At 72.6% G+C, this 113,637-nt stretch carries 100 protein-coding genes, 2 pseudogenes and 1 riboswitch (1 of these 103 only partly in view); of the genes and pseudogenes, 31 read left to right on the top strand and 71 right to left on the bottom strand.

Annotated features, from left to right (window positions below; translation table 11 throughout):
- The 6 genes from HG542_RS19150 to HG542_RS19175 form a co-directional block, all read right to left on the bottom strand.
- Positions 1-683, bottom strand: a 683-nt coding sequence (locus HG542_RS19150) for a P-type ATPase actuator domain-containing protein (protein WP_498063288.1), incomplete at its 3' end; no start/stop codon positions are given.
- Entirely contained in the window at positions 680-2,371 is a 1,692-nt protein-coding gene (gene kdpA, locus HG542_RS19155) for a potassium-transporting ATPase subunit KdpA (RefSeq protein WP_171083077.1), read from the bottom strand. The genes HG542_RS19150 and kdpA, both read right to left, overlap by 4 nt.
- A gap of 8 nt (positions 2,372-2,379) precedes the next feature.
- The gene (kdpF, locus tag HG542_RS19160) at positions 2,380-2,469 is read right to left on the bottom strand and encodes a K(+)-transporting ATPase subunit F (RefSeq protein WP_116214304.1); all 90 of its coding nucleotides are present in this window, start codon (positions 2,467-2,469) and stop codon (positions 2,380-2,382) included.
- 336 nt (positions 2,470-2,805) lie between these two features.
- Positions 2,806-3,573, bottom strand: coding sequence for a DUF3710 domain-containing protein (locus HG542_RS19165; protein WP_171083079.1), 768 nt, complete (start codon positions 3,571-3,573; stop codon positions 2,806-2,808).
- A 1-nt stretch (position 3,574) separates the two neighbouring features.
- Positions 3,575-4,072 (bottom strand): dUTP diphosphatase, encoded by a 498-nt coding sequence (dut, locus tag HG542_RS19170; RefSeq protein ID WP_171083082.1) that lies wholly within the window; start codon positions 4,070-4,072, stop codon positions 3,575-3,577.
- Positions 4,072-4,635, bottom strand: a complete 564-nt coding sequence (locus HG542_RS19175) for a PaaI family thioesterase (protein WP_171083084.1) — start codon at positions 4,633-4,635, stop codon at positions 4,072-4,074. Before HG542_RS19175 ends, dut begins: the two co-directional genes overlap by 1 nt.
- Positions 4,636-4,715: 80 nt before the next feature.
- Here HG542_RS19175 and HG542_RS19180 point away from each other — a divergent pair, with 80 nt between their 5' ends.
- The gene (locus tag HG542_RS19180) at positions 4,716-5,165 is read left to right on the top strand and encodes a DUF3093 domain-containing protein (protein WP_171083086.1); all 450 of its coding nucleotides are present in this window, start codon (positions 4,716-4,718) and stop codon (positions 5,163-5,165) included.
- On the opposite strand, the gene HG542_RS19185 is transcribed toward HG542_RS19180, so the two are convergent.
- The 5 genes and pseudogenes from HG542_RS19185 to HG542_RS19200 form a co-directional block, all read right to left on the bottom strand.
- Entirely contained in the window at positions 5,149-5,952 is an 804-nt protein-coding gene (locus HG542_RS19185; RefSeq protein ID WP_171083088.1) for a hypothetical protein, read from the bottom strand. The genes HG542_RS19180 and HG542_RS19185 overlap by 17 nt on opposite strands.
- 13 nt (positions 5,953-5,965) lie before the next feature.
- Positions 5,966-6,262, bottom strand: a complete 297-nt coding sequence (locus tag HG542_RS19190; RefSeq protein ID WP_109284094.1) for a DUF4193 domain-containing protein — start codon at positions 6,260-6,262, stop codon at positions 5,966-5,968.
- Positions 6,263-6,658: 396 nt separating this feature from the next.
- Positions 6,659-7,597 (bottom strand): annotated as a pseudogene (locus HG542_RS19195) (sensor histidine kinase); the annotation flags it as partial.
- A gap of 83 nt (positions 7,598-7,680) precedes the next feature.
- Positions 7,681-7,930: pseudogene (locus HG542_RS36280) on the bottom strand (two-component sensor histidine kinase); the annotation flags it as partial.
- A 6-nt stretch (positions 7,931-7,936) separates the two neighbouring features.
- Entirely contained in the window at positions 7,937-8,590 is a 654-nt protein-coding gene (locus HG542_RS19200) for a response regulator transcription factor (protein ID WP_171083092.1), read from the bottom strand.
- 254 nt (positions 8,591-8,844) lie between these two features.
- Here HG542_RS19200 and HG542_RS19205 point away from each other — a divergent pair, with 254 nt between their 5' ends.
- Positions 8,845-9,009: a hypothetical protein gene (locus HG542_RS19205; RefSeq protein WP_171083094.1), complete on the top strand. Its 165-nt coding sequence runs from the start codon at positions 8,845-8,847 to the stop codon at positions 9,007-9,009.
- A gap of 136 nt (positions 9,010-9,145) precedes the next feature.
- Here the strand turns inward: HG542_RS19205 and HG542_RS19210 are convergent, their stop codons facing one another.
- Both HG542_RS19210 and HG542_RS19215 read right to left on the bottom strand, forming a co-directional pair.
- Positions 9,146-9,970: an inositol monophosphatase family protein gene (locus HG542_RS19210; protein ID WP_171083096.1), complete on the bottom strand. Its 825-nt coding sequence runs from the start codon at positions 9,968-9,970 to the stop codon at positions 9,146-9,148.
- Between the two features lie 14 nt (positions 9,971-9,984).
- Positions 9,985-11,112, bottom strand: a complete 1,128-nt coding sequence (locus HG542_RS19215) for a ferrochelatase (protein WP_171083098.1) — start codon at positions 11,110-11,112, stop codon at positions 9,985-9,987.
- Between the two features lie 141 nt (positions 11,113-11,253).
- On the opposite strand from HG542_RS19215, the gene HG542_RS19220 reads away from it, so the two are divergent.
- Complete coding sequence (locus tag HG542_RS19220) at positions 11,254-12,549, top strand: MFS transporter (RefSeq protein WP_171083100.1); 1,296 nt, start codon at positions 11,254-11,256, stop codon at positions 12,547-12,549.
- A complete protein-coding gene (locus tag HG542_RS19225) occupies positions 12,485-13,828 on the top strand; it encodes a D-arabinono-1,4-lactone oxidase (RefSeq protein WP_171083102.1) in 1,344 nt (447 codons plus the stop codon). Before HG542_RS19220 ends, HG542_RS19225 begins: the two co-directional genes overlap by 65 nt.
- A gap of 19 nt (positions 13,829-13,847) precedes the next feature.
- Here HG542_RS19225 and HG542_RS19230 read toward each other — a convergent pair whose 3' ends face one another.
- A complete protein-coding gene (locus HG542_RS19230) occupies positions 13,848-14,801 on the bottom strand; it encodes a hypothetical protein (protein WP_171083104.1) in 954 nt (317 codons plus the stop codon).
- 349 nt (positions 14,802-15,150) lie between these two features.
- Here HG542_RS19230 and sepH point away from each other — a divergent pair, with 349 nt between their 5' ends.
- Positions 15,151-16,203: a septation protein SepH gene (gene sepH, locus HG542_RS19235; RefSeq protein WP_171083106.1), complete on the top strand. Its 1,053-nt coding sequence runs from the start codon at positions 15,151-15,153 to the stop codon at positions 16,201-16,203.
- A 261-nt stretch (positions 16,204-16,464) separates the two neighbouring features.
- On the opposite strand, the gene HG542_RS19240 is transcribed toward sepH, so the two are convergent.
- On the bottom strand, positions 16,465-17,301 hold the full coding sequence (locus tag HG542_RS19240; protein WP_171083108.1) for a sulfurtransferase: 837 nt from the start codon (positions 17,299-17,301) through the stop codon (positions 16,465-16,467).
- A gap of 282 nt (positions 17,302-17,583) precedes the next feature.
- Between HG542_RS19240 and HG542_RS19245 the strand changes: the two genes are divergently transcribed.
- Positions 17,584-18,378: a VOC family protein gene (locus tag HG542_RS19245; RefSeq protein ID WP_171083110.1), complete on the top strand. Its 795-nt coding sequence runs from the start codon at positions 17,584-17,586 to the stop codon at positions 18,376-18,378.
- 12 nt (positions 18,379-18,390) lie between these two features.
- On the opposite strand, the gene HG542_RS19250 is transcribed toward HG542_RS19245, so the two are convergent.
- The 4 genes from HG542_RS19250 to HG542_RS19265 are packed head-to-tail and all read right to left on the bottom strand — an operon-like array spanning position 18,391 to position 23,884.
- The gene (locus HG542_RS19250) at positions 18,391-19,053 is read right to left on the bottom strand and encodes a thymidine kinase (RefSeq protein ID WP_171083112.1); all 663 of its coding nucleotides are present in this window, start codon (positions 19,051-19,053) and stop codon (positions 18,391-18,393) included.
- Between the two features lie 55 nt (positions 19,054-19,108).
- Positions 19,109-20,317, bottom strand: coding sequence for an alkaline phosphatase family protein (locus HG542_RS19255; protein ID WP_171083114.1), 1,209 nt, complete (start codon positions 20,315-20,317; stop codon positions 19,109-19,111).
- The gene (locus HG542_RS19260) at positions 20,317-20,904 is read right to left on the bottom strand and encodes a DUF5998 family protein (RefSeq protein WP_171083115.1); all 588 of its coding nucleotides are present in this window, start codon (positions 20,902-20,904) and stop codon (positions 20,317-20,319) included. The genes HG542_RS19255 and HG542_RS19260 overlap by 1 nt, the downstream gene beginning before the upstream one ends.
- A gap of 58 nt (positions 20,905-20,962) precedes the next feature.
- On the bottom strand, positions 20,963-23,884 hold the full coding sequence (locus HG542_RS19265; protein ID WP_171083117.1) for a bifunctional acetate--CoA ligase family protein/GNAT family N-acetyltransferase: 2,922 nt from the start codon (positions 23,882-23,884) through the stop codon (positions 20,963-20,965).
- Positions 23,885-24,001: 117 nt separating this feature from the next.
- Here HG542_RS19265 and HG542_RS19270 point away from each other — a divergent pair, with 117 nt between their 5' ends.
- A complete protein-coding gene (locus HG542_RS19270; protein ID WP_171083119.1) occupies positions 24,002-24,283 on the top strand; it encodes an HPr family phosphocarrier protein in 282 nt (93 codons plus the stop codon).
- Between the two features lie 64 nt (positions 24,284-24,347).
- On the opposite strand, the gene HG542_RS19275 is transcribed toward HG542_RS19270, so the two are convergent.
- From HG542_RS19275 to HG542_RS19290, 4 genes are all read right to left on the bottom strand, one after another.
- The gene (locus HG542_RS19275; protein WP_171083121.1) at positions 24,348-25,064 is read right to left on the bottom strand and encodes a GntR family transcriptional regulator; all 717 of its coding nucleotides are present in this window, start codon (positions 25,062-25,064) and stop codon (positions 24,348-24,350) included.
- A 152-nt stretch (positions 25,065-25,216) separates the two neighbouring features.
- Positions 25,217-26,020, bottom strand: a complete 804-nt coding sequence (locus HG542_RS19280; RefSeq protein WP_171083123.1) for a M23 family metallopeptidase — start codon at positions 26,018-26,020, stop codon at positions 25,217-25,219.
- A gap of 13 nt (positions 26,021-26,033) precedes the next feature.
- Positions 26,034-26,190: riboswitch (cyclic di-AMP (ydaO/yuaA leader) on the bottom strand.
- A gap of 205 nt (positions 26,191-26,395) precedes the next feature.
- A complete protein-coding gene (locus HG542_RS19285) occupies positions 26,396-27,763 on the bottom strand; it encodes a M16 family metallopeptidase (protein WP_171083245.1) in 1,368 nt (455 codons plus the stop codon).
- Positions 27,764-27,807: 44 nt separating this feature from the next.
- Positions 27,808-29,169 (bottom strand): M16 family metallopeptidase, encoded by a 1,362-nt coding sequence (locus HG542_RS19290; RefSeq protein ID WP_171083247.1) that lies wholly within the window; start codon positions 29,167-29,169, stop codon positions 27,808-27,810.
- 226 nt (positions 29,170-29,395) lie between these two features.
- On the opposite strand from HG542_RS19290, the gene HG542_RS19295 reads away from it, so the two are divergent.
- Positions 29,396-31,849 (top strand): DNA gyrase/topoisomerase IV subunit A, encoded by a 2,454-nt coding sequence (locus HG542_RS19295; protein WP_171083124.1) that lies wholly within the window; start codon positions 29,396-29,398, stop codon positions 31,847-31,849.
- Positions 31,850-31,914: 65 nt separating this feature from the next.
- Here HG542_RS19295 and HG542_RS19300 read toward each other — a convergent pair whose 3' ends face one another.
- Complete coding sequence (locus HG542_RS19300; RefSeq protein ID WP_171083126.1) at positions 31,915-32,946, bottom strand: CobW family GTP-binding protein; 1,032 nt, start codon at positions 32,944-32,946, stop codon at positions 31,915-31,917.
- 29 nt (positions 32,947-32,975) lie between these two features.
- The gene (locus HG542_RS19305) at positions 32,976-34,124 is read right to left on the bottom strand and encodes a citrate synthase (RefSeq protein ID WP_171083128.1); all 1,149 of its coding nucleotides are present in this window, start codon (positions 34,122-34,124) and stop codon (positions 32,976-32,978) included.
- 132 nt (positions 34,125-34,256) lie between these two features.
- On the opposite strand from HG542_RS19305, the gene HG542_RS19310 reads away from it, so the two are divergent.
- Both HG542_RS19310 and HG542_RS19315 read left to right on the top strand, forming a co-directional pair.
- Positions 34,257-35,507, top strand: coding sequence for a citrate synthase (locus HG542_RS19310; protein ID WP_171083129.1), 1,251 nt, complete (start codon positions 34,257-34,259; stop codon positions 35,505-35,507).
- 44 nt (positions 35,508-35,551) lie between these two features.
- Complete coding sequence (locus HG542_RS19315; protein ID WP_171083130.1) at positions 35,552-36,496, top strand: ferredoxin family protein; 945 nt, start codon at positions 35,552-35,554, stop codon at positions 36,494-36,496.
- Here HG542_RS19315 and HG542_RS19320 read toward each other — a convergent pair.
- The 3 genes from HG542_RS19320 to HG542_RS19330 all read right to left on the bottom strand — a co-directional run bounded on the left by HG542_RS19320 (position 36,460) and on the right by HG542_RS19330 (position 39,324).
- Entirely contained in the window at positions 36,460-37,521 is a 1,062-nt protein-coding gene (locus HG542_RS19320; protein ID WP_171083132.1) for an ABC transporter substrate-binding protein, read from the bottom strand. The genes HG542_RS19315 and HG542_RS19320 overlap by 37 nt on opposite strands.
- A gap of 92 nt (positions 37,522-37,613) precedes the next feature.
- Positions 37,614-38,483 (bottom strand): ABC transporter permease, encoded by an 870-nt coding sequence (locus HG542_RS19325; RefSeq protein WP_171083134.1) that lies wholly within the window; start codon positions 38,481-38,483, stop codon positions 37,614-37,616.
- Positions 38,473-39,324 (bottom strand): ABC transporter ATP-binding protein, encoded by an 852-nt coding sequence (locus HG542_RS19330; RefSeq protein ID WP_171083136.1) that lies wholly within the window; start codon positions 39,322-39,324, stop codon positions 38,473-38,475. The genes HG542_RS19325 and HG542_RS19330 overlap by 11 nt, the downstream gene beginning before the upstream one ends.
- A 338-nt stretch (positions 39,325-39,662) precedes the next feature.
- Here HG542_RS19330 and HG542_RS19335 point away from each other — a divergent pair, with 338 nt between their 5' ends.
- Both HG542_RS19335 and HG542_RS19340 read left to right on the top strand, forming a co-directional pair.
- Positions 39,663-41,273, top strand: a complete 1,611-nt coding sequence (locus HG542_RS19335; RefSeq protein ID WP_171083137.1) for a sensor histidine kinase — start codon at positions 39,663-39,665, stop codon at positions 41,271-41,273.
- Positions 41,270-41,950 (top strand): response regulator, encoded by a 681-nt coding sequence (locus HG542_RS19340; protein ID WP_171083139.1) that lies wholly within the window; start codon positions 41,270-41,272, stop codon positions 41,948-41,950. The genes HG542_RS19335 and HG542_RS19340 overlap by 4 nt, the downstream gene beginning before the upstream one ends.
- A gap of 18 nt (positions 41,951-41,968) precedes the next feature.
- On the opposite strand, the gene HG542_RS19345 is transcribed toward HG542_RS19340, so the two are convergent.
- The 4 genes from HG542_RS19345 to HG542_RS19360 all read right to left on the bottom strand — a co-directional run bounded on the left by HG542_RS19345 (position 41,969) and on the right by HG542_RS19360 (position 46,688).
- Positions 41,969-42,697, bottom strand: coding sequence for a response regulator transcription factor (locus HG542_RS19345; protein ID WP_171083141.1), 729 nt, complete (start codon positions 42,695-42,697; stop codon positions 41,969-41,971).
- Positions 42,694-43,851 carry a sensor histidine kinase gene (locus HG542_RS19350; protein ID WP_171083249.1) on the bottom strand — a complete coding sequence of 386 codons (1,158 nt, stop codon included), beginning with the start codon at positions 43,849-43,851 and terminating at the stop codon, positions 42,694-42,696. Before HG542_RS19350 ends, HG542_RS19345 begins: the two co-directional genes overlap by 4 nt.
- A gap of 34 nt (positions 43,852-43,885) precedes the next feature.
- Positions 43,886-44,386, bottom strand: a complete 501-nt coding sequence (locus HG542_RS19355) for a DUF1453 domain-containing protein (protein ID WP_306665321.1) — start codon at positions 44,384-44,386, stop codon at positions 43,886-43,888.
- A 181-nt stretch (positions 44,387-44,567) separates the two neighbouring features.
- Positions 44,568-46,688: a DNA gyrase/topoisomerase IV subunit B gene (locus HG542_RS19360; protein ID WP_171083143.1), complete on the bottom strand. Its 2,121-nt coding sequence runs from the start codon at positions 46,686-46,688 to the stop codon at positions 44,568-44,570.
- A 435-nt stretch (positions 46,689-47,123) separates the two neighbouring features.
- Between HG542_RS19360 and HG542_RS19365 the strand changes: the two genes are divergently transcribed.
- Positions 47,124-47,354 carry a DUF7455 domain-containing protein gene (locus HG542_RS19365; RefSeq protein WP_071961820.1) on the top strand — a complete coding sequence of 77 codons (231 nt, stop codon included), beginning with the start codon at positions 47,124-47,126 and terminating at the stop codon, positions 47,352-47,354.
- Between the two features lie 115 nt (positions 47,355-47,469).
- Here HG542_RS19365 and HG542_RS19370 read toward each other — a convergent pair whose 3' ends face one another.
- The 7 genes from HG542_RS19370 to HG542_RS19400 form a co-directional block, all read right to left on the bottom strand.
- A complete protein-coding gene (locus tag HG542_RS19370; protein ID WP_176606734.1) occupies positions 47,470-48,480 on the bottom strand; it encodes a S1 family peptidase in 1,011 nt (336 codons plus the stop codon).
- A 138-nt stretch (positions 48,481-48,618) separates the two neighbouring features.
- Positions 48,619-50,187 (bottom strand): RNA polymerase sigma factor, encoded by a 1,569-nt coding sequence (locus HG542_RS19375; RefSeq protein WP_171083146.1) that lies wholly within the window; start codon positions 50,185-50,187, stop codon positions 48,619-48,621.
- A 383-nt stretch (positions 50,188-50,570) separates the two neighbouring features.
- Positions 50,571-51,509 carry a FadR/GntR family transcriptional regulator gene (locus tag HG542_RS19380; protein ID WP_308111454.1) on the bottom strand — a complete coding sequence of 313 codons (939 nt, stop codon included), beginning with the start codon at positions 51,507-51,509 and terminating at the stop codon, positions 50,571-50,573.
- Between the two features lie 231 nt (positions 51,510-51,740).
- Entirely contained in the window at positions 51,741-53,543 is a 1,803-nt protein-coding gene (locus tag HG542_RS19385; protein ID WP_171083151.1) for an ABC transporter ATP-binding protein, read from the bottom strand.
- Between the two features lie 215 nt (positions 53,544-53,758).
- Entirely contained in the window at positions 53,759-54,520 is a 762-nt protein-coding gene (locus tag HG542_RS19390; RefSeq protein WP_171083152.1) for an NUDIX hydrolase, read from the bottom strand.
- 89 nt (positions 54,521-54,609) lie between these two features.
- Positions 54,610-56,697, bottom strand: coding sequence for a glycogen debranching N-terminal domain-containing protein (locus tag HG542_RS19395; protein ID WP_171083154.1), 2,088 nt, complete (start codon positions 56,695-56,697; stop codon positions 54,610-54,612).
- Positions 56,698-56,761: 64 nt separating this feature from the next.
- On the bottom strand, positions 56,762-58,252 hold the full coding sequence (locus tag HG542_RS19400) for a DUF4192 domain-containing protein (RefSeq protein WP_171083156.1): 1,491 nt from the start codon (positions 58,250-58,252) through the stop codon (positions 56,762-56,764).
- Positions 58,253-58,384: 132 nt separating this feature from the next.
- Between HG542_RS19400 and HG542_RS19405 the strand changes: the two genes are divergently transcribed.
- Positions 58,385-60,550 carry a RecQ family ATP-dependent DNA helicase gene (locus HG542_RS19405; RefSeq protein WP_171083158.1) on the top strand — a complete coding sequence of 722 codons (2,166 nt, stop codon included), beginning with the start codon at positions 58,385-58,387 and terminating at the stop codon, positions 60,548-60,550.
- Positions 60,551-60,791: 241 nt separating this feature from the next.
- Positions 60,792-61,370, top strand: coding sequence for a hypothetical protein (locus HG542_RS19410; RefSeq protein ID WP_171083159.1), 579 nt, complete (start codon positions 60,792-60,794; stop codon positions 61,368-61,370).
- A 64-nt stretch (positions 61,371-61,434) separates the two neighbouring features.
- Here HG542_RS19410 and HG542_RS19415 read toward each other — a convergent pair whose 3' ends face one another.
- The 7 genes from HG542_RS19415 to nrdR form a co-directional block, all read right to left on the bottom strand.
- Complete coding sequence (locus tag HG542_RS19415) at positions 61,435-62,031, bottom strand: hypothetical protein (RefSeq protein ID WP_171083161.1); 597 nt, start codon at positions 62,029-62,031, stop codon at positions 61,435-61,437.
- A 58-nt stretch (positions 62,032-62,089) separates the two neighbouring features.
- Entirely contained in the window at positions 62,090-62,800 is a 711-nt protein-coding gene (gene rnhB / locus HG542_RS19420; protein WP_171083162.1) for a ribonuclease HII, read from the bottom strand.
- A 65-nt stretch (positions 62,801-62,865) separates the two neighbouring features.
- Positions 62,866-63,759 (bottom strand): ADP-ribosylglycohydrolase family protein, encoded by an 894-nt coding sequence (locus tag HG542_RS19425; RefSeq protein ID WP_171083165.1) that lies wholly within the window; start codon positions 63,757-63,759, stop codon positions 62,866-62,868.
- A gap of 11 nt (positions 63,760-63,770) precedes the next feature.
- Complete coding sequence (locus HG542_RS19430) at positions 63,771-64,430, bottom strand: histidine phosphatase family protein (protein WP_171083166.1); 660 nt, start codon at positions 64,428-64,430, stop codon at positions 63,771-63,773.
- A gap of 362 nt (positions 64,431-64,792) precedes the next feature.
- Positions 64,793-65,398: a YdbC family protein gene (locus tag HG542_RS19435; protein ID WP_171083168.1), complete on the bottom strand. Its 606-nt coding sequence runs from the start codon at positions 65,396-65,398 to the stop codon at positions 64,793-64,795.
- A 185-nt stretch (positions 65,399-65,583) separates the two neighbouring features.
- Complete coding sequence (locus tag HG542_RS19440; protein WP_171083170.1) at positions 65,584-68,460, bottom strand: vitamin B12-dependent ribonucleotide reductase; 2,877 nt, start codon at positions 68,458-68,460, stop codon at positions 65,584-65,586.
- 114 nt (positions 68,461-68,574) lie between these two features.
- A complete protein-coding gene (nrdR, locus tag HG542_RS19445; protein WP_171083172.1) occupies positions 68,575-69,123 on the bottom strand; it encodes a transcriptional regulator NrdR in 549 nt (182 codons plus the stop codon).
- A 611-nt stretch (positions 69,124-69,734) separates the two neighbouring features.
- Between nrdR and lexA the strand changes: the two genes are divergently transcribed.
- Positions 69,735-70,520, top strand: a complete 786-nt coding sequence (lexA, locus tag HG542_RS19450; protein ID WP_171083174.1) for a transcriptional repressor LexA — start codon at positions 69,735-69,737, stop codon at positions 70,518-70,520.
- A gap of 70 nt (positions 70,521-70,590) precedes the next feature.
- Here lexA and HG542_RS19455 read toward each other — a convergent pair whose 3' ends face one another.
- Genes HG542_RS19455 through HG542_RS19470 form a run of 4 tightly spaced genes read right to left on the bottom strand, consistent with a single transcriptional unit; the run spans position 70,591 to position 76,629 of the window.
- Positions 70,591-72,570 (bottom strand): ATP-dependent DNA helicase, encoded by a 1,980-nt coding sequence (locus HG542_RS19455; RefSeq protein WP_171083175.1) that lies wholly within the window; start codon positions 72,568-72,570, stop codon positions 70,591-70,593.
- Positions 72,571-72,629: 59 nt separating this feature from the next.
- Positions 72,630-73,439: a GNAT family N-acetyltransferase gene (locus HG542_RS19460; RefSeq protein ID WP_171083177.1), complete on the bottom strand. Its 810-nt coding sequence runs from the start codon at positions 73,437-73,439 to the stop codon at positions 72,630-72,632.
- Entirely contained in the window at positions 73,439-75,367 is a 1,929-nt protein-coding gene (locus HG542_RS19465; RefSeq protein ID WP_171083076.1) for an IucA/IucC family protein, read from the bottom strand. Before HG542_RS19465 ends, HG542_RS19460 begins: the two co-directional genes overlap by 1 nt.
- A gap of 20 nt (positions 75,368-75,387) precedes the next feature.
- Positions 75,388-76,629, bottom strand: coding sequence for an aminotransferase class III-fold pyridoxal phosphate-dependent enzyme (locus HG542_RS19470; RefSeq protein WP_229922887.1), 1,242 nt, complete (start codon positions 76,627-76,629; stop codon positions 75,388-75,390).
- A 264-nt stretch (positions 76,630-76,893) separates the two neighbouring features.
- On the opposite strand from HG542_RS19470, the gene HG542_RS19475 reads away from it, so the two are divergent.
- Positions 76,894-78,096, top strand: coding sequence for a trypsin-like serine peptidase (locus HG542_RS19475; protein WP_171083181.1), 1,203 nt, complete (start codon positions 76,894-76,896; stop codon positions 78,094-78,096).
- A gap of 85 nt (positions 78,097-78,181) precedes the next feature.
- Here HG542_RS19475 and hflX read toward each other — a convergent pair whose 3' ends face one another.
- The 6 genes from hflX to miaA form a co-directional block, all read right to left on the bottom strand.
- On the bottom strand, positions 78,182-79,684 hold the full coding sequence (gene hflX, locus HG542_RS19480; protein ID WP_171083183.1) for a GTPase HflX: 1,503 nt from the start codon (positions 79,682-79,684) through the stop codon (positions 78,182-78,184).
- A 138-nt stretch (positions 79,685-79,822) separates the two neighbouring features.
- Positions 79,823-81,298 (bottom strand): M1 family metallopeptidase, encoded by a 1,476-nt coding sequence (locus HG542_RS19485; protein ID WP_171083185.1) that lies wholly within the window; start codon positions 81,296-81,298, stop codon positions 79,823-79,825.
- A gap of 143 nt (positions 81,299-81,441) precedes the next feature.
- Positions 81,442-83,562, bottom strand: a complete 2,121-nt coding sequence (locus HG542_RS19490; RefSeq protein ID WP_171083187.1) for a RelA/SpoT family protein — start codon at positions 83,560-83,562, stop codon at positions 81,442-81,444.
- 173 nt (positions 83,563-83,735) lie between these two features.
- Positions 83,736-84,623: a diaminopimelate epimerase gene (dapF, locus tag HG542_RS19495; protein WP_171083188.1), complete on the bottom strand. Its 888-nt coding sequence runs from the start codon at positions 84,621-84,623 to the stop codon at positions 83,736-83,738.
- A gap of 46 nt (positions 84,624-84,669) precedes the next feature.
- Positions 84,670-85,143 carry a hypothetical protein gene (locus HG542_RS19500; protein WP_171083254.1) on the bottom strand — a complete coding sequence of 158 codons (474 nt, stop codon included), beginning with the start codon at positions 85,141-85,143 and terminating at the stop codon, positions 84,670-84,672.
- A gap of 108 nt (positions 85,144-85,251) precedes the next feature.
- Positions 85,252-86,190, bottom strand: coding sequence for a tRNA (adenosine(37)-N6)-dimethylallyltransferase MiaA (miaA, locus tag HG542_RS19505; RefSeq protein WP_171083190.1), 939 nt, complete (start codon positions 86,188-86,190; stop codon positions 85,252-85,254).
- Positions 86,191-86,373: 183 nt separating this feature from the next.
- On the opposite strand from miaA, the gene HG542_RS19510 reads away from it, so the two are divergent.
- Together HG542_RS19510 and HG542_RS19515 are read left to right on the top strand one after the other, a co-directional pair.
- The gene (locus tag HG542_RS19510; protein ID WP_171083192.1) at positions 86,374-86,628 is read left to right on the top strand and encodes a hypothetical protein; all 255 of its coding nucleotides are present in this window, start codon (positions 86,374-86,376) and stop codon (positions 86,626-86,628) included.
- Between the two features lie 33 nt (positions 86,629-86,661).
- Positions 86,662-86,907 carry an antitoxin gene (locus HG542_RS19515; RefSeq protein WP_171083194.1) on the top strand — a complete coding sequence of 82 codons (246 nt, stop codon included), beginning with the start codon at positions 86,662-86,664 and terminating at the stop codon, positions 86,905-86,907.
- Between the two features lie 58 nt (positions 86,908-86,965).
- Here HG542_RS19515 and HG542_RS19520 read toward each other — a convergent pair whose 3' ends face one another.
- Together HG542_RS19520 and miaB are read right to left on the bottom strand one after the other, a co-directional pair.
- Positions 86,966-87,676 (bottom strand): class III extradiol dioxygenase subunit B-like domain-containing protein, encoded by a 711-nt coding sequence (locus HG542_RS19520; RefSeq protein WP_171083196.1) that lies wholly within the window; start codon positions 87,674-87,676, stop codon positions 86,966-86,968.
- Positions 87,677-87,752: 76 nt separating this feature from the next.
- Complete coding sequence (gene miaB / locus HG542_RS19525) at positions 87,753-89,246, bottom strand: tRNA (N6-isopentenyl adenosine(37)-C2)-methylthiotransferase MiaB (RefSeq protein WP_171083198.1); 1,494 nt, start codon at positions 89,244-89,246, stop codon at positions 87,753-87,755.
- 126 nt (positions 89,247-89,372) lie between these two features.
- On the opposite strand from miaB, the gene HG542_RS19530 reads away from it, so the two are divergent.
- Positions 89,373-90,371, top strand: coding sequence for a TAXI family TRAP transporter solute-binding subunit (locus HG542_RS19530; RefSeq protein ID WP_171083200.1), 999 nt, complete (start codon positions 89,373-89,375; stop codon positions 90,369-90,371).
- On the opposite strand, the gene HG542_RS19535 is transcribed toward HG542_RS19530, so the two are convergent.
- Together HG542_RS19535 and HG542_RS19540 are read right to left on the bottom strand one after the other, a co-directional pair.
- A complete protein-coding gene (locus HG542_RS19535) occupies positions 90,361-91,776 on the bottom strand; it encodes a sensor histidine kinase (RefSeq protein WP_171083201.1) in 1,416 nt (471 codons plus the stop codon). The genes HG542_RS19530 and HG542_RS19535 overlap by 11 nt on opposite strands.
- 15 nt (positions 91,777-91,791) lie before the next feature.
- A complete protein-coding gene (locus HG542_RS19540; protein WP_171083203.1) occupies positions 91,792-92,496 on the bottom strand; it encodes a response regulator transcription factor in 705 nt (234 codons plus the stop codon).
- A gap of 252 nt (positions 92,497-92,748) precedes the next feature.
- Here HG542_RS19540 and HG542_RS19545 point away from each other — a divergent pair, with 252 nt between their 5' ends.
- The 8 genes from HG542_RS19545 (at position 92,749) to HG542_RS19575 (ending at position 99,282) form a co-directional block, all read left to right on the top strand.
- Positions 92,749-93,525: an amino acid ABC transporter ATP-binding protein gene (locus HG542_RS19545; protein WP_171083204.1), complete on the top strand. Its 777-nt coding sequence runs from the start codon at positions 92,749-92,751 to the stop codon at positions 93,523-93,525.
- Between the two features lie 130 nt (positions 93,526-93,655).
- Entirely contained in the window at positions 93,656-94,585 is a 930-nt protein-coding gene (locus tag HG542_RS19550) for a glutamate ABC transporter substrate-binding protein (protein ID WP_171083206.1), read from the top strand.
- A gap of 30 nt (positions 94,586-94,615) precedes the next feature.
- Positions 94,616-95,266, top strand: coding sequence for an amino acid ABC transporter permease (locus tag HG542_RS19555; protein WP_171083208.1), 651 nt, complete (start codon positions 94,616-94,618; stop codon positions 95,264-95,266).
- Complete coding sequence (locus HG542_RS19560; RefSeq protein ID WP_171083209.1) at positions 95,263-96,183, top strand: amino acid ABC transporter permease; 921 nt, start codon at positions 95,263-95,265, stop codon at positions 96,181-96,183. Before HG542_RS19555 ends, HG542_RS19560 begins: the two co-directional genes overlap by 4 nt.
- 221 nt (positions 96,184-96,404) lie before the next feature.
- Entirely contained in the window at positions 96,405-98,078 is a 1,674-nt protein-coding gene (locus HG542_RS19565) for an FAD-dependent monooxygenase (RefSeq protein WP_171083211.1), read from the top strand.
- A 47-nt stretch (positions 98,079-98,125) separates the two neighbouring features.
- A complete protein-coding gene (locus HG542_RS36050) occupies positions 98,126-98,197 on the top strand; it encodes a putative leader peptide (RefSeq protein WP_358344363.1) in 72 nt (23 codons plus the stop codon).
- Positions 98,198-98,299: 102 nt separating this feature from the next.
- Positions 98,300-98,833, top strand: coding sequence for a cupin domain-containing protein (locus tag HG542_RS19570; protein ID WP_171083256.1), 534 nt, complete (start codon positions 98,300-98,302; stop codon positions 98,831-98,833).
- Positions 98,830-99,282, top strand: coding sequence for a rhodanese-like domain-containing protein (locus tag HG542_RS19575; RefSeq protein WP_171083213.1), 453 nt, complete (start codon positions 98,830-98,832; stop codon positions 99,280-99,282). The genes HG542_RS19570 and HG542_RS19575 overlap by 4 nt, the downstream gene beginning before the upstream one ends.
- Here HG542_RS19575 and recX read toward each other — a convergent pair.
- From recX to HG542_RS19595, 4 genes are all read right to left on the bottom strand, one after another.
- Entirely contained in the window at positions 99,264-99,875 is a 612-nt protein-coding gene (gene recX / locus HG542_RS19580) for a recombination regulator RecX (protein WP_171083215.1), read from the bottom strand. The two genes, HG542_RS19575 and recX, sit on opposite strands and share 19 nt — an antisense overlap.
- A gap of 6 nt (positions 99,876-99,881) precedes the next feature.
- Positions 99,882-100,994: a recombinase RecA gene (gene recA / locus HG542_RS19585; RefSeq protein ID WP_171083217.1), complete on the bottom strand. Its 1,113-nt coding sequence runs from the start codon at positions 100,992-100,994 to the stop codon at positions 99,882-99,884.
- 176 nt (positions 100,995-101,170) lie between these two features.
- The gene (locus HG542_RS19590) at positions 101,171-102,370 is read right to left on the bottom strand and encodes an AI-2E family transporter (RefSeq protein ID WP_227727550.1); all 1,200 of its coding nucleotides are present in this window, start codon (positions 102,368-102,370) and stop codon (positions 101,171-101,173) included.
- Positions 102,371-102,493: 123 nt separating this feature from the next.
- Positions 102,494-102,682, bottom strand: coding sequence for a DUF3046 domain-containing protein (locus HG542_RS19595; RefSeq protein ID WP_171083219.1), 189 nt, complete (start codon positions 102,680-102,682; stop codon positions 102,494-102,496).
- 80 nt (positions 102,683-102,762) lie between these two features.
- Here HG542_RS19595 and HG542_RS19600 point away from each other — a divergent pair, with 80 nt between their 5' ends.
- The 3 genes from HG542_RS19600 (at position 102,763) to HG542_RS19610 (ending at position 109,356) form a co-directional block, all read left to right on the top strand.
- Positions 102,763-103,683 carry a hypothetical protein gene (locus HG542_RS19600; RefSeq protein ID WP_171083221.1) on the top strand — a complete coding sequence of 307 codons (921 nt, stop codon included), beginning with the start codon at positions 102,763-102,765 and terminating at the stop codon, positions 103,681-103,683.
- A gap of 96 nt (positions 103,684-103,779) precedes the next feature.
- Entirely contained in the window at positions 103,780-108,528 is a 4,749-nt protein-coding gene (locus HG542_RS19605) for an ATP-dependent helicase (RefSeq protein WP_171083223.1), read from the top strand.
- Positions 108,529-108,546: 18 nt separating this feature from the next.
- Positions 108,547-109,356 (top strand): DNA-formamidopyrimidine glycosylase family protein, encoded by an 810-nt coding sequence (locus HG542_RS19610; RefSeq protein WP_171083225.1) that lies wholly within the window; start codon positions 108,547-108,549, stop codon positions 109,354-109,356.
- A gap of 30 nt (positions 109,357-109,386) precedes the next feature.
- Here the strand turns inward: HG542_RS19610 and HG542_RS19615 are convergent, their stop codons facing one another.
- From HG542_RS19615 to rimO, 7 genes are all read right to left on the bottom strand, one after another.
- Entirely contained in the window at positions 109,387-109,656 is a 270-nt protein-coding gene (locus tag HG542_RS19615) for a hypothetical protein (protein ID WP_306665322.1), read from the bottom strand.
- 54 nt (positions 109,657-109,710) lie between these two features.
- On the bottom strand, positions 109,711-109,929 hold the full coding sequence (locus tag HG542_RS19620; protein ID WP_171083227.1) for a hypothetical protein: 219 nt from the start codon (positions 109,927-109,929) through the stop codon (positions 109,711-109,713).
- A gap of 84 nt (positions 109,930-110,013) precedes the next feature.
- Positions 110,014-110,484: a Dps family protein gene (locus tag HG542_RS19625; RefSeq protein ID WP_171083229.1), complete on the bottom strand. Its 471-nt coding sequence runs from the start codon at positions 110,482-110,484 to the stop codon at positions 110,014-110,016.
- A gap of 148 nt (positions 110,485-110,632) precedes the next feature.
- Positions 110,633-111,016, bottom strand: coding sequence for a helix-turn-helix domain-containing protein (locus HG542_RS19630; protein ID WP_086566431.1), 384 nt, complete (start codon positions 111,014-111,016; stop codon positions 110,633-110,635).
- A 109-nt stretch (positions 111,017-111,125) separates the two neighbouring features.
- Positions 111,126-111,650, bottom strand: a complete 525-nt coding sequence (locus tag HG542_RS19635; RefSeq protein ID WP_171083231.1) for a CinA family protein — start codon at positions 111,648-111,650, stop codon at positions 111,126-111,128.
- Positions 111,647-112,273, bottom strand: coding sequence for a CDP-diacylglycerol--glycerol-3-phosphate 3-phosphatidyltransferase (gene pgsA / locus HG542_RS19640; RefSeq protein ID WP_171083233.1), 627 nt, complete (start codon positions 112,271-112,273; stop codon positions 111,647-111,649). The genes HG542_RS19635 and pgsA overlap by 4 nt, the downstream gene beginning before the upstream one ends.
- On the bottom strand, positions 112,270-113,637 hold the 3' portion of the coding sequence (gene rimO / locus HG542_RS19645) for a 30S ribosomal protein S12 methylthiotransferase RimO (protein ID WP_171083236.1). The gene runs 126 nt beyond the window's last position; the window shows 1,368 of its 1,494 coding nt (coding positions 127-1,494); its start codon lies off the right edge, out of view — the gene reads right to left on this strand; it ends in the stop codon at positions 112,270-112,272. Before rimO ends, pgsA begins: the two co-directional genes overlap by 4 nt.

Consider the following 113,637-nt stretch of genomic DNA (forward strand, 5'->3'; position numbering starts at 1 on the left):
TTCTGCCGGGCCGCGCCCTCGACCAGGTTGATCATCCGGTCGATGAAGGTCTCGCCCGGCTTCGTCGTGATCTTGATGACGATGCGGTCGGACAGCACCTTCGTACCACCGGTGACGGCCGAACGGTCGCCGCCGGACTCGCGGATGACCGGCGCGGATTCACCGGTGATCGCGGACTCGTCCACGGACGCGACGCCTTCGACGACGTCGCCGTCACCGGGGATGATGTCGCCCGCCTCGCAGACGACCAGGTCGCCCACGCGCAGCTCGGTGCCCGGCACCGACTCCTCGGTGTCGCCGTTCAGGCGGCGCGCGACGGTGTCCGTCTTGGCCTTGCGCAGAGTGTCCGCCTGGGCCTTGCCGCGGCCCTCGGCGACGGCCTCCGCGAGGTTGGCGAAGACGACCGTCAGCCACAGCCAGACCGTGATGGCCCAGCCGAACCAGTCGCCCGGGTTCTTCAGCGCCAGCCCGGTGGTCATCACCGAGCCGATCTCGACCACGAACATCACCGGGGACTTGACCATCACCCGGGGGTCGAGCTTGCGGAAGGCGTCGGGCAGCGACTTGATCAGCTGCGCGGGGTCGAAGAGACCGCCGGAGACCCGGCCGGACTCCCCGGAACCGTGCGGCTGCTCGTCCTTGGGGTCCTCGGACTCGGTCCGGACAGGGGTGGTGGTGCTCATGAAAGTCCCTCCGCCATCGGGCCAAGGGCCAGGGCCGGGAAGTAGGTCAAGCCGGTGATGATCACGATCGCGCCCACGAGCAGACCGGCGAAGAGCGGCTTCTCGGTGCGCAGGGTGCCGGCGGTCTCGGGGACGGGCTTCTGCTCGGCGAGCGAACCGGCCAGCGCCAGCACGAAGACCATCGGCAGGAAGCGGCCGAGCAGCATGGCGAGGCCGATCGTGGTGTTGTACCACTGCGTGTTGGCGTTCAGGCCGGCGAAGGCCGAGCCGTTGTTGTTGGCGCCGGAGGTGTAGGCGTACAGGACCTCGGAGAAGCCGTGGGCCCCGCTGCCGTTCACGGAGTTGGCCGCGCCGTTGAGGATCGAGTTCGGCGGGGTGTGCATCACCATCGACACGGCCGTGAAGCCGAGGACCAGGGTCGGGGTGATGAGGATGTAGCACGCGGCGAGCTTGATCTCGCGGGTGCCGATCTTCTTGCCGAGGTACTCGGGCGTACGGCCGACCATCAGGCCCGCGATGAAGACCGCGATGACCGCCATGACGAGCATGCCGTAGATGCCGGAGCCGACGCCGCCGGGCGCGATCTCGCCGAGCATCATGCCCAGCATCGCGATGCCGCCGCCGAACCCGGTGAACGAGGAGTGGAAGCCGTCCACCGCACCGGTCGAGGTCAGGGTGGTGGAGGTGGCGAAGATCGAGGTGGCCCCGATGCCGAAGCGCTGCTCCTTGCCCTCCAGCGCGCCGCCGGCCGCCTGGAGCGCCGCACCGTGGTGGGCGAACTCGGTCCACATCATCAGCACCGTGAAGCCGAGCCAGATCACGCCCATGGCGGCGAGGATCGCGTAGCCCTGCTTGACGTTGCCGACCAGCTTGCCGAACGTGCGGGTGAGCGCGAACGGGATGACGAGGATCAGGAAAATCTCGAAGAGGTTGGTGAAGGCGTTCGGATTCTCGAACGGGTGGGCGGAGTTGGCGTTGAAGTAGCCGCCGCCGTTCGTGCCGAGCTCCTTGATGACCTCCTGCGAGGCCACGGCGCCGCCGTTGACCTGCTGGGTGCCGCCGGTCAGCTGGCCGATCCCGTGGATGCCCGAGAAGTTCTGGATGGAGCCGCAGGCGACCAGGATCAGCGCACCGACCACCGAGAGCGGGATCAGGATGCGGATCGTGCCGCGCACCAGGTCGGCCCAGAAGTTGCCCAGGTCGCCGGTGCGGGACCGGGCGAAGCCCCGGACCAGGGCGACGGCGACGGCCATGCCCACGGCGGCGGAGACGAAGTTCTGCACCGCGAGGCCGAGCGTCTGGACCGCGTGGCCCATGGACTGCTCGCCCGAGTACGACTGCCAGTTGGTGTTGGCGACGAACGACGCGGCGGTGTTGAAGGCCTGGTCCGGGCTGATCGCGTGGAAACCGAGCGACAGCGAATGCGGCAGCACGCCCTGGACGCGCTGGAGCAGGTAGAGGAAGAGCAGGCTCGCCGCGGAGAAGGCGAGGACACCGCGCAGGTAGGCCGGCCAGCGCATTTCCGCGTTCGGGTCGGCACCGATGAGGCGGTAGAGCACTCTCTCGCCGCGCAGGTGCTTCTCGGAGGTGTAGACGGCGGCCATGTAGTCGCCGAGCGGACGGTAGACCAGCGCGAGCGCCGCTATGAGCGCGGTCAGCTGGAGGACGCCGGAGAGGACGGGGCTCATATCGCTGCTCAGAACCTCTCCGGGAAGACGAGGGCGAGGATCAGGTAGCCCAGCAGGGCGACGGCCACGACCAGGCCGACGATGTTCTCGACGGTCACAGCTTGGTCACCCCCTTGGCGACGAGAGCCACCAACGCGAAGACCGCGATCGTGGTGACGACGAAGGCCACGTCGGCCATCGTGTGCTCCTAGAGAGGTTCGGATGAACGGACCTCTAGAGGAAACATCCGCTACCGCCGGATACAGGTTCCGTTGACGCCTCCCTTACGGCCATTAGCGCCCCCTTGACGGGATTCATACGCGGATGGCCTGGACCTGCGGAAACGTCACTGGGCCGGAACCCGGTATACGGGTTCCGGCCCAGTGAAACGGCTTGTTCAAGCCGTACTGCGCACGTTTCCGGGCCGGAATTCCGGCCTTTTCCGCGGACCTCTTTCAGCGGACCTCGGTGATCTCCGGGCCGCGCTGCAGACGGTCCACACCGCCCGCGAAGCGCGAGCCCTGCTCCTCCTGCTGCAGGCCCTCGGCGACCATCTGGGCGTCGTCGGGGAGCTTCAGCACGATCGGGTCGCGGGGCGCCATCGGGGACTGGCCGCGCACGACGACCGTGTCCCGGAAGATCTGCTCCAGCAGCCCGGCGGTCTGCGGCTGCACGGCCCCCTGGCCGGAGATCACACCGCGCAGGAACCAGCGCGGACCGTCGCAGCCGACGAACCGCACCAGCTGCACGCCGTTGGTGCCGTCGGGCAGCGCCACCGGCACCTGGGCCCGCAGCTCCCAGCCGAGCGGCCCCTGGACCTCCTCCACGGCACCGCCCTGCTGGGTGATGCCCTCGGCGATCTCGGCGCGCACCTCGCCCCAGATGCCCTCGCGCTTGGGTGCGGCGAACGCCTGCAGCTGGACGGCGCTGTCCCGCAGCACCACCGTGGCGGCGACGATGGCATCGCCGGCCACCTCGACCCGCAGCTCCATGCCCTCGACGCCGGGCACGAACAGGCCGCCCAGGTCCACCCGGCCCTCGGCGGGCTCGGGAACCTCGGACACGTCCCACGGCCCGTCCGGGCGCGGCTCCGGCTCCAGCCGGACCGGGGCGGCGGCCGCGGCGTCCGCGGTGGTCTCCCCGCTCTCGGCCAACTCCTCGGAGGTCACGCCGTCGACCTGGTCGACGGCGTCCTCGCTGCGCTTGCGGCGACGACCGAACACGTCACTGTCCTTCCCGGTCGGCTACGACCGAAGCGAATCCATTCCCCACGGCAGCGTGGCCACCGGTGGACCCGAAGCCCCCATCGCCCCGCGCCGAGCCGGGAAGCTCCGCCACCTCGTGGAAGCGGACCTTCTCGACCTGCTGGACAACCAACTGGGCGATGCGGTCGAACCGTTCGAACCGCACACTCTCGCGCGGGTCCAGATTGACCACAATCACCTTGATCTCTCCACGGTACCCGGCATCGATGGTCCCCGGGGCATTCACCATGGAGACCCCGCACCGGGCGGCCAGCCCCGAGCGGGGGTGCACGAAGGCCGCGTAGCCGTCGGGCAGCGCGATGGAGACACCGGTGGGCAGCACCGCCCGCTCCCCCGGCTCCAGCACGGCGGCCTCGGTGGTGACCAGGTCGCACCCGGCGTCACCGGGGTGCCCGTACGCGGGGACCGGCACCTCGGGGTCCACGCGGCGGATGAGGACGTCGACGGGCTCACGCATCACGGGTTCACCTCCAGCGCCCGGGCGACCTTCACCTGGTCGGGGTCGGCCAGCACGGCCTGGATCTCGGCGGACCGGCCGTTCTCGATGAAGTGGTCGATCTTGACCTCGATGAACACGGCGTCCGCGCGCACCGCGACCGGGCCCTCGGGGCCGCCGATCCGGCCGGTGGCCGTGCAGTAGATCTTGCGGCCGTGCACCGCGAGCACCTCGGCGTCCAGGTGCAGCACCGTGTCCACGGGGACGGGCCGCAGATAGTCGGTCTCCAGCCGGCCGGTCACCGCGATCACCCGCAGCATCCAGCCGAGCGCGCCCAGCGTCTCGTCCAGGGCCGTGGCCAGCACGCCGCCGTGCGCCAGGCCGGGAGCGCCCTGGTGGGCCTCCTTGACCCGGAACTCCGCCGTGACGCGCACGCCCTCCCGGGCCCGCGTCTCCAGGTGCAGCCCGTGCGGCTGGCCGCCGCCGCAGCCGAAGCAGTGTTCGTAGTGCGACCCGATGATCTCTCCGGGTGCGGGGGCTTCGGGGTGCCGCACCGGCGGCCGTGCGCCGGCCGGCGGTGTCATGGCTGTCGTTCGTCCACTCACAGGGGCTGACCTTACCCGCGCCGACGGCACCCGGTCCCGCCCGTGCCAAGCTTGGACCCATGCAGCCTTACGAAGAACGCCTGACCGCACCCCGTTCCTGGTGGTTCATCGCGGTCCTCGTCGGGGTCGCCCTGGCGCTGATCCTGCTGCCCCTGGGCCCGCTGCCGATGCTCGGCGGGCTCATCGGAGGCGCGGCCCTGGCGTCGGTGGCTGTCAGCTCGTACGGCTCCGCACGGATCCGGGTGGTGGGGGGTGCGCTCGTCGCGGGCGAGGCGCGCATCCCGGTGGAGGCGCTGGGGGCGCCCGAGATCCTGGACGCCGAGGAGGCGCGGGCCTGGCGGACGTTCAAGGCCGACACCCGGGCGTTCATGCTGCTGCGCGGCTACATCCCGACGGCGGTGAAGATCGAGGTCACCGACCCGGCGGACCCCACCCCGTACGTGTACCTCTCCACCCGCTCCCCGCAGCGGCTGGCCGCGGCGGTCGAGGCGGTCAGGGCCGGGCGGTAGGGGCGTCCCAGGGGATCTGCCGGGCGCGCAGGTCCTTGCGCACCTTCTCGGCGAGGCGTTTGGTGTCCCGGCGGTTCATCACCGCGCCCACAGTCGCCCCGATCATGAAGGGGGTGACGTTGGGCAGGCTGCGGAACGTGCGTTTGAGGACGCGCTGGCGGAGCTCGCGGCGCATCTGCACGCCGAGCGCCGCATTGATCGTCAACGGGGCCGTGACATCGATGCCCCGCTCGTCGGCCCAGGCGCCCAGATAGGCCATGGACCGCTGGCCCAGGCTGCCGGGGGCCCGCAGGCCGTACACCTCGTGCAGCTCGGCGATCAGCTTGAATTCCACGGCGGCGACGCCGATGACCTCCGCCGCCAGCTCGGCCGGCAGTGCGGGCGGAACCGGGAGCATGGCCGCTGCGCCGACTCCGGCGCCGACGGTCGAGGTGCCGTGGGCGGCACCGGCCACGAGCTTGTCCGCGAGCTCCTCCGGGCCGAGGCCGGGGAACTGGGCGCGGAGCGTCGCGAGGTCGCGCACGGGAATGCGCGGGGCGTTCGCGATGATCCGGTCGGCGACGGCGGACAGGCCCGCCCGCGCTCCCCGGCCGCCCTTCCTGGCACCGCGGCCGACGGCTGCGGCGAGCGAGGCCGTGCGGCCCCGCCCGGCGTCCGCGCCGACCGGGCCGCCGGTCACCGCTGAGGGGGCGATGTCACCCGTCGGTGAAGCGGCGCCCCCGGCGGCCCCGGTGGTCGGGCCGGGCCTGCGGGAGCGCCGTTTCCGGAACGGGGTCGAGCCTGCCATGGCAGACCCTGCCTCAATCGCAGTCGCGGCAGATCGGCTGACCGTTCTTCTCGCGGGCCAGCTGGCTGCGGTGGTGGACCAGGAAGCAGCTCATGCAGGTGAATTCATCGGCCTGCTTGGGCAGGACCCGGACGGCCAGCTCCTCGTTGGAGAGGTCCGCGCCGGGCAGCTCCATGCCCTCGGCGGCCTCGAAGTCGTCCACGTCGACGGACGACGCCGACTTGTCGTTCCGCCGGGCCTTCAGCTCTTCAAGACTGTCGGAATCGACGTCGTCGTCGGTCTTGCGTGGGGTGTCGTAGTCCGTTGCCATGTCGCTCTCCCCCTCTGGGTGGTTGCGGTATCTCCAGCGCACGTAACGCATGAGAGGCCGGACTTGTGCCCGACCCGAGGCGGAGATTTTGCCTCACATCAAGGTCTGTTACTCAATCGACACCCAACCGCACACCTGAAGAGGTGATCGGGCGGGGTGGCGAAGGGGACCGTACACGGTCCCGGTACGGGGTGCTGCGGCGCCATCCCGTGTACTTCCCGTGATCAAGGCTGCCGGAAACCCGCATTTTCCCGGCGTTCCGGCGGCCGTTATGGTCACGGAGAGTAGATGGCCTGAACTGACTGCATGTGATCGATCACACACACCCACAGCGCCGGGCGGACTGGATGAATTCCGCCCAAAGCGAACCTGCGGGCGACCTATTCTCCCAGAGAACTAGAGGGGGAACACCACGCGCATCACCAGCCCGCCCCCTTCGCGAGGCTCCGCGGAGATCCGCCCGCCGTGCGCGCGGGCCACGGAGCGCACGATGGACAGCCCCAGACCGACGCCCTTGTCGCTGCCGGTGCGCTCGGTGCGCAGCCGGCGGAAGGGCTCGAAGAGGTTGTCCACCTCGTAGGCCGGGACGACCGGGCCGGTGTTCTCCACGACCAGCAGCGCCTGGCCCGGCAGCGTCTGCGTGGTGACCTCCACCCAGCCGTCCGGGACGTTGTAGCGCACGGCGTTCTGCACGAGGTTCAGCGCGATCCGCTCCAGCAGCACACCGTTGCCCTGGACGACCGCGGGCTGCCGGGTGCCCCGCAGTTCCACGCCCCGCTCCTGGGCCTCGCCCCGGGCCTGGTCCACGGCCTGGGAGGCCACCTCGGCGAGGTCGACGGGCTTGCGGTCGACGATCTCGTTCTCGCTGCGGGCGAGCAGCAACAGACCCTCCACGAGCTGCTCGCTGCGCTCGTTGGTGGCCAGCAGCGTCTTGCCGAGCTGCTGGAGCTCCGGGGACGCACCGGGGTCGGAGAGGGTGACCTCCAGCAGCGTGCGGTTGATCGCGAGCGGGGTGCGCAGCTCGTGCGAGGCGTTGGCCACGAACCGCTGCTGCGCGGTGAAGGCCCGCTCCAGCCGGTCGAGCATCTCGTCGAAGGTGTCCGAGAGCTCCTTCAACTCGTCGTCCGGGCCGCCCAGTTCGATGCGCCGGGACAGGTCCGTGCCGGCCACCCGGCGAGCCGTCCTGGTGATCTTGCCCAGCGGCGAGAGCACCCGGCCGGCCATCGCGTAGCCGAAGGCGAAGGCGATCACGGCGAGGCCGAGGAGCGCGAACAGCGAACGCCGCCACAGGCCCTCCAGGGCGGCGCTGCGCTGGTGGGCCATGCAGGAGGAGAGGATGCTGTTGGCCTGGTCGGCCGTGAGCCCCGGGGTGTTCAGGTCCGGGCAGGTGCCGCCGGTGACGGCGACCTTGCTGCCCTCGACCAGCTTGATCAGCGGCTGGCTGCCGGTGCTCAGCGCATTCGCGGCCAGCAGGTAGATGATCGTCAGCAGCAGCACGCCCGCCATCAGGAACATGCCGCCGTACAGCAGCGTGAGCCGTATGCGGATCGTCGGGCGCAGCCAGGGGAACGGCCGGACGACCGGCTGGCGCGGGTCCCAGGTCGGCTTCGGGGGCGGCGCGGCGGGCGCCCCGGCCGGCGGGGCGGAGGTGGGGGGTGTCGTCGGCATCGCGGATCAGATCCGGTATCCGGAACCGGGCACGGTGACGATGACGGCGGGCTCGCCCAGCTTGCGGCGCAGGGTCATGACGGTGACCCGGACGACATTGGTGAACGGGTCGGTGTTCTCGTCCCAGGCCTTCTCCAGCAGCTGCTCGGCCGAGACCACGGCGCCCTCGCTGCGCATCAGCACCTCCAGCACCGCGAACTCCTTCGGGGCCAGCTGCACCTCGCGGCCGTCGCGGAAGACCTCGCGGCGGTTGGGGTCCAGCTTGATGCCGGCCCGCTCCAGGACGGGCGGCAGGGCGACGGTGGTGCGCCGGCCCAGGGCCCGCACCCGGGCCACCAGCTCGCTGAAGGCGAACGGCTTGGGCAGGTAGTCGTCGGCGCCCAGCTCCAGGCCCGCCACGCGGTCGCTGACGTCGCCCGAGGCGGTCAGCATCAGGACGCGGGTGGGCATGCCGAGCTCGACGACCTTGCGGCAGACGTCGTCGCCGTGGACGACCGGCAGGTCGCGGTCGAGCACGATGACGTCGTAGTCGTTGATCTCGATCCGCTCCAGTGCCGCGGCCCCGTCGTAGACGACGTCGACGGCCATGGCCTCCCGGCGCAGTCCGGTGGCGACGGCATCGGCGAGCAGCTGCTCGTCCTCGACGACGAGTACGCGCACGGCGCAGGTCCTTCCTTCGTGACTCCTGTGGGTCCCTCCATCCTGCCCTGAACGTCGATAAACCGGCCGTAAGAGGCCCCGTTCCGGATTGCCCGGCGGCCACAGGTTTCCCACCGGACCGGGGTGGGGAAGACGTCTGCACACCCGCGATCACGCTCCCCCGGGGTACGCGCGTACCCGGAAACCCCTCGCGTGATCGTTTCTGCCGTGGCACACCCCCGTGCCGCCGACCCACGACAAGGGGGCGCAGCACCATGGACGCGTTCACCGCTGGCATTCTGCAGCGCATAGAGAACACCCGGACCGACCTCGACCGAGCCCGCCGCAGCGGTGACGACTTTCTCGCCGATGTCGAGGAGGCCGAACTGGCCGACCTCCACCGCCTGGCGGCGGAACACGGCGTACGAGTCAGCGCCTGACCCATTGCGAAGGGGCGCCCCCGGTACCGCCGCCATGGCGGGGCCGGGGGCGCCCCCTTTTGATCTCGCCAAGACCGCGCCCCGTCAGGGGCGCGGGGAACTGCGCGAGCAACCCCCACCGGCCCGCGGACGAGCGTCAGTCGTGCCAGGCCCCCAGCCCCTCCAGCCGCCCCTGCAGCACCTCGAACAGCCCCGGCGCAGCCGCAACGGTCAGCTCCCCCGACTCCGGGGCCCCGGGCCGACCGCCCGTCAGGGCACCGGCCTCCCGCGCAATGAGCGCGCCCGCCGCGAAGTCCCAGGGATTGAGCCCCCGTTCGTAGTACCCGTCCAGCCGGCCGCAGGCCACGTCGCACAGGTCGATCGCCGCCGACCCCCCGCGCCGGATGTCCCGCACCTCCGGCAGCAGCGTGCGCAGCACCTCCGCCTGCGCGGCCCGCCGCGCGGTGAGATACCCGAAGCCGGTGCCGATCAGCGCCTGGGCGAGCCCGCCCGCGGGCGCCGGCCGCACCTCCAGCCGCCGGTCCCCCGCGAAGGCGCCCCCGCCGCGCACGGCGTGGTACGTCTCGCCCCGCACCGGTGCGGCCACCACGCCCACGACCGCCTCGCCGTCGATCTCGGCGGCGATGGAGACGGCCCAGGAGGGCAGCCCGTACAGGTAGTTGACCGTGCCGTCGATCGGGTCGATCACCCAGCGCACCCCGCTGGTGCCCTCGGTGCTGGCGCCCTCCTCGCCCAGCAGCCCGTCGTGCGGGCGCCGCTCGGCCAGGAAGCCGGTGATGAGCTTCTCGGCGGCGATGTCCATCTCGGTGACGACATCGATGGGGCTGGTCTTGGTCGCGGCGACGCCCAGGTCGGCCGGGCGGCCGTCCCTGAGCAGGGTGCCGGCCCGGTCGGCCGCCTCCATGGCCACGGCGAGCAGCTCGGCCGTCAGTCCGGCTGCGTTCTCGGCGTTCTCGGTCACGTGCGGGGTGCTCCTTACGCGTACGGGCTGTCGGCGCCGGCGGCGGCCGGGCGCGGGGCCCGGGCCGGGCAGCAGCCGACGGGACAGAGGTCGTGGGACGGGCCGAGCGCGCCCAGCGCGCACCGCTCCGGCCGCTCCCCGCGCTCGCTCGCGGCGCGCTCCAGCACCATCTCGCGCACGGCGGCGGCGAACCGCGGGTCGGCCCCGACCGTCGCCGCGCGTGCCACCGGCAGACCCAGCTCCTCCGCCTTGGCCATGGCCTCGGTGTCGAGGTCGTACTTGACCTCCATGTGGTCCGAGACGAAGCCGATGGGGACCATGACGACGGCCGGGGCGCCCTCGGCGTGCACGGCCTCCAGGTGGTCGCAGATGTCGGGCTCCAGCCAGGGGATGTGCGGGGCGCCGCTGCGCGACTGGTACACCAGCTCCCACGGCCGCTCGGTGCCGGTGGCCTCGCGGACGGCGTCGGCGATCAGTCCTGCGACCTCCAGGTGCTGGGCGACGTAGGCCCCGCCGTCGCCGTGGGCCTCCACCGGGCCGGAGGCGTCGGCCGCGGCGGTGGGGATGGAGTGCGTCGTGAAGGCCAGCCGGGCCCCCGCCCGCACGCCCTGCGGCAGTTCCGCCAGGGCGGCGAGCGTGGCGTCCACCATCGGCTGCACGAAGCCCGGGTGGTTGAAGTAGTGCCGCAGCTTGTCGATGCGCGGCAGCGGCAGGCCCTCGGCCTCCAGGGCGGCCAGGGCGTCCGCCAGGTTCTCCCGGTACTGGCGGCAGCCGGAGTACGAGGCGTACGCGCTCGTGGCGAGCGTGAGCACCCGGCGGTGCCCGTCGGCCACCAGCTCGCGCAGGGTGTCGGTCAGGTAGGGCGCCCAGTTGCGGTTGCCCCAGTAGACCGGCAGGTCCGTCCCGTGCGCGGCGAACTCCTTGCGCAGGGCGGCCAGGAGCTCGCGGTTCTGGTCGTTGATCGGGCTGACGCCGCCGAAGAGGAAGTAGTGCTGCCCGACCTCCTTGAGCCGCTCGCGGGGGATGCCCCGGCCGCGCGTCACGTTCTCCAGGAACGGGACGACGTCGTCCGGGCCCTCGGGCCCGCCGAAGGAGAGCAGCAACAGGGCGTCGTACGGGGCATGGGCTGGCTGATCCGGCATGGTCCCGATCCTGCCACCCGGCACCGACAGCCGGGAAATGCCGTGCGTCGTACGGACGTCCGGTCGTAAGCTGTATCGGCCACCTACGCGCCTTACGGCACCCTCGTCACGTCCCTCTCGTCCACGTCAGCGGAGCCGGTCTTGTCCAGTCCCTACAGCGCGATATTCGCCGCCCCCGGTGCCAAGGGGTTCTCCGCGGCAGGCCTGCTCGGCCGCATGCCGCTGTCGATGCTGGGCATCGGTGTCGTGACCATGATCTCCCAGCTCACCGGGCGGTACGGGCTGGCCGGCGCGCTCTCCGCGACCCTGGCGCTGTCCGCCGCGCTCATGGGCCCGCAGGTCTCCCGGATGGTCGACCGGCACGGGCAGCGGCGCGTGCTGCGCCCGGCGACGCTGATCTCGCTGACCGCGGTCGCGGGACTGCTGGTGAGCGCTCAGCAGCGCTGGCCCGACTGGACGTTGTTCGTCTTCGCCGCGGGCGTCGGCTGCGTGCCGAGCGTGGGCTCGATGGTCCGGGCGCGGTGGGCGGCGATCTTCGCCGGGTCCCCGCGCGAGCTGCACACCGCCTACTCGGCCGAGTCCGTCGTCGACGAGGTGGTCTTCATCCTCGGGCCGATCCTGTCGATCGGGCTGTCCACGGCGTGGTTCCCGGAGGCCGGTCCGCTGCTCGCCGCCTGCTTCCTGGGCGCCGGGGTCTTCTGGCTGACCGCCCAGCGTGCCACCGAGCCCGTCCCGCACCCGCGCAGCGCGCACACCGGCGGCTCCGCGCTGCGCGCGCCGGGACTGCAAGTACTGGTGGCGGCCTTCGTGGCCACGGGTGCCCTGTTCGGCGCGATGGAGGTGGTGACCGTGGCCTTCGCCGACGCACAGGGGCACAAGGCCGCGTCGAGCCTCGTCCTCGCCGTCTACGCGCTGGGCTCCTGCCTGGCGGGTGCGGTCTTCGGGCTGCTGCATCTCAAGGGCGATCCCGCACGCCGCTGGGTACTGGGCGTGTGTGCCATGGCCGTGAGTATGATCCCCCTCCAACTGGTCGGGAACCTGCCGCTCCTGGCCGTGGCGCTCTTCGTCGCGGGCCTGTCCATCGCACCGACGATGGTGACCACGATGGCCCTCGTCGAGCAGCACGTACCGCGCGCGAAGCTGACCGAGGGCATGACGTGGACGAGCACCGGGCTCGCGGTCGGCGTGGCGCTCGGGTCGTCGGCCGCCGGATGGGTGGTGGACGCCGCGGGCGCCCGGGCGGGGTACGCGGTGCCCGGCGCGGCGGGTGTGCTCGCGGCGGCGGTCGCGTTCCTCGGATACCGTCGGCTGCGGCCGGCGCCGGAGCGGGCGGAGGCATCCGTGCCGCTGGCAAGGGGAGGGTCCGACGCGTATGACGGGAAAGACCGGCACCACCGCACCGAACAGAGCGACCACGACGAGCAGCACCTGGCGTAACTGGGCGGGAAATGTCACCGCCCGGCCCCGGCGGACCGTGGCTCCCGCGACGGCCGAGGACGTGGCCGCGGCGGTCGCCTCGGCCGCCGCGGACGGGCTGCGGGTGAAAGCGGTCGGCAGCGGCCACTCGTTCACCACCGCGGCCGTCACCGACGGTCTGCTGATCCGCCCCGACCGGCTGACCGGCATCCGCGCCGTCGACCGTGTCGCAGGAACCGTCACGGTCGCCGCCGGCAGCACGCTCAGACAGCTCAATCAGACGCTGTCCACGCACGGCCTGTCGCTGACGAACATGGGCGACATCATGGAGCAGACCGTCTCCGGCGCCGTCAGCACCGGCACCCATGGCACCGGCCGCGACTCCGCCGCCATCGCCGCCCAGATCCGGGCCCTGGAACTGGTGACCGTGGACGGCTCCGTGCTGACCTGCTCGGCGCAGGAGAACCCGGACATCTTCGCGGCGGCCCGCGTGGGCCTCGGCGCACTCGGCGTGATCACCGCGGTGACCTTCGCGGCGGAGCCGGAGTTCCTGCTGCGGGCGCAGGAGGAACCGATGCCGTTCGGCCGGGTCACGGCGGAGTTCGGACAACTGACCGACGAGAACGAGCACTTCGAGTTCTTCTGGTTCCCGCACACCGAGAGCTGCATCACCAAACGCAACAACCGCAGCGCGGGCCCTGCCGATCCGCTGGGCCGCATCGGTGCCTGGGTGGACGACGAGCTGCTCTCCAACGGGCTCTTCGCCGCCGCCTGCGCCCTCGGCCGGGCCGTCCCGGCGACGGTTCCGGGACTGGCGCGGATCAGCGGCAGCGCCCTGTCCGCCCGCAGCTACACGGACGTCCCCTACAAGGTCTTCACGAGCCCGCGCCGCGTCCGCTTCCTGGAGATGGAGTACGCACTGCCGCGCGAGGCGGCGATGACGGCGCTGCACGAGCTGCGGGCCGCGATCGAGCGGCTGCGGCTGCGCATCGGTTTCCCCGTCGAGGTCCGCACCGCCCCCGCCGACGACATCCCGCTGTCCACCGCCTCCGGCCGGGACACCGCCTACATCGCGGTCCACATGTACCGGGGCACTCCGCATCGCGCGTACTTCGCGGCCGCCGAGCGGATCATGACGGCCCACGGCGGGCGGCCGCACTGGGGGAAGCTGCACACCCGGGACGCGGCCTATCTGGCGGAGGCCTATCCGCGCTTCGCGGAGTTCGCCGCGGTGCGGGACCGGCTGGACCCGCACCGCGTCTTCGGCAACGACTACCTGCGGCGCGTCCTGGGCGACTGAGCCCTGAGGCTCTACGGCCCTAGGAGACCGGGTTCGGGCTCGTGCCCGTTCCGGCCACCCCGGCCGCGGCGTTCTGCCCCTGGGCGGGCGGCGGGCTCGCGCCGCCCTGGCCGCCGCCGGTGCCCTGGCCGCCGGTCGTGCCGCCGCTCTTGCCGTCGTCGCCCTTGCCGCCGCCCTGGGAGCCGCTGGGGCCGGGGGTCGGCTGCTGCGGCGAGGGCGAGGAGCCGCCGGAGGACGGCGTGGGCGTCGGCCCCGGGCTCTGCTTGCCCGAACCGCCGCCCTGCGGGGAGGCGTCGGGGGACGGTGTGCCGGCGCCCTGTCCGTCCTCGCCCGCGTCGTCCTGCGGACGGTGCTGGGACGGCTTCGACGGGCCCGGGTCCTGCTTCTTGGTGTCCGAACCCGGGTTGAAGATCCGGCTGACCGTGGTGCCGTCGCTGCCGTCCGCGGTGGAGCCCGAGACCAGCTCGACGGCGGTCACGGTGCCCATCGCCAGCACGAAGATCGCACCGGTGGCGAGCATCGTGCGCTTCCAGCCGCGCAGCCTGGTGCCGTGCGTTGTGCCGTCCGTGTATTCCTCGGAGTAGTGATCGATGTACGCCGTGTCCTGCGCGCCGGGGCGCGCACCGGCGTGCGCCCCGGGCTGCGTCGCGTCGACCTGGCCGAGGAGCTGGGTGCGGTCGAGGTCCTGCCGGCCGTCCCGGGCCGGAACCTGCCGGGCCCTGGGCCTGGCGGCCTGGACCGTCGCCTCCCGCACCTGCTCGCCCGTACGTCTGAACACGTGCTGGAAGACCGTTCCACCAGTGGTGGCGACCACGCTGACGACACCGGCGCCGATCACCGTGCCATAGACGCCGAGCTTGCCCGCGAGCATGGCGGCCATGACCGCCGCAAGGGCGCTACCGGCCACCTGTGCGACGCTCAGGTCCAGCCGTTTGCCCTTGGCTTTTGCCTCACTTTCGGCTTTGTCGTCCATCTCCCGCCTCTGTCGGTACTTTCATGCCGTCTTGCAGCTAGAAGGGACATTCGAGGGTAACGAACAGTTCCGAATCGGGCGATTGTGTGAACCTCGCCACCTGCGGCAACGTCCTCCGGGGCGAGGGACACGCTCAACTCCCTTGAGGCACGAGAACTTCGCTGGCGCGCCGATCCACGCCCAGTGGCCCGAATGGAGTACTGTGACGAGCCCTGGCCCCAATATCCCGTCCGGCTGCCCGGACCCAACGGGAGGGGGCCCGGGCGGCTCTCGCCCCGTCAACTCGGCAATGTTGTGGCAGGCTGCTACCCGGGCAGGCCACACTCGACTAGCGGAAGCAGCGACGCAGGTGACGTCGGCAGGCACCACCCGGGAGGTCCCCATGCCCGAACTGCGTGTCGTGGCAGTCTCCAACGACGGCACACGTCTGGTGCTCAAGGCTGCGGACAGCACGGAGTACACGCTTCCCATCGACGAGCGGCTGCGCGCCGCCGTGCGGAACGACCGTGCTCGGCTGGGCCAGATCGAGATCGAGGTGGAGAGCCACCTCCGGCCCCGCGACATCCAGGCCCGCATCAGGGCCGGTGCGTCGGCGGAGGAGGTCGCCCAGCTCGCCGGCATCCCCGTGGAGCGGGTCCGGCGCTTCGAGGGCCCCGTGCTCGCCGAGCGCGCCTTCATGGCGGAGCGGGCCCGCAAGACGCCGGTCCGCCGCCCCGGCGAGAGCACCGGGCCGCAGCTGGGCGAGACGGTCGCCGAGCGGCTGATCGTGCGCGGCGCCGACAAGGACACCGCGCAGTGGGACTCCTGGCGGCGCGACGACGGCACCTGGGAAGTGCTCCTCGTCTACCGCGCCTCCGGCGAGCCGCGCGCGGCGAGCTGGACGTACGACCCGCCGCGCCGGATCGTTCAGGCGCTGGACGACGAGGCGCGCGCGCTCATCGGCGAGGCCGAGGACACCCCCGAGCCGAGCTTCCCCTTCGTGCCGCGCATCGCACGGCTGCCGCGGGACCGGCCGCTGGACCGCCAGCCGGCATCCGCGTCGGACGCGGATGCCGGGGCCGCGCCGGAGGCTCCGCCGGAGAAGGAGCGGGACTCCCTGACGAGCCTGCTCGAAGCGGTGCCCAGCTTCCGGGGCGACATGGTCGTTCCGGAGCCGCCGTCCGCCGCGCCCGAGCCGCCGGCGGACGAACCGGAGGCGGCGGAGCCGCCGGCCCCGGCGGCCAGTGCGGGGTCCGCCTATGCGGACGTGCTCATGCCGCGCTCCGTGGCCGGGCATCGTGAACGGCTCGTCGGCACCACGGACCGCCAGGCCGAGGCGGACGGGGTCCGCCCCGGGCGCCGGGCGGCGGTGCCGAGCTGGGACGAGATCGTGTTCGGCACACGGCGCAAGAAACCGGAGTGACCTCCGGCCGGGTGGCCGATCCACGGGGCTGAGCCCGGCCGCTGCCGGTCCGGCACCACCGGGCTGAGCCGCGCGGAGAAGCAGGCGGGTGCCCCGCTGTGCCCATCGGCGGACGCCGGTTCGGCACCGCCGGGCAGGCCTGTCCGACTCCTCGCCGTTGCGGCGGATCAAAAGCGGGCAACCGACGCGGCGGAATCCGGCGGTGCCCAACCGGCCCCCGCCCGGTGGGCGGCAGCCGGTTGGCGGCGCCGTCCCCGGCCCTCAGCCCCGTTCGGCCCCCGTCGAGACCGGCCGGCCCGCGGCCGACCACTCGCTCCAGGAGCCCACGTACAGCGCCGCCGGCACCCCGGCCACGGTCAGGGCCAGGAGTTCATGGGCGGCCGAGACGCCCGAGCCGCAGTAGACGCCGACCTCGGCGTCCGGGCCGGCGCCCAGCGCGGCGAAACGCGCGGCGAGTTCCGCCGCGGGGCGGAGACGCCCGTCCGCGGCCACGTTCTCCGTCGTCGGCGCCGAGACCGCGCCGGGGATGTGCCCGGCGACCGGGTCGACCGGCTCCACCTCGCCCCGGTACCGCTCCCCCGCCCGCGCGTCCAGCAGCACGCCCCGGCGTGCCAGCGCCGCCGCACCGTCCGCGTCGAGCACGGGCAGCGCCCCGGGCCGGGGCACGAAGTCGCCCTCCGGCACCACCGGGACCTCGGTCGTCAGCGCACCGCCGGCCGCGGTCCACGTGGCGACGCCGCCGTCGAGGACGCGGACGTCCGGGTGCCCCGCCCAGCGCAGCAGCCACCAGGCACGCGCCGCGGCCCACCCCTGGCCGCCGTCGTACACGACGACCGGCCGGTCCGCGGAGACCCCGGCCCGGCGCATGGCGGCACCGAACACCCCGAGATCCGGGAGCGGATGACGGCCCTGCGGCCCGGGAGGGCCCGCGAGTTCGGCGTCCAGGTCCACGAAGACGGCGCCGGGCAGGTGCCCGGCGCCGTACGCTTCGCGCCCCGCCGTCGCGGCGGTCAGTTCCCAGCGGATGTCCAGGAGCGTCGGCGGCCGCTCCCCCGCCGCCTCGTCCGCCCACCCGCTTGCCGTGATGATCGCATCCATGGCCACCATCCTGGCGCACCGGACCGGAGGTCTCTACGCCTCATGGCCCCCTGGCGGGACGGCGCCTGACGGACAGATACTGGACGGCAATGCCTCGGAAACGGAAGCGAAACGCGATTTCGGGCATTCTCCTGCGCGAACCCGTGACATTCGGCGCGGCCGGGGAGCGCGCCGCGACGGGTGGTGCAAGCATCTGGTCGGGCACCGTCCCGTACCACCCCCGCGAGCCGCGGACCGCCGCGGTCGCGCTGCCGCCGCGAATGGGCCGAGGAGAGAGTGACGATGACCGAGGTATGGGGATTCTCCGAGAGCCGCGAGGAGGAGACCCGGCTCACACCGGGCACGCCGTGCTGGACCAGCCTCCTGGTGCACGACCTGGAGGCCACGAAGGACTTCTACAGCGGCCTGTTCGGCTGGGACTACTACAACCCGGGTCCGCGTCAACTGGGCCCGTACGTACGTGCAACGATCGACGGACGCGACGTGGCCGGCATCGGCGAGCTGCCGCCGGACCGTCAACTCCGCATCGCCTGGACCACCTATCTGGCGAGCGACGATGCGGACGCCGCCGCGGAGTGGATCCGCTGCTGCGGCGGGACGGTCGGCGTGGGCCCGCTGGCCGCGGACGACGCCGGGCGGCTGGTGCTGGCGTCCGACCCGGCCGGTGCGCTCTTCGGCGTCTGGCAGGGCCAGAACCTGGTGGGCCACGGCCCCGCGGGCACGCCGGGCGTCCCGGTCTGGCACGAACTGGTGACCCATCAGGGCACCAGCGTGGTCAAGTTCTACCAGTCGCTGTTCGGCTACGAGACCAAGGCCTCGGGAGGCCTGGAGTCCGACATGCTCACCCTGCATCTGGACGGCCGCCCGGTCGCGGCGATCCGCAGTGCGGGCCCGGGGCTGCGGATGCCGCTGTGGATGACGTACTTCGAGGTGACGGACGTCGACGCCGCCGCCCGCCGGGTCGTGGAGCTGGGCGGACGGATCGACGAGGCCCCGCACCGCGGCCCTGCGGGACGGCAGGCCGCGGTCGAGGATCCCGAGGGCGCGGTGTTCACCCTGCTGCAGTCCGGCCGCTGACCGTGCGGACCGTCAGGCGGACGGCCCGTCGGGGTCCACCGGAAGCACGTCGGGCGAGAGGGCGGCGGCATGGGCCGCGGCCGCCGTCATCCGGCGGCGGTGGTGGCGCCGGCACAGCACCTCGTAACCCACCTCCGCCTGCGGCTGGTTGACGTCGCCGACGACGACCTGCGCGCCCTCCACCACCATCTGCCCGCCCACCGTACGGGCGTTGTGGGTGGCCCGCGCCCCGCACCAGCACAGGGCCTCGACCTGGAGGACCTCTATCCGGTCGGCGAGTTCGACCAGCCGCCGGGAGCCGGGGAAGAGCCGGGTGCGGAAGTCGGTGGTGATGCCGAAGGCGAAGACGTCGAGTTCGAGGTCGTCGACGATCCTGGCCAGCTGGTCGATCTGCTCGGGGTCGAGGAACTGCGCCTCGTCGGCGATGACGTAGTCGGCCCGGCCGCCCGCGGACAGCACGCCCACGACGTGCGCGTAGAAGTCGAACCCCTCGCCCGCCTCCACCGAGTCGGTGACGAGGCCGAGCCGGGAGGACAGCTTGCCCTCGCCCGCGCGGTCGTTGCGGGTGAAGATCAGGCCCTCCAGGCCGCGCGCCGAGCGGTTGTGCTCGATCTGCAGAGCGAGGGTGCTCTTTCCGCAGTCCATGGTTCCGGAGAAGAACACCAGCTCGGGCATGGGAAGGCCGACTGCCTTTCGGTCGTGGGGAAAAAAGCGTTGGGGTGCGGGGAAATCAGGAGCGCACTTCGAGCAGCGGTACGAGCTGTTCGACTGGCGTCATCGAGCCGTGCAGCCCGACCATCGCGGACTCGTTGGGCTCGGTCTCCGTGGCGACGATCGCGACGTCGTCGCGCGCGGCGGCGACCACGTCGCCGATGCGCGCGTACACCCGGTCGTCGACGCCCGTGCCCGGCGGCCCGAACCACCCGGCCTCAATGGCCTCGTCGCGCCCGGCGACCCACATCTGCTCGCCGAGGACCTCGCGCCACACGGCCAGCACGTCCGCAGCCGCGCCGGGCACGGCGTAGACGTGCCGGGCCCGGGCCTCGCCGCCCAGCAGGGCGACGCCGGCGCGCAGCTCCCAGTCCTCGTCGTAGTCGATGCGCGACTCCGGGTCGAACGGGATGTCGATCATGCCGTGGTCGGCGGTGACGTAGAGCGCCGAGCGGGGCGGCAGCTGGTCGGCCAGCCGCTGGGCGAGCAGGTCGACGTACATCAGCTGCCCGCGCCACTCGTCCGAGTCGACGCCGAAGCGGTGCCCCTTGCCGTCGACCTCGCTGTAGTAGGTGTAGACGAGCGAGCGGTCGGCGGCCGCCAGCCGGTCGGCGGCGAAGTCCATCCGCTCCTCGCCGGAGAGGCGGCCGTGGAAGGTGCCGCCGCTCAGCGCGATCTTCGTCAGCGGGGTGTGCTGGAAGTCCGGTGCGGAGACCTGGCAGGTGGCGACCCCGGCCGCGTCGGCGAGCTGGAAGACCGTGGGGTACGGCTGCCAGACGTGCGGGTCGGTCCACGGCCGCCAGCGCAGCTGGTTCATCAGCTGCCCGGTGCCCGGGTCGGCGACCGTGTACCCCGCGAGGCCGTGGGCGCCGGGCGGCAGGCCGGTGCCCACCGAGGCGAGCGAGGTGGCCGTGGTGGACGGGAAGCCGGCGGTCATCGGCGCGCCGGTGCCGTTCATCGAACTCGGCATCAGCGAGTGCAGGAACGGTGCCTCGTCCGGGTGCGCGCGGAGCAGCTCCCAGCCCAGTCCGTCGATCAGGAAGACGCAGACCCGGTCGGCGGGCGCCAGTTCCATGCCCGTCGAGAGCCCGGGCACGCCCATGCCGGACGCGACGGCCGGCAGCAGGTCCGCGAGCGCGCCCGTGCCGTAGCGCGGCAGCGGGGCGGTGCGGGGGTCGAGCAGGACCGGCTCGTGCCAGCCGGATCCCGCGGTGGTCGGCTGATGCATCAGCGGGCGGTCACCGCGGTCGCCTCGGACAGGGCCTGGGCGAAGGCGAGGGTCTGGCGGACGCTGTCCGGGCCGTCACCCGCCTCGCTGACCCGCAGGCTCAGGTCGTCGGCGGTGGAGGAACCGGTGTAGCCGTGGTCGGCATCGCAGTTGGGGTCGCCGCAGGCGGCGGGCTCCAGGTCGATGCGGGAGACCGCGCCCCAGCCGATGGTCAGGACGACCTCGCGGGGCAGCATGCCCGGGGTGTACGACTCGGGGTTGGCGACGACACGGCTGACCACGACCGAGGAGATCCGGTCGAGCTTGACGGACTCCGTCGACGTGGTGGCGTACGGCGAGGGCGAGGTGTTGTCGGCGGCCTGCTCGTCGGTGTGGCTGACGATGAAGCGGGTGCCCGTGAGGACGAGGACCGTCACATGGCGGCGGACCTCGTTCGCGTCGAAGGTCGTCTCCTGGTGGACCAGGTACGACACGACCGGCTCCCCGCCCACGGCGGCCTCCACCGCCTCGGCCACGAGGGCCGGGTAGTAGCCGCTGCGCTCAATGGCTGCGCGCAGCCCCTGGGTCGTCGTACCGGTCTTCGCCATACGCCCATCCTACGGGGCGTACGGGGCCCGGCCGCCGGGCCCTTGCCGTCGACGGGCGTCAGTAGTGCGGCAGACTGCGCGGCCCGAGGTCCGTCCGGGCGGGCGGCCGGGCGAGCCGGAGGGAGGCGCCCAGGACGTGCACCCCGCGCGGGGCGACGATCACGGGCTCCAGGTCCGCGCCGACGACCTCGGGGTGGTCGTCGACCAGCCGTGAGACGCGCAGCAGCAGCTCCTCCAGGGCGGCGGTGTCCACCGGGGCGGCGCCGCGCCAGCCGAAGAGCAGCGGGGCCGTGCGGATCGAGCGGACGATCTCGGCGGCGTCCCGGTCGGTGGCGGGGATCAGCCGGTGGGCGGTGTCCCCGAGCAGCAGGGACGGGGCACCGGCCAGGCCGAAGGAGAGCACGGCTCCGGCGGCGGGGTCGATGGCGGCCCGGACCACCGTGTCGACGCCGCGCTGCGCCATCGCCTGCACGACGAGCCGGGACTCCTCGCCCGGGCCGAACAGCCCGGTCAACTCGGCGTAGGCGCGGCGCAGTTCCGCTTCGCCGCCCAGATCCAGCCGGACACCACCGAGGTCGGCGCGGTGCCGCAGGTGCGGGGCGGTCGGCTTGAGGGCGACGGGAAAGCCGAGGCGCTGCGCGGCGCGGACGGCGGTCTCCGGGTCCGGCGCGGGCAGGGCGGGCAGCACGGCGATGCCGTAGCGCGCCAGGAGGCGCTGGGTGTCGGCGGCGGAGAGGGTGACGGCCCGCTCCGCGTCGGCCCCGTGCGCCTCGAGCAGCACCTCGATGTCGGCGGCGGCCCCCGCCTCGTCGACGTCCTCGAACTCCGGCACCCGCCCCGGCTCGGCGGCCTGCCGCCGCCACCGCGCGTACCGCACCGCCTCCGCGAGCGCCCGGACGGCACGCTCGGCGGCGGGGTAGGCGGGTATCCGTGCGGACCGGTCCGCACGGACGGCCTGCGCCGGATCGGTGGCGCAGGTGCCGGGCACCGTTGTCGCAGCCACGGGGCGGCCGTCGTCGGAGGAACACGGCACGCCGTCGGCCGGTCCGGCCGCGGACGCCGCCCGCACGCCGCGGCGGCCATCGGCCTCCGGCACCCGGCCGCACCCCGGCGAGCCCGGCTCCGGCGCCGCCCCTTCCCCCGGCGGAGCCGCCAACGCCTCGGCCAGGCCCGGGATTTCCAGGTGGACGACCGCGACCGGCTTCGCGACGGGGGCGGCGGCCGCCGCCTCGCGTACGGCCTCCGCCAGGTCACCCGCGGACATGTCGCCGACCCAGGGGATGGCGGTGACGACCGCCGCGTCGCAGGCCGGGTCCGCCAGGGCCGCGGACAGGGCCGTGCGGAAGTCGTCCGGTGCGGCGGCAGTGGTCAGGTCGCGCGGGGGCAGCGGCCGCAGGCCCTCGGTGAGGCAGGAGTCGTAGGTGAGGAGGGCGAGGGACTCGGAGTTGCCCAGGATGGCCACGCGCGGGCCCTCGGGGAGGGGCTGGGAGGCGAGCAGCAGGCCGGTGTCGGCCAGTTCCGTGACGGTGTCGACGCGGATGACGCCCGCCTGCCGCAGCAGGTCGGAGACGGTGGCGTCGGGGATGCGGGTGGTGGGCACCGTGTGCCCGGCGGGGGCGGAGGCGCCGTGCCGGGCGCCCTTCACGACCACGACCGGCTTGCGGGCGGCGGTGCGCCGGGCCAGGCGCGTGAACTTGCGGGGGTTGCCGATGGATTCCAGGTACATCAGGACGACGTCCGTCTCCGGGTCGTCGTGCCAGTACTGGAGGAAGTCGTTGCCGGAGACGTCCGCCCGGTTCCCGGCGGAGACGAAGGTGGAGATGCCGACCAGCCCGGCGGCGCGCCGGTGCAGCCCGCCCAGCAGGGCGATGCCGATGGCGCCGGACTGGCTGAAGAGCCCCAGCCGCCCGGCGGCGGGGAGTTCGGGCGAGAGGGAGGCGTTGAGCCGGACGTCCCCGGCGGTGTTGAGCAGGCCGAGGGCGTTGGGCCCGACGATCCGCATCCCGTACGAGCGGGCCTGCCGGACCAGCTCGCGCTGCCGCTCGCGGCCCTCGGGGCCGCTCTCGGCGTACCCGGCGGAGAGGACGACGAGGCCCTGCACCCCGTGCTCCCCGCAGTCGGCCACGACGGACGGCACCTGCTCCGCCGGCACGGCCACGACCGCCAGGTCGACCGGCTCCGCGATGCCGCGCACCGACCGGTGGGCGGGGACGCCCTCGGGCTCCAGCTTCGAAAGCCCTTCGGGGAAGGCGTGGTTGACCGCGTACGTGCGCCCGGTGAAGCCGCCCGCGAGCAGGTTGCGCAGGACGGTGCGGCCCATGCCGCCGGGCTCGCGGCCGGTGCCGACGACGGCGACGGAGCCGGGGGCGAGGAGGCGCTGGACGGAGCGGGCCTCGGCGCGCTGCTCGCGGGCGCGCTGGACGGCGAGGGAGCGGTCGGTGGGCTCCAGGTCGAGTTCGAGGCGCACGACACCGTCCTCGAAGCTGCGCTTCTGGGTGTAGCCCGCGTCCGTGAAGACCTTGATCATCTTCGTGTTGGCCGGCAGCACCTCGGCCGTGAAGCGCCGGATCCCGCGCTCGCGCGCGACGGCCGCGATGTGCTCCAGGAGGGCGGAGGCGACGCCGCGGCCCTGGTGGGCGTCCTGGACGAGGAAGGCGACCTCGGCCTCGTCGGTGGCGCCGGACGCGGGCACGCGGTCGTAGCGCACGGTGGCGATGAAGTCGCCGTGGACGGTGGCGGCGAGGCCGACGCGGTCCACGTAGTCGTGGTGGGTGAAGCGGTGCACGTCCCGGTCGGAGAGCCGGGGGTACGGGGCGAAGAAGCGGTAGTACTTGGACTCGTCCGAGACCTGTTCGTAGAAGCTGACCAGGCGCTGCGCGTCGTCGGCGGTGATGGGGCGGATCTGCGCGGTGCCGCCGTCGCGCAGCACGACATCGGCTTCCCAGTGCGTCGGGTACGCGTGCTCGGACGGCGTCTGCATGGGGCCAGAGTACGGCGGAGCCCTGACAACGCGACCGACGCGACCGGTGCGTCCGAGCACCGCGCGGCCCGTGCGACACTGGTCTAGACAACCGCTCACGACTCGAAGGGCAACACCATGGTTGAGCGCCGCGTAAACGTCGGCTGGGCCGAGGGCCTGCACGCCCGCCCGGCGTCGATCTTCGTCCGTGCGGCGACCGCCGCCGGCGTCCCCGTGACCGTCGCCAAGGCGGACGGGAACCCCGTCAACGCCGCCTCGATGCTGGCCGTGCTCGGCCTGGGCGCCCAGGGTGGCGAGGAGCTCGTCCTGGCCTCCGAGGCGGACGGTGCCGAGGCCGCGCTCGACCGTCTGGCCAAGCTGGTCGCCGAGGGTCTCGAGGAGCTCCCCGAGACCGTCTGATCCGCCGGTTTCCCTGCAGTGGGGCCGCGGCCGCCGGGTGAGGCGGCCGCGGCCCCACTGTCGCCTAGGTGCGTACGCCGGCCGTGCTCGCGGACGGTTTCGCGCCCGGCACGGCCTGCCGCACCGGCCGTCTCAGCCGGTAGGCACCCGGCGCCCGGTCCGTGCGGGCGGCGGCCAGCGCGCGGGCCCGCTCCGCGTCACCGCGGGCGACCGCGTCCACCAGGGCCCCGTACGCCTCCCAGGTCTCCGCCGGATGCACCGGCGGCTCGGCCGCGTACATCCACGCGATCTTGCGGCGCAGCTGGGTGAGCAGCGTGATGAGGCTCGGGCTGCAGGAGGCCTGGGCGAGGGTCTCGTCGAACCAGTCGGCCAGCGGCCGCAGTTCACCGGTGCGCCCGGCGCGCACCCGCTCCTGGCCGAGGCGCACGAGGCCGCGCAGCACCTTCAGATGTGCCTCCGTGCGCCGCTGTGCGGCCCGCGCGGCACCCAACGGCTCCAGCAGGGCCCGCACTTCGAGCAGGTCGGCGGCCTCCTGGGCGGTCGGCTCGGCCACGCACGCCCCGGCGTGCCGGCGGGTGTTGACGAACCCCTCGGAGGCCAGCGTGCGCAGGGCCTCGCGCACGGGGACCCGGGAGACGCCGTAACGGCGGGCGAGGAGTTCCTCGATGAGCCGGCTGCCGGGCGGGAAAGTGCCGGAAACGATGTCGTCACGGATCGCGGTGCAGACCGCATGCGTGGAAATGCGGCCGCCCTCGCGCGCCCCTCCGCCGTCACCGTTCATGTCCGGCGACTCTATGGCAATCACATCCGGTTTCCGATGGTGCCGCTGCCGCCATGGATCTGTTTTGGCCAGCCGGACCGCACACCGACGTGCACACCGACGCAAAGGACCCCGGCCGGAGCCGGGGTCCCGAAAGTCTGCGGAGCAGGCCGTTACAGGCTGACGCCGTGGGAACGCAGGTAGGCGACCGGGTCGATGTCCGAGCCGTAGGTCGGGGCCGTACGGGCCTCGAAGTGCAGGTGCGGCCCGGTGACATTGCCGGTGGCGCCGGAGAGGCCGATCTGCTGACCGGCGGTGACCGTGTCGCCGACGGAGACGCCGATGGACGACAGGTGGCCGTACTGGGTGTACGTGCCGTCGTTCATCTTGATGACGATGTTGTTGCCGTAGGCGCCGCCCCAGCCCGCCTCGACGATGGTGCCCGCGCCCACGGCGTGCACCGAAGTGCCCGACTCCGCATGGAAGTCGACGCCGGTGTGGCTGCCGGAGGACCAGAGGCCGCTGGAGGCCTTGTACGGGGTGGAGACGTAGGAGCCCTCGATCGGCATCACGAAGAGGTTGAGGCGCTTGCGCTCCTCGTCGCGGGCGGCGCGCTCCTTCTCGGCGCGCTCGGCGTCGGCCTTGCGCTGGGCCTCCGCGGCGTGCTTCGTGGCCTCGGCGGCCCGCTGCTTGGCGTCCTTCTCGGCCTGCTGCCGGACGCTGGCCTCGTCGGCCGCGCTGCGCTGGGTCTCGGCCTGGGCGTCGACGTTGCCGGAGATGGCGTCGCTCATCACGATGGCCTGGGTGAGGCCGGTGTCCTCGGTGCGGTGTGCTTCGTCCGCGGCGGCCATCGCCGGGGCGGCGAAGCCTGCGACCACGCCACCTGCGGTGAGGGTGGCTATGCCCGCGATGTTGGCGCCGGTACGGACGGCGCGGCTCGGACGGCGGTGCTTCCCGGTGGGACGGGTGAACGCCATGCTGCGGCTTTTTCCTTTCCTTCCTTCTCGCCTACCGGGTTAGCTGACGGGTTCGGAGCAGGAAGGTCTCCTACGGCTCCCTCGTGAGAGGGACCCGATTCACCCCAAGGGAACGGTGGTTCCCCGGCTCCCCTGGCTCGCGCCGTACGGGGACTCGGCGATGGCGGTCCGGGAACCGCGGTTGCGGTTCCGGTCTGACGGACTGCCGCCCCGACGCTAATCGCCGTCAGATTCGAACGGCAAACAGAAGGCGGGTTTTATGACGTACGCCACACCATCAACATGCAACCTCTGCCTGAAATTGGACATAAGGGAGGCACGCGGGCCCCTGCGGACCCACGCGCCTCCCTCCGTCTGCCGCTTTCTGACGGTTCGTCAGGCAGGGATCACGGTCACGTCGCCGATGCCCAGCGCCCGGACCGGCTCCTCGATCTGTGCCGCGTCGCCGACGAGGACGGTCACCAGACGGTCGGCCGGGAAGGCGCTCACGACGGCCGCCGTGGCCTCCACCGTGCCGGTGTCCGCGAGGCGTTCGTACAGCCGCGCCTGGAAGTCGTCCGGCAGGTGCTGCTCGACCTGGTCCGCCAGCGTGCCCGCGACGGCGGCAGCCGTCTCGAACTTCAGCGGTGCGACGCCGACGAGGTTCTGCACGGCCGCGTCCCGCTCGGCCTCCGTCAGGCCCTCCGCCGCGAGGGTGCGCAGCACCGTCCAGAGGTCCTCCAGCGCGGGGCCGGTGTTGGGGGTGTCCACCGAGCCGCTGATGGCCAGCATGGCGGCGCCCGCCCCGTCCGGCCCGGAGCGCAGGACCTGGCCGAAGGCGCGTACGCCGTAGGTGTAGCCCTTCTCCTCGCGCAGGACGCGGTCCAGGCGCGAGGTGAGGGTGCCGCCGAGGCAGTAGGTGCCGAGCACCTGGGCCGGCCAGACGCGGTCGTGCCGGTCCGGGCCGGTGCGGCCGATGAGCAGCTGGGTCTGGACGGCGCCGGGGCGGTCCACGATCACCACGCGGCCGGTGTCGTCCCCCACGACCGGCGGCACGGGCCGCGGCTCGGCGGCGGAGCCGGTCCACGCGCCGAGCGTGCCGGCGAGGGCCTGGTCAAGGTCGACGCCGGTGAAGTCGCCGACGACCACGACGGTGGCGGCGGCCGGGCGCACGTGGGCCTCGTAGAAGGCGCGCACGGCGGCGGCGTCGATGCGCTCGACGGTCTCCTGGGTGCCCTGGCGGGGCCGGGACATCCGGGAGCCGGCCGGGAAGAGCTCCGCGGAGAGCGCCATGGCGGCCCGGCGGGCGGGGTTGGCGAGCTCGTGCGGGATCTCGTCCAGGCGGTTGGCCACGAGGCGCTCGACCTCGTCGTCGGGGAAGGCCGGGGCGCGCAGGGCGTCGGCGAGCAGGCCGAGGGCCTTGGCCAGCCGGGAGGCGGGCACCTCCAGGGAGAGCCGGACGCCGGGGTGGTCGGCGTGCGAGTCCAACGTGGCGCCGCAGCGCTCCAGTTCGGCCGTGAACTCCTCGGCACTGAGCTTGTCGGTGCCCTCGGTGAAGGCCCGGGCCATGATCGTGGCCACGCCGTCGAGGCCCTCGGGCTCGGCGTCCAGGGGCGCGTCCAGGTGCACCTCGACGGCGACGACCTGCTGGCCCGGGCGGTGGCAGCGCAGCACGGTCAGACCGTTGGGCAGCGCCTCGCGCTCGGGGGCGGGGAAGGCCCAGGGGGTCGCCCTGCCCGGCGCGGGCTGCGGGTGGAACTGCATCGTGGGTGCTGCGGTGTCCGTGCCGTTCACGGCTGCGGTGTCGCTCACCGGTCCGTCTCGCTTTCGGTTGCGGGTGCGTCTGCGGTCTCGTCGGCCTCGCCGCCGGCCTGGCCGGTGGGCTCGTAGACGAGCACGGCGCGGTTCTGCGGGTGCAGCCGGGCCTTGGCGACCGCCTGCACCTCCTCGGGGGTGATCTCCAGGACGCGCTGCACGGCGGTCAGGGCGAGCTGCGGGTCGCCGAACAGCACGGCGAAGCGGCACAGTTCGTCGGCCCGGCCGCTGACGGTGGCCAGCCGGTCCAGCCACTCGCGCTCCAGCTGGGCCTGCGCGCGCTCCATCTCCTCGGGGGTCGGACCCTCCAGGGCGAAGCGGGCGAGCTCCTCGTCGACGGCCGCCTCGATCGCGGGCACCTCGAAGCCTCCGGAGGCCTTGACGTCCAGCCAGCCGAGCGAGGGCGCACCGGCCAGCCGCAGGATGCCGAAGCCGGCGGCGACGGCCGAGCGGTCGTGGCGCACCAGGCGGTTGTGCAGGCGGGACGACTCGCCGCCGCCCAGGATGGTCAGCGCCAGGTCGGCGGCGTCGCACTCGCGCGTGCCGTCGTGCGGCAGCCGGTAGGCGGCCATCAGCGCGCGGGCCGGAACATCCTCCTCCACGACCTGGCGCAGCTCCTCGCCGATGGTGTCGGGCAGGGAGCCGTCGCGCGGGGGCTGCTTGCCGTCGTGCGCGGGGATCGAGCCGAAGTACTTCTCGATCCAGGCGAGCGTCTGCTCCGGGTCGATGTCGCCGACGACCGCCAGCACGGCGTTGCCGGGCGCGTAGTACGTGCGGAAGAACGCGCGGGCGTCCTCCAGGGAGGCGGCGTCCAGGTCGGCCATGGAGCCGATGGGCACGTGGTGGTAGGGGTGGCCCTCGGGGTAGGCCAGGGCCGTCAGCTTCTCGAACGCCGTGCCGTAGGGGACGTTGTCGTAGCGCTGGCGGCGCTCGTTCTTGACGACGTCGCGCTGGTTCTCCATGGACTCGTCGTCCAGGGCGGCCAGCAGCGAGCCCATCCGGTCGGCCTCCAGCCACAGGGCCAGCTCGACCTGGTGGGCGGGCATCGTCTCGAAGTAGTTGGTGCGCTCGAAGCTGGTGGTGCCGTTGAGCGAGCCGCCCGCGTTCTGCACCAGCTCGAAGTGACCGTTGCCCTTGACCTGGGCGGAGCCCTGGAACATGAGGTGCTCGAAGAGGTGGGCGAGCCCGGTGCGGCCCTTGACCTCGTGGCGCGAACCGACGTCGTACCAGAGGCAGACGGCGGCGACCGGGGTCAGATGATCCTCGGAGAGCACCACCCGCAGGCCGTTGGCCAGGCGGTGCTCGGTCGCTTTCAGGCCGCCGGAACCGGCCTGTTGCGTGGCCGTGTGACCCATGGGCATGTACGTCCCTTCGATTGCTCGAAAATCCCGCGGTGCCTCGCGGCGGCGCGCGTGATGAACAGTCCTGTCACTGTATGCAAGCGCGTCGCCTTCTGGCGAAGTTCCCCGACCGCTCACTCCCTGCGGACGGGTCGCGGTCGGCGTTGTCGGTGGCGCGGTCCACAATGGTCCGCGTCAGCACACCCGCCCCGGCAAACCGATCGAAGGAGCCGCAGCCGCGATGGCCCGCCGCAGCACGAAGACCCCGCCGCCGGAAGAGTTCGAGGAGCGCATCCTCGACATCGACGTCGTCGACGAGATGCAGGGCTCCTTCCTCGAGTACGCCTACTCCGTCATCTACTCCCGCGCCCTGCCCGACGCCCGCGACGGACTCAAGCCCGTCCAGCGCCGCATCCTCTTCCAGATGAACGAGATGGGCCTGCGCCCCGAGCGGGGCCACGTGAAGTGCGCCCGCGTCGTCGGCGAGGTGATGGGCAAGCTCCACCCGCACGGCGACGCCTCGATCTACGACGCCCTGGTGCGCATGGCGCAGCCCTTCTCGATGCGGCTGCCCCTGGTCGACGGCCACGGCAACTTCGGTTCGCTGGGCAACGACGACCCGCCCGCGGCGATGCGTTACACCGAGGCCCGCATGGCGGCGCCCTCGTCGCTGATGACGGAATCGATCGACGAGGACACCGTCGACTTCGCGCCGAACTACGACGGCAGCGAGCAGGAGCCCGTCGCCCTCCCCGCCGCCTACCCCAACCTGCTGGTCAACGGCTCGTCCGGGATCGCGGTCGGCATGGCGACGAACATGCCCCCGCACAACCTGGGCGAGGTCATCGCCGCCGCCCGGCACCTGATCAAGCACCCGGGCGCCGACCTCGAGACCCTGATGCGGTACATCCCCGGCCCGGACCTGCCCACCGGCGGCCGGATCGTGGGCCTGAGCGGCATCCGCGACGCGTACGAGACGGGCCGCGGCACGTTCAAGATGCGTGCCACTGTCTCCGTGGAGAACGTGACGGCCCGCCGCAAGGGCCTGGTCGTCACCGAACTGCCCTTCGCGGTCGGCCCGGAGAAGGTCATCTCCAAGATCAAGGACCTGGTCGGCTCCAAGAAGCTCCAGGGCATCGCCGATGTGAAGGACCTCACCGACCGCGCCCACGGCCTGCGGCTCGTCATCGAGATCAAGAACGGCTTCAACCCCGAGGCCGTGCTGGAGCAGCTCTACAAGCTGACGCCGATGGAGGAGTCCTTCGGCATCAACAACGTGGCGCTGGTCGACGGCCAGCCGCTGACGCTGGGCCTCAAGGAGCTCCTGGAGGTCTATGTCGACCACCGCTTCGAGGTAGTCCGCCGGCGCAGCGAGTTCCGGCGCGGCAAGCGGCGCGACCGGCTGCACCTGGTCGAGGGACTGCTGGTGGCGCTCGTCGACATCGACGAGGTCATCAGAATCATCCGATCGAGCGAGAACGCCGCGGAGGCGAAGGCCTCACTCATCGAACGTTTCTCGCTCTCCGAGGTGCAGACCCAGTACATCCTCGACACTCCGCTGCGCCGTCTGACCAAGTTCGACCGGATCGAGCTGGAGGCGGAGCGGGACAAGCTCACCCACGAGATCCAGGAGCTCACCCGGATCCTGGAGTCCGACGCCGAGCTGCGCAAGCTGGTCTCCGCCGAACTGGCCGAGGTGGCCAAGAAGTTCGCCACCGACCGGCGCACGGTGCTGCTGGAGTCGGCGGGCGCGCCGGCGGCCGCGGTGCCGCTGCAGGTGGCGGACGACCCGTGCCGCGTCCTGCTGTCCTCGACGGGCCTGCTGGCCCGTACGGCCACGGGCGAGCCGTTCGCGGGCGAGGAGGCCAAGCGCGTCAAGCACGACGTGATCGTCTCGGCGGTCCCGGCGACGGCCCTGGGCGAGGTCGGCGCGGTCACCTCGGCCGGCCGGCTGCTGCGGCTGCGGGTCATCGACATGCCCCAGCTGCCGGAGACGGCGGCCGCACCGAACCTCTCGGGCGGGGCCCAGATCTCCGAGTTCCTGTCGCTGGAGGACGACGAGCGGGTGGTGTGTCTGACCACACTGGACGAATCCTCGCCCGGCCTGGCGATCGGCACGGAACAGGGCGTCGTCAAGCGCGTGGTCCCCGACTACCCCGCGAACAAGGACGAGCTGGAGGTCATCACGCTCAAGGAGGGCGACAGCATCGTCGGCGCGGTCGAACTGCGCACGGGCGAGGAGGACTTGGTCTTCCTCACCGACGACGCCCAGCTGCTGCGCTACCAGGCCTCCCAGGTCCGGCCGCAGGGCCGGCCGGCGGGCGGCATGGCGGGCATCAAGCTGTCGTCCGGCGCGAAGGTCATCTCGTTCACGGCCGTCGACCCCGCGGAGGACGCGGTGGTGTTCACGGTGGCCGGCGCCCGCGGGGGCCTGCCCGGCGCGGCATCGGTGGGCTCGGCGAAGCTGACGCCCTTCGACCAGTACCCGCGCAAGGGGCGGGCGACGGGCGGCGTGCGCTGCCAGCGGTTCCTGAAGGGCGAGGACTGCCTGGTCCTGGCCTGGGCGGGCCCCACACCGGCCCGCGCCGCACAGGCCAACGGCACCCCCTCGGAGCTGCCGCCCCTCGACCCGCGCCGCGACGGCTCGGGCGTCCCGCTCACGAAGCCGGTGGCGTCGGTGGCGGGGCCGGTGTAGGACCGCGCCCGTACTCCGCGCCCCATAAAGGGGCGCGGGGGAACCGCGCGAGCAACCACAGGCGGTCAGGACTGCGCGTACCGCAGAACGCCCCACATGCTGTTGGGGTCGGCGTTCTGCTCCGCGCTGCGGTTCCGGCAGGAGTCCAGCCGCTCCCGCAGGGACACGGCGTCAACACCCCGACCGATCATCACCAGTTGGGTGAGGCGCTGCTCCCCGCGCGCCCACGGCGAGGGGTAGAAACGGAGGAAATCGCCCACGGCGTGGACGGTGAAGCGCTGCCGGTGGCCGGGTATCCCGAAGTGGACGAAGCCCTTGATCCGGTACAGCCCCTTCGGCCTGCTGTCGAGGAACTCCATCAGCCGGCGCGGGTGCATCGGCTCCTCGGAGACGAACTCCACGCTCTCGTAGGCCGCGTGAAGATGGCCGTCGTGGTCGTGGTCCCCATGGCAGAGGTCCTCGAAGGACAGCTGCCGGACCGCCTCCAGGTGGTCCTCGCGCGGCTTGCGGTCGAAGAGCAGCTCGGGGTCGATGCGCCCGTAGGAGGCCGGGACGACGGGGGTGCCGGGGCTCAGCTCGCCCAGCGTCTCCAGGAGCCGGTCGCGGGCCTCGTCCGCGACCCGGTCCGCCTTGTTGAGGACCACGAGGTCGGCGATGGCCACGTGCCGGTCCAGCTCGGGGTGGGTGGCCCGCGTGCGCTCGAACTCCGCCGCGTCGACCACCTCGACCAGGCCGCCGTAGACGATGTTCCGGTTCTCGCTGGCGAGGATCATACGGATGAGCTCCTGCGGCTCGGCCAGTCCGCTGGCCTCGATGACGATGACGTCGAGGCGGGCGGACGGGCGGGCCAGCTTCTCCAGGAACCCGTCCAGTTCGCTGGTGTCCACGGCGCAGCACAGGCAGCCGTTGCCGAGCGAGACCATGGAGTCGACCTGGCCGGCGATGCTCATGGCATCGATCTCGATCTTGCCGAAGTCGTTGACGACCGCGCCGATCCGGCTGCCCCCGCTTCTGCTCAGCAGGTGGTTGAGCAGGGTGGTCTTGCCCGATCCCAGAAATCCTGCGAGCACGATGACCGGGATCTGTCGCTTGGCCACGGGGGCGCCTCCTCGTCGCGCGGGCGTCGTCAGCCGAGCACGGCGGGCACCGGCTGCGGCGGGGGCGGGCCGACATAGCGGGCCGCCGGGCGGATGATCTTCGAGTCCTCCGCCTGCTCCAGGATATTGGCGCTCCAGCCGACCATCCGGGCCGCACAGAACGTCGGGGTGAACATCTCCCGGGGCAGCCCGCACAGCTCCATGACGACACCGGCGTAGAACTCCACGTTGGTGTGCAGTTCGCGGCCCGGCTTGAGCTCCGCCAGGACCTCCTCGACCTGCCGCTCGACCTCGACGGCGAACTCCACGAGCGGGCCGCCGAATTCCTGCGCGATGCCGCGCAGCATCCGCGAGCGCGGGTCCTCGGTGCGGTAGACGGGGTGCCCGAAGCCCATGATCCGCCCGCCGGCGAGCACCTGTTCGCGGACCCAGGGGCCGATGCGGTCGGGGGTGCCGATGGCGTCCAGGGTGTCCAGGGCCCGGCTGGGGGCGCCGCCGTGCAGCGGGCCGGACAGGGCGCCGACCGCGCCGCACAGGCAGGCGGCGAGGTCGGCTCCGGTGGAGGCGATGACGCGGGCGGTGAAGGTCGAGGCGTTGAAGCCGTGGTCGACGGTGGAGATCAGATACTGCTCGACGGCGCGGGCGCGCCGCGCGTCCGGCTCCTCGCCGGTGAGCATGTACAGGTAGTTGGCGGCGTACGGGAGGTCGTCGCGCGGTTCGACGGGCTCCAGGCCGCGGCCCAGCCGGTGCAGCGCGGTGAGCAGTACGGGCACGGCGGCGCAGGCGGCCAGGGCGTCGGTGGAGCGCTCGGCGGGGCCGATGTCGTACAGCGGGCGCATCCCGTGGGCGCCGCCGAGCAGCGGAAGCGCTGCGCGCAGTCCGGCGAGCGGCCCCGCCGTGGCGCAGGCGCGGGCGATGCCGGGCAGGGCCGCGCGGACGTCCGTGGGGAGCCGGCGCAGCGCGGCGGTGCGTGCCGCGAAGGCCGCGGACTCCGCCGCGTCGGGCAGCCGGCCGTGGAACATCAGATGCCAGACGTCCTCGAACGTGCGGCTCTGCGCGAGCTCGACGGCCGAGTACTGCCGGTAGTGGTAGAAGCCCTCCTGGCCCCGGACGTCGCCCAGGGCGGTGTCGGTGACGACGACGCCCGCGAGCCCGCGGGGCACCTCGGTGAGGGTCATCCCATGCCTCCTTGCTTCCTCGAAGCTTCCTCGAACTTGCTCCCTTGACGTGATGTGGCGACTGTCCATGCTTGACTAAGTCGATGTCAATATTGATTGAATCAATATCAACGCATGGACTACCGTGGGCGCATGGTGGATCAGGGGACGGCGCCGGAACTCCCGGACAGGGAGCGGCTGACCACGCGCGAGGTCGCCGAGCGGCTCGGGGTGAAGCCCGAGACGGTCTACGCGTATGTGAGCCGGGGCCGGCTCACCGCCCGCCGCGGTCCGGGCGGCAGGGGCAGCACCTTCGACCCGCGCGAGGTCGAGGCGCTGGTGCGCCGCGGCGGCACTCGCCGCGAGCCCTCCTTCGGCAGCGAGAGCGCGATCCGCACGGGCGTCACCCTCATCACCGCGGACCGGCATCACTACCGCGGCGTGGACGCGACCGCGCTCGCGGAGCGGTACGGCTACGAGGAGGTCGCCGACTGGCTGTGGACCGGGGAGCTGCACCACGGCATCCGGTTCACGTCCCCCGCCGAGACGCTGGCCGCCGCCCGCAGCGCGGTGGCGGCGCTGCCCGCGCACAGCGGGACCGTCGACCGCCTGCGGGTGGCCGCGATCGCCGCCGCGGCGGCCGACCCGCTGCGCTTCGACCTGTCGCCCGAGGCGGTCCTGGGCACCGCCCGCGGTCTGATCCCGACGCTGGTCGACGCGCTGCCGCCCGCCGGGCAGCCGCACCGCGGCGACGGGCGCCTCGCCTGGCGGCTGTGGTCGCGGCTGAGCACTCAGACAGCTGACGAGGCGTCACTTGCCGTGCTGGAAGCGGCACTTGTGCTGCTCATCGACCACGACCTCGCCACGTCGACGCTGGCGGCGCGGGTGGCGGCATCGGCGCAGGCCCACCCGTACGCCGTCGTCTCGGCCGGGCTCGGCGCCCTCGACGGCCCGTTGCACGGCGCGGCCAGCGGTCTGGCGCACCGGATGCTCACCGAGGTGCTGCAGCGGGGCAGCGCGGCCGCGGTGGTGGCGGACCACCTGCGCGGCGGCCGACGGGTGCCGGGGCTCGGCCACCGGCTCTACCCGGGGCCGGACCCGCGGGCGCAGGCGCTGTTCACCCGGCTGGAGTCCGTGCCCGCCGCGGCGCAGGCCCTGGCCGCGGCCCGCGAGGTGGAGGCGACCACCGCCCGGCACACGCCCCTGCACGCCAACGTGGACCTCGCGCTCGCCGTCCTGTCCGTCTCCGCGGGCATGCCGCCCGAGGCGGGGGAAACGGTGTTCGCGGTGGCCCGCACCGCGGGGTGGATCGCCCACGCGCTGGAGGAGTACGCGGAACGCCCGATGCGGCTGCGCCCGTCCGGCGAGTACTGCGGGCCCCGGCCCCCGCAGCCGCTGCCCTGAGGGCCGATGCGGCAACTCCGCCGGGCCAGGTTAGGCTCACCTACGTGAGCACTTGCGCGAGCGCCTCCCGCCTCCTGGCCGAACCCCTGGCCGGCACGGCCGCCACCGCCCGTACCTGGCTGCTGATCGAGCAGCCCGGGCCGTGGGGCTCCGACGCGCTCGCCTCCAGCCACCTCGACCCGGCCGTCGCCCGCGCCCTGGACGAGGCCGCCGCGGGCACCGGCGTGCGGATCGCACTGATCCGCCGCCCCGGACGGCACGCCGACTGCCACCACCCCGCCGGGCGGCGCGTCTTCGCCGCCCACACCGCACCCGGGAACTCCTGGATCCGGACAGCGGACATCACGGACCCCGCGCAGCTGCCCGGCCTGGACTTCGCGGCGCTCGGCGCGGGCCGGCACGGCGGGCTGTGGGAGCCGTACGAGGGCGACCCGCTCGCCCTCGTGTGCACCAACGGCCGACGCGACCGCTGCTGCGCCCTGCTCGGCCGACCGCTCGCCGCGGAGCTGGCCGCCTCGGACTGCGGCGAGGTCTGGGAGATCACCCACCTCGGCGGCCACCGCTTCGCCCCGACCCTCATGGTGCTCCCCCACGGCTACGCGTACGGGCGGGCCACCGCGCAGGACGTCAAGGAGGCCCTGGAGGCGGCCCGCGACGGCCGCGTCGCGACCACGGGCTGCCGGGGCCGCTCCGCCTGGGAGCGGCCCGCCCAGGCCGCCGAGCTGGCCGTCCGCGACCTGACCGGCGAGGAACGTGCGGACGCCCTGGACGTCACGGCCACCGAGGGCGCCGCTCCCCGCTGGACCGTCACCGTCGCCCACACCGACGGCCGCGCCTGGCAGGCCGTCGTCGAACAGGGCGCGGCCGAGCCGCCGCGCCCCGAGAGCTGCGGCAAGGCACCGGGCTCGCCGGCCCGGATGGACGTCGTGTCCGTCGCCCCGCTCGGCGGGTCTCAGCCGGCAGCCTTCTTGGCGAACTCCGTGGTGTAGGTCTTCTCCAGGTCGACCGAGGCGCCCTTGACGGCGGGGTTGAAGGACTTGAGGACCTCCATGACGGTCTTCGGCCCGTCGGCGGGCATCACGCCGTCCTTGGTGAACATCGGCAGGGTGCTCGCGATGGACTTGACGTAGAGGTCCTTGCCGCCCTTCGCGTAGTCCTCGGGCATCTTCGCCGCGATCTCCTCGGGCGAGTGCCCGGACATCCACTTGAGGGTCTTCACCAGGGCGTTGGTCAGCTTCTGGACGGTGTCCTTGTTGTTGTTCACCCAACTCGTGTTCATGTAGAGGCTCGACGACGGGTAGAGCCCTCCGAGCGCCGCGCGCGAGCCCTCGGGGGTGCGCATGTCGACGAGCACCGTGCCGAGGTCCTTGGCGACGGCCTGGGCGACGGTCGGGTCGGTGGTCATGCCGGCGTCGATGGAGCCCTGTTGCAGTGCGGCGAGGAAGGTCTGCCCCGCACCGACGGCGACCGGGGTGATGTCGCTGGTGGTCAGCCCGTTCTTCACCGCCAGATACTTCGTCAGGAAGTCGGTGGAGGACCCGAGTCCGGTCACCCCGAGCTTCTTGCCCTTGAAGTCCTTCGGCGAACCGATCTCGGACGCCGCCTTCTTGGAGACGAGCTCCACCTCGCCCGGCGTCTGGGCGAGCTGGACCACGGACTCCACCTGCTTGCCCTTGGCCTGGAGGTCGAGGGTGTGGTCGTAGAAGCCGACCGCGCCCTGCACGTCGCCGGAGACGAGCGAGGTCGTGGCCTGCACGCCGGCCGGCTCGGTCAGCAGCTTGACCGTCAGGCCCTCCTTCTCGAAGTAGCCCAGCTGCTGGGTGAGCACCACCGGCAGGTAGATCACCTTGTCCAGGCCGCCCACCATGATCTTGACGGCGTCGCCCTTGAGCGCCTCGTTGCCCGCCTTGTTGCTGCCGGCCGACGCGTCGTCGGCGCAGCCGGACAGCGCGAGACACATCACCCCCGCGACGGCCGCCGCGGATACCTTGGTGCACTTGCCGAACGTACGCATCACACGTTCCTCACGGTCAGAAAGTCGGTGGCAGTTGCCCGTACAGGGGGGTGGGGTGGTACCGGCCGGTGGGGGGCCGTCGGTGGATCCGTTCAGCGCCCGTCGCCCGGCGCGCCGGGCTTCCAGCGGAAGAGCCGCTTCTCGGCGAAGGTCAGCAGTCCCTCGGCGAGCAGTGCCACGACGGCGAGGATCGCCATCGCCGCATAGACGCCGGCCGGGTTGAAGGACGTCTGCGAGACCGAGACGAGCAGGCCGATGCCCTTGGACGCGCCGAGGTACTCGCCGACGATGGCACCGATGAGGGCGAAGCCGAAGCTGACGTGCAGGCTGGTGAAGATCCACGAGGTGGCGGACGGGACCACGACCTGCAGGGTGACCTGGCGGTGACCGGCGCCCAGGATACGGGCGTTGGCCACCAGGTTGCGGTCCACTTCGCGGGCGCCCTGGAAGGCGTTGAAGAAGACCGGGAAGAAGACGAGCACCACGGCCGAGGCGACCTTGGAGGCGGGCCCGAGACCGAACCAGATCAGGAAGATCGGCGCCAGCACGATCCGCGGCAGCGCATTGAGGACCTTGATGTACGGGCCGAGGACGTCGGCCATGAAGCGCACCCGGCCGAGCACGATGCCGAGCACCACGCCGCCCGCCACGCCGATGACCCAGCCGAGCAGGGCCTCCTGGAGCGTGTACCAGATCTGTTCCCCGAGCGATCCCTGGGCGGTGCCGTGCATGGTCCACTGGACGATCTGGTCCCATATCCTCGACGGCATCGAGAAGTTGAAGGGGTCGATGACCTCGGTGCGGGCCAGGACCTCCCAGGCGCCGAGGACGACGGCCAGCAGCAGCACCCGGGCGCCGAGGACCAGCAGCCGGTACTGCCGGGCGGCCCGCGCCCGGGCCTCCGTACGGCCCTCCTTGCTTCCCCGGACGGCCACGGCGGCGGAGACGGCTTCAGGCGACACGGGCGGCACCCCTTTCACGGGTGATGCGGACTTCCTCGCCGAGGCAGGCCCAGATCTCCCGGTAGAGCTCGACGAACTGCGGTTCCAGACGCACGGATTCGACCTTGCGGGGGCGCGGCAGGCCGATGGGGAAGACCTGCTTGACGGTGGCCGGTCCCGCGGTCATCACCACGACCTTGTCGGCCAGCGCGATCGCCTCCTCCAGGTCGTGGGTGACGAAGACGACGGAGGCGGCCTGTGCGCCGGGCCGGGATCCGCGGGATCCGCCCCACAGCTCCAGGAGTTCGTCCGACATCAGCGCGCGGGTCTGCACATCGAGCGCGGAGAAGGGCTCGTCCATGAGCAGGATGGCCGGATCGTTGACGAACGTCTGGGCCAGGGCGACGCGTTTGCGCTGGCCGCCGGAGAGCTGGTGCGGATAGCGGTCGGCGAAGGCGGCGAGTCCCACGCGGCCGAGCCAGTCGCGGGCCCGGGCCCGGGCCTCCGCCTTGGGCACGCCGCGGAACCGGGGGCCCGCCGCCACGTTCGAGAGCACCGTCCTCCAGGGGAAGACCGCGTCCTGCTGGAAGACGAAGCCGACCTCCGGCCGGATCCCCTCCACCGGCCCGCCGTCGATGAGCACTTCGCCCTCGGTCGGCTCCTCCAGCCCGCTGACCAGGGTGAGCGTGGTGGATTTCCCGCATCCCGTGGGACCCACGACGGCCACGAACTCGCCCCGCCCGACGGTCAGATCGAGATCGCGCACGGCCGTGTGCACCTCGCCCGACGGCGTCCGGAACACCTTGCTCGCACCGCGCAGCTCGATCGCCGGGACACCGCCCGGCGGATTGCCGCTGTTCACCGTCCGCCTCCTTGCACTTGCACGTGCGCCTTGCGCCTTGCACCGGCTGTCCGGCCCCGCGATTCGTGCGGGGCAGCCGGAGGTGGAGGCTAGGAGTGACCCAGGGCACAGGGGCAGCCTTGTGAGCGCTGTGCGGCTTGAGTGCACGAACCCTGTTCTGCTCGTTTTGCGCGCGTTAGAACAACAGTCAGGACACCAAAGTGACACGGGGGCTGAGCAAAGCGGCCTGATACGGCTACGTTCGGTTCATGCTGCTGCATCGCAGCGCAACGGAACGGATGGAACGCGACACCCTGCAACAACCGCTACGGGGTGGTGCCGAGACGAAAGGGACCGACATGCGCCCCCGGTGGCCCCGCCGCGTCTTCGCCCACGTGCTGTCCGTGCACCTGCTGATCACCACCGGGGTCATCGCGCTCACCACCGGCCTGCTCCTCGCACCGCTGGAGGCGCAGCTCGACGACCAGGCCAAGCGCAGGGCACTGGCGATAGCGCAGGCCACCGCCGCGCAGCCCGGCATCGCCCACGACATCCTGGCCGGGCGGCCGGACCCCGACGGCCCGGTGCAGGCCGCCGCCGAACGCATCCGCCTGGCCACCGGCGCCCGTTACGTCGTGGTGGTCGACACCCGGGGCATCCGCTGGTCGCACACCACGCCCGGGGAGATCGGCCGCCACGTCGGCAGCGACCCGGGGCCCGCGCTCACCGGGGCCGAGTGGACGGGCATCGAGGACGGCACCCTGGGCCGCTCGGCGCGCGGCAAGGTGCCGCTGCGCGACACCGAGGGCGCCATCGTGGGCGCCGTGTCGGTGGGCATCGCCTACGACGACGTGCGCGGGGGCCTGGTCAGGGCGCTGCCCGGCATCCTGACGTACGCGGGCGCCGCACTCGCGGTCGGTGCGCTGGCCGTGTTCGCCGTCTCCTGGCGGCTGCGCGCCCGGACGCACGGCATCGAACTCTCCGAGATCTCCGCCCTGCTGGACGAGCGCGAGGCGATGCTGCACGGCATCCGCGAGGGCGTCGTGGCGCTCGACCGGCGCGGCCGGGTCCGGCTGGTGAACGACGAGGCGCAACGGCTGCTCGGCATCGGCCCTACGGCCACGGGGCAGCCGATCGACGCCGTCCTGCCACCCGGCCGGGCCGCCGACGTGCTGGCGGGCCGGGTGTCGGGGACGGACCTGCTCACCGTCTGGAACGGCCGGGTGCTGGTCGCCAACCGGATGCAGACCCGCGACGGCGGCACGGTGGCCACCCTGCGCGACCGGACCGAGCTGGAGCAGCTCGCCCGGGAACTGGACGGCACCCGGGGCCTCGCGGAAGCGCTGCGCGCACAGGACCACGAGCACGCCAACCGCATGCACACGATCGTGGGGCTGCTGGAACTGGGCCTGTACGAGGAGGCCGTGGACTTCGTGGCCGAGGTGACCGGCGCCCACCGGGCCACCGCCGAGCAGGTCCTCGAAAAGGTCCACGAGCCGCTGGTGGGCGCCCTGTTGGTGGGCAAGAGCGCGGTCGCTGCCGAGCACGGAGTGGCCCTGCGGGTGAGCGGTGCGACGCAGCTGCCCGCCCAGGTGGTGGACCCCCGGGACCTGGTGACGGTGCTGGGCAATCTCGTGGACAACGCACTGGACGCGGCCGCGGGGCGCGCCGGGGCATTCGTGGAGGTGGAGGTGCGGACGGTGGGGACGACGGTCGTGATGCGGGTCGCGGACAACGGGCCGGGGGTGCCCGCGGCGGCGCGGGAGCTGGTGTTCACCGACGGCTGGTCCACCAAGCAGGCCGCGCCCAACCGGCCGCGGGGGCTGGGGCTCCCGCTGGTGCAGCGGCTGGCGGAGCGGTACGGCGGATCGGCCCGGGTGGGCGAACGGCACGGCGGAGGTGCGGTGTTCACGGTCGAGCTGCCCGAGGCGCTCAGAACCACGGTCCCGCTGCAGGAGGCGGCCCGGTGATCGAAGTCCTAGTCGTGGACGACGACTTCCGCGTCGCCGAGATCAACGCCGCCTATGTGTCCCGCGTTCCGGGCTTCCGCGTCCGCGCCACCGCCCACAGTGCGGCCCAGGCGCTGGCCGAACTCGCAGGCGGCGGCGTCGACCTGGTGCTCCTCGACCACTATCTGCCCGACGAGACGGGCCTGTCCCTGGTCCGCCGCATCCGCCAGCTCGGCCACCACACGGACGTCATCATGGTGACCGCCGCCCGGGACATCGCGACCGTCCGCACCGCCATGCGCTACGGCGCGCTGCAGTACCTGGTCAAGCCGTTCACCTTCGCGGGGCTGCGGGTGAAGCTGGAGGCATACGCCCAGCTGCGCCGCGCCCTGGAGGGCACCCAGGAGGCCGAACAGGACCAGGTCGACCGGATCTTCGGCACCCTGCGCACCGCGGCCGTCACCACTCCCCTCCCCAAGGGCCACTCCGCCCCGACGGCCGAACTGATCCGCCGGGTGCTCTCGGACGCGGCCTCACCCCTCTCCGCGCACGAGGTCGCCGAGCGTTCGGGCCTGAGCCGCTCCACGGCTCAGCGCTACCTCAAACGGCTGGAGGAGTCCGGCCGGCTCGACCTCACCCTCCGCTACGGCGAGACGGGCCGCCCGGAACACCGCTACACCTGGGCGGGACGCGGCTGAACTCCCCTTCCTACCCGCTCAGATGCCCTGCGCGCCCGGCGGCCGGGCGATGCCGTGGTGGTAGGCGTAGCGCACGGCCTGGGCACGGTCACGAACCCCGGCCTTGGCGAAGAGGTTGTTGATATGCGTCTTGACCGTCGCCGTGCTCACGTGCAGCCGCCGGGCGATCTCGGTGTTCGACAGCCCGTCGGCCACCAGGGCGAGCACCTCCGCCTCACGGACCGTCAGCCCGTCCGGCAGCTCCCGGGAAACCGCGGGCGCGGGCCCGGGCGCCGCGGCCACCGGCGCGGACAGCCTTTCCAGCAGCCGCATCTGCACCTTCGGCGACAGCCCCGCTTCCCCCGACATCACCTGCTCGACGGCCCGGACGATCTCCTCCGCCCCCGCGTCCTTGGTGAGATAGCCCCGCGCCCCGGCCTGCAGCGCCGGGAACAGCGAGTCGTCGTCGCCGAACGTGGTGAGCACCACGACCTGGGTGCCCGGGTGCTCACGGCGGATCCGGCGCGTGGCCTCCGCCCCGTCGCAGCGGGGCATCCGGAGGTCCATCAGCACCACGTCCGGGGCCAGTTCGGCGACCAGCCGCACCGCCTCCAGCCCGTCCGCCGCCGCACCGACGACCTCGATACCGGGCAGCAACCCCAGCAGCATCACAATGCCCTCACGCACCACGGTCTGGTCGTCGGCGACCACCACCCGCGCCCGCCGGCGCTGCTCGCCCCCCGCACCGTCGTCCGTGCCACCCGTCATGCCGGTACCCGCAGACGCACCACGAACCCCTCCCGATCAGTCCCGGCCGGCCCGGCCTCCAGCGTGCCGCCCAGCAGCTCGGCACGCTCCCGCATCCCGATCAGACCGTACCCGGCACCGGAGACCGCAAGGCCGCCCACGGGCCGACGCGCCCCGCTGTCACGGACCGACAGCTCCACCTCACCCTCCAGATAGGCGAATCTCATCTCCACCCGTGCCCCCGGGGCGTGCTTGCGCACATTGGTCAGCGCCTCCTGCGCCACCCTGCGCACCGCCAGCCCCGCCTCGGCCGGCACCCTCCGGGGCTCGCCCGTCACCTCCAGCTCCGCCCCCTCGGCAGCCGCCACCTCCCGCAGGAAGTCCTCCACTTGGGCAATCTCGCCACGCAGGGCCGACAGCGCCTGCCGCGTCTCCGCCAGCCCCGAACGCGCCATGCGCCGGGCCGCGGTGACCCGCTCCAGTACCTGTTCCCGCTCTCCTCCCCCTTCGATCAGCAGGCGTGCCGCCTCCAGGTGGACCATCTGCGCGGAGAGGCTGTGCGCGAGCACGTCGTGGATCTCCCGGGCGATCCGTGCCCGCTCCGCCAGCGCCGCCGACTCGGCCTCCGCACTGCGTGCGGCCCGCTCCTGGGCCAGCAACCGGAACCCGGCCCCGCGCGCCTCCTCGTCCAGCCTCAGCGTGTACCCGATGAGCCCCACCAGCCCCACCGTGAGAGCCGTCCTCGCCGGGCTGTCCGTGCTCGTCACGGCGTACATGCCCATCGCGGCGGCAGCGACGGCGAACCCGTACGCCAGGGGGAGCCGCTCGATGGCGATGCCCCCGCACAGGCACCACATCCCCGTGGCCGCGGTGTGCGCCCCGCCGGCCTCGGCGAGCACTCCCACCGCCCACAGCACGCCCAGCCACCCGACCGACGGCCACAGCCGCATGTCGAGCGTCATGAGCCGGTACTGCCAGACCGCGGCGACGCCGAGCAGAACACCCGCGGCGAGGGCCCCGTAGCCCCACCCCCGGAGCATGTCCTGGTGCAGCACGCCCCACAGGAACATGCAGCCGAAGACGATGCGGACCGCCCACGAGATCATCCTGCGCGCCTGCGGAACCCCCACCGGGGCCAGCGCTTCACGGGCCGGCCACTCGGTCCAGCTCTGCATCGGCACGTACGGTCCTTCCGCCACGGCGCCGGTCTCAGCCACCGGCAGGGACACGGTACGCCGGGGCCAGCCCCCGGGCCCGGTGGACCAGCACCCCGGTGCGGGCGAGGAGCAGCGCCGCCACGGTGATCATGACACCCGGCCCGCCCTGGTGGACCCCGGCCAGCGTGCCTATCCCGTACAGCACGAGCCGCAGCACCAGGCCGCCGGCCCACACCGCCGCGGTCGCCTTGCCGCCCTTGGCCCAGACCGTCCCCGAGGCGTCCGTCCATATGCGGCTGGTCCAGGCCCAGGCCGCTCCCGTGGCGAGCCCGGCCAGCACCCCGGCGGCCAGCAGCCCGGCCGAGGCCGCCCGGTGCCCGGCGTCGATCAGCCCCGGCTGGCGCACCGCCATCACCACGAGCACTGCGGGCAGCAGCCACCAGCGCCCGGCGTCCTGGGTCAGCCTGCGCGGCTTCAGCTGCCGCACCAGCACGAACGCGATGACGGCGACGATGAGGACGACGTCGGCAACGCCGGACAGGGAGCCGGACATGGAGGAGCCTCCGGTGAGCGGGGACGTCCGCGGCAGGACCGCGGGAAGGACACGTCCGACGCTACGGATCCGGCTCCCGGCGGGAATCGGAGCACGGGTGGGCCCGGGGTGGAGCCCGGGTGGAGATCTCTCTCCACCCGGGGGTGGACGCCGGCCCGACCGCCGGGCCCCGGGCGCCCCGTCAGGCGTCGATGCGCGAGCGGTCCAGCGTGGCCCCGGAGTTGGTGATGAACTCCTTGCGCGGGGCCACCTCGTTGCCCATCAGCAGGTCGAAGGTGCGCTCCGCCGCCTCCAGGTCGCTGATGTTGATCCGGCGCAGCGTGCGGTGGCGCGGGTCCATCGTGGTCTCGGCCAGCTGGTCGGCGTCCATCTCACCGAGGCCCTTGTAGCGCTGGATGCTCTCCTTGTAGCGGATGTTCTTGCGCTCCAGCTCCAGCAGCGTCTGCCGCAGCTCGTTGTCGGAGTAGGTGTAGATGTACTTGTCCTGGCCCTTGCGGGGGTTGATGAGCTCGACCCGGTGCAGCGGGGGCACCGCGGAGAACACCCGCCCCTCCTCCACCATCGGCCTCATGTAGCGCTGGAACAGCGTGAGCAGCAGGCAGCGGATGTGGGCGCCGTCCACATCGGCGTCCGCCAGGAAGATGACCTTGCCGTACCGCGCCGCGTCGATGTCGAAGGTGCGGCCGGAGCCTGCTCCTATCACCTGGATGATCGCGCCGCACTCGGCGTTCTTCAGCATGTCGGAGACCGACGACTTCTGGACATTGAGGATCTTGCCGCGGATGGGCAGCAGGGCCTGGAACTCCGAGTTCCGGGCGAGCTTGGCCGTGCCCAGCGCGGAGTCGCCCTCGACGATGAAGAGCTCGCTGCGCTCGACGTCGTCGCTGCGGCAGTCGGCGAGCTTGGCCGGCAGGGAGGAGGACTCCAGGGCCGTCTTCCGCCGCTGGGCCTCCTTGTGCTGCCGGGCGGCGATCCGCGTGCGGGCGGCCGCCACGACCTTCTCCAGGACCGCCCTGGCCTGCTGCTTCGCGTCGCGCTTGGTCGAGGTCAGGAACGCCTTGAGCTCCTTGGCGACCACGTTCGCCACGATGCGGGAGGCGGCCGAGGTGCCGAGGACCTCCTTGGTCTGCCCCTCGAACTGCGGCTCCGCCAGCCGCACGGTCACCACGGCGGTGAGCCCCTCCATGGCGTCGTCCTTGACGACGTCGTCCTCGGCGACGCGGAGCAGCTTGGCCGAGCGGAGCACCTCGTTGACGGTCTTGGTGACCGACCGCTCGAATCCGGCCACGTGCGTGCCGCCCTTGGGGGTGGCGATGATGTTGACGAAGGACTTGACCGAGGTGTCGTAGCCGGTGCCCCAGCGCAGCGCGATGTCCACGCCGAGCTCGCGGGTGACCTCGGTGGGCGTCATGTGACCGCGCTCGTCCAGGACGGGGACGGTCTCCTTGAAGGTGCCCTGGCCGGTCAGCCGGAGCACGTCGCAGACGGCCTTGTCCTGCGCGAGGTACTCGCAGAACTCGCTGATGCCGCCGTCGTAGCGGAACGTCTCCTCGGTGGCCTCGGCGCCCTCCAGGCCCCGTTCGTCGCGCACGACGATGGTCAGCCCGGGCACCAGGAACGCCGTCTGCCGGGCACGCCCGTAGAGCGTCTCCAGGGAGAGCTTGGCGTCCTTGAGGAAGATCTGCCGGTCCGCCCAGTAGCGGACGCGGGTGCCGGTGCGGGCCTTGGGCACCTTCTTGCCCTTGAGGAGCCCGCTGGCGGGGTCGAAGGGGGCGTCCGGGCCGGACTCGGTGAAGATGCCGGGCACGCCGCGGCGGAAGCTGATCGAGTGCGTCCGGCTGTTGCGGTCGACCTCGACGTCCAGCCGGGAGGACAGCGCGTTGACGACGGAGGCGCCCACGCCGTGCAGACCGCCGGAGGCGGCGTAGGAGCCACCGCCGAACTTGCCGCCCGCGTGCAGCTTGGTCATCACGACCTCGACGCCCGACAGGCCCGTCTTGGGCTCGACGTCCACGGGGATGCCGCGGCCGTTGTCGCGCACCTCCACCGAGCCGTCGTCGTGGAGGACGACCTCGATGCGGTCGCAGAAGCCGCCCAGGGCCTCGTCGACGGAGTTGTCGATGATCTCCCACAGGCAGTGCATCAGGCCACGGCTGTCCGTGGACCCGATGTACATACCGGGACGCTTGCGGACGGCTTCGAGGCCCTCGAGGACGAGCAGGTGCCGCGCGGTGTAGTTGGAGCCGTCCCGGTCTGCTCCGGTCAGCAGCGCAGTGGACGGCACGGACATTTCGGCGGTCACGCGGTTCGCTCCTCGCTGAATTTCTGTCTGGCCCTCGTTCGGGCACATGGGTGGCTCGGGTCGCCGTTCAGAGGGTACCGAGGCCTGGTAGAGCCTTTGTGCCGCCACCCGTAACCAGGGCCATGCTAATCCAGACCTAGATCACATGTTCGATACCTCTCCGGGGTGACGTGCACATCACGTTCCCTTGGAGGCATGAACCATTTAGGCTCCGGGCACGTCCTCAAGAACAACCCGGCAGCCGGCCGGGGTGGACGACAACCCCCAGCGACGTGAAACCGTAGGCCCACGCAATACGGCTCATTCGCCGCCAAATCGTCAAGATCCGGCTCACTCGGAAGGAAGTTTCGAGGAAAAGCCACGAGCGGGAACGTTTTCGGCCTGGTTGGATGTTGACCCTGGTACGACAGCTCGTCGAGCTAGAGAAGAGGCGACGTGACTACTGTTCTGACCCCCGCGAGCCCGCTGACGGCCGCTGACCGCTGCGACCGGTGCGGCGCTCAGGCATACCTGCGCGTCGTTCTCATGAGCGGCGGTGAACTGCTCTTCTGTGCCCACCACGGGCGCAAGTTCGAGCCAGAACTCAAGAAGATCGCCGCGGAGATACAGGACGAGACGGAGCGGCTCACCGCCGTCCCGGCGTCCGCGTCCGACGAGGACCGCTGAGTCCCTCGCCGAACGCCGATACATCGCATTCCACGACGAGCGAGGTCCCGCCACCCAGGGCTGGACAGCCGCGGGCGGCCACCCCACGGGGAGGCCGCCCGCTCTCGTACCCTCATCACGGGGCCTTCCCGGGCGGCTGAGCGCCTTGTGGCTGCTGGGCGACCTGTGCCTGCGCCGGAGGCTGCGGAGGCCCCTGAGCAGCCGTCTGAGGCGGTGCCGGGGGCACCACGGCCGGCGGCGGGGCCTGTGGCGGCGCGACTGCCGCGGGCGGCGCGGCGGGCTGCGGGTTCACGACAGGCGGCCGCGACAGATTCTCGGCACTGTGCTGCTGCACCAAAGCGGCGACGGCCGAGATCCGTGTGTACACCCCCGGATGCTGCGGCAGGGCACAGCCGCTCCCCCACGACACCAGCCCCACCAGCCGCCCCTCCGCCACCAGCGGCCCCCCGCTGTCCCCCTGGCAGGCATCCCGCCCGCCCTGCAGCACACCCGCGCACAGCATCGACGACGGCTGGTACACGGCCTCCTGACCGCCCGGGTACACGCGTCGGCACTGTTCGTCCTCCAGCACGAACACCTGGGACGCCCGCAGACCGTCCGCGTAGTTGCCGTTGCCGATCGTGTCCCCCCACCCGTAGACACCGGCCGACGTACCGGGGGCGTAGGCGCCGTCCCCGGGCTGCGCCATGGCGATCGGGTAGTTCTCCGGCACGGGCGTCGACAAGGTGATGACGGCGACATCCCCCGCATTGGTCTCCGGGTCGAAGCCCGGGTTGACCCAGATGCTCTTGGGCGGCAGCTCGCTGCCCTGCCGGGTCCGCAGGTCGGTGCGGCCGACGATGACGCGCAGGTCCTTCACGTCCGACGGATCGCCACCGAGCACCTCACGGCTCAGGCAGTGTGCCGCCGTGACGACGGTCGTACGCCCCACCAGCGCCCCGCCGCAGAATTGCCCGGACCGCATAGGGCCGAACCGGTCACGACTCGCCAGAGCCACCGCCCAGGGCGCGTCCGCACTGCTCACCGCCTGCCCGCCGACCACTCCGCGGTCGTCCCCCCGGACGGGGCCGGGGGCCAGCAGGGCCAGCACTGCCGTCCCGACCAGCGGGTAGCTCAGGGCGCGCATTTCCACCTCTCCTGACCAAAGCGGAGTTCCTCGCATACCCAGCGTTACCCCCGCGGGCGGACACCGCATCCGGAAGCGGGCAGGGCCCGGCCCCTCCGAAGAGGGACCGGGCCCTGCCCGCAGACCGGATCGGGTGGATCAGTCCAGGTAGTCGCGCAGCACCTGGGAGCGCGACGGGTGACGCAGCTTGGACATCGTCTTGGACTCGATCTGGCGAATGCGCTCGCGCGTCACGCCGTAGACCTTGCCGATCTCGTCCAGCGTCTTGGGCTGGCCGTCGGTGAGGCCGAAGCGCATCGAGACGACACCCGCCTCGCGCTCGCTGAGCGTGTCCAGGACGGAGTGCAGCTGCTCCTGCAGGAGCGTGAAGCTGACCGCGTCCGCCGGCACGACCGCCTCGGAGTCCTCGATGAGGTCACCGAACTCGCTGTCGCCGTCCTCGCCCAGCGGGGTGTGCAGGGAGATCGGCTCACGGCCGTACTTCTGGACCTCGATGACCTTCTCGGGGGTCATGTCGAGCTCCTTGGCCAGCTCCTCCGGGGTGGGCTCGCGGCCCAGGTCCTGGAGCATCTGGCGCTGCACACGGGCGAGCTTGTTGATGACCTCGACCATGTGCACCGGGATACGGATGGTGCGGGCCTGGTCGGCCATCGCGCGCGTGATGGCCTGGCGGATCCACCAGGTCGCATACGTGGAGAACTTGTAGCCCTTGGTGTAGTCGAACTTCTCCACCGCGCGGATCAGACCGAGGTTGCCTTCCTGGATGAGGTCCAGGAAGAGCATGCCGCGGCCGGTGTAGCGCTTGGCCAGCGAGACCACCAGACGGAGGTTGGCCTCCAGCAGGTGGTTCTTGGCGCGGCGCCCGTCCTCGGCGATGATCTCCAACTCGCGCTTGAGCTTCGGGGCCAGCTTGTCGGCGTTCGCCAGCTTGTCCTCGGCGAACAGACCGGCCTCGATGCGCTTGGCGAGCTCGACCTCCTGCTCGGCGTTGAGCAGGGGAACCTTGCCGATCTGCTTGAGGTAGTCCTTGACCGGGTCGGCGGTGGCACCGGCCACCGCGACCTGCTGCGCGGGGGCGTCGTCCTCGTCCTCGTCGGACAGCACGAAGCCCTTGTTCTCGCCGGCCTCGTCCTCTTCCTCGCCCTTGCCCGGGGCGGGGGTCTCATCGAGGAGCTCGTCCTCGAGCAGCTCGTCGGCGTCCTTCTTGGAGGCGGTCTTCTTCGCCGCCGTCTTCTTGGCGGCGGTCTTCTTGGCCACCGTCTTCTTGGCCACTGCCTTCTTGGCGGCGGTCTTCTTGGCGGGCGCCACGGCCTCGCCGGTCTCGTCCTCCCCGTACGCACCCGACTGGGCGGACGGGGCGGAGACTGCCGATCCGGCAGGCGAGGCCTGCCGGGAGGTGACCGTCTTGGAGGAGACGGCCTTGGTGGCGGTGCGCTTCGCCGGGCTCTTCGCTGCGACGCTCTTGCGGGTGCGCTTGGGCGCCTCTGCGGCACTGACCATCAGCGTCACACCCTCCTCGTCGAGGACCTGGTTGAGGCTGCGCAGTACGTTCTTCCACTGGGTTGGCGGAATCTGGTCAGCCTCGAAGGCCCGACGCACGTCGTCGCCGGCGATCTGCCCCTCGGCCTTTCCCTGCTCGATGAGCGCCATCAGAGACTCGGATTCGGCGATCTCCGGCGGGAGCGTACGGGATGTGCTGGCCGACACGAACAACCTCTCGGAACGATGGAAACGGCTTCCGGTCCCGGCCCGCCCCGTTTCGGACGACCGGTTCCGACGACCGCCGGCAAAGGATGAACCGACGGCGCGGGCAGTAGTGCAGAGCAACACAGCGCCTCACGGGAGTCCTGTATTCCCTCCGCGGCTACCACCTCTTTAGTCATCGCGCTGCCTCAAAGAGCGTTACGCCCAATCCTCGTGGCCCGAGTCACACCCCATAAGGGAGCGAAAGACCACTGAACTGGACAGATCACCGCTCCTGGCTCCGGCAGCCGCGCGGAACGCCCACTCGGCGCGCGCACGGCCGTTCGCGCGCGCCGGATGAGCAATCCCGCGCTGAACCGTCCCGTCCGTACGGTCCCGTCACCCGGTCAGTGCTCGCGCGGGGCGGGGACGACGCGCTCGACCTCCGGGTGGGCGACCAGCAGTTGACGCATCGCCGCCTCCGCTCCCGCGGCGTCGCCCGCCCCTACGGCGTCGACGATCCGGAGGTGCTGGCCGACGCCCGCCTCGGTGGGCCGGTCGCAGCCGCTGGCCGAGGCCCCGGAGACGTGCAGGGCGGCCGAGACGATGCCGGCGAGGTGCTCCAGCATGCGGTTGCCGGCGACCTGCAGCAGGAGGGAGTGGAACTCGGCGTCGGCGCGGGAGAAGGTGAGCGAGTCGCCCTGGGCCAGGGCGTGCCCCATGATCTCGGCCATGTCGGCCAGCCGCTGCTGGACGTCCTCGCGGCCGTGGCCCGCCGCCAGCCGCGCGGCGAGCGGTTCGATGGTCCAGCGCAGCTCGCACAGCTCGCGGCGCTGGTCCTCCCGCTGCGGGCCGAAGGCCCGCCATTCGATGATGTCGGGGTCGAGCAGGTTCCAGTCGCTGACCGGGCGGACCCGGGTGCCGACGTTGGGGCGGGCGCTGACCAGGCCCTTGGCCTCCAGCACGCGCAGGGACTCGCGGACGACGGTGCGGGAGACCTCGAAGCGCTGCCCGATCTCCTCCGGGACCAGCGGGCGGTCGGCGCCCAGGTCCCCGGAGACGATCATCTGGCCCAGCTGCTGGACGAGCTGGCCGTGCAGCCCGCGGCCGCGGCTGCCGGCCGCGCGGCGGCCCGCGCGGCCGAGCTCCGCCTCGCCCTCCCAGGCGGGCGGGGCGCCGCGGTCGGGCCCGTGGGCCTCGGCGTAGGAGTAGCGGTCAAGCTCGCCCGGGCCGGCGAGGCCGGAATCGGCGGGGCGAGCCGCGGTCATCATGGTGTGCGCAAGGGTACTCACGCTTCCTTTGTCGGCTACACCTTCTGGCCCCTTGAGGTCTTTGGTGAAAAGCACACGAAAGGGTGATCGCCCATTACCTTACAATTGACGCCCAAATGGACATTTGGGCGCCTGGTTCACGGCAGAGTGAATACGGAGTGTCACAACCTCCCGCTCGCCGCTTCCTTGTCCGGACGGTGCCGTGGGCACATCTGCCTCGGTCGTGACCCGGAGGCGGTCCCGGCACCCCCGGACTGATTGTCACTCTGCGTGGACCGCTGTGCCGCTCGTTCGCATAGCACAGCCTCAGCGCACCCGCCCGCGCAACACGGTGAGGATGTAAGCCCCTCCGAGCCCTGCGAGGGCCAGCGCGAGCGCCCATCCGACCGGCTGGGACATCAGTCGCAGCACTGCTGTGAAGCCCTGGTCCATTCCGGAGGGCCACTGGACAACGGCGGTCGAGCGCAGCCGCTCCGGCAGACCGGTCAGCGAGCGCACCGCAGGCCGGGCGAACAGTCCGCTCAGGACGGGAACTACGAACACCGGCACCGCCAAGACGGCCAGCAGCCCCAGTCCGGTGGACCGGAAGAGCCCTGCGGCGAAGAGTCCGGCCCAGGCGCAGCCCACCGAGAGCGCGGACCAGCCGGTCAGTGTGACGCTCCAGTCGTCCGGAAGGACAGCGACCGGCTCTCCGAAGAGCAGGCGCAGGACAGCGGCGTCGACACCGATGGAGGCCAGCGCGAGGAACACGGCGGCAGCGGCGGTGACCGTGAGCTTGGCGCCCAGCAGACCCAGGCGGCGCGGAACGGCGCCCTGGTCCGGTCCGAGAGCGGGGTAGCGGAACTCCTGCCCGAAGGCGAGCGCACCCAGCAGCCCGGCGCCGAGGACGACCGGCGGGAGCGGGAACGCGAGCGGCCAGCCGGTGAGCAGGCGCAGTGCCGGCGGGTTGCCGGTACGGGCGAGCAGCACGGAGACGACCAACGAGGCGGCCAGGGCCACGGCCCCCACCGTCCAGCCGGTGCGGACACCTGCGCAGCGGCGCAGTTCATAGCGCAGCGGCCAGACAGGACCGGGTGCGGGCCGGCGCTTGTGCAGGCGGGGAGGCGTGCAGGGCGAGGAGCCGTCGGCGTGCTGCTCCTCGGCTCCGGCTGCGACCGTGCCCGCCGCGCCGCCCGCGGCCTCGGGCGTACGGCCGTCGGCGCGCTCCAGCGGGGTGACGGGGCCGGTGTCGCCGGTCTCCTCGGTCAGGCGGTGCACCAGGATGCCGTGCCGGTACGCGACCTCGCCGACAGCCGCACAACTGCTGCCGTAGACATGGAGCCGGCTGCCGCCGTCGAACGCGACCTCGACGGGAGGGCCGGGCTGCGCATCCGCCGCTGTCTCGGCCTCCTCGCCGAGGATGTGGGCGAGCCGTGCGGCGTGCGGCGAGCGGACGACGACGCGCGGGCGCAGCCGGCAGGCGGCGAACGCGGCGGCTTCCTGGTCCGCGACGAGCCGGCCGTGGTCGATGGTGACGACCTGGTCGCCGAGGCGGGCCGCTTCCACGGCGTCGCGCGAGGTGACGAGGACGGCGCCGCCCTGGGCCGCGTAGCCGCGCAGCATTCCGTGCAGCCATGCGGTCTCGCGGGGGGAGAGGCCGTGGGCCGGTTCGTCGAGGATCAGCGTGTGGGGATCGCCGAGGAGCGCGGCGGCCAGGCCGAGGCGGCGGTCCATGCCGAGGGAGAACCCGCCCAGGCGCTGGTCGGCGAGGCCGCTGAGTCCGACGACCTCCAGGACGTCGTCGGCGCGTTCGACGGGGACCCCGGCGGCGGCGCTGAGCATGCGCAGGTGCCCGCGGGCCGTCCGTCCGGGGTGGCCGGGGACGTCGCCCAGGAGCATCCCGATCTCCCGGGTGGGGTGGGGGACCTGGTCCAGGGGGCGGCCGCGGAAGAGGGCGACGCCGCGTCCGGGGTCGAGCCTCAGCATCAGGCGCAGGGCGCTGGTCTTGCCGGCTCCCGGCTCGCCGAGCAGGACGGTGACCCGGCCCGGGCGGGCCTCGAAGGTGAGGTCGTCGACGGCGAGTGGCTTGTTGCGGCGGGGGGCGCTGGTGAGTCCGATGGCCTGGATCATGGCTTCTCTCGCGGGCGCGTGACGTGATTCGACCCGGCGCGCGGGATCGGCGGTGACCGGCGGGTTACGACGGCGGCTCGGCGCGCGGGGGCGGGAGGACGTACCGCAGCACCGTAACCCTGTATGTCTTATTTGCTACGCAATGGCGGCTGTTCTGGGGTGTGTCACCCCGGATGGACGGCTCCGCAGGGCGGACCTCCGGCCCGTCCTGCGGCTCACGCCTCGGGACGCAGCATCGGCGGGTTGAGCAGCGTGGCCCCGCCCGCCCGGAACAGCTGTGCCGGGCGCCCGCCCTGACGCGTCGTCGTACCGCCGGTGGGGACCAGGAAGCCGGGAGTGCCCGTGACCTTGCGATGGAAGTTGCGCGGGTCCAGCGCGACGCCCCACACCGCTTCGTAGACCCGGCGCAGCTCGCCGACCGTGAACTCCTGCGGGCAGAACGCGGTGGCCAGCGAGGAGTACTCGATCTTGGAGCGGGCGCGCTCGACACCGTCCGCGAGGATGCGGGCATGGTCGAAGGCGAGCGGAACGGCCTGCTCGCCGTCGCGCCCGTAGCCGGTTTCCTGGTCCAGCAGCTCCTCCACCGGCGCCCAGCGGACGCTGCGCGCGTCGCCTCCCGCCCGCGGGGCCGGCAGGTCGGGGGCGAGGGCGAGGTGTGCCACGCTCACCACCCGCATGCGGGGGTCGCGCTTGGGGTCGCCGTACGTGGCGAGCTGTTCCAGGTGCGCGGCATTGGGGACCACGGAGCCCGCCGGGTCGTGGGCGTGCAGGCCGGTCTCCTCGGCCAACTCCCGGGCGGCCGCGGTGGTCAGGTCCTCGTCGGCCCGCACGAATCCGCCGGGCAGCGCCCATCGGCCCTGGAACGGGGGCTCACCACGGCGCACGGCCAGCGCGCACAGCGCATGGCGGCGCACGGTCAGCACGACCAGGTCGACGGTCACGGCAAAGGGCGGAAAGGCCGACGGGTCGTAGGGCATGACGCGATCATAGTCGTCTGCCTGACGATAAACAGGCTCTTGGACCACGCTCGCGGGCGCTCCTTCGGTCGGTCCGGCGTGCACGGCGCTCACATCCCCAACTGCAGGCCGCCGGCGGCTTCCTCGACCATGCCGAGCCCGAGCCTGCTGATCCTCACGGCGAAGGGCTGCCCGGCGACGCGCAGCCCGGTGAAACGCAGGGCCCCCAGCGGCGCACTGCGCAGCGGCCGGACCGCCACGCTGCCCCCGGGCACATCCGGCCGCACCCCGGCCAGCACGGTCAGGAGCTGGACCGCGCCGGCGGCGGCGACGGCCGCTGGTCGGCAGGCGGCGGGATGCGGCAGCGGCACGCTCCCCCTGGCCCGCTGTTCCCCCGCGTACATCTCCGGCAGCCGGTGGCCGAAGGCCTCGGCGGCGTCGACCGCTCCTCGCAACAGCCCGCTCGCCTCGTTCTCGTATCCGGCCGTCGCGAGGCCCGCGACGGCCACAGCGGTCTCGTGGACCCGCACGGCGCCGTTCCGGTGTCCGAACGGGTTGTACCCGGCCTCCTTCGAACCGAGGCTGCGCAGCCCCCAGCCGGAGTCGAGAGCGGGGCCGCCGAACAGCCGGGCCAGCTGCTCGGTCTGCACCTTGTCGAGCAGCCCCGGGGCGGCCCGGCCCTCCCCGAGCAGCCCTGTGTCGAGCAGGTGCGCGGCTGCGCAGCCGAGGTGGGATATCCGGCGGCCGTCGGGGGTGAGGCAGGCCACCGGTCGGCCGCCGCCCACGTCGTCGGTCCAGAAGTCCTCCCGGAAGCGGCGCCGGAGACCGGCGGCCCAGTCGAGCAGCTCCTCGGCACCGGGCCGGCCGAACGCCGTCAGGAGGTCCGCACCGAGCAGCGCCGCCCGGTGCGCATGGGCCTGCACCTCGCAGCGGTAGGGGCCGCCTGGCACCGGGTCCGCGAGGTACCCGCCGTCCCCGGCAGCCGCACGGAGCCAGGCCAGGCACCGCTCGGCCGCCGGCACGAGCGGTGCCGCCTCCTGCGGAGGAAGCCCCCACCGCCAGGCCTCGGCCAGAACCGCCGGGAAGAGCAGCGTCGCCTCGACTCCCGTGCAGCCGGGCGGCACATGGGCCCCGGCGTGCCGCAAAGGTCCGGGGATGCGGCCGGCGTCGGGGCCGGATCCCGCGAGCTGGGTGCGTGCCAGCGTGCGCAGCGTCCCTGCGGCGAGCCCGGTGCCGAGCGGAAGGGCCATCCGGGCGGCCCACAACGCCTCGGCCGGCGAGAGGCGGCCGCAGCGCCACGGAATGCCCGCGGCGAGGTGGGCATCGCCCGGGTGCACCGGATCGCGCACGAGCAGGGCGCGCAGATCCTCCAGGCTCGCCGCCAACAGGGCAGCGGCCCGCGGGTCGTCGCCTTCCGCCTCCGCGTCGCTCCACGGGGGCGCCCCGCCGCGGTCTCGGCTGCTGCTCCCGCCCGGCTGCGGGCGGCCCGGGGCGTCCGGCCGGACCCGGAGCTCGACGCTGTGGCTGCCGCCGGGCGGCAGCCGTATCTCCCAGCACAACAGGCCCGCCGAGGCCAGGACATCGCCGGGCGCCGGGTCGGCGGTGACCACCGCCTGCCCGCCGGGGCCCGACCAGCGCAGCCCCGAGGCGTGCACACCCGCAGGGAGCTCCGGCCCGGCCAGTCCCGCTGCCACGGCTCCCAGCTCGGCGAGGTCGGTGCCCAGGGACACCTCCAGGGCCAGCCGCACCTCCTGGACCGCCGCGCTGCGCAGGGTGATGCGCTCGGTGCCCTCTGCGTCCCGCAGCCGCTCGACGGTGACGGCCGGGTCGGGCCCCGCGTCGGCCGGCGTCCGCACCGTGCCGACGAACCGGGCCCGTCCCGCGGCGACCATGCGCCCCTGCACGGGCACCGGCTCGGCGCCCGCGACCCGCACCCTGCACCGCGCGAGCAGACGCCGCCCGCCGCGGTAGAAGCCGTCGAGACCCTGGCCGGTCAGCTGCCCGTGCTCACCGGAGATGGCCAGGGCGGGCAGTGCGACGCAGATCAGCACCCCGTGCACAGGGGCCGGTGCGGGAGGGCGTCCGCCGCCGGGACGCCGGGGTGCGGGCGGGCGGTGGGCCTGCTGACCGTTGGGGGCAATGCCTTGCACTCGTCTGCGCTCCCTGGGGGCATCACGGTCCGGATCTCGAACAGCCATTGCGGGCTACATGGGTGAACGGCGCGGGGCCCGCCGAGGTCACGGTGGCCGTTGCGCAGCGCGGTCACTGCCGGCTCCGCGCGCCCCGCTGCCCGGTGCGCCGCCGCGGCCGGGCCTTGCCCACGGGACCGTTGGCCGTCGCCGGGCCGACGGGACCGTCCGTCGCCGCAGGGCGGCGGCGCCTGGTGGGCAGTGTCTTTCCCGCCGCCGTCCTTCCCGCCACTGTCTTTCCCTCTGCTGTCGTTCCCTCTGCCGACTTCTCCGTCATCGTCTTCTCCGCCGCCGGGGAGGCGCCCGTCCTCTCCCCCGCTCCCCCGGAACGGCCCGCCCTCGCGCGGTCGCTCCCGGCAGCGTCCGCCTCCGCCTCGACGGCGGCGGCCAGCGCCCGGCCGGCCCGCTCCCGGCGGAGGCAGCGGCGCAGGAGCTCCGGGTCCAGGCCCTCGTTGCAGGCACGGTGCAGCAGCTGGGCGAAGAGGTATCCCGGGTCGATGTCCAGCGCGCCGCCCAGGGCGACCCTCGCCTCGGGGTGGTCCCCGAGGGACCAGGCCACCCAGCCGGCCAGGGCGAACGGCGCCGTGGCGTGCTCCTGGTACGGCGGCACGCAGCGACGGGCGAGGGCCCGCCAGAGGCGCAGCGCCGCCGGGGCCTGCGGGCCCTCCATCCACTCGGCGGCCCGGTCGCGCGCGGCGCGGTCCTGCAGGCCGATGATGATCGTCGCCGCTTCGTCGGCGCCGATCAGCGCATCGTCCCGCGCGTCGGCCGCTGCGCGCTGTGTGCCGGGCTCCGCCTCCTGGAAGCGGTCCAGCAGCAGCCGCACCAGATCCAGCGTTTCCTGCCGGACCGTCTCGCAGTCCGTGCCGCTCAGGATGCGGGGCACGAGGTCGGCGGCGGCCCCGTCCAGCGCCCGCAGCTGTGCCTCGGCCCGGTCCCCGGTGAGCGGTGCGTAGCGGGCCTCCATCTCCCGCAGCGTGCCCCGGACCTGGATGCCTGCGTAGGCGGCGGCCGCTGCCATCACCGACGTCCCCGGGAGGGCCAGCGGCACACCCTCCGGCGGGCAGCAGCGTTCGTCGGGGCAGCAGTAGGACCAGAACCGGCCGCCGGAGATGCACAGTGCCTCGAAGACCGGCACGTCGAGGCTGCCGCATGCGACACGCAGGCACTGCGCGAGCGGCTGGAGCCGCTCCATGACCTCCGATGCCGTCTCCCCCTCGCCGGGGTCCCGGCAGAGGAACAGCACGATGCCGTCGGGCCGGGCGCCCCGCTTGGCGCTGCCCGCGACCAGGGTCTCGGCGAGCTGGTCGCACACCTCGGGCCACTCGGCCCGGCTGCCGGGGATGCCGAGCCTGAGCCGCCCGCCGAAGCGGCCGCGATCACCGTGCAGCGCCACCATGACGATGCTGTCGGTTGGGTGAAAGCCCATCAGATATGGGAGGGCGTCGGCGAGTTCGGCCGGACTGCGGAGGGTGATCTGGGTTTCCGGCCGGGGGTCCCAGGGCGTGGTCGAGGAGTCGGCGGAGGCTGCGGACGGGCGGGATGTTTCGTCGCGGTTGCTCATGACCCGAGGGTCCCGTGAGCCCGCCGCAGCCCGCCAGCCCTGTGGATAACTCCTGCCATATGGTCCTACTAATGCTGAGGGCTGTGGACAGCGCGTTCGCGCGGTGTCGGTGGTGTCGTGTTGCATGGGGGCATGACCAACGAAGCCCTCCGTGCCTCGGCCGACGCCGTCCTCGCCCGTCTCGTCGGAGACACCACGGGCGAGGCGAGACTGCGCGAGGACCAGTGGCGAGCGATCGAGGCGCTGGTCGCCGACCGCCGCCGTGCCCTCGTCGTCCAGCGCACCGGCTGGGGCAAGTCCGCGGTGTACTTCGTGGCCACGGCACTCCTGCGCGAGCGCGGCAGCGGGCCCACGGTGATCGTCTCCCCGCTGCTGGCGCTCATGCGCAACCAGGTGGAGGCGGCCGCGCGCGCAGGCATCCGGGCGCGCACGATCAACTCCTCGAACACCGAGGAGTGGGAAACGGTGCAGGCCGAGATCGCCGCGGGCGAGGTCGACGTGCTGCTGGTCTCGCCGGAGCGCCTCAACAATCCCGACTTCCGCGACCAGGTGCTGCCCAAGCTCGCCGCCGCCACCGGCCTGCTCGTCGTCGACGAGGCGCACTGCATCTCCGACTGGGGCCACGACTTCCGGCCCGACTACCGCAGACTGCGCACTATGCTCGCCGAGCTCTCCCCCGGCGTCCCCGTGCTGGCGACGACGGCCACCGCCAACGCCCGTGTCACCGCGGACGTCGCCGAGCAGCTGGGCACGGGCGAAGGCGCGGAGAAGGCGCTCGTCCTGCGCGGTCCGCTGGACCGGGAGAGCCTGAGCCTGGGCGTCCTCCGGCTGCCCGACGCCGCGCACCGGCTGGCCTGGCTCGCCGACCACCTCGACGAGCTGCCCGGCTCCGGCATCATCTACACCCTCACCGTCGCCGCCGCCGAGGAGGTCGCGGCGTTTCTGCGCCACCGCGGCCATACCGTCGCCTCCTACACGGGCAAGACCGAGAACGCCGACCGCCAGCAGGCCGAGGAGGATCTGCTCGCCAACCGCGTCAAGGCGCTTGTGGCCACCTCCGCGCTGGGCATGGGCTTCGACAAGCCGGACCTGGGATTCGTGGTCCACCTCGGCTCCCCTTCCTCCCCCATCGCCTACTACCAGCAAGTGGGCCGCGCCGGGCGCGGGGTGAAGCACGCCGAGGTGCTGCTGCTGCCCGGCCGTGAGGACGAAGCGATCTGGAAGTACTTCGCCTCGCTGGCCTTCCCCCCGGAGGAGCAGGTGCGCCGCACTCTCGATGTGCTGGCGGCATCGGACGTCCCGCTCTCCCTCCCCGCGCTCGAACCCCGGGTGGAGCTGCGCCGTTCGCGCCTGGAGACCATGCTCAAGGTCCTCGACGTGGACGGCGCCGTCCGCAGGGTTCGCGGCGGCTGGACGGCGACCGGCCGCCCCTGGGAGTACGACGCCCAGCGCTACGCCTGGGTCGCCGAGCAGCGCACGGCCGAACAGCAGGCGATGCGCGACTATGCGGCGACGACGGCCTGCCGGATGGAGTTCCTGCGACAGCAGCTGGACGACGAGCAGGCCGCCCCGTGCGGACGCTGCGACAACTGTGCAGGGCTGCGGTTCACCGCCGACGTGTCCGAGGCGACCCTGAGTGCTTCGCGGGGCGAACTCGGGCGTCCCGGCGTGGAGGTGGAGCCGCGGCGCATGTGGCCGACGGGGCTCCCTGCCGTCGGTGTTGATCTCAAGGGCCGTATTCCCGCGGGCGAACAGGCTGCCCCAGGGCGTGCCCTCGGCCGGCTCTCCGACATCGGCTGGGGCAACCGTCTGCGCCCGCTGCTCGCCCCCCAGGCTCCGGACTGCCCCGTTCCGGACGATGTCGCCGCCGCCGTGGTGACGGTCCTGGCCGACTGGGCGCGCGGGCCCGGGGGTTGGGCCTCCGGCGCCCCGGAGGCCCCCGCCCGGCCGGTGGGCGTCGTCACCCTGGCCTCGCGCACCCGGCCGCAGTTGATCCGGTCCCTGGGCGAACATATCGCCGATGTCGGCCGCATGCCCCTCCTCGGCACGGTCGAGTACCACGATCCCCACACGGATACCAGAGTGCCACGCTCCAACAGTGCCCAGCGCCTGCGCGCGCTCGAGGGCGCACTCGCCGTGCCGCCGCCCCTTGCGGAGGCACTTGGCGCCGCAGGCGGCCCGGTGCTCCTGGTCGACGACTTCACCGACTCGGGCTGGACGTTGGCCGTCGCTGCGCGGCTGTTGCGGCGGTCCGGGGCCAAGGGGGTGTTTCCGCTGGTCCTGGCCGTGCAGGGATGAGTGGGGACGAAGGCGGGCAACGCCGCCGGGAACGAGCGCAGCGGAGGGGGGAATTCAGTCGGCGGACCGCCGATACCGGTCACGGGTAGGAGCCGATCGTTGCCGCACGGCCGTCGATCCCGGGAGAATTGGCCCCGGCTCCCCGCTCCCGCCCGTCCACGGCTTCCGTGGCCGGCTGCCGCGGTGTGCGTTCCTGCCCGAACTCCCGCCCGGACACGGGCGTGCAGACGAAGGGAGAAGCATGGCCTTCGGCTTGGCTCCGTCTCCCCCGGCCGATCCCGTTCCCCGTCTGGGCAGGCTCCTCGAGCCCGCCGCGTGGGCCGCATGCGGCGTCCCGCTGCTGCGCAACCCGCGCGAGGTCGTCACCGGACTGCATACGCGCCATCGGCCCACGCCGACCACGGCCGTGGTCGCCGTGCTCGACCCGGACGAACGGCTCGCCGCGAGCGCTTCCTTCGTCAGGCGCACGGATCTGTCCGACGGCTGGGAGCTGCGCAATGCGCTGCTCGCCCAGTTGCGCCGGGTGATCCCGCACGACTTGCGCAGACGCGTTCCCGTCCGCACCGCCGTGCTGCTCTACTGCCGCGAGGGCGAGGCCCATTGGACGCCGGAGGACGGCGCCTGGATGTGGGGACTGCGCGACGCCTGCAGCCTGCACGGGCTGCGCTGCGGCGCGTACATCACGCTGACGACGGCCGGCTGGCACATCCTCGGCGAAGGCCGCAGCGGACGGCAGCCATGCTCCCTGGCACGTGCCGCCGCGCCGCTCAGTGCCGGCGGCGGGGCGCCCGGGGCGCACCGTCACACGGCGGCCCGGTGATCGCGCGGGGCAGCACCATGCGCCGCCGACGGCCGGGGCGACCCGGCCCTCGGCGGCGCGGACGTCAGACGCCGGTGGCCAGAAGGGAGTTGACCCGCTGCGGGTCGCCGCAGACGATCAGCAGGGCGCCGGCCCGGGCCATGGCCGCGGGAAGCGCAGCGGTCACGGCGGAGTCCGAACCGCCGTTGACGGCCAGGACGACGACGGGCCGGGATGCCGCACGCTGTGCGTCGGCGCCCGCGTAGAAGACGTCGTCGGCCGCGTCGTGCTGCGCCCAGTACGACGCTTCGCCGAAGGACAGCTCGTGCGCGGCCCACGGGTGCGGGTCGCCGGTGGTGAGCACCAGGACCTCGCCGGGGGCGCGCCCGGTGTCCAGCAGCAGGTCGACGGCCTCGTCCGCGGCGTCCAGGGCACCCTCCACGGAAGCGGGGATGAGCTGGATCTGCGGGGTGGCCGCCGGAGCCGTCCGCTGCGGGGTACGCGGGGACGGGACCGCTGCCGGGCCACGCTGGGCGCCGGGGTTGCCGGGCCGCGCCGGGGCCGGGCGGGGGCCGGGACCAGGGACAGGACGGGGGGTCGACGCCGTGCGGCCGACGGCCGCCACTGCGCGAGGACCCGGGACGCTCTCGTGAATCTGAGGCTCCTCGGGGATGAGAGGCATGACTTGATGTTTATCAAACGCCGGTGCGGGCTGCGTCGGCGGGTACCGCTTGGGCCGGTCAGAAGTCGAACCCGAGCTGCCCGCCCGCTTCCAGGGAAGCACCGGTACGGGGCTCAGGAAAGACCCGAACCCGCTTCAGGTGCTGCCACTTCGGCAGTGTGTCCAGGTAGGACCAGGACAACCGGTGGTACGGGGTGGGGCCGAGCTCCTCCAGGGCCGCACGGTGCACCGGCGAGGGATAGCCGGCGTTGTCGCAGAACCCGAAGTCCGCGTGCTCGGAGCCCAGTTCGGCCATCATCGCGTCCCGCCGGACCTTGGCGATCACGGATGCCGCCGCGACGACCACGCAGGACTGGTCGCCCTTGATGACCGTACGGACCTTCCACGGGTCGCCGAGGTAGTCGTGCTTGCCGTCGAGGATCACCACCTCGGGCCGTACGGGCAACGCGTCCAGGGCGCGGGTCGCGGCCAGCCGCAGGGCGGCCGTCATACCCAGCTCGTCGATCTCCAGCGGGGAGGCGTCGCCGAGCGCGTAGGCGGTGACCCAGCTCTCCAGCACCCCGGCGAGCGCCAGGCGGCGCTTGGGGGTCAGCAGCTTGGAGTCGGTGAGGCCGTCCGGCGGGCGGCGCAGACCGGTGACGGCTGCACACACGGTGACCGGACCGGCCCAGGCACCGCGGCCGACCTCGTCGACACCGGCGACGATCTTGGCTCCCGTCGTCGCTCGAAGCGAGCGTTCGACGCTGTGGGTGGGCGGTTGGTAGGGCATGGCGTCAGCAAGGTTACGCTCCCCGGGGCGTCCGGCGTCGCCCCGCCCCCGGGTCCCCGTCCGGATCAGTGCGGGGCCGTGGGGAGCCAGTCGGGCAGGGCCTCGGTGAGCTCCAGCCAGCCGGCAGGCGGAGCGCCACGTTCCGCAGCCGCGACGACTCCCCCGGCGATGGCGCAGGTGGTGTCGATGTCGCCGCCGGCCCGGGCCGTCGTCCAGAACGCCGCTTCGAAGGAGCCGAGGTTGCGGGCCGCGGCCCACAGCGCGAACGGCACGGTGTCGTGGGCGCTGGTGCGGCGCCCGCAGCCGAGCACGGCGGCGACGGTCGTCGCGTCGCCGTAGTCGAGCATGTCGCGGGCGCGCCGCAGGCCCGCCTGCACCGCGCTCCTGGGCACGAGCGCGATCACCCCGTCCAGAAGGCTCTGGGGACCGGCCGGCCCGGCCGGTCCCGCGACGATCGCCGCCGCGGCCGCCACGGCCATGCTCCCGGCCACCGCCTCGCGGTGCTGGTGCGTGGTGTACGCGGAGATCTCCGCCTGGTGGGTGGCCTGCTCGGGGTCGTCCGCGTACCAGGCACCGAGCGGGGCGACCCGCATGGCGGCCCCGCTGCCCCAGGACCCCTGCCCCTTGAACATCGCGGCTGCCGGCTCCCGCCAGTCGTCACCCTTGGCGACCCGGTGCAGCAGGTCGGTGACCCTCCCGCCGTACCCCCGGTCCGCGTCGTGGTGCTCGGCGAAGGAGCGTGCCAAGGCGTCCTGGTCGATGCGTCCGTGCTCGGCGAGAACCGTCAGCACGGAGCAGGCCATCTCGGTGTCGTCGGTCCACCGCCAGGGCCCCGGAGGCAGCTGGCGGCGCTTGAGCGACGGGTAGTTGACGGGCGAGAAGAACTGGGAGCCGAGGGCGTCGCCCACGGCCAGCCCGCGCAGACTCGCCAGGGCTCGGTGGAATCTGTCAGCGCTCATCGCAGCGAACTCTAACCGGTGAAGCCGTACGGTTCGGGTGTGCACCAGCGCTCGAAGGGCCGGTCGAGGTGGTACCGGCCGTCGGCACCGAGCAGCAGCATGCGTGTCTCGGCGTTGCCCGGGTTCGACAGGCACTCGAACTCGGCGACGGTCCAGTGCAGCCAGCGCATGCAGAACAGCCGCATGGTGAGACCGTGCGTGACCAGCAGGACGTTCGGCGGATGGTCGGGGTCCTCGAAGCTGCGCCACAGGCTCTCCAGGAAGGCGCCCACCCGGTCGTAGACGTCGGCGCCCGACTCGCCCTGCGCGAAGCGGTAGAAGAAGTGGCCGTAGGCGTCCCGGCGGGCCTTCTGCCTGCGCACGTCCTCGCGGTCCTGCCAATTGCCCCAGTCCTGTTCGCGCAGGCGCGGCTCCTCCCGGACCCGGACCCGGGCCGGGTCGAGTTTCAGCAGGTGGAAGGTCTGATGGGTGCGGCGGTAGGGCGAGACGTAGGCGGAGACGTGCTCGTCCCCGAACAGCTCGCGCAGCCGTACGCCGGCCTCCTCGACCTGCCGGCGGCCGCTCGCGGTCAGGCTCAGGGCGTGGTCCGGCTCCCGCTCGTAGACGGCGTCGTCGACATTGCCCTCCGACTCTCCGTGCCGGATGAGAACGATGCGCCGGGGCCGTGCCATGCCGCCACCCTAGAACGCCCGTCCGCCGCGCGCCGCCTGCACTGCCCCACGGACAGCGCGTCGACGGGCACGTGCAGACGGATCGGGCGGGCGCGGAAGGCCATCCTGTTGCCGTCCTGGGCCGGCCGGGTGCGGCGCGGCGCGCCACTGCTCGTACACCTGCTCCCGGCGACGGCACACGGCCGCCCGTTCGGCGACGAATCCGGCGTAGCCGCCGCCGTAGCGGACCAGTGTCCTGCGGTCCTGCGGTCGAGGTCGACCCTGCCGGGGGGCGCCCGCAGGGTGTCCTCCAGCCGGTCCAGGGCGGCTCCGTCCAGGTGGTTGGCGGGTTCGCCCGCCTCCGGCTCCCGGAGCCCGGGCGTTCACACCGTCCAGGACGGTTCCATCTCCACGACGTCACCCGTGATCGCCGCGACGTCGGCCTCCGTCTGAGCGCGCAGGGCGAGCCGTTCCACCCGCTCCGCGCGGTACTTGCCGTGCTCGGCAACGGAGTTCCACATCGACAGCACGAGGAACTCCGGCCCGGGCGCCTGGCCGAAGACACCGCGCAGCATCCCCGGCGAGCCGGCCATCGCCGGGTTCCACACCTTCTCCTGCATCAGGGTGAAGTGCTCCTCGCGTTCCGGGCGCACCCGGCAGTGGGCGATGCGCACCACGTCCGCATCCGTGAACTGCGGCCGGAAGCCCACCTTCACATCGAAGCGGTGCTCGAACAGCCGCACTTGGATGTTCTTGTACGTGCCGGACTGGGCGGCCGCCAGCCTGTCGTGGGACCGCGCCATGAAGGAGTCGTAGAACGCACGGCTCTCCCAGAAGCCGAACAGGTGGGCCACATCGGGGCGTCCGCGGCTCCAGCCGCCGCCCTGTCCCCGGAACCCCGGTTCACCGAGCAGTCCCGCCCACTTGCGCTGCCCCCGCTCGAAGCCACGGCGGTCCACCACGGTGCAGCGAATCCACTTGACCAGCACCGGGACATCGTACGGCCCGCGCAGTGATCCGCATCAGGGAGCGCAGGAGTACACCCGGGCGAGCGCTCCGGTGCAACTCGGCGCCCGTTTCGCTCCCCGCACCACGGTCTCCCGCGCCACGGCCGCCGAACGCCGATGGCGGAACCGGCAGGTGCCGGCTCCGCCATCGGACCGTCAGCAGTGCATCAGCTGCAGCCGCTGGTCGAGCCGCAGCCCTCGCAGAGGTAGCAGCTGCCCGCACGGCGCATCTTCGTGCCGCAGGAGAAGCACAGCGGCGCGTCCGCGTTCAGTCCGAGCTGCATCTCCACCAGCTCGGTGGAGTTGTGGGCCTGCTTGGGCGCCGGAGCCACCGCGGCCGGCTGGGCCGGGACCTCGGGCTTCGGAGCCTCCGTCCGGCGCGGCGCGGACTGCGCCAGACCCTCGACGTCGACCTCCTCGTCGGACGGCTCGTACGAACCGGTGTCCAGGTGACGCTGGCGCTCCTCGGCGGAGTGGATGCCCAGGGCCGAGCGGGTCTCGAAGGGCAGGAAGTCCAGCGCCAGGCGGCGGAAGATGTAGTCGACGATCGACTGCGCCATCCGCACGTCCGGGTCGTCCGTCATACCGGCCGGCTCGAAGCGCATGTTGGTGAACTTCGAGACGTAGGTCTCCAGCGGCACGCCGTACTGCAGGCCCACCGAGACGGCGATGGAGAAGGCGTCCATCATGCCCGCGAGGGTCGAACCCTGCTTGGACATCTTGAGGAAGACCTCGCCCAGGCCGTCGTCCGGGTAGGAGTTGGCGGTCATGTAGCCCTCGGCACCGCCCACCGTGAAGGAGGTGGTGATGCCCGGACGGCCCTTGGGCAGACGCTTGCGGACCGGGCGGTACTCGACAACCTTCTCCGCGACAGCGGCGGGGGCGGCCTCGGCCTTCTTCTCCTCCTCCTTCTTCTTGGCGGAGAGCGGCTGGCCGACCTTGCAGTTGTCGCGGTAGATCGCGAGGGCCTTCAGGCCCATCTTCCAGCCCTCGAAGTAGACCTCCTCGACCTCCTCGACGGTGGCCGACTCGGGCAGGTTCACGGTCTTGGAGATCGCGCCGGAGAGGAACGGCTGCGCGGCGGCCATCATGCGCACGTGGCCCATGGCGGAGATCGCGCGCTCGCCCATGGCGCAGTCGAAGACCTCGTAGTGCTCGGACTTCAGGCCGGGGGCGTCGACGACATTGCCGTGCTCGGCGATGTGGGCGACGATCGCCTCGATCTGCTCCTGCTGGTAGCCCAGGCGCTTGAGCGCCTTGGGGACCGTGTTGTTCACGATCTGCATGGAGCCGCCGCCGACGAGCTTCTTGAACTTGACCAGGGCCAGGTCCGGCTCGACGCCCGTGGTGTCGCAGTCCATCATCAGGCCGATGGTGCCGGTGGGGGCCAGCACCGAGGCCTGGGCGTTGCGGAAGCCATGCTTCTCGCCGAGGCGGACCACGTCCTGCCAGGCCTCGGTCGCCGCGGCCCACACCGGGGTGTCCAGGTCGTCCATGCGACGGGCCGCGGTGTTGGCGTCCGCGTGCTGCTGCATGACGCGCTTGTGGGCGTCCGCGTTGCGGGCGTAGCCGTCGTACGGGCCGACGACCGCGGCCAGCTCGGCGGAGCGGCGGTACGAGGTACCGGTCATCAGCGAGGTGATGGCACCGGCGAGCGCACGGCCGCCGTCGCTGTCGTAGGCGTGGCCGGTGGCCATCAGCAGGGCGCCGAGGTTGGCGTAGCCGATGCCCAGCTGGCGGAAGGCGCGGGTGGTCTCACCGATCTTCTGGGTGGGGAAGTCGGCGAAGCAGATGGAGATGTCCATCGCCGTGATGACCAGCTCGACGACCTTGGCGAAGCGCTCGGCGTCGAACGACTGGTTGCCCTGCTCGTCGTCGCGCAGGAACTTCATCAGGTTCAGCGAGGCGAGGTTGCACGAGGAGTTGTCCAGGTGCATGTACTCGCTGCACGGGTTGGACGCGGTGATCCGGCCCGTCTCCGGCGAGGTGTGCCAGTGGTTGATGGTGTCGTCGTACTGGATGCCCGGGTCGGCGCACTGCCAGGCGGCCTCGGCCATCTTGCGGAAGAGCGCCTTGGCGTCGATCTCCTCGATGACCTCACCGGTCAGGCGGGCGCGCAGGCCGAACTTCGAGCCGGACTCCACGGCCTTCATGAACTCGTCGTTCACGCGGACCGAGTTGTTGGCGTTCTGGTACTGGACGGACGTGATGTCGTCGCCGCCCAGGTCCATGTCGAAGCCCGCGTCGCGCAGCGCGCGGATCTTCTCCTCCTCCTTCACCTTGGTGTCGATGAAGGCCTCGACGTCGGGGTGGTCGACGTCGAGGACGACCATCTTGGCCGCGCGGCGGGTGGCGCCGCCCGACTTGATCGTTCCTGCGGAGGCGTCGGCGCCGCGCATGAAGGAGACCGGGCCGGACGCGTTGCCGCCGGAGGAGAGCAGCTCCTTGGAGGAGCGGATGCGGGAGAGGTTCAGGCCGGCGCCGGAGCCGCCCTTGAAGATCATCCCCTCTTCCTTGTACCAGTCGAGGATCGACTCCATGGAGTCGTCGACGGAGAGGATGAAGCAGGCGGACACCTGCTGCGGCTGCTTGGTGCCGACGTTGAACCAGACCGGGGAGTTGAAGCTGAAGACCTGGTGCAGCAGGGCGTAGGTGAGCTCGTGCTCGAAGATCTCGGCGTCCGCGGGGGAGGCGAAGTAGCCGTGCTCCTCACCGGCCTTGCGGTAGGTGAGCACCACGCGGTCGATGAGCTGCCGGAGGCTTGCCTCGCGCTCGGGCGAACCGACGGCGCCGCGGAAGTACTTGCTCGTGACAATGTTGACCGCGTTCACCGACCAGAAGTCGGGGAACTCGACGCCACGCTGCTCGAAATTGATCGAGCCGTCACGCCAGTTGGTCATGACGACGTCACGACGCTCCCAGACCACCTCGTCGTACGGGTGCACGCCGGGGGTGGTGTGGATGCGTTCGATGCGCAGACCCTTGCCGCCCTTGTTTCCCTTGGAGCGGGAACCTCGTGCCGGGCCGCTCGTCGTCTCTGTCATGCCGCCTCCCTCTACGGGCAAAACGCCCTCATGCGCCCATTTCTTCCGTGGCGCGATGTGTGTCTGTCACCCGGGAACGCCGAGCGTTCCGGGCAGGTCTGGTGTGCCGCCGCCTCAGTCGGCGGCGACGGCGGGCGCGGGGACTCCGGGGGTGTCCCCGCCGCGGCCGCCGGCATCGGTTGCGGAGCCTTCGCAGTCCTCGGCGGGCGCGGGACCGGGGGCACCGGCGCGGAGTTCCGCGACGGCCGCCTCGAAGTCCTCGAGCGAGTCGAAGGCCTGGTAGACGGACGCGAACCGCAGATACGCGACGAGATCGAGGTCCTTGAGCGGGCCGAGTATGGCGAGCCCGACGTCGTGCGTGGAGAGTTCGGCGCTGCCCGTGGCACGCACCGCCTCCTCGACCCGCTGGCCGAGCTGGGCCAGCGCGTCCTCGGTGACCGGGCGGCCCTGGCACGCCTTGCGCACGCCGGAGATGACCTTGTTGCGGCTGAAGGGCTCGGTGACCCCGCTGCGCTTGATCACCATCAGCGACGCGGTCTCGACGGTGGTGAACCGGCGGGAGCAGTCGGGGCACTGGCGGCGCCTGCGGATCGAACAGCCGTCATCGGTGGTCCGGCTGTCGACGACACGGCTGTCGGGGTGCCTGCAGAAGGGGCAGTGCATGGCTCTCCACCCTCCTTCACCCTCTGGGTAACCCCGAGAAACCTCGAGAAAACTGTGCACGATCTCCGCTTCGACGGGCCCTGGGAGGGACCCCGCGAAGCAGCCCCCAGCATAGGCGATGGCCGCGACCGGGATTGACCGGGGGAGGGCCGCCGACCACAACTTGTGGGTAGCCGCCGCAATCAAACCACTAGATCTGGTGCCGGGCGGCCAATGACCCACAGCGCGTGTCGCGCCGCGGAGGCAGGACACGAGCGTACGCGAGGGGTCCTGGCGGCATGTCCGCACGCCTTCTGATGCCACACTGGACACGGCGATGCGGCGCCGGCCGCACGGCGCCCGCAGGCCCTGACGGGCGCTGCCGCGAACCGGCCGGAACGGGTCGGTCCGCGACCGGAGCCACCCGGTCGGCGGCCCTCCGCGAACCGGCGGACTTCGGATCGAAGAGTACCGTAATGGGTGGAATCGATCTCCGTCCGCACAGGCCGTACACCCTGCCGTCTGATCACGTCAGCCAATCTGCGATATTTCACTCGAACGTGTGTTTGGCGCAACCTTTCGAAAGCAACTACCGTTGTCCAGCTAGGGAGAACATCTCGAGAGGGGCCGACGTGACCACCACCGCAGACAGCGCCACCATCACCGCCCAGGACCGCTCCCAGAACCGACTCGACCAGACACACCCGATGAATGACGCAGCCATGAACGCCGAGGGGCAGAAGCCGGCCCGCTCGCTCCCCGGACGCCCACCAGGAATCCGTGCGGACAGCTCGGGCCTCACGGACCGGCAGCGCCGTGTCATCGAGGTCATCCGGGACTCCGTCCAGCGCCGGGGATATCCCCCCTCCATGCGCGAGATCGGCCAGGCGGTGGGGCTCTCCAGCACCTCCTCCGTGGCCCATCAGCTGATGGCGCTGGAGCGCAAGGGCTTCCTGCGCAGGGATCCGCACCGCCCGCGCGCCTACGAGGTGCGCGGCTCCGACCAGCCGAGCACCCAGCCGACCGACACCACCGGCAAGCCCGCCGCCTCCTACGTCCCCCTCGTCGGCCGGATCGCCGCCGGCGGGCCCATCCTGGCCGAGGAGTCCGTCGAGGACGTCTTCCCTCTCCCCCGCCAACTCGTGGGCGACGGCGAGCTGTTCGTCCTGAAGGTCGTCGGCGACTCCATGATCGAGGCCGCGATCTGCGACGGCGACTGGGTGACGGTCCGCCGTCAGCCCGTCGCGGAGAACGGCGACATCGTGGCGGCCATGCTCGACGGCGAAGCCACCGTCAAGCGCTTCAAGCGCGAGGACGGCCACGTCTGGCTGCTGCCTCACAACGCTTCCTACCAGCCCATCCCCGGCGACGAGGCGACCATTCTCGGCAAGGTCGTGGCCGTGCTGCGCCGGGTGTGAAAGCCCCGAGAGACCGGGCCCCGGAACCACTGCGCCGGTTCCGGGGCTCGCCTGTGCCGCCGGGCAGGTCCTAGCCCTCCGCGGCCTTCGCCGCCGCGTCGATCGCGGCCAGCGAGCGGCGCACCTGATTGCGGTCCGTGGTGTACCAGAAGTCGGGCATCGAGGCCCGGAGGAAGGATCCGTAGCGGGCCGTCGCCAGGCGCGGGTCCAGCACCGCGACCACCCCTCGGTCCCCCGCCGCCCGCACCAGGCGGCCCGCGCCCTGCGCCATCAGCAGCGCCGCGTGCGTCGCGGCCACGGCCATGAAGCCGTTGCCGCCGGCCTCCTCGACGGCCCGCTGCCGGGCGCTCATCAGCGGATCGTCGGGACGTGGGAAAGGCACCCGGTCCATCACCACCAGCTGGCAGTTGGCCCCCGGGACGTCGACGCCCTGCCAGAGCGACAGCGTGCCGAACAGGCACGTCCTGGCGTCCCCGGCGAAGGTGCGGATGAGCTCGCCGAGCGTCTCCTCGCCCTGCAGCAGGATCGGCATGTCGAGCCGCCCGCGCAGCGCCTCGGCGGCGGCCTGCGCCGCCCGCATCGAGGAGAACAGGCCCAGCGTCCGCCCGCCTGCGGCCTCGATCAGCTCGGCCAGCTCGTCGAGCATGTCGGTGCGGCTGCCCTCCCGCCCCGGCTGGGACAGGTGCCGGGCGACGTAGAGAATGCCCTGCTTGGGGTAGTCGAACGGCGAGCCGACGTCCACGCCCTTCCACTGCGGCAGGTCCTCGCCCTCGACGCCCTCGGGGGCCAGGCCCAGCGACGCCCCCACCCCGTTGAAGTCGCCGCCGAGCTTGAGCGTGGCCGAGGTGAGGATCACCGAGCGCTCGCTGAAGAGCTTCTCGCGCAGCAGACCGGAGACCGAGAGCGGCGCCACGTGCAGCGAGGCTCCGAAGCGGTCGTGCCGCTCGTACCAGACCACGTCGTACTCGGAGCCCTGCACGATGCGCTCGGCGACCGCGTGGACGTTCTCCACGGCGCCGAGGGCCTGCTTGCGGACGGCGTCCTCGTCCTGGACGGACTTGTCGCGGGTGTTGCCGATGGCCGTGATGACCGTGCGCGCAGCGTCGCGCAGGGCCATCAGGCAGTGGGCGAGGTCCTCGGGGAGCTGCTCCAGGCGGCCGGGCAGGGCCAGCTCCATGAGCCGCTCGAAACTCTCGGACGCGGTCTGCAGGGCGTCCGCGGCCTTCTCGTCGACCAGCTTCGCCGCGCGCCGCACGGCGCGGTTGACCTGGCCGGGGGTGAGCTCGCCGGTGGCGACGCCGGTGACGCGGGAGACCAGCTCGTGGGCCTCGTCGACGATCAGCACCTCGTGGCCCGGGAGCACAGGGGCGCCCTCGATCGCGTCGATGGCGAGCAGCGCATGGTTGGTGACGACCACGTCGGCGAGCTTGGCCCGCTCACGGGCCGCCTCGGCGAAGCACTCGGCACCGTAGGCGCACTTCGAGGCGCCCAGGCACTCCCGGGACGTGACCGAGACCTGCGACCAGGCGCGGTCGGAGACGCCCGGGGTCAGGCCGTCGCGGTCGCCCGTCTCGGTCTCGTCCGCCCAGTCGCGCAGCCGCAGCAGGTCCTTGCCGAGCTTGCTCGTCGGCGCTGCGGACTCGAAGACGTCGAAGAGGCCGTCCTCCTCGTCCTGGGGCGCGCCCTCGTGCAGCCGGTGCAGGCACAGGTAGTTGGACCGGCCCTTGAGCATGGCGAACTCCGGGCGGCGGCGCATCAGCGGGTGCAGCGCCTCGACCGTCCTCGGGAGGTCCCGCTCGACGAGCTGGCGCTGGAGCGCGAGCGTCGCCGTCGCGACGACGACGCGCTCGCCGTGGGCCAGGGCGGGCACGAGATAGCCGAGCGATTTTCCGGTGCCGGTGCCGGCCTGGACGAGCAGATGGGAACCGTCCGCGATGGCTTCCGCCACGGATGCGGCCATGGCGGCCTGACCGGGCCGCTCGGTGCCGCCGACGGCGGAGACGGCGGCGTGCAGCAGGTCGGCGAGGGAGGGCGAGGAGGAGGGAGTCATAGCGCAGTCAGCCTAAAGGGCGGCAGTGACATCAGGCTGCCGATCGGAAGAAGCCGAGGTCAGAGCAGGCCGCGCAGGGCACGGTCGCGGATCATCAGCCCCGCGCGCTTGCCCGCCGGTTCGATCTCCCGGGTCAGCCGGAAGCCCGCGCCGAGGAAGGCGGCGACGGAGGGGGTGTTGCGCAGGTCGGGCTCCGCGACGACCCGGGTGCACGAAGGGCGGTGGTCCAGGACGTGGTCGGCGACCCTGCGCAGCAGGTGGGTGCCGAGGCCCCGGCCCCGGTCGGCCACCCTGCCGATCAGCAGGTGCAGCCCGGTGTCGTGCGGGCGGGCCGGATAGTGCCGGGCCACGGGGTCGAGGTCCGCACGGTAGACCTCCCAGTAGCTCATGGGGACGCCGCCCAGCACGCCGAGGCAGGGGATGCTCCGTCCGTCGCCGTCGAGCTGGGCGCGGAGGTGGTCCGCGGTGACGCTCTCGGGCCCCGCCAGCTCCCAGAAGGCGGCGACCGCGGGATCGTTCATCCACTGCGCCACGAGCGGCAGGTCGCGCCCGATGCGCACGGGGACGAGCTGGAAGGGCCCCGCATCGGTGCTCACGGGGCCCCAGTCGGCCAGCCCGTCCAGGAGGTCCGGGCCGCGGCCGGCGGCCGGCGCGCCCGGACGGTCGCAGGCGACGAGTTCGATGAAGTCGCCGTCCCACGGCCCGTCCTGCGACTGCGTCGGCGCGTCCTGCAGCTCCTGCGTCAGGGCGCGGGCCAGTTCGTCGGTGAAGGCGTCGGCCGTGCGCAGTTCGAGCGTGTCGCCCTCGCCGACGGGTCCGGCGGTGCCGTCCGCCCCGTTCGCCCCGGGGCCGGGCGTCGCGGCGCCCATCAGGCGGGAAGGGCAAGGGGGTTGGCGATCGTCACGTACGCCGACTGCGTCTCGACCGGACCGACGAGCTCGTCGAGCCCTCGCAGCTGGGTGAGCATGTTGGCCTTGCACCGCAGTACGGCGGAACCGAGCAGGTGACCGGGGAGGGAGGAACGGGTGGAGGCGGGGCCGGTGGAGGAGTCCTGCAGGAAGCGGCGGAGGGCGGCGAGCAGGATCCGTTCGTCGGCGAGGTGCTGGGAGCCGAACGCCCCGATCACGCCGAGGATGTTGTTGACGCCCAGGTAGTACGCGAAGCGCTCGTCGGCCACCTCGTCCGGGACGAAGGTGTCGCTGTCGCGGCCGATGCCGGGGAGCCGTTGTTCCAGGTCCGCCCGCCGGGATGCGCGGAAGTAGTAGCCCTGGTTGTCGCGGTAGCGCCCGCCGACGGGCCAGCCGTCGCGGTCCAGCAGCACGAGGGTGTTCTGCTGGTGCGCCTCCAGGGCGATGCCCGCCTCGCCGTCGAGCCACAGGAGCGGCCGCACGATCGCGTCCAGATAGCGAAGGAACCACTCTGCCGAGACGGCGCCCGCCGGCCGGCCGGTCCGGTGGGCCAGACCCGCGACGATGTGGGCGAGCCGCGAACGCACCGCGGGCTGTCCGGAGGGAGCCGCCCGCCCGGGCCACGGGCGGGGCGAGAGGAGGCCTGCGACGCACGCGGCGTCGTCCCCGGGGCCGAAGGGGTTGTGCCGGACGACCACGTCCAGCCCGCGCACCGGCGTCCCGTCGGGGGTGTCCACCGCGAGCCAGGCGGGGTCGCGCACGATGTCGAAGCCGAGCCCGCCCGAGCAGGCCGTGCGCCACCGCTCGGCAAGTCCGCTGCGCAGCAGCCGGTGCACCTCGACACCGCGCCGCAGCTCCTTGCGGAGGTTCTCCCGGCGGGAGTTGGTGATGCGCAGGCCGAGGGAGAGCTTCAGCATCACGGGGGCGCCGGGCCGGTGCACGGTGCGCACGGAGGAGGTGGGGAACCACGGTTCGCCGCTCGCCCCGAGGTCGTGGAGCAGGCCCTCGGAGAAGAGCCTGGCCACATCGTGGCGGCGCCGCAGGGTGCGGGCCTGCCAGGGGTGGAGCGGCAACGCGACCATGTCGGGCGGGAGTTCGGCCTCCAGGGCCGGTCCGGCGAGACGGGCCGTCAGGGTGGGGGCGTCGACGCCGCGGCCGCGCTCGGTCCAGGCCGACTCCGCGGCCAGCGCGGAGCGGTGGACGGCGAACCAGTGCAGCGGGAACGATCCTCTCGTCTCCGGCGAGAAGTCGTCCGCTTCGGACTCGGCGAGCCCTTCACGGCTCTTGGGCGCGGGGTGGAGCGGGTGACCGAGGATCAGGGACTGTTCGCCGTGCAGGAAGAGGTGGCCGGTGTCCGGGTCGGCCGGCCGGGCGCGCCGGTCGGCGAGGAATGCGGCGGTGCGGTGCACCGAGTCGACGACGCGGCCGACGAGTCCGGCGGCGTCCCGCGCGGCGGGTTCGTCCGTCCGCGCCGCGTGGTGTGCGGCCTCCCGGCCGAGCAGGGCGGCCAGCGTGACGGCGTCGACGGCCGGGGCGTCGTCGGGGCACCCGCCGAGCACGGGTGCGCCGAAGCGGTGCCACCCGGTGACGGACCAGTAGTGCACCGGTACGTGGAGAACGGTTCCGCTGGCGGTGAGCGGCACGTACAGGGTGTCGCCGTGCGGCTGGGCGACCCCGTTCTCGCGCACCCAGCAGCGCAGCAGGTTCTCGGTGGCGGCGGCGTCCGCGGCGACGGCCGGGTCGGGGTGGTCGAGGGGGTCGGGCCCACTGTGCGGCGGGGGTTCGTGGGGAGCGGCGGGGCGGGGCACGGTCGTCGCGGGGGACGGCGGCTGTGCGTCCGGAACGGGAGGGCCGACGGTGGCCGCATCGGCGTACGGAGATGCGCTCATGAGTGTGCGGCGTGCATGGGTCACGGCGTACGGGCCGGGGATGCTGCGCCTGCCTCCTTCGGCGGTCGGGGGGTGGTGATGCGGCGGCTTGTGCGGGAGACCGTGGCGATGGCGTCGGACAGCCGGTCGAGCACGGCGTCCGCCTGTTCGTCGGTGATGGTCAGGGGCGGCATGAGGCGGATCTCGCAGGAGCGCCGGCCGGTCAGTTGGACGATCAGCCCGCGGCGCAGACATTCCTGTTGCACCGTGACGGCCTGTGCGAGTGCGGCTGAGCGGCCGGACGCATCGTCGGGTGCGTCCGGATCCGTCCAGGTGACGCCGATCATCAGTCCTCGTCCGCGGACGTCCTGCACGCATCCGTACGCGCGCGTCAGTGGGCGCAGTCCGTTCAGCATGCGCTCGCCGAGCACGGCAGCCCGCTCGGCCAGACCGTTGTCCCTGACGTACCGCATCGTGGCCGTGCCCGCGGCCATGGCGAGCTGGTTGCCCCGGAACGGACCTGACGGGTCTGCGGGTTGTCCGGCGCCGAGGCTGTCGTGGTGGACGACGACGGCGAGCGGGAGGCTGCCGCCGATGGCCTTGGACAGCACCATCACGTCGGGGACGATCCCGCTGTGCCCGACGGCCCAGAAGGTTCCGGTGCGGCCGACCCCGGTCTCGGTCTCGTCGGCGACGAGCGGGAGGGAGCAGGCGGTGGCGTCCGCCCGTACCCTGCGCAGCCAGTCGTCCGGCGCGGGATGGACGCCGTCCCCGCTCCGGACGGCTTCGACGAGGAGCCCCGCAGGCTCCGCTCCGCCGAGTGCGGTGGCGTCGTACGGGCTTCCCGGTCGGCGGGCCGCGAGCGGCCCGTCCCGCCCTGTTGCGGCCCGCACGAGCCGGGCCGCGGTGTCGAGGGCGTCGTTGCCGCCCGGTCCGCAGAACAGGATCCTGCCGGACTCCGCCAGACCGCGCGGCAGGGTGGTGAACAGTTCGCCGGTGAAGGCGTCCTGGACGGGGGTGGCCAGGCCGGGGGCGTGGAGCGGGGCGCCCGAGTCGAGCACGGAGCGGATGGCTTCGAGGACCACGGGGTGGTTGTGGCCGAGCGCCAGGCCGCCCGCTCCCGAGAGGCAGTCGAGGTAACGGCGGCCGTCCGCCCCTTCGATCGTCAGTCCGCGGGCCCGCACCGGCACGACGGGCAGCGAGCGGGCGTACGTACGGGCGGCAGGCGGCGCGGACGACGGCGCCTCGGACGGCACCACAGACGGTAGCTGGGTCAAGGCCACGGCTCCGGGTCCTCTCTTCCGCCGCTGGTCTCCGGCCGACTGTCCCCCGTGCGTACCAACGACGCCGCGCGCTGCGGATCACGGCTCGGGCACAAGATCCTTCGAACCGGAACCGGGGACCCGGCAACACCCGTCTCCCACGGCACCGGCATAGTAGGGCTCTGCCCTTCACCGGGTTTTCGCATGACAAGTTCACATCAAATGCACGCATTCAGCGGGCATTCGCAACAAGACGCAACAGATGACTCAGGGGGACCCAACTCCATGCCATCGAACCGCCGGTCGGCCCTGGCCGCGGCCGCACTCACCGCTGCACTGGCGCTGACCGCCACCGCCTGCGGCCCGTCCGACGACAAGGCCGCGGGCAGCGACAACCCCAGCGCGGCGGCGAGCCAGAAGGGTGACGACAGCGCCCAGCTGCCCAAGGGTCTCCCCACCTCCGCCGCGGACATCCAGAAGTGGAAGAAGAAGTGGCAGGACGGAGCCTGGAAGAACTGGGACAAGGACCAGTGGCTGCGTGAGGCCCGGGACTTCATCAACCCCGTCATCAAGGGCCACTGGAAGCCCGACACGATGAAGGACGCCCGCTCCAGCGACAAGACACTGGCCAAGCAGAGCGCCCCGGGCACCGTCCCCGGGTCCTCCGGCGACCAGGGCGTCACCGACCCCGAGCCGGCTCCGGTCCAGGCCAAGTCCGTCGACCTGCCGTATCACAACAACGCGGCACCGGTCGGCAAGGTGTTCTTCGACAGCCCCGAGGGCCACATGGTCTGCTCGGGCACGGTCGTCAAGGACCCGGCGCACCCCGGCAAGTCCAACCTGGTGTGGACCGCGGGCCACTGCGTGCACGCAGGCCAGAAGGGCGGCTGGTACCGCAACATCGCCTTCGTGCCGTCCTACAACGACAAGGGCCTCCCGGGCGCACAGGTCAACAGCGCCCCGGTGCAGGACGTCGCCCCGTACGGCGTGTACTGGGCCGACTGGGCCCAGACCTCCTCGCAGTGGATCAGCCAGGGCGCCGAGACCGGCGGCGCGGGCGCCCCGTACGACTTCTCCGTGCTGCACGTGAAGCCCGAGGCAGGCTCCGGCAAGTCCCTCGAGGAGACGGTCGGCAACGCCCTGACCGTCGACTTCGACGTCCCGCAGGTGAAGTCGGTCCAGAGCATGGGCGCCTGGGGCTACCCGGCCGCTCCGCCCTTCGACGGTCAGAAGATGTACGACTGCGTCGACCGTCCCGGCCGGCTGAGCCTCGACCCGGCGCAGCCGACGATGTACCGCATCGGCTGCACGATGACCGGCGGTTCGTCCGGCGGCGGCTGGTTCACCCAGGGCCCGGACGGCAAGGCGGTGCTGGTCTCCAACACCTCGATCGGTCCGGCCAACAGCACCTGGCTGGCGGGCCCGCACCTGGGCCCCGAGGCGAAGGGCGTCTACAACGCCATCAGCCAGAAGTTCTCCAACCAGTAGTCACCCGCGGGTGAGCCGAAGCAGGTGACATGAAGGAGGGGCACCCCGACCGCGTCGGGGTGCCCCTCCTTTTCCGTCGGTCCGCTCAGGAACGGGCCGCCGGGACGTACTGCTGGAGCTCTGCCGCGAGCTCCTCGTGCACCCGTGCCTTGAGCAGGGTGCCCTCCGCCGTGTGCTCCTCGGAGAGCACCTCGCCGTCGGCGTGGGCCCGGGCGACCAGGGCGCCGCGGGTGTACGGCACGAGCGCCTCGATCTCGACGGCGGGCCGGGGCAGCTCGGAGTCGATCAGTGCGAGCAGTTCCGGGATGCCCGCGCCCGTCCGCGCCGACACCGCGATCGAGTGCTTCTCGATGCGCAGCAGCCGCTGCAGGACGAGCGGGTCGGCCGCATCCGCCTTGTTGATCACGACGATCTCGGGCACGTCCAGCGCGCCGACGTCGCGGATGACCTCGCGCACGGCGGCCAGCTGCTCCTCCGGCGCGGGGTGCGAGCCGTCCACCACGTGCAGGATCAGGTCGGAGTCGCCGACCTCCTCCATGGTGGAGCGGAACGCCTCGACGAGGTGGTGCGGCAGGTGCCGGACGAATCCGACGGTGTCCGCGAGGGTGTACAGCCGCCCGCTGGGCGTCTCGGCCCGGCGCACGGTCGGGTCCAGGGTGGCGAACAGGGCGTTCTCCACCAGCACGCCCGCACCGGTGAGGCGGTTGAGCAGCGAGGACTTTCCGGCGTTGGTGTACCCGGCGATGGCGACGGACGGAACCTTGTTCCGCCGGCGCTCCTGGCGCTTGATGTCGCGGCCGGTCTTCATCTCCGCGATCTCCCGGCGCATCTTCGCCATCTTCTCGCGGATCCGCCGCCGGTCCGTCTCGATCTTGGTCTCACCGGGACCACGGGTGGCCATGCCGCCGCCGGACGAGCCGGAGCCGCCACCGCCCATCTGCCGGGAGAGCGACTGACCCCAGCCGCGCAGCCGCGGCAGCATGTACTGCATCTGCGCCAGGGACACCTGCGCCTTGCCCTCACGGGACTTGGCGTGCTGGGCGAAGATGTCGAGGATCAGGGCGGTGCGGTCGACCACCTTGACCTTGACGACGTCCTCGAGGTGGATGAGCTGGCCGGGGCTGAGCTCACCGTCGCAGACGACGGTGTCGGCGCCCGACTCGAGGACGATGTCCCGCAGCTCCTGCGCCTTGCCGGAGCCGATGTAGGTGGCCGGGTCCGGCTTGTCGCGGCGCTGGACGACACCGTCCAGGACGAGCGCGCCCGCGGTCTCCGCGAGGGCGGCGAGCTCGGCGAGGGAGTTCTCGGCGTCCTGGACCGTGCCCGACGTCCAGACGCCGACCAGCACCACGCGCTCCAGGCGCAGCTGCCGGTACTCGACCTCGGTGACGTCCTCCAGCTCGGTGGAGAGGCCTGCTACACGGCGCAGCGCCGCACGCTCGGAGCGGTCGTACTGGTCGCCGTCGCGCTCCCCGTCGATCTCGTGGCTCCAGGCGACGTCCTCTTCCATCAGGGCGTCGGCCCGAAGGCTCTCCGGGAGGCTCTGCCGGTCCTGCCGGTCCTGGGGAAGGGAAGAAGAGGAGGTCATTTGATCCTTACGTGATGATCGGTGGCTGCCCCCGGAGGGGGCTCTCGGCATCATCGACAACGCCCGGTGCACCCCGGAGATTCCCGGGGCCGGCGGCCTCGCCGACCCGTCGATGGTCCCATGGGCGCCGCCGGACCGTCACGCGAGTTTCGGGGTGGCCGCCTTCCAGTCCGGATGGCCGGGCATGGCCGGCGTCCGCTGCCCGTACAGCCAGGTGTTCAGGAAGGCCGCCTGGTCATGGCCGGAGACCTCGGTGGCGAGGGCGGCGAAGTCGGCGGTCGAGGCCGTGCCGTCGGCGTGCCGGGTGACCCACTCGTGTTCGAGCCGCTCGAAGGCGGGGGCGCCGATCCGCTGACGGAGGGCGTAGAGCACCAGGGCGCCGCCGTCGTAGACGTTCGGCCGGAAGATGCCCTCCTTGCTGCCCCGGACGGGCGGCCGGGGAACGGCGACCGGCCCCCCTTCGACCCGCCACTGGTCGGAGAGCTGGTAGGCGACGCGCATCCGGTCCTCCAGCTTCGTACCGCCCCGCTCCTCGGCGTACAGCGCCTCGTACCAGGTGGCGTGGCCCTCGTTCAGCCAGAGGTCGGACCAGGTGCGCGGGCTGACGCTGTCGCCGAACCAGTGGTGGGCCAGCTCGTGCACCATGATCGATTCGAGGTACCAGGGCGGGATGCCGGCCCGGCTGAACATGCCGCTCTCGAAGAGGGAGAGGGTCTGCGTCTCCAGCTCGAACCCGGTGGAGGCGTCGGCGACCAGCAGCCCGTAGTTCTCGAAGGGGTACGGGCCCGCCTTCCGCTCCATCCAGACGATCTGGTCCGGCGTCTTCGCCAGCCAGGGTTCCAGCGTCCCGGCGCCCTCGGCCGGTACGACGTCCCGGACGGGCAGCCCGTGCGGTCCGGTGCGCTGGGGGACGGCGTAGTGCCCGATGGAGATCTGTGCGAGCTCGGTGGCCATGGGGTGGACGGTGCGGTACGTCCATGTCGTGCGGTCGCCCTGTGTGGTGCGGCCGGCGGCCAGCCCGTTGGCCACCACGGTCAGGTCCTTCGGGGCGGTGACGTGGAAGGTGAACAGCGCCTTGTCGGACGGATGGTCGTTGCCGGGGAAGACCCGGTGGGCCCCGTCGGGCTGGTTGGCCATCACGAGCCCGTCGGTCGTGGGCACCCACCCCGCTTCGGTGTTGCCGCGCGGATCGCTGGTGTGGTGCACGGTGACGGTGAACGTCGCGCCCTGCGGCACCGCGCGGGCCGGGGCGACGACCACGTCCTCCTGGACGGGGGCGAAGGCCGCGGGCGCGCCGTCGACCTGGACCGAACGGACCGTGCCGTGGGTGAAGTCGAGGTTGAAGCGGCCCAGCGGTGCGGTCGCCTTGGCGACGATCGTCGTGACCGCGTCGAGCGGCTGGTCCTTGGCCCGGTAGTCGAAGGAGAGGTCGTACGAGGTGACGTCGTAGCCGGGGTTGCCGAGGTTCGGGAACAGCCGGTCGTCGACCCCCACCGCCGCCACGGCCGGCGGGTCGACCGCCCCGAGCAGGAAGGCGGCAGCGACGACGAGGGCGACGGAACGGCGGCGCAACCGCCGGCGCCGCCGGGAGGGCGTCCCGGGTGAGTGCGGCATGCGTCCACGGCTACCAGCGCACGCTCACCGCACGGCGGCGCCACGACGCCGCCACACCCATATGAGCGTCTCAAACGGTCGTATGACGATTCGTCGACTCGTGGGAAGGTGTGCGAAGGGCGGTCGCCCCCCCGGTCTCCGGGTCACAACGGTGCTGTGGCCACCGTCCGTCCGGCCCGTTCCACGTCGTAGACACCCGGCACCCGCTTCATCGCACGCATCAGCTCGGGCAGTTGGGCGGCGTCCGGCAGCTGGAGGGTGTAGGTGTGCCGCACGCGCTGCTCGTGCGGCGGCTCGACGGCGGCCGAGATGACGGCTGCGCCTTCAGCCGCGATCACCTCGGTCAGGTCGGCGAGCAGATGCGGCCTGCTGAACGATTCGGCCCGCAGGGTGACCCGGTAGTCGCCGCCGCCCTCGCCGTCCGAAGTGCGCCACTGCACGGTCACCTGTTCACGCCCCGAGGTGACCATCCGGGCCACTGCAGGGCACTCCACACGGTGCACCGTCACCGCACCGCCGCGCACGGCGAAGCCGGTCACCTCGTCCGGTGGCACAGGCGTACAGCAGCCCGCGAGGCGCACACTCGCAGCCGCCAGGGCCGCGCCTTCGGCGACGACGGCGACCGGCCTGCGGGCCGCGGGGGCGACGGCGCGCGGAGCGGGCTTCGGGGGTGCGGGCGGGGCCGGGGGTGCTGCCGGGTCGGGCAGCGGGTGGGTGGCGAGCCAGCCTCCGATGGCGATACGGGCCGCCGGGGTGCGGGCGTGCTCGAGCCAGTCGGGGGCGGGGCCGGAGGAGGCGTCCCGGGACATCAGCAGGTGCAGGGTGTCGCCGTCGTGCAGGACCGTGCTCAGTGTCGCCAGGCGGCCGTTGACGCGGGCGCCGATGCAGCCGTGCGCGGCGTCGCCGTGCTGCACGTAGGCCGCGTCGATGCAGCTCGACCCGGCCGGGAGGCCGATCGTGCCGCCGTCGGCGCGGAAGACGGTGATCTCGCGGTCCTGGGCCAGCTCGTCGCGCAGGGAGGACCAGAAGGTGTCGGGGTCGGGAGTGGCACGCTGCCACTCCAGCAGGCGGGACAGCCAGCCGGGGCGCGTGGGGTCGGCGCGTTCGCCGTCGGCCGCGTCGGGCGCCTCGGGGGCCGCGTAGGGGTTGCCCAGGGCGACGACGCCGGCCTCGGCGACGCGGTGCATCTGGTGCGTGCGGATGAGGACTTCGGCCGCCTCGCCGCCCTCGCCCGCCACCGCCGTGTGCAGCGACTGATAGAGGTTGAACTTGGGCGCGGCGATGAAGTCCTTGAACTCCGAGATGAACGGCGTGAAGCACGTGTGCAGTTCACCGAGGACGGCGTAGCAGTCGGCGTCCTCGGCGACGAGGACGAGCAGCCGCCCCAGATCGGACCCGGTCAGCTTCCCCCGCTTCAGGCGCACCCGGTGCACGGAGACGAAATGACGGCGGCGGACGACGACTTCGGCACTGATGCCCGCCTCGCGCAGGACGGCCCGTACGCTCCCCGCCGTCGCCTCCAGCGGGTCCGGGCGGCCCGCATGGGCGAGGACGAGCTCGCGGGTCCGGGTGTACTCCTCGGGGTGCAGGATCGCGAAGACCAGGTCCTCCAGCTCCGTCTTGAGCGCCTGCACGCCCAGCCGCTCGGCCAGCGGGATCAGCACGTCGCGGGTGACCTTGGCGATACGGGCCTGCTTCTCGGGGCGCATCACACCGAGGGTGCGCATGTTGTGCAGCCGGTCGGCGAGTTTGATGGACATCACGCGGACGTCGTTGCCGGTGGCGACGAGCATCTTGCGGAAGGTCTCGGGCTCGGCGGCGGCACCGTAGTCGACCTTCTCCAGCTTGGTGACGCCGTCGACCAGGAAGCGGACCTCCTCGCCGAACTGCTCCCGCACCTGATCGAGCGTCACCTCGGTGTCCTCGACGGTGTCGTGCAGCAGGGAGGCCGTCAACGTCGTCGTCTCGGCGCCCAGTTCGGCCAGGATGAGGGTGACCGCGAGGGGGTGGGTGATGTACGGCTCGCCGCTCTTGCGGGTCTGGCCGCGGTGGGAGGACTCGGCCAGGACGTATGCGCGCCGCAGGATGTCGAGGTCGGCGCCGGGGTGGTGGCTGCGGTGGACCTTGGCGACGTGGTCGATGGCGTCGGGGAGCCGGCCACGGGCCCCGGAGCCGCTCAGCGCGGCGCGCCCGAGCCGTCTCAGGTCGATGCGGCGGCCGCGCCTGCGGCCGGGATCACCTGGGTTCGTGGCCTCTGCGCTCATGGGCACCTCCGGCAGCGTCGACCGGCGGTCGGCTGGCGCCTCCGGACCGGTGCTTGATGCTACCGAGCCCATCACGCACCGCTGACCCGCTCTCGCCCAGAGTGAAACGGATCACCCATTCGAGGGAGTTCGGCACCGGAACCCGGTGCCGGGGCGCCGTTCGTGCAGGAGCGTCAGCCGACGGCCGGCAGCCGGGAGGCGTCGAACACGCCCTCCGCGACGATCACCGCGGGGCCCGTCATCTCGACCGTGCCGTCCGGGCCCTCGCTGATGACCAGGCGCCCGCCGGGCACGTCCACCGTGTACGTCACCGGGATGCCGGTGACCGCCGGATCGGCGCCGTCCCTGCGGGCCGCCGCGACCATCACCGCGCAGGCGCCGGTGCCGCAGGAGCGGGTCTCGCCGGAGCCGCGTTCGTGGACGCGCAGGGCGACGTGGCGGGGGCCGCGGTCGACGACGAACTCCACGTTGGTGCCGTCCGGGTAGGCGACGGCCGGGGCGACGGCGGGGGCGGTGTACAGGTTCCCCGCGTCGGCGAGGTCGCCGACGAAGGCGACGGCGTGCGGATTGCCCATGTTGACATTGCGCGCGGGCCAGCTGCGCTCGCCGACGGTGACGGTGACCTCGCCCTCGGGCAGCACCGCGCGGCCCATGGCGACGGTGACGTCGCCCGGCTCGCCGCCGGGGCCCGGCTTGGCTATGTGGGCCCGCCGGACGCCGGCGCGGGTCGCGATCGCGAGGTCGCCCGCCTCCGCGAGGCCTGCGTGCTCCAGGTAGCGGGCGAAGACGCGGACGCCGTTGCCGCACATCTCGGCGATGCTGCCGTCGCTGTTGCGGTAGTCCATGAACCACTCGGCCTCGTCGGCCATCGCGCGCGCCTCGGGGTGCGCGGCGGACCGGACGACCCGCAGGACGCCGTCGGCGCCGATGCCGGCGCGGCGGTCGCACAGCCGGGCGACGTCGGCCGGGGGCAGCTCGATGCGGCCCTCGTGGTCGGGGACGATCACGAAGTCGTTCTCGGTGCCATGGCCCTTGAGGAAGGCGATCTGCGCAGTGCTCACCCTTAGATGGTACGAGGCGCCTGTGACAGCCCCCGCGGCCGGGCGGTCAGCGCAGGCGGGCCACCCGCCAGACGGCGAGCACGACCATGACGGCCACCATGACCGTGTACATGGCCACGTACCGCCAGTCCGGCCGGCGGCCGGAGCCGCGCGGCGGCAGCCCGGGCCAGGTGTAGCCCACACGGCGCGCGGCCATCACGCCCCAGCCCGCGGCGCAGCAGCTGAGGAGCAGGCCGAGCATGGCGACGACGGGGCCGCCGTCGCCGAACTCGAAGGCCAGCGGGAAGGCGAACATCAGAGAGCCGACGGCGGCGAGCACGACGATCGGTGCGAGCTGCCACAGGCGCAGCCTGCGCTGGGGGCGCAGCTCGCGGAACGACGCGGGCACCGTGCTCTCCGGCGCGCTGCCGGGCACGTCCTCCGGTCCGTCCGGCGTCAGCGCTTCCGGCTCTCCCCCGGCCACCGGGGGATGCCCCGTGCGCTGCGGTTGCTGCGGTCTGTCGCGAGGGCCGGCCTCCATCGCCACGCGCCCTCCCAGACTCGGACTTCACGGCTCGATCGAAGCTTGATGATGGCACGCCCGGACGGTCCGTCATGTCGCCCGGAGCGTCCCGATGCCATCACGTGATCAGGCTGTAATCGCCCGTTCGACCAACGCCAGCGCTTCCTGCGGGAGTTCCGCGCGCCGGTCGGCGGCGCCGCTCAGCCACTGGACCCGACTGTCCCTGCGGAACCACGAGTCCTGGCGGCGCGCGAACCTCTTGGTGGCGCGCACGGTCTCGGCGCGCGCCTCGTCCTCGGTGCACTCCCCCGCGAGGAACGCGAGCACCTGCTGGTAGCCGAGCGCGCGGGAGGCCGTGAGTCCCTCCCGGAGTCCCACGTGCTCCAGCGCCCGCACCTCGTCCACGAGGCCGGCCTCCCACATGCGGTCCACCCGCAGCGTGATGCGCTCGTCCAGCTCGGGACGCTCGACGTCGACACCGATCTGCACGGCGTCGTACACGGGCCGCTCCCCCGGCAGGTTCGCGGTGAAGGGCCGGCCGGTGATCTCGATGACCTCCAGGGCGCGCACGATGCGCCGGCCGTTGCCGGGCAGGATCGCGCGGGCGGCGTCCGGGTCGGCGGCGGCCAGCCGGGCATGCAGGGCGCCGGGGCCGAGCTCCGCCAGCTCGCCCTCCAGCCGGGCCCGGACGGCCGGGTCGGTGCCGGGGAACTCGAGGGCGTCGATGGTGCCCTTGATGTAGAGGCCCGAGCCGCCGACGAGCACGGGGGTGCGCCCCTCGGCGAGCAGCCGGTCGATCTCCGCGCGGGCCAGGCGCTGGTACTCGGCGACGCTGGCCGTCTCCGTGACGTCCCAGATGTCGAGCAGGCGGTGCGGCACCCCCTGCCGCTCGGCCTCGGTGAGTTTGGCGGTGCCGATGTCCATGCCGCGGTAGAGCTGCATGGAGTCGGCGTTGACGACCTCGCCGCCGAAGTGCTGGGCCAGGGCCACGCCGAGATCGGACTTGCCGGCCGCCGTGGGGCCGACGACGGCGATGATCCGGGGTGCGGGAGCTGCGCTTTTCACCGGTTCAGTGTCCCAAACCTCGGGAGTGCCCCACGAACGAGCGACGTGACGCGACGTCGATGGCCTCGTTGCCTGTTGCGAGGTTCCGAGAGCCGGTTCACGGACCGGTGTCCGGGAGCGGCGCAATGAGGCGCACCGGACGGCGCGGGATTTCGCTCACACCAGTAAGGTTATGGAGTAGATATGGGCGTGTTTTCAAGGTTTCGCCGCAAGTCGTCCTCGGCGTCAACGGAAGAGGCCGCGGCTGCCACTCTGACGGCGGAATCCGCCGACGCCGCCGAGACGGCCGAAGCGGAGCCGGAGGAGGCAGCCCCGGAGCAGGCAGCTGAAGCCGAGGACGGCGCCGAGGACGCGGCTGCCGAGGGAGTCGAGATCCCCAAGCAGCAGTCCGCGGAGCAGGCGGCCGACAGCGAGGCCGGGGAGAGCGCCCGCAAATGACGGCTTGAACGAGGAAAGACGAGGACGGTTCCCATGGGTCTGTTGGACGATCTCAAGGCCAGGCTCGGCCCGTTGAAGGGCAAGGCGGCAGACCTCGCGCAGCAGCACGGGGACAAGATCGAGCAGGGGCTGGAGAAGGCCGCCAAGGTGGTCGACGAGAAGACCAAGGGCAAGTACAGCAGCCAGATCGAGACCGGCACGGGCAAGGCCAAGGACGCTCTCGGCAAGCTCGCCGAGGGCGGCGAGAAGGGCGGCGGTACGGGCTCCGGAACCTCCTGAGACCTCGTCGGCGGACGGCCGTGGAGCGGGCGCTCCGCGGCCGTCGCCATGTCCGCCGTCAGGACCAGGCGGCCACCAGATAGCCCACGCCGTAGGGCGCCTCGTCGTGGAGCAGCTCGCCGTGCAGTCCGGCGCCCTCGGCCGCCCCTGCGAGCACCTGCCAGGGGGCGCGTCCGGCCGCCTGGAGTTCGCCGGCCAGCCGGGCGTCCAGGGCGGCCAGTGCGGCGGTGTCGGCGGCTCCCAGGGCCCGCGCCGCCTCCGCGTCGAAGGGCTGGGCGCGTTCGTCGAGATAGCCGGGGGCCTTCAGGCTCCGGCAGGCGCTGCCGTCGCCCATCACCAGCAGGGCCGTGCGCGCCGCGCCGTCGGCCAGCTCGCGGCCCCGCTTCAGGCAGTGCCCGGGGTCCAGCGACTCCTCGACCCCCAGGCCCTCGACGGGCGCGGCGGACCAGCCGGTGCGTCCCAGCAGCCAGGCGGCCACGGCCAGGGACACCGGCAGTTCGCGCTCGCCGACCGGTCCGCCGGCCCCGAGTTGCACCTGCACGTCCACGCCGAAGCCGCGGAACGAGCCGACCGCGCCCTGCGGGTGCGTGCCGGGCCCTGCCGGCCCGGCGGAGCCCACGACGACCAGCCGGTCGGGCCGGGCCGCGGCGAGCACGGCCACGGCGTCGAGACAGGCGGCCCGCAGCCCGTCCAACTCGGCCGCGGCACCGGCGGCGACCTCCGGGACGAGCAACGGCGGACAGGGGCACACGGCAGCGGCGACGAGCATGCCGGGAACGATACGCCCCGCCGCCCGGGCGCCGCGGGCGCGGGCCGGGTGACGGGGCGGAATCCGCCGGAGCGGGTCAGTCGCAGCCGCAGCCCGCGGAGGCCGGGGCCGGGGAGGGAGCAGGGGCGCCGATGGCCGGGATGCCCAGCATCACGCCCTTGGGCTTGGCGGCCTCCGCGGCGTTGCGCTTCTCCCACGCGTCGCCCGCGCGCGTGCGGCGCACGGCCTTGGCGGGGCCTTCGGCGAGCAGGTGGTGCGGCGCGGCGTAGGTGATCTCGACGGTGACGACGTCGCCGGGGCGGACCGGCTCGGCGGGCTTGGCGAAGTGCACGAGGCGGTTGTCGGCGGCCCGGCCGGACAGCCGCTGCGTGGCGTCGTCCTTGCGGCCCTCGCCCTCGGCGACCATGACCTCCAGCGTGCGGCCGACCTGCTTCTTGTTCTCCTCCCAGGAGATCTCCTCCTGGAGGGCCACCAGACGCTCGTAGCGCGCCTGCACGACCTCCTTGGGGATCTGGCCGTCCATCTCGGCGGCCGGCGTGCCGGGGCGCTTGGAGTACTGGAAGGTGAAGGCCTGCGCGAAGCGGGCCTCGCGCACGACGTGCATGGTCTGCTCGAAGTCCTCCTCGGTCTCGCCGGGGAAGCCCACGATGATGTCGGTGGAGATGGCGGCGTCCGGCATGGCGGCGCGCACCTTCTCGATGATGCCGAGGAAGCGCTCCTGGCGGTACGAGCGGCGCATCGCCTTGAGCACGGTGTCCGAGCCGGACTGCAGCGGCATGTGCAGCTGCGGCATCACGTTCGGCGTCTCGGCCATGGCGGCGATCACGTCGTCGGTGAAGTCGCGCGGGTGCGGCGAGGTGAAGCGGACGCGCTCCAGGCCCTCGATCTTCCCGCAGGCGCGCAGCAGCTTGGAGAACGCCTCGCGGTCACCGATGTCGGAGCCGTAGGCGTTGACGTTCTGGCCGAGCAGGGTGATCTCGCTGACGCCCTCGGCGACGAGCGCCTCGACCTCGGCGAGGATGTCGCCGGGGCGGCGGTCCTTCTCCTTGCCGCGCAGCGCCGGGACGATGCAGAAGGTGCAGGTGTTGTTGCAGCCGACGGAGATGGACACCCAGGCCGCGTACGCGCTCTCGCGCCGCGTGGGCAGCGTCGAGGGGAACGCCTCCAGCGACTCGGCGATCTCGACCTGTGCCTCCTCCTGGACGCGGGCGCGCTCCAGCAGGACGGGCAGCTTGCCGATGTTGTGCGTGCCGAAGACCACGTCGACCCAGGGGGCCCGCTTGACGATGGTGTCGCGGTCCTTCTGGGCGAGGCAGCCGCCGACGGCGATCTGCATGCCGGGCCGCTTCGTCTTCATCGGCGCCAGCCGGCCGAGATTGCCGTACAGCTTGTTGTCGGCGTTCTCCCGCACCGCGCAGGTGTTGAAGACGACGACGTCGGCGTCACCCTCGGCGGTGCCCTCGGGCGCGCGGACGTAGCCCGCATCCTCCAGCAGGCCGGACAGCCGCTCGGAGTCATGGACGTTCATCTGGCACCCGTAGGTGCGCACCTCGTATGTCTTCGCACTCATCTCAATCGACCAGGGTACGTGGTCGGCCGGACAGCTCGCTTCTTCCGTCGGCCCGGACTCTCCCCCGCCTCTCCCCGCTTCTCCGCGGCTCTTCCCGACCGCCGGGCGGGCTGGCAGGATCCGCCCATGGCTCCCCGACCGCCGCATCCGGCCCGGCGCTGCCCGCTGCGGACGGGCGCGGTGGCCGCCGCGGTGCTCGTGCTGCTGGCGTGGTGGCTGCTGCCGTCGGACCGGCGGCCGCTGCCGGGCGGGCGGATCTCCCTTGCGACGGGCGCACCGAGCGGCGTGTACGCGAAGTACGGCACGCTCCTGAAGGAGGACCTGGCACGGGACCTGCCCGATCTGGACGTCGCCATCCGCTACAGCCGGGGCTCGCCCGACAACATCCGGCTGCTCACATCGCGCAGAGCGGACTTCGTCCTGGCCGCATCCGACGCCGTGGCCGCCTACCAGAACGAGCGGCAGCCGGGTGCCGCGCGACTGCGCGCGTGCGCGCGGCTGTACGACGACTACATACACCTCGTGGTCCGCAAGGACTCGCCCGTGCAGTCCGTACGGGACCTGAAGGGGCTGCGCGTCGGGGTGGGGGCGGACGAGTCGGGAGTCCAGCTGATCAGCCGCCGGCTGCTGGCCGCTGCGCGGCTCGGATTCGACAGGGACGTCACACCCGTGCGGGTCGGTCTCGACAAGGCGCCCGCGATGCTGGAGAGCGGCGAGCTGGATGCGTTCTTCTGGTCGGGCGGTCTGCCCACCACCACCATCGGGCAGCTCGGCAGGAGAACGCCCGTCCGGCTGGTCCAACTCGGCGATCTGATCGGCCCACTGCACGCTCAAGGACCTCAGATGCGTTTCTACCGGGCCGCGGTGATGCCGCTGGACGCCTACCCGGAGCTGCACGATGCCGGTCCGGTGAACACCATCGCGGTGGCGAACCTCCTGCTGACCCTGGACAGCACCGACCCGGACCTCACCGAGGGCATCACCCGGACGGTCATCCGAAGCCGTGACCGCATCGGCACGTACGTCCACGCGGCACAGAAAGTGGACCTCCGGACGGCCGTCTTCACCGACCCGGTGCAGCTGCACGCGGGTGCGCGGCGCTACTACGTGTCGGTCAAGCCCTGACGTCCTCCCCCGCCGTGCGGGGCACGGTGATGGTCGCCCGCAGCCCGCAGGGATCGTTCCGGGCGTACGAGAGAGTGGCGCCGCCTGCGGCCAGGAGGGCACGCGAGATGGACAGGCCGAGGCCGGACCCGGAGACGTTCTGGTGACGGCTGCTGCGCCAGAAGCGGTCGCCGATGCGGGCGAGTTCGTCGTCGGCCAGGCCGGGCCCCTCGTCGGCGACGGTGACGGTGACGCGGTCGGCCGCGGCCTCCACGACGACCTCGACGCGGGCCTCCGCGGGCGTGAACTTGAGGGCGTTGTCGACGACCGCGTCGAGCGCGCTGGAGAGGGCCACCGGATCGGCCCAGCCGGTCACGGCGGCGGGTCCGTGGTAGGCGAGTGCGACGCGTTCCCGGTGGGCGACGGAGGTCCAGGCGTCCACCCGGTCGCGGACGAGGCCGGCGATGTCGGTCACCTGAAGATCGGCGGCGGCGTGCTCGGCCAGCGCGAGGTCCAGCAGGTCGTCCAGGACGCGTGCCAGCCGCCGGCCCTCCGTACGCACGGAGGACACCTCGTCGTGGCCCTCGGGAAGGTCCAGTGCCAGCAGGTCGATGCGCAGCAGCAGTGCGGCGAGCGGGTTGCGGAGCTGGTGCGAGGCGTCGGCGACGAACGCGCGCTGCTGTTCGAGGACGTTCTCGACGTTGTCGGCCATCTCGTTGAACGACCGGGCCAGGCGGCGCAGTTCGGGCGGGCCGGAGTCGGCGGCCACCCGGGAGTTCATCCGGCCGGTGGCTATGCCGTGGGCCGCCGCGTCGAGGGTGCGGACGGGACGCAGCACCCACCCGGTGAGCCGGAAGGCCGCCCCGACCGCCACCAGCATGGCCGCGGTCTCGCCGGCCGCGAGCACCAGCCAGCCGTGCAGGATCCGTGAACGCAGCTGCCCCGTGGGCGACTCGGTGACGACGACCGCCACGACGTCACCGTCCCGGATGACGGGCGACGCGACGGTGAGCCGGCTGCGCCGCCAGGGCCAGACCTGCTGCGGATCGTGGCTGCGCCGGCCCGCGAGGGCCTCCTGGAAGGCCTGGCCGCCCTCCCCGGTCGGCGGTACCGACCAGTCGGCGGGGGCGACGGCCATGGCCTTGCTGTTGCGGTAGAAGACACCGGCCCGAATGCCGTAGAGGTCCTGGTAGCGGGCGAGTTCGGCCTGCAGGGTGTGCAGCCGTTCGTCCGCCGCCGCGGCGGGTTCGACGGCGCTGGTGGTGACGAACTGTGCGAGCGCGGCGAAGCGGGCGGTGTCGTCGATGCGGTCGACGACCACCCGTTGCTGCTGCACGGCGGCCATGCCGGCCGCGAGCGGCAGGCCGAGGGCGAGCAGCACGCCTGCCATGAGGACGATGAGCAGCGGCAGAAGTCGGGTGCGCACGGGCGGGTACGGTCCTCACGCCGGGACGACGAGCCGGTAGCCGACGCCCCGGACCGTCTCGATGAGCGCGGGCAGTCCCAGCTTGGAGCGGAGCGAGGCCACGTGTACTTCGAGCGTGCGCCCGGTCCCCTCCCAACTGGTGCGCCACACCTCGCTGATGATCTGCTCGCGCCGGAAGACCACTCCGGGGCGCTGGGCGAGCAGCGCCAGCAGATCGAACTCCTTGCGGGTGAGGGGGACGGTGGTGCCGTTCACGGAGACCCGGCGGGTGGGCACCTCGATGATGACGGGCCCCAGCCGCAGCGCGTTCGGCCCGCCGGGGTCGTGCTGCCCGGCCGGAGGGCTCTCGGCGGGCGGTGTGCGCCGGGCGACGGCGTGGATGCGGGCGAGCAACTCCCCTGTGTCGTAGGGCTTGACCACGTAGTCGTCGGCGCCGAGGTTGAGACCGTGGATCTTCGAGCGGGTGTCCGCCCGGGCCGTGACCATGATGACGGGCATGGCCGTGCGCTTGCGGATCCTGTCGCAGACCTCGAAGCCGTCCTGTCCGGGCAGCCCGAGGTCGAGCAGGACGACCCCGAACGGCGCGCCTGTCGCGGGCAGCAGGGCTTCGAGCGCCTCCTCGCCGCTGCGGGCATGGGTGACGTCGAAGCCGTGCCGGGCGAGGACGGCCGACAGGGCCGCGGCGACATGGTCGTCGTCCTCCACGAGCAGCAGTCTCATCGGCCCTCCGCGCGGCTGGTGCGGCAACACCGAATCCACGCCGATGGATGCCCGGTGCGTCAAGAGGGTTCTGCCCGCGGGGAGCCTTCCGTTATGCACCCGGTACGCCTGTACGGCAGGAGGCCCCGTGTACACACGGTGGCGGGTCGAAGCCGGATCGTTATGCTCAATTTCAGCTCAGATGTAATGACGCTGGTCGTTGCGGCTCATTAGGGTCCTCCCCAACCGAGGAGGACGGAGCGAGGAACGCCGATGAGCGAGGTATCGGTGACCAAGGACGCGGCGCCCGCCGCGGACGCACTGGTCGTCCTGAACAAGGTCAACAAACACTTCGGCGCGCTGCATGTGCTCCAGGACATCGACTTGACCATCGCGCGCGGCGAGGTCGTGGTCGTCATCGGTCCCTCGGGGTCCGGCAAGTCGACGCTGTGCCGGACGATCAACCGGCTGGAGACGACGGACTCGGGCTCCATCACGGTCGACGGGCGGCCGCTGCCGCAGGAGGGGAAGGAACTGGCGCGGCTGCGGGCGGACGTGGGGATGGTCTTCCAGTCGTTCAACCTCTTCGCCCACAAGACCGTTCTGGAGAACGTGACACTGGGGCAGACGAAGGTCCGCAAGAAGGACCGCAAGGAGGCCGAGGCCACTGCCCGGACCCTGCTCGACCGGGTCGGCGTGGGCGGTCAGGCGGACAAGTACCCCGCGCAGCTCTCCGGCGGACAGCAGCAGCGGGTGGCGATCGCCCGCGCGCTGGCCATGGATCCCAAGGTGATGCTCTTCGACGAGCCGACCTCGGCGCTGGACCCGGAGATGATCAACGAGGTGCTGGAGGTCATGCAGCAACTCGCCCGGGACGGCATGACGATGGTGGTCGTCACCCATGAGATGGGCTTCGCACGCTCCGCCGCACACCGGGTGGTCTTCATGGCGGACGGCCGGATCGTCGAGGAAGCGCGGCCGGACCAGTTCTTCAGCAATCCCCGCAGCGACCGGGCCAAGGACTTCCTGTCGAAGATCCTGCACCACTGAACCGCTTCGTCCGAGCCCTCCGACCTTCTGCGGACGGCGCGTTCCAAACCTCCCTTGTGCTTCTCCTCGCTGTGCCTCCCCCGCCGGACCGAAGGCCGGGCAACGCCCGCAGACGCAAAGGAAGTTCTTCATGAAGCTCCGCAATACCGCTGCAGCGGCCGTCGTGGTGCTGGCGCTCGCCGCGTCCGCGACCGCGTGCGGCAAGTCGGGCAGCCCGAACGACAACGGTGACAAGGGCGACAAGGCGTCCGGGGGCGCGTCGGCCCCCGCGGTGCCGACGTATCCGGTGAACACATCGGCCGACGTCAAGGGGTCGCCGGTCTTCGAGAAGATCAAGGGCAAGACCATCACGATCGGCACCAAGGCCGACCAGCCCGGCCTGGGTTACGAGAACCCGGGCACCAAGAAGCGCACCGGCTTCGACGTGGAGATCGCCCGGATGATCGCGGCCGATCTGGGGTTCGACGAGAAGCACATCACCTTCAAGACGGTGCCTTCCGAAGCCCGGGAGACACAGATCGCCAGCGGCGGCGTCGACCTGTACGTCGGCACGTACACGATCAACGACGAGCGCAAGAAGCAGGTCGGCTTCGCCGGCCCGTACTACGTCGCCGGCCAGGACCTGCTCGTGAAGGCCGACAGCTCCGTCAAGGGACCGGAGGACCTGAAGGGCAAGAAGGTCTGCTCGGCGACCGGTTCGACGCCGCTGCAGCGCATCAAGGAGCCCAAGTACGGCGTGGCCGAGGCCAAGGCGCAGCAGGGCTACCAGTTGTGCGTCCAGGACCTCGTCAACGGCACGGTGGACGCGGTCACGACGGACGACGCGATCCTCAAGGGCTACGCGGCCGAGAACAAGGGCGCGCTGAAGGTCGTCGGCAAGCCGTTCTCCAAGGAGCCCTACGGCGTGGGTCTGAAGAAAGACGACGCGGCGCTGCGCGAGGCGGTGAACAAGGCCATCGAGGCACACGAGAAGAACGGCGACTGGAAGAAGGCGTACGACGCCACGCTGGGTCTCTCGGGCACTCAGGCGCCCGCGCCGCCCGCGATCGAGCGGTACTGACCGGCAGGACGCGATTCCCGGAGAGTTGATGTGAACGTTCTGTCGGACAACTTCGCGATGTTCCGCGAAGGGTTTGTCGGCACTGTTGAACTGACAGCGCTCAGTGCGCTGCTGGCCCTGGTGCTGGGCACCCTCGTCGCGGCGTTCCGCGTCTCTCCGGTGCCGGCGCTGCGGGTGTTCGGCACGACGTGGGTGACGCTGCTGCGCAACACCCCGCTGGTGCTGCTCTTCCTCGCCGTCACCCTGGGGCTGCCTGCGCTCGGTCTGAAGGGCTGGGACTCCTTCTGGCTCGCCGTGCTGGCCCTGGGGTGCTACACCTCGGCCTTCATCTGCGAGGCCGTCCGCTCGGGCATCAACGCCGTGCCGGTGGGCCAGGCGGAGGCCGCCCGTTCGATCGGGATGACCTTCGGGCAGACACTGACGCAGATCGTGCTGCCCCAGGCCACCCGTACCGCGATACCCCCCATCGGCAGCCTGCTGATCGCCCTGGCCAAGAACACGGCGATCGCCTCGGGCTTCAACGTCAGCGAGCTCGGTTCCGTGCAGAAGACCCTCAACGCCGCTGCGGGCTACAACATTTACGTGATCTTCCTGTGGATCGCGCTCTGCTACATCATCATCACGTTCACCATCAGCGGCCTGTTCCGGCTGCTGGAGAACCGGCTGGCGGTGGCCCGATGAGCGGCAGCGTCCTGTACGACGTCCCGGGGCCGAAGGCACAGGCACGCAACCGCATCTACGGGATCCTGGCCGCCGTCGTACTGCTCGGCCTGATCGCCTTCGCCGTTCACCGGCTGGACGCCACAGGGCAGTTCCAGGGCGGGCTGTGGAGCGCCTACGAGTACACGGACACCCAGCAGCGCATCGTCGACGGCCTGCTCACCACGCTCAAGACCTTCGCCGTCGCCGCCGCACTCTCCCTCGTCCTGGGCACCGTGCTGGCCACCGCCCGCCTGTCCGACCACAAACCGGTGCGCTGGGCGGCCACCGTGCTCGTGGAGTTCTTCCGGGCGATGCCGCTGCTCATCATGATCTTCCTGCTGTACGCGGCGGTGTTCACGTCGGACCCCATGTGGGCCCTGGTCATCGGCTTGATGCTCTACAACGGCTCCGTACAGGCGGAGATCTTCCGCTCCGGCATCAATGCCGTGCCCCGGGGCCAGAGCGAAGCCGCCTTCGCACTGGGGCTGCGCAAGACCCAGGTGATGACGACCGTGCTCGTCCCCCAGGCCGTCCGCACGATGCTGCCCTCGATCATCAGCCAGCTCGTGGTCACCCTCAAGGACACCTCGCTCGGCTTCATCATCCTGTACGAGGAGCTGCTGTTCGTCGGCAAGTCCTTTGCGCAGCAGACGCCTCCGGTGAACGGTGTCTACGCCTTCATCCCGATGGTCATCGTCTTCGGGTCGATCTACGTACTGCTGTGCCTGGCACTGTCGTCCGTCGCCACGTGGGTCGAACGGCGCACGAAACGCTCGCGCAAGGGCACCCCGCCGCCGCTGGCCGCCACCGGTGCGGTCGTCATGGCCGATCCCGGGCACAGCGCCGCCGCGGGCGACCCCGGCGCCTCCGGCGCGGACGTCCCCAAGGCCGACTGATCCGGCCGCCGCTGACGCCTCGTCGGTTCCTGTGGACCGGCGGGGCGCACGCGTACGGCGCGCCGCGGCAAAGCCGTTGATCACTTGACGCAAGCAGCAGCAATGGGTTGCATACGTTCTGTGATCGCGCACCGTTTTCCCCCTGGCAGTCCCTGTACGTCCCGTACGCACCGCGCCGGTGCAGGGACGACCGGCCGCCGCACTCGTCAGGGGGCCGTGCCGTGGACCCGGTGATCGTCGTCGGGGCCGGTCCGGTCGGTCTCACCCTCGCCCTGGCCCTCGCCCGGTACGACGTCCCCGTGGTCGTCCTGGACGAAACCGCGGAGGAGAATCTCGAGGAGCGGCGCCCGGCCCGCACGGTCGTGCTGCGGCCGGAGACCGCCGCCCTGCTGGAACGGCTCGGCTGCGCCACGACGGAGGGCAGCCGGTGGACGGGCTGGCGGACGCTGCACCGCCGGACCGTGACCCTGCAGGTGCCCTTCGAGACGCCGGGGGACACCGAGGAGGACGAGGAGAGCGGCCGGCCTCCCGGAGAACCGTCTCCGCTGCATCTGCCCCAGCACGCGCTCCTGCGGGAGCTGCAGGCCGCACTGGCCGGTGCCGACGGCGTGACGATCGCCCGCGGCCACCGGCTGACCATCCTGACGCAGGACGCCTCCGGCATCACCGCACGCACCCGGAGCGACAACAGCACGGCCTGGCGGGCGAGTTATCTGGTCGGCTGTGACGGCGCCCGCTCGGTCGTCCGCAAGCTCACCGGTGCCCGCTTCCCCGGGCGCACGGCCGTGGAGCGGTTCGCGGTCGCCGCCCTGCGCACCGAACTGCCGTGGCCGGGCGAGGCGGTGCTGCACCGTGCGCCGCCGCGCGGCAGCGAGGTGACGGCCCGCCCGCTGCCGGGCGGGGTGTGGCGGCTCGACTGGCTGCTGCCGCCGGACGGCGGACTGGTCACTCCCGACGCCCTGTTGGCCCACATCGACGACTCACTGGCGCTGTGGTGCGGCGAGACGCCGGCGTACGAACTGCTGGACACCGGGGTGCACGCCGTGCACCACCGCCTCGCGCGCCGCTGGCGCAGCGGGCGCGCCTTCCTCGCCGGGGACGCCGCGCACCTCCTGGGGGCCCTGGGCACCCAGGGACTGGACGAGGGGCTGCAGGATGCCGGCAACCTCGCCTGGAAGCTGGCGCTCGCCTGGCACCACGGCGCCTCGGACGCGCTGCTCGACAGCTACCAGGCGGAGCGGCGGGCGGCGATCGTGGCCCGGCTGCGTGCCGCCGACCGCGCATTGCCTTCGGTGCGCGCCGGGGGCGGATGGCGCACTGTGCGGCGCGCGGTGCTGCCGGGCACCGCACGCACCCACGATCTCCTGCTCACCGAGGGCCACTTGGGGCGCGGAGCACTCGGTGCGCTGCCGGTGTACGCCCGTACGCCCCTGACACCGGCCGCCCCACCCGCGGGGGCCGTGCCGGTCGGGACGGCTGTGGGCGAGCGGGTCGCCGACGTGCCGGTGACGGATCCGGACGGCGCGGAAGTGCTGCTGCACGAGCGGCTCGGCGGCGATCTGCTCGTGGTTCTCGTGGCCCCGGGGACGGGGGTGTGGGAGCGCCGGCACTGGCTCGGGGCGGGGCTGATGCCGAGGCTCGCGGCGGCGGTCTCCGCGCTGCCCATGCGGGCCGAACTGCTGGTCGCCGAAGGGTATCCGGGGGCTGCGGCGCACACCGTGCTGGTGGTGCGGCCGGACGGGCACCTGGTGGCGGCGCTTGCCGGGGTGCGGCCCGCGGAGCTGTACGCGTGCGCGGACGCCGCGAGGGGCGGAGCGGCGGGCGGTGCGCCGGCGCCCGAGGAGCAGGAGGAGGCGGCCGGCGGAGCAGCCAGTGAGGCTGCGGCCAACCGTTGACCCGCCCGTTCCGCCATGGTTGAGTCCGGAGTGTGACCGGCAGCAGCATGCTCTTCTGGCGGAGGGTCCATCTGGACCTCGTCCGCTATGCGGGCTGCGTCTGTCGTCCGTCCTGCTGATCCGCTTCCCTGCGCGCCCTGCCGGCACGTCCGCCTCTGCGGGTGCCCGGGTGCTGCGCGTTTCCGCCGCGATCACCCAGGACGGTCCCTGTGTCTTCTCCCCTGCCTTCGTCCACCGCTCCCGCCCCGTCCGACGCGCCGCCAAGCAGGCCGGGGGCCAAGGAACTTCTCGCCTTCGCGTACCGCGTCGCGGCCGACGCGGAGCTCGTCACCTCGCTGCCGCTGGACCCGCAGGGGCGCACCTGGATCCGCCTGGAGGGGCCGGGCGGCAGCGAGGCGTGGCTCATCGGCTGGCCGCCGGGCGCCGGCACCGGCTGGCACGACCACGGCGGTTCGTACGGCGCCTTCGCCACGGCGGCGGGCCGGCTGACCGAGCAGTCGCTCGCCGCCCGGCTGCCCACCGAGGGCTGGAAGCTGCTGGAACTCGCCGACGGCATCGACCGCGAGCGGCAGTTGGAGGGCGGCAACGGGCGGGCCTTCGGGCCGCACCACGTGCACCAGGTGTTCAACGCCTCGGCGGAGCACGCGGTGTCGGTGCACGCCTACTACCCGCCGCTGCCGATGATGCGGCGTTATCACCGCAGCGGGCAGGTGCTCAGGCTGGAGCAGATCGAGTGGGCGCAGGAGTGGGCATGAGGGTGGAGGAGCTGCTGGCCGAGGCACGGGCGGGGCTCGACCGGCTCGAACCGGCGGAGGCGGCCGCCGTCCAGGCCGGGGGCGGGCTGCTGGTCGACATCCGCTACGCGGCGCTGCGGGAACGGGACGGCACGATCCCGGGGGCGCTGGTGGTCGAGCGCAACGAGCTGGAGTGGCGGCTGGACCCTGCCTGCGCCCACCGCGCGGCCGAGGCCACCGGCCATGATCTGCGCGTGGTCGTCATCTGCGACGAGGGGTACGCCTCCAGCCTGGCAGCGGTCTCCCTGCACCGGCTCGGGCTGCGGCATGCCACGGACGTGTCCGGAGGCTTCCGGGCGTGGCGTGCGGCGGGACTGCCGGTGCAGCCGCCCGCCCCCCGGCCCTCCGGGGACGGGACGCCGCCGGAGGGGGGCCGGCTTCCGGGCGGGGGTCAGTCGCCGGGCAGGTAGTGCTCGAGCAGCTCGGGGTCCTCGCCCTCCTCCTCCAGGACCCGGCGCACCACGCGCAGGGCGAGACCCTCGGAGTACCCCTTGCGGCCCAGCATCCCGACGAGCCGGCGCAGCCGCTTCTCACGGTCCATGCCGCGGGTGCTGCGCAGCTTGCGCTCGACGAGCTCGCGGGCCGTGTGCTCCTCCTGCTCGGGGTCGAGCTGCCCCACCGCCTCGTCGATCAGCGCGGAATCCACGCCCTTGGTGCGCAGTTCGCGCGCCAGGGCGCGGCGGGCCAGCCCGCGGCCGCGGTGCCGGGACTCCACCCAGGCCCCGGCGAAGGCCGCGTCGTCGATCAGCCCGACGTCCTCGAACCGGGAGAGCACTTCCTCGGCGGCCTCGGCCGGTATGCCGCGCTTGGCCAGGGCGTCGGCGAGCTGCCTGCGGGTGCGGGGGGATCCGGTGAGCAGGCGCAGGCAGATCGCCCGCGCCTGCTCCTCCGGTGACGGGGGCGCCCCGTCCCCGGCCCTCGACGGGTCGGGGGCGCCGCCGCCCGTACGGTCGTCCGCATGCGACTCCGGCCGGCTCTCCCGCCACGTCCTCGTTCCGGACATGGCGGGCTAGCTCTTGGCCGTGGCCTTGGCGGCCTTGCCCGTGGCCTTGGCCGGGGCCGGGACGGACTTGGCGGGCTCGCCCGCGGCGGCGTCCGCGCCGGGCTCGGCCTCGGGCGCCTCGGGCCGGGTGCCCACGCCGAGCTTCTCCTTGATCTTCTTCTCGATCTCGTTGGCGAGGTCGGGGTTGTCCTTGAGGAAGTTGCGGGCGTTCTCCTTGCCCTGGCCGAGCTGGTCGCCCTCGTAGGTGTACCAGGCACCGGCCTTGCGGATGAAGCCGTGCTCCACGCCCATGTCGATCAGGCCGCCCTCGCGGCTGATGCCCTGGCCGTAGAGGATGTCGAACTCGGCCTGCTTGAAGGGGGGCGCGACCTTGTTCTTGACGACCTTGCAGCGGGTGCGGTTGCCGACCGCCTCCGTGCCGTCCTTCAGGGTCTCGATGCGGCGGATGTCGATGCGCACCGAGGCGTAGAACTTGAGCGCGCGGCCACCGGTCGTGGTCTCCGGGGAGCCGAACATCACGCCGATCTTCTCGCGGAGCTGGTTGATGAAGATGGCGGTGGTCTTGGACTGGTTCAGCGCGCTGGTGATCTTCCGGAGCGCCTGGCTCATCAGCCGGGCCTGGAGGCCCACGTGCGAGTCGCCCATCTCGCCCTCGATCTCCGCGCGCGGCACCAGGGCCGCCACGGAGTCGATGACGATCAGGTCGAGCGCGCCGGAGCGGACCAGCATGTCGACGATCTCCAGAGCCTGCTCGCCGTTGTCCGGCTGGGACAGGATCAGGTTGTCGATGTCCACCCCGAGCTTCTTGGCGTACTCGGGGTCGAGGGCGTGCTCGGCGTCCACGAAGGCCACCGTGCCGCCTGCGCGCTGGGCGTTGGCCACGGCGTGCAGGGTGAGGGTGGTCTTGCCGGAGGACTCCGGCCCGTAGACCTCCACCACGCGGCCGCGCGGCAGGCCGCCGACGCCGAGGGCGACGTCGAGGGCCGTCGAGCCGGTGGGGATGACCTCGATCGGCTCGTTCGGCCGCTCGCCCAGGCGCATGACCGCGCCCTTGCCGAATTGCCGTTCAATCTGTGCGAGCGCGGCGTCCAGCGCCTTCTCGCGGTCGGTGCCTGCCATGGGTTCCACCCGGTTTGCTTGAGTCGATCGCTTCACGTCCACGACGCTAGCGCCTGCCACTGACAACCGGCCCGGGCGTCGCCCCGGCCTGTGGAAAACTCGGTTCCGCGGCCCGGGGAGACCCATGAGAATGGATGTTCGATTTTGCTGTCAAGCGCGCCGCGCCGGCCTCGGAATCACCGTCCCCGGAGCGCCCGGAACATCCGCACGAGCGCCGGCGGACGGCCCCCGCCCCCCTCCCCGCCCGGCCGCCGCGGCCCCTCTCCCGCCACCGCGGCCGCCTCGTCGACGAGTTCGTACCGCTTCACGTACGCCCCGAGGAACGCCTGCAGCGTCGCCGTCGCGGGGATCGCGACGAGCGCGCCCACCGCACCGAGCAGCGCCGTGCCCGCGATCACCGAGCCGAAGGCGACGGCCGGGTGGATGTCCACGGTCCTGGCGGTGATGCGCGGCTGCAGCACGTAGTTCTCGAACTGCTGGTAGACCACGACGAAGGCGAGCACCCACACCGCGTACCAGGGGTCGACGGTGAAGGCGAGCAACATCGGCAGCGCTCCCGCGAGGTAGGTGCCGATGGTCGGGATGAACTGCGACACCAGTCCGACCCAGATGGCGAGCGCCGGGGCATAGGGCACGCCCAGGACCACGAACAGGACGTAGTGCGCGACGCCGGAGACGAGCGCCATCAGAGCGCGCGAGTAGATGTAGCCGCCGGTCTTGGCCACCGCGAGGTCCCAGGCGCGCAGCACCTCGGTCTGCCGGTGCGGCGGGAGGACGGAGCACAGGGCACGGCGCAGCCGGGGGCCGTCGGCCGCGAAGTAGAACGAGAACAGCACCACGGTCAGCAGCTGGAACAGACCGCCGAGGACGGTGGCCGAGACGTCCAGCACCCCGCCTGCGCTGTTGCGCAGGTACTTCTGCAGCCAGTCGGAGTGCAGCAGGCTCGTCTGGATCTCGACGCGGGAGAGCCTGGTGTGGAACGTCCGGTTGAGCCAGCCGATCACCGCGTCCAGATAGGCGGGGAAGTTCTCCACGATGTTCTGGATCTGCCCGGCGAGCATCGAGCCCAGCATGGTGAAGAACGCGGTGAACGCCAGGGCGACGCCGAGGAAGACCAGCCCGGTCGCCGCACCGCGCCGCATGCCGCGCGCGGCCATCCTGTCCACCGCGGGCTCGACGGCGAGCGCCAGGAAGAACGCGATCAGGATGTCGACCAGCAGCCCGAGGAGCTGATGGAAGGCCCAGACGCCCAGCTGGAAGCAGGCGAACAGGGCAAGCGTCACCACGACCGCCCGGGGCAGCCAGCGCGGCATGCGCGCGCCGTCGCCGGGCCGGGTCGGTCGGGAGTCCGGGGAGGTGTCGTCGGTGGCTGCCACGGAGCAAGTCTGACCTACGGGACGAAACACCCCCGAACGCCCCCGGCGGCACCGGCAGCACCGGCAGCACCGGCAGCACCGGCAGCCCAGGCCACCGTCCCTCCGGCGTCCCGCCGGCCGGCGTCAGTGCTCGGGGATCTCCATCGTCCGGCACACCGCGCGCCACACGTCCTTGGCGTTCCAGCCGGCGTCCAGCGCCTGGTGCACGGTCCTCCCGCCGAGCTCGGACATCACATGATCGCGCGCGAAGGAGTCGGCGTACGCCGCGCCGAAATGATCCGCCATCCGCTGCCAGAAGACCGTCAACCGCATGGACCCAGTATCCCGCCCCTGAGAGTGCAGCCGGGCACGAGCCGCTGCCGGGCGCCGCCGCGCCCCCTACGGTCTTGTCCATGGCCCCCTCCGGAGCATCCGCCGCAGCCCGTGCCGAACAGTTCGTCTGGCTCACCGCCCGCGTCCTGGAACAGCGCAGATTCGCGTTCCACTTCCTCGACGGCAGTGCGGACGCGGTCGAAGCGGCCCTGTCGGCCTACCTCGGCGACGACGGCGGCTACGGCCACGCCCTGGAACCCGACCTGCGCGGCCCCGTGAGCCAGCCGCTGCACACCGCGCACGCGCTGCGCGTGCTGGACGAGATCGGCCGCTGCGGAGACCGGCGGATCGAACGCGTGTGCCGCTACCTGACAGCGGTCTCCACCCAGGACGGTGCGCTGCCCGCGCTCCACCCGTCGCTGCGCGGCTACCCCGCGGCCCCCTGGATCCCCGTGATCGACGACCCTCCCAGCGACCTGCTCTCCACCGGTCCGGTGGTCGGCCTGCTGCACCGCAACGAGGTGTGGCACGCCTGGCTGTTCCGAGCGACGGACTTCTGCTGGGCCGCGGTCGAGGCCATCACGCGCGGCGCCAGGACCCATCCGTACGAGGTCGAGGCGGCCGTGGCGTTCCTCGACGGGGTCCCCGACCGGGACCGCGCCCGGGCCGCAGCCGAGCGGCTGGGCCGCACCGTGCGGGAACGGCGGCTGGCCGTCCTGGAACCGGACCGGGCGGCCGAGTACCCCCTGCCGGAGGGCTACGCGCCGGGCGAGCACCACTACCCGCACGACTTCGCGCGGACCCCCGGCTCGGTGGCCCGGTCCTGGTTCACCGACGCCGAGATGGAACGTTCTCTCGACTTCCTGGCCGCCGCGCAGGAGACCGACGGCGGCTGGCCCGTCAACTGGCGCGCGTGGGCGCCCGGCACGGCCCTGGAGTGCCGCCCGAGGGCGACCATCGACGCCCTCCTCACCCTGCGCGCCCACGGCCGCCCCGTCTGACGCGGCGCCCCCTCCCGCCCTCGGCCGCCACCCCGGAAGCCGCCTCCGACCTGCGCGGACGGGGCATTGTCAGTGGCCCGGTGCACGATGGGGTGCATGGCGAACGACACCGCGTCGGCGACCGCGGGGGAACCGTCCCCGACCCCCTCGGCGCTTCCAGGGTTCTCCCCCGCGACCCGCGCATGGTTCACGGGAGCCTTCACCGCGCCCACGGCCGCCCAGACCGGCGCCTGGCGCGCCATCGGGGAGGGCTCGGACGTCCTGGTCGTCGCGCCCACGGGCTCCGGCAAGACGCTGGCCGCCTTCCTCGCCTCCCTGGACCGGCTGGCGAGCTCGCCACCGCCCGCCGAGCGCGGCAAGCGCTGCCGGGTGCTGTACGTCTCGCCGCTCAAGGCGCTCGCGGTGGACGTCGAGCGCAATCTGCGCAGCCCGCTGACCGGCATCCGCCAGGAGTCGGTGCGCCTGGGCCTGCCCGAGCCGGAGATCCGCGTCGGCATCCGCTCGGGCGACACCCCGGCCGCCGAGCGCCGCGCGCTGGTCACCCGGCCGCCGGACATCCTGATCACCACGCCCGAGTCGCTGTTCCTGATGCTCACCTCCGCGGCCCGGGAGGCGCTCAAGGGCGTGGAGACCGTGATCCTCGACGAGGTGCACGCCGTCGCCGGGACCAAGCGCGGCGCCCATCTCGCCCTGTCCCTGGAGCGGCTGGACCTCCTGCTGCCCCGGCCCGCCCGCCGGATCGGCCTGTCCGCGACGGTGCGCCCGGTCGACGAGGTGGCCCGCTTCCTGTCCCCGCAGCGCCGGGTGGAGGTCGTCCAGCCGCCGTCCGGCAAGGAGTTCGACCTCTCCGTCGTCGTGCCGGTCGAGGATCTCGGCGAGCTCGGCGGCTCGCCCGTGCAGGAGAGCGGTGACGGCAAGGAGAAGCCGTCGGTGTGGCCCCACGTCGAGGAGCGCATCGCCGACCTCGTCCAGGCCCACCGCTCCACGATCGTCTTCGCCAACTCCCGGCGCCTCGCCGAGCGCCTGTGCAACCGGCTCAACGAGATCGCCTACGAACGCACGACGGGCGAGCCCCTGCCCGAACACCACTCCCCCGCCGAGCTCATGGCCGAGTCCGGCGCCGCCAAGGGTGCGCCCGCCCTGCTCGCCCGCGCGCACCACGGCTCGGTGTCCAAGGAGCAGCGGGCGCTGGTCGAGGAGGATCTGAAAGCCGGCCGGCTGCCCGCCGTCGTGGCCACCTCCAGCCTGGAACTGGGCATCGACATGGGCGCGGTGGATCTCGTCGTCCAGGTCGAGTCGCCCCCGTCCGTCGCCTCCGGCCTGCAGCGGGTCGGCCGCGCGGGCCACCAGGTCGGCGCGGTCTCCACCGGGATCGTCTTCCCCAAGTACCGCGGCGACCTGGTGCAGGCCGCCGTGGTGACCGAGCGGATGCGCCAGGGGTCCATCGAGGCCCTGCGCGTGCCGGCCAACCCGCTGGACGTGCTCGCCCAGCAGATCGTGGCGATGACCGCCATGGACACATGGGACGTGGAGGAGCTGCTGGCCGTGGTGCGCCGCGCGGCCCCTTTCGCCTCGCTGCCCGAGTCCGCGTTCTCCGGCGTGCTCGACATGCTCGCGGGGCGCTATCCGTCCGACGCCTTCGCGGAGCTGCGCCCGCGCCTGGTGTGGGACCGGGTGGCGAACACGGTCACCGGCAGGCCCGGGGCCCAGCGGCTCGCCGTCACCTCCGGCGGCACGATCCCCGACCGCGGCCTCTTCGGGGTCTTCCTGGCGGGCGCCGATCCCAAGAAGGGCGGCGGGCGCGTCGGCGAGCTCGACGAGGAGATGGTCTACGAGTCCCGTGCGGGCGACGTCTTCACCCTGGGCACCACGTCCTGGCGCATCGAGGACATCACCCGCGACCGGGTCCTGGTCACCCCCGCCCCCGGCACCCCAGGCCGGCTGCCGTTCTGGAAGGGCGACCAGCTGGGCCGCCCGCTCGAACTCGGCCGCGCGCTCGGCGCGTTCCTGCGCGAGATCGGCGGCCACACGCCCGAGGCGGCCCGCGAGCGCCTGACCGCCGCCGGGCTCGACGCCTGGGCGGCGGACAACGTGCTGTCGTACCTGGACGAGCAGCGCCGCGCCTGCGGCCACGTCCCGGACGACCGGACGATCGTCGTCGAGCGGTTCCGCGACGAGCTGGGCGACTGGCGCGTCGTCGTCCACTCCCCCTTCGGCGCCCAGGTGCACGCCCCGTGGGCGCTGGCCCTGGGCGCCCGGCTCACCGAGCGCTTCGGCATGGACGCCCAGGTGATGCACGCCGACGACGGCATCGTGCTGCGCCTGCCCGACGCCGACCTGATGGGCCTCGACCTGCTGGACGCGGACCCGGCCCGGCAGGGCACGGAGTACGACGCCGAGCAGTCCCCCGTCGGCGCCGCCGATGTCACCTTCGACAAGGCCGAGGTCGACCGGATCGTCACCGAACAGGTGGGCAGCTCGGCCCTGTTCGCCTCCCGCTTCCGCGAATGCGCCGCCCGCGCCCTGCTGCTGCCGCGCCGCAACCCGGGAAAGCGCACCCCGTTGTGGCAGCAGCGTCAGCGTGCCGCCCAACTGCTGCAGGTCGCGAGCGAGTTCGGCTCGTTCCCCATCGTCCTGGAGGCCGTCCGCGAATGCCTCCAGGACGTGTTCGACGTCCCCGGACTGGCCGAGCTCATGGGGGACGTCGAGTCGCGGCGCGTCCGGCTGGTCGAGGTGACCACGCCCGAGCCGTCCCCCTTCGCCCGCTCGCTGCTCTTCGGCTACGTCGCCCAGTACCTCTACGAGGGCGACTCGCCCCTCGCCGAGCGGCGCGCCGCCGCGCTCTCCCTCGACTCGCGGCTGCTGGCCGAACTCCTGGGCCAGGCCGAGCTCCGCGAGCTGCTCGACGCCGAGGTCCTCGCCGAGCTGGAGCGCGAGCTGCAGTGGCTCACCGAGGACCGCAGGGCCAAGGACGCCGAGGGAGTCGCCGACCTGCTGCGCCTCCTCGGCCCCCTCACCGACGCCGAACTGGCCGCGCGGGGAGCCGAACCTGCCTGGGCGCAGGAGCTGTCCGACGCCCGCCGTGCCCTGCGCGTCCGCATCGCCGGGCAGGAGCACTGGGCGGCCGTCGAGGACGCCGGACGGCTGCGCGACGCCCTCGGCACCGCCCTGCCCGTCGGCGTCCCCGAGGCTTTCACGGAGCCGGTCAAGGATCCGCTCGGCGATCTCCTGGCCCGCTTCGCCCGCACCCACGGCCCGTTCACCTCGGCCGAGGCCGCAGCCCGCTTCGGCCTCGGCACGGCCGTGACCGACGGCGCGCTGCACCGTCTGGCGGCGAACGGCCGGGTCGTCCAAGGGGAGTTCCACCCCGCGGGCATCGGCCAGGAGTGGTGCGACGCCGCCGTGCTGCGCAGGCTGCGCCGCCGCTCCCTGGCGGCGCTCCGGCAGGAGATGGAGCCGGTGCCGCCGGCCACGCTCGCCGCTTTCCTCCCCCAGTGGCAGCACGTCGGGAGCAGCAGCCTGCGCGGCATCGACGGACTGCTGCGCGCCGTCGAACAGTTGCAGGGCGCCCCGGTCCCGGCCTCGGCGCTGGAGAAGCTCGTCCTGCCCGCCCGGATCGCCGGCTACGCCCCGGCGATGCTCGACGAGCTCACCGCGGCGGGCGAGGTCGTCTGGGCCGGGGCCGGCGCCCTCCCCGGCAAGGACGGCTGGGTCTCGCTGCTGCCGGCCGACTCGGCACCCCTGCTGCTGCCCGCGCCGCACCCGCTGGAGCTCTCCCCGCTGCACGAGGCCGTCCTGGAAGCGCTCTCCGGCGGCTACGGCCTGTTCTTCCGGCAGATCGCCGAGCGGGTCCGGGCCACGGGCGCCGACAGCGGGGACGCCGCCGGCACCGACGCCCGGATCGCCGGGGCCGTCTGGGATCTCGCCTGGTCCGGCCGCCTCACCAACGACACGCTCGCCCCGCTCCGCGCCCTCCTCGGGTCGGGCCGCACGGCCGGTTCCACGGCCCACCGCGCGCGGCGCCCCGTCCCCCGGGGCCGGTACGGCGCCCTCCTCGGCCGTACGGGCACGGTACCCATGGCCACCGCCTCGCGCGGCGGGCCGCCGACGGTCGCGGGCCGCTGGTCGCTGCTGCCCGAGCGCGAGCCCGACCCCACTCACCGGGCCCACGCCCTGGCCCGCACGCTCCTCGACCGGCACGGCGTGGTGACGCGCGGCGCGGTCGCCGCCGAGGGCGTCGAGGGCGGGTTCTCCGCGGCGTACCGGGTGCTGTCCGCGTTCGAGGAGAGCGGCCAGGCCCGCCGCGGCTATGTCGTCGAGGGCCTGGGGGCGGCCCAGTTCGCGATGGACGGCGCGGTGGACCGGCTGCGCGCCGTCGGCACGGCCCGCGAGCGCGGGGATGCCGGCTACCCGGAAGGTGCCCCGGGTCCGGCGCGGGCGGCCCGGCGCCGGGCCGTCGTGCTCGCCGCGGCCGATCCCGCCAACGCCTATGGCGCGGCGCTGCCGTGGCCCGATCCGCCGGCCGGCGCCTCCCACAAGCCGGGGCGCAAGGCGGGCTCCCTGGTCGTCCTTCTCGACGGAGCCCTCGCGCTGTACGTCGAGCGCGGCGGCAGGACCGTCCTCGCCTGGCCCCAGGAGGAGGGCACCGAGGAGGCGCACAGCGAGGACCCCGGCCTGCGCGAAGCGGCAGCAGCCCTCGCCGAGGCGGCCCGCGCGGGCGCGCTGGGCACGGTGACGGTGGAGCGCATCAACGGTGCCCCGGCGCTGACGTCCCCGCTGGGCACCCTGCTGGAGTCCGCGGGTTTCCACGCCACCCCCAAGGGCCTGCGCCTGCGCGCCCCCTGACCGCGGAGGAGAAGCCGCATGCCCGAAGGAGACACCGTCTGGCGCACCGCCCGGGACCTCCACCAGGCCCTGGCGGGAGGCCTGTTGACCCGGTGCGACCTGCGCGTCCCCGCCCTGGCGACAGCCGACCTGACCGGCCGTCGCATCACCGAAGTGGTGCCGCGCGGCAAGCACTTGCTGGCCCGCGCGGAGGGCGGTCTCACTCTGCACTCGCATCTGGGCATGGACGGCTCCTGGCGGATCCACGCGCCGGGCGAGCGCTGGCGCGGCGGACCTGAGCACCAGATCCGCGCGGTCCTCGGCACCGCGGCCGCCGTCGCCGTCGGCTACCGCCTGCCCGTCCTGGACCTGCTGCGCACCGCCGACGAGGCCGGCGTCGTCGGCCATCTGGGCCCGGACCTGCTCGGCCCCGGCTGGGATGCGGCGGAGGCCGTCCGCCGACTGCTCGCCGACCCCGCCCGCACCGTCGGCGACGCCGTGCTCGACCAGCGCAATCTCGCCGGGATCGGCAATGTCTACAAGTCCGAGCTCTGCTTCCTGCTGCGGATCTCCCCGTGGCTGCCCGTCGCACAGCTGCCGTCCCCCGAGCGTCTGACGACGCTCGCCAAAAAGCTCCTGGAGGTCAACAAGGCCCGCACCGCCCGCATCACCACCGCCGACCCCCGCCCGGACCACCGGCTGTGGGTCTACGGGCGAGCGGGGCGCCCCTGCCGCCGCTGCGGTACACCGGTCCGTGGAGCGGAGCAGGGAAAAGCCGGTCAGGAACGGCCCACGTACTGGTGCCCCCGCTGTCAGGAAGGCCCCGCTCCGGATGGGCCGAACGGGTGAACGGGCAGGCGGGGCCGCCCGAGGGAAGGATCAAGGACGCCGCCGGGCTCCCGGCCGGCGCCGTCGCCACACCGCGGCGCTCCGGCTCCCCCTGCCGTTCCGCGGCACGCAGTGCACCGGCAGCAGGCTCAGCCCCCACCCCGCGGCGCCCACCAGCCCCTCCACGGCCCCGAGCCGGCCGGGCTGGACGGCCAGCCGCACCGCGGCCCACCACCACACGCAGCCCAGCACGAGCAACACCGCCCGCCCGGCCGCGCCGCGGGCCCGGCTGCGGCGCCGGGCGTGCCGGGACCGGATCATGGCTGCCTCCTTCGGCCCGTCCCCCCTTCGGCCACGGCGCACCGCGGGCCCTCGTCAGCCCCCGCCGGGCGCCTCCCCGCGCAGCCGTGCGAGCTCCCGCTCCAGCTCCTCGACCGTCCGGTCCCGCCGGTGCAGTTCGACGATCACCCGCTGCTCCCCGTCGTGCATGCCCTCCTGGTAGACGGCCCGGACGAATGCCCCGGCCGTCGCCTGATCGAGGTCCGAGACCACCATCAGCTCGCGCGTGAAGCGGATGACCGGATGCTCGTCCATACCCTCAGGAGACCGTGGCCGCGCCGCGGCCGCCACCCGGGCGCCCCGGCAGGCTCCGACGGCCCTCGGGCGTCTTCAGGCGTCTCAGGCGTTCTGCGCCTGGAACATCCAGTGGTGCTTCTCCAGGTCGCCCGTGAGGCCGATGAGGAGGTCCTGGGTGACCGGGTCGGGGTCGGCCGTCGCCTCGATGCGCTCGCGCATCCGCGTGATCACCGCGCCGAGCCCGGCGACGAGAAGGCGCACCACATCGGTGTCCTGGTGCCAGCCGCCGCCGACCGTCTCGATGCCGCTCGTCTTGCTGACGGTCTCGGCCCGCCCGTCCGGCGCGATGCCGAGGGCCGAGGCCCGCTCGGCCACGGTGTCGGCGTGTGTGCGGGCGCTGGCGACGACCTCGTCCAGCTGGAGGTGGACGGGGCGGAAGCGCGGGCCGACGACGGTCCAGTGGACCTGCTTGGCCACCAGGGAGAGGTCCACCAGGTCGACCAGCGCGCCCTGGAGGGCGTCCCCCACGACTTTGCGGTCCGGCTCGGACAGCGGGCTCTTGACGACGGACATTCGCTTCCTCCCTTTAGGGCGGTTGAAACCGTCTCTTCCGTTCGTCCCCGATTTCTCCACCATGACACAAAGGCGGGAAACCGGCCGGAAACGCCGGGATCCCGGTCGGAGTACCGACCGGGATCCGGAACACGAAACGGCTCTGCCGTCAGGCTGCGACCACGTCCACTGCCTCGGCAGGGGCCTTGATGGTCACGCGCTCCCCCGGAACGCCCGTCACGGACGTCACGGACACCGAATTGAACATGGGCCGCATCGGCGCGGGTACCGGCTCGCTCGCCGCCGCCGACTGCGCCAGCTCGGCGAGCGACAGTTCGTCACTCACCTCACGCATGACCTCGGACATCCTGACGTCCAGAGCGTCGCAGATTGCGGAGAGAAGCTCGGAGGACGCCTCTTTCTGCCCGCGCTCGACCTCGGAGAGATATCCGAGCGAGACCCGGGCGGACGAGGAGACCTCGCGCAGAGTGCGGCCCTGGCGTTGGCGCTGCCGACGCAGCACGTCACCCAGCAGGCGACGGAGCAGAATCATCGGTGGCTCCCTCCTTGGACCGCGAATCCGGTTCCTTCACGCCCCACCGTACCGCCTCGGGGTGCGGCCGTGCGGGGAGCTATGTCGTGTTCACTCAGGGCTGCAAACATCAATTCCCCCCGTTCTGTTCCGTATCCTTTGCCCCCGCGTTCCCTGTCAGTTCGCGCAGCAGCAGCGCGAGGACTTCCCGGACGCTTCCGGCCCGGATCCGGGCACGGTCGCCGTCCAGCGAGAGCTCCCGGACGGCCCCGGCGCCGCCCGGACCGGCGACGGCCACGAAGACGGTGCCGACGGGCTTGCCGTCCTGCGGATCGGGCCCGGCGACACCGGTGGTCGCGACACCCCAGTCGGCACCCAGCAACGCCCGTACACCGCAGGCCATCTGGCGGGCGACCTCGGCGTCGACGGCCCCGCGCTCGGCGAGCAGCGGACCGGCCACGCCCAGCACCTCGCGCTTGACGTCGGTGGCGTACGCGGTGACGGATCCCCGGACCACCCGCGAGGCCCCGGGCACCGCGGTCAGCCCGGCCGCGACCAGGCCGCCCGTGAGCGACTCGGCGACGGCCAGAGTCTCCCCCCGCGCGGCCAGTTCGGCGAGCACCTCGGGGGCGCCGCCGGCCTCCCCTCCGGTCACCGCGCGGCACCCCCGGTCCGCGCCGCGCGGCGCAGGGCGACGGCCTGCCGGATGTAGTCGAGCCCGGTCAGCACGGTCAAGACGACGGCGACCGCCATCACCCAGAAGCGCAAGGTGGCCAGCGGCCCTTCGAGGGGCAGGATGTACATCCCCGTGCCCACGCCCTGGGCGAGCGTCTTCAGCTTGCCGCCCCGGCTGGCCGGGATGACCCCGTGCCGGATCACCCAGAACCGCATGAGCGTGATGCCGATCTCGCGGGAGAGGATCACGCCCGTGACCCACCACGGCAGGTCCCCCAGCGCGGAGAGGCAGAGCAGCGCCGCGCCCATGATCGCCTTGTCCGCGATCGGGTCGGCGATCTTGCCGAAGTCCGTGACCAGGTTGTACGTGCGGGCGAGATGGCCGTCGAAGAGGTCGGTGATCATGGCGATGGCGAACGCGGCCCAGGCGAAGGAGCGCCAGGCCGGTTCGTAACCGCCGTTGTGGAGCATCAGCACGACGAACCCGGGCACGAGGAGCAGCCGCACCATCGTGAGGATGTTGGCGATGTTCCACAGGCCCGCCGGGCGCCCGGCCGACGCGGGGGCAGGGCCTCCCGCGGTGGGGGCCGGGACTCCGCTCATCTGGCCGCCTCCCCGGTACACCCGCCCGTGGCGGACGCCAGGGGCTCGGCGACGAGGTCCACGCCCTCGCTCGCGACGACCTTGGCGACGACCAGCGTGCCCGGAGCGAACACCGTCTCCCCGGTCAGCCGCACCTGGCCGTCGGTCTCGGGCGCCTGGTGGGCGGCCCGGCCGATGACGCCGTCCTCCTCGTCGACCCGGTCGACGACGACCTCGACGGTGTCGCCGATGCGCTCCTCGGCACGCTGCGCGGTGAGCTCCTCGGCGAGCCGCGAGACGCGCGCCAGGCGCTCGTCCACGACCTCCTGGTCCAGCTTGTGCTCGTACGTGGCCGCCTCGGTGCCCTCCTCGTCGGAGTAGCCGAAGACGCCGATGGCGTCCAGGCGGGCCCCCGTGAGGAAGCGCTCCAGCTCTGCCACGTCCTCCTCGGTCTCGCCGGGGAAGCCGACGATGAAGTTGGAACGGACGCCCGCCTGCGGGGCCTTGGAGCGGATCGTGTCGAGCAGCTCCAGGAAGCGGTCGGTGTCCCCGAAGCGGCGCATCGCGCGCAGCACGGCGGGGGCGGAGTGCTGGAAGGAGAGGTCGAAGTAGGGCGCGACCTTGTCCGTGGAGGTCAGCACGTCGATGAGGCCGGGGCGCATCTCGGCGGGCTGGAGGTAGCTGACGCGGATGCGCTCCAGGCCGTCGACGGCGGCGAGCTCCGGCAGCAGCGTCTCCAGCAGGCGGATGTCGCCGAGATCCTTGCCGTAGGAGGTGTTGTTCTCGGAGACCAGCATGATCTCCTTCACCCCCTGCTCCGCCAGCCAGCGGGCCTCGCCGAGCACGTCGGAGGGGCGGCGGGAGATGAAGGAGCCGCGGAAGGACGGGATGGCGCAGAAGGAGCAGCGCCGGTCGCAGCCGGAGGCGAGCTTCACCGAGGCGACGGGGCTGGAACCGAGACGGCGGCGCAGCGGGGCGCGCGGCCCGGAGGCCGGGGCGATGCCGTCCGGCAGGTCCTCGGGGGTGCTTTCCTCCGGGGCCTGGGCGTGTCCGGGCAGGGCCGGTGCACTGGCGCCCTGCCGCTCGGCGGGGCTGATCGGCAGCAGCTTGCGCCGGTCGCGCGGGGTGTGGGAGGCGTGGATGCCGCCGGAGAGGATGGTCTGGAGCCGGTCGGAAATGTCGGTGTAGTCGTCGAAGCCGAGCACCGCGTCGGCCTCGGGCAGGGCCTCGGCGAGCTCCTTGCCGTAGCGCTCGGCCATACAGCCGACGGCCACGACGGCCTGGGTGCGGCCATGGTCCTTGAGGTCGTTCGCCTCCAAGAGGGCATCGACCGAGTCCTTCTTCGCGGCTTCGACGAAGCCACAGGTGTTGACGACGGCCACATC

The sequence above is a fragment of the Streptomyces morookaense genome, from assembly GCF_013030945.1.
GTDB classification, from domain to species: Bacteria; Actinomycetota; Actinomycetes; order Streptomycetales; family Streptomycetaceae; genus Streptomyces; species Streptomyces morookaensis.

What these genes read in the sequence shown, in the direction of transcription:
- kdpA (WP_171083077.1), bottom strand. Translation starts at nt 2,371, where the DNA reads ATGAGCCCCGTCCTCTCCGGCGTCCTCCAGCTGACCGCGCTCATAGCG.
- dut (WP_171083082.1), bottom strand. Translation starts at nt 4,072, where the DNA reads ATGCGTGAGCCCGTCGACGTCCTCATCCGCCGCGTGGACCCCGAGGTG.
- HG542_RS19175 (WP_171083084.1), bottom strand. Translation starts at nt 4,635, where the DNA reads ATGACACCGCCGGCCGGCGCACGGCCGCCGGTGCGGCACCCCGAAGCC.
- HG542_RS19180 (WP_171083086.1), top strand. Translation starts at nt 4,716, where the DNA reads ATGCAGCCTTACGAAGAACGCCTGACCGCACCCCGTTCCTGGTGGTTC.
- HG542_RS19185 (WP_171083088.1), bottom strand. Translation starts at nt 5,952, where the DNA reads ATGGCAGGCTCGACCCCGTTCCGGAAACGGCGCTCCCGCAGGCCCGGC.
- HG542_RS19190 (WP_109284094.1), bottom strand. Translation starts at nt 6,262, where the DNA reads ATGGCAACGGACTACGACACCCCACGCAAGACCGACGACGACGTCGAT.
- HG542_RS19205 (WP_171083094.1), top strand. Translation starts at nt 8,845, where the DNA reads ATGGACGCGTTCACCGCTGGCATTCTGCAGCGCATAGAGAACACCCGG.
- HG542_RS19215 (WP_171083098.1), bottom strand. Translation starts at nt 11,112, where the DNA reads ATGCCGGATCAGCCAGCCCATGCCCCGTACGACGCCCTGTTGCTGCTC.
- HG542_RS19225 (WP_171083102.1), top strand. Translation starts at nt 12,485, where the DNA reads ATGACGGGAAAGACCGGCACCACCGCACCGAACAGAGCGACCACGACG.
- HG542_RS19230 (WP_171083104.1), bottom strand. Translation starts at nt 14,801, where the DNA reads ATGGACGACAAAGCCGAAAGTGAGGCAAAAGCCAAGGGCAAACGGCTG.
- HG542_RS19240 (WP_171083108.1), bottom strand. Translation starts at nt 17,301, where the DNA reads ATGGATGCGATCATCACGGCAAGCGGGTGGGCGGACGAGGCGGCGGGG.
- HG542_RS19245 (WP_171083110.1), top strand. Translation starts at nt 17,584, where the DNA reads ATGACCGAGGTATGGGGATTCTCCGAGAGCCGCGAGGAGGAGACCCGG.
- HG542_RS19250 (WP_171083112.1), bottom strand. Translation starts at nt 19,053, where the DNA reads ATGCCCGAGCTGGTGTTCTTCTCCGGAACCATGGACTGCGGAAAGAGC.
- HG542_RS19255 (WP_171083114.1), bottom strand. Translation starts at nt 20,317, where the DNA reads ATGCATCAGCCGACCACCGCGGGATCCGGCTGGCACGAGCCGGTCCTG.
- HG542_RS19260 (WP_171083115.1), bottom strand. Translation starts at nt 20,904, where the DNA reads ATGGCGAAGACCGGTACGACGACCCAGGGGCTGCGCGCAGCCATTGAG.
- HG542_RS19265 (WP_171083117.1), bottom strand. Translation starts at nt 23,884, where the DNA reads ATGCAGACGCCGTCCGAGCACGCGTACCCGACGCACTGGGAAGCCGAT.
- HG542_RS19270 (WP_171083119.1), top strand. Translation starts at nt 24,002, where the DNA reads ATGGTTGAGCGCCGCGTAAACGTCGGCTGGGCCGAGGGCCTGCACGCC.
- HG542_RS19275 (WP_171083121.1), bottom strand. Translation starts at nt 25,064, where the DNA reads ATGAACGGTGACGGCGGAGGGGCGCGCGAGGGCGGCCGCATTTCCACG.
- HG542_RS19280 (WP_171083123.1), bottom strand. Translation starts at nt 26,020, where the DNA reads ATGGCGTTCACCCGTCCCACCGGGAAGCACCGCCGTCCGAGCCGCGCC.
- HG542_RS19285 (WP_171083245.1), bottom strand. Translation starts at nt 27,763, where the DNA reads ATGCAGTTCCACCCGCAGCCCGCGCCGGGCAGGGCGACCCCCTGGGCC.
- HG542_RS19290 (WP_171083247.1), bottom strand. Translation starts at nt 29,169, where the DNA reads ATGGGTCACACGGCCACGCAACAGGCCGGTTCCGGCGGCCTGAAAGCG.
- HG542_RS19295 (WP_171083124.1), top strand. Translation starts at nt 29,396, where the DNA reads ATGGCCCGCCGCAGCACGAAGACCCCGCCGCCGGAAGAGTTCGAGGAG.
- HG542_RS19305 (WP_171083128.1), bottom strand. Translation starts at nt 34,124, where the DNA reads ATGACCCTCACCGAGGTGCCCCGCGGGCTCGCGGGCGTCGTCGTCACC.
- HG542_RS19310 (WP_171083129.1), top strand. Translation starts at nt 34,257, where the DNA reads ATGGTGGATCAGGGGACGGCGCCGGAACTCCCGGACAGGGAGCGGCTG.
- HG542_RS19320 (WP_171083132.1), bottom strand. Translation starts at nt 37,521, where the DNA reads ATGCGTACGTTCGGCAAGTGCACCAAGGTATCCGCGGCGGCCGTCGCG.
- HG542_RS19335 (WP_171083137.1), top strand. Translation starts at nt 39,663, where the DNA reads ATGCGCCCCCGGTGGCCCCGCCGCGTCTTCGCCCACGTGCTGTCCGTG.
- HG542_RS19345 (WP_171083141.1), bottom strand. Translation starts at nt 42,697, where the DNA reads ATGACGGGTGGCACGGACGACGGTGCGGGGGGCGAGCAGCGCCGGCGG.
- HG542_RS19350 (WP_171083249.1), bottom strand. Translation starts at nt 43,851, where the DNA reads ATGCAGAGCTGGACCGAGTGGCCGGCCCGTGAAGCGCTGGCCCCGGTG.
- HG542_RS19355 (WP_306665321.1), bottom strand. Translation starts at nt 44,386, where the DNA reads ATGTCCGGCTCCCTGTCCGGCGTTGCCGACGTCGTCCTCATCGTCGCC.
- HG542_RS19370 (WP_176606734.1), bottom strand. Translation starts at nt 48,480, where the DNA reads ATGCGCGCCCTGAGCTACCCGCTGGTCGGGACGGCAGTGCTGGCCCTG.
- HG542_RS19385 (WP_171083151.1), bottom strand. Translation starts at nt 53,543, where the DNA reads ATGATCCAGGCCATCGGACTCACCAGCGCCCCCCGCCGCAACAAGCCA.
- HG542_RS19390 (WP_171083152.1), bottom strand. Translation starts at nt 54,520, where the DNA reads ATGCCCTACGACCCGTCGGCCTTTCCGCCCTTTGCCGTGACCGTCGAC.
- HG542_RS19395 (WP_171083154.1), bottom strand. Translation starts at nt 56,697, where the DNA reads ATGGCTGTTCGAGATCCGGACCGTGATGCCCCCAGGGAGCGCAGACGA.
- HG542_RS19400 (WP_171083156.1), bottom strand. Translation starts at nt 58,252, where the DNA reads ATGAGCAACCGCGACGAAACATCCCGCCCGTCCGCAGCCTCCGCCGAC.
- HG542_RS19405 (WP_171083158.1), top strand. Translation starts at nt 58,385, where the DNA reads ATGACCAACGAAGCCCTCCGTGCCTCGGCCGACGCCGTCCTCGCCCGT.
- HG542_RS19410 (WP_171083159.1), top strand. Translation starts at nt 60,792, where the DNA reads ATGGCCTTCGGCTTGGCTCCGTCTCCCCCGGCCGATCCCGTTCCCCGT.
- HG542_RS19415 (WP_171083161.1), bottom strand. Translation starts at nt 62,031, where the DNA reads ATGCCTCTCATCCCCGAGGAGCCTCAGATTCACGAGAGCGTCCCGGGT.
- rnhB (WP_171083162.1), bottom strand. Translation starts at nt 62,800, where the DNA reads ATGCCCTACCAACCGCCCACCCACAGCGTCGAACGCTCGCTTCGAGCG.
- HG542_RS19425 (WP_171083165.1), bottom strand. Translation starts at nt 63,759, where the DNA reads ATGAGCGCTGACAGATTCCACCGAGCCCTGGCGAGTCTGCGCGGGCTG.
- HG542_RS19430 (WP_171083166.1), bottom strand. Translation starts at nt 64,430, where the DNA reads ATGGCACGGCCCCGGCGCATCGTTCTCATCCGGCACGGAGAGTCGGAG.
- HG542_RS19440 (WP_171083170.1), bottom strand. Translation starts at nt 68,460, where the DNA reads ATGACAGAGACGACGAGCGGCCCGGCACGAGGTTCCCGCTCCAAGGGA.
- nrdR (WP_171083172.1), bottom strand. Translation starts at nt 69,123, where the DNA reads ATGCACTGCCCCTTCTGCAGGCACCCCGACAGCCGTGTCGTCGACAGC.
- HG542_RS19455 (WP_171083175.1), bottom strand. Translation starts at nt 72,570, where the DNA reads ATGACTCCCTCCTCCTCGCCCTCCCTCGCCGACCTGCTGCACGCCGCC.
- HG542_RS19460 (WP_171083177.1), bottom strand. Translation starts at nt 73,439, where the DNA reads ATGGGCGCCGCGACGCCCGGCCCCGGGGCGAACGGGGCGGACGGCACC.
- HG542_RS19465 (WP_171083076.1), bottom strand. Translation starts at nt 75,367, where the DNA reads ATGAGCGCATCTCCGTACGCCGATGCGGCCACCGTCGGCCCTCCCGTT.
- HG542_RS19475 (WP_171083181.1), top strand. Translation starts at nt 76,894, where the DNA reads ATGCCATCGAACCGCCGGTCGGCCCTGGCCGCGGCCGCACTCACCGCT.
- hflX (WP_171083183.1), bottom strand. Translation starts at nt 79,684, where the DNA reads ATGACCTCCTCTTCTTCCCTTCCCCAGGACCGGCAGGACCGGCAGAGC.
- HG542_RS19485 (WP_171083185.1), bottom strand. Translation starts at nt 81,298, where the DNA reads ATGCCGCACTCACCCGGGACGCCCTCCCGGCGGCGCCGGCGGTTGCGC.
- HG542_RS19490 (WP_171083187.1), bottom strand. Translation starts at nt 83,562, where the DNA reads ATGAGCGCAGAGGCCACGAACCCAGGTGATCCCGGCCGCAGGCGCGGC.
- HG542_RS19500 (WP_171083254.1), bottom strand. Translation starts at nt 85,143, where the DNA reads ATGGAGGCCGGCCCTCGCGACAGACCGCAGCAACCGCAGCGCACGGGG.
- HG542_RS19510 (WP_171083192.1), top strand. Translation starts at nt 86,374, where the DNA reads ATGGGCGTGTTTTCAAGGTTTCGCCGCAAGTCGTCCTCGGCGTCAACG.
- HG542_RS19515 (WP_171083194.1), top strand. Translation starts at nt 86,662, where the DNA reads ATGGGTCTGTTGGACGATCTCAAGGCCAGGCTCGGCCCGTTGAAGGGC.
- HG542_RS19520 (WP_171083196.1), bottom strand. Translation starts at nt 87,676, where the DNA reads ATGCTCGTCGCCGCTGCCGTGTGCCCCTGTCCGCCGTTGCTCGTCCCG.
- miaB (WP_171083198.1), bottom strand. Translation starts at nt 89,246, where the DNA reads ATGAGTGCGAAGACATACGAGGTGCGCACCTACGGGTGCCAGATGAAC.
- HG542_RS19530 (WP_171083200.1), top strand. Translation starts at nt 89,373, where the DNA reads ATGGCTCCCCGACCGCCGCATCCGGCCCGGCGCTGCCCGCTGCGGACG.
- HG542_RS19540 (WP_171083203.1), bottom strand. Translation starts at nt 92,496, where the DNA reads ATGAGACTGCTGCTCGTGGAGGACGACGACCATGTCGCCGCGGCCCTG.
- HG542_RS19545 (WP_171083204.1), top strand. Translation starts at nt 92,749, where the DNA reads ATGAGCGAGGTATCGGTGACCAAGGACGCGGCGCCCGCCGCGGACGCA.
- HG542_RS19550 (WP_171083206.1), top strand. Translation starts at nt 93,656, where the DNA reads ATGAAGCTCCGCAATACCGCTGCAGCGGCCGTCGTGGTGCTGGCGCTC.
- HG542_RS19560 (WP_171083209.1), top strand. Translation starts at nt 95,263, where the DNA reads ATGAGCGGCAGCGTCCTGTACGACGTCCCGGGGCCGAAGGCACAGGCA.
- HG542_RS19575 (WP_171083213.1), top strand. Translation starts at nt 98,830, where the DNA reads ATGAGGGTGGAGGAGCTGCTGGCCGAGGCACGGGCGGGGCTCGACCGG.
- recX (WP_171083215.1), bottom strand. Translation starts at nt 99,875, where the DNA reads ATGTCCGGAACGAGGACGTGGCGGGAGAGCCGGCCGGAGTCGCATGCG.
- recA (WP_171083217.1), bottom strand. Translation starts at nt 100,994, where the DNA reads ATGGCAGGCACCGACCGCGAGAAGGCGCTGGACGCCGCGCTCGCACAG.
- HG542_RS19595 (WP_171083219.1), bottom strand. Translation starts at nt 102,682, where the DNA reads ATGCGGTTGACGGTCTTCTGGCAGCGGATGGCGGATCATTTCGGCGCG.
- HG542_RS19600 (WP_171083221.1), top strand. Translation starts at nt 102,763, where the DNA reads ATGGCCCCCTCCGGAGCATCCGCCGCAGCCCGTGCCGAACAGTTCGTC.
- HG542_RS19605 (WP_171083223.1), top strand. Translation starts at nt 103,780, where the DNA reads ATGGCGAACGACACCGCGTCGGCGACCGCGGGGGAACCGTCCCCGACC.
- HG542_RS19610 (WP_171083225.1), top strand. Translation starts at nt 108,547, where the DNA reads ATGCCCGAAGGAGACACCGTCTGGCGCACCGCCCGGGACCTCCACCAG.
- HG542_RS19615 (WP_306665322.1), bottom strand. Translation starts at nt 109,656, where the DNA reads ATGATCCGGTCCCGGCACGCCCGGCGCCGCAGCCGGGCCCGCGGCGCG.
- HG542_RS19620 (WP_171083227.1), bottom strand. Translation starts at nt 109,929, where the DNA reads ATGGACGAGCATCCGGTCATCCGCTTCACGCGCGAGCTGATGGTGGTC.
- HG542_RS19625 (WP_171083229.1), bottom strand. Translation starts at nt 110,484, where the DNA reads ATGTCCGTCGTCAAGAGCCCGCTGTCCGAGCCGGACCGCAAAGTCGTG.
- HG542_RS19630 (WP_086566431.1), bottom strand. Translation starts at nt 111,016, where the DNA reads ATGATTCTGCTCCGTCGCCTGCTGGGTGACGTGCTGCGTCGGCAGCGC.
- pgsA (WP_171083233.1), bottom strand. Translation starts at nt 112,273, where the DNA reads ATGAGCGGAGTCCCGGCCCCCACCGCGGGAGGCCCTGCCCCCGCGTCG.